The following is a 115,343-nucleotide window of genomic DNA, read 5'->3' as shown; positions in this document are numbered from 1 at the left end:
TGGAGAGATTGGTGTGAAACTTGCAGTCATAGAACTAAAAGAGGATCAAACCATTCGCATAACGGGTATACCCGAAGTGAAATTTACAAAAGAGTAATTGATACGACTATATAGCAAGGACGATTTTTGTATACGTAAAAGATATAGACCAAAACTGAGTATTTTCACTACATACAGCTTCACTTAATGCACCTAAAATGGTCGATACAAAAGCAAAAAAGGGAACGTTGCAAAATTGGCTACCCCTTTCATCATGGGTTGAAACCTGTATTCTATTACATTTATATTAAATTCTTGCAATACATATGGAATAGTTGGGCGGATTTGGGTAATATGGTAGAGTACTATTATAATAGATTGAAATGGGGTATTTAAATGACGAAGAAACGTAAACAATTCACTGCCGCAACTCTTGCGACTGTGACAGCCGTAATGGTAGGAGCTACAGGTGTACTAGCAGATCAATCAGTATACTCAGATGTAAGCGATTCGCACAAATACTCTGAAGCAATTCAAGCGCTAACAGCAGCAGGAATTGTAACAGGCTTTGGTGATGGAACATTTAAGCCGGATGCTACGGTTACACGCGGACAAGCCGCAAAAATGATTGCAGGCGCATTAAAATTAGATACAACAAATGTAGTAGATTCTAAGTTTAGCGATCTTGCACAATCCAATCACTATTATGGCGCAATTTCTGCATTAGTGGCGACAGGCTTTATTTCAGGCTACGAGGATAACACATTCCGTAGCTCAGAAAAAATTACACACGGTCAATTTGCAGCGATTTTAACAAATGTTTCAGCTGTGTATCCAATTGATACGCAAGTCATTCTAAATGAGTCAAATGTAGCGTTTAATCCAACAAATGAATTAACACGTGGTGAATTATCTAGCATTTTAGCAACGATTTTAGCAGGGGCAACAACACCAGAACTACCGGAAACTCCTGAAGTACCTGAAGCATCAGAAAACTTCAAGCTTTCTGTTATGCATGTAAACGATACACATGCACGCGTTGAAAACTTCCCGAAATTAATGACGGCTGTTAATGATTTCCGTGCAACATCATCAGAGTCACTTTTACTACATTCAGGCGATGCATTTACAGGGACATTGTATTTCTCTGAATTTAAAGGACAAGCCGATATTCAGTATTTCAATGAACTAGGCTTCGATGCGATGACATTCGGTAACCATGAATTCGATTTAGGTTCTTCACCAGAAGGACATAAAGCATTAGCTGATTTTGTTAAAGCAGCGAACTTCCCTTTCATTTCGGCTAACGTTGATTTTACTAAAGATACAAATTTCACAGGTCTATTCACGGATTTAAATTCAAGTGAGCCTGAAAACGGTAAAATTTACGCTGGTATGGTGAAAGAAATTAACGGAGAAAAAGTGGGGATTTTCGGTTTAACGACTGAAGAAACAGAATCCGTTTCATCACCTGATAAAGTAACTTTTGAAAACTACATTAAAGAGGCAGAAAAAGCGGTAAAAGCATTTGAAGGCATGGGCATTAATAAAATTATTGCGCTAACACATATCGGATTTGATGATTCTGCTGAGATTGACAATGATCAAATTTTAGCACAATCAGTACCAGGAATTGATATTATCGTTGGTGGTCATTCGCATACGAAATTAGATAAACCATTTATCGTGGACACAAACACGGTAGGTGAAAAGAAAGATGCGACGGTTATTGTTCAAGCAGGGGAGCAGGCGAACTACTTAGGCACTTTAGATGTTGAATTTGACGAGCAAGGGGTTGTTGTTGCTCATGAAGGTCAACTAATTGATGTTGCGAAATTAGCCGCAGATCCAAAAGGTACTAAAATGCTCGCACAATATAAAGAAAAAGTAGATGTATTTGCTAGTAAGGAAATCGGTGTTACATTAAAAGAGCCGCTTACAAACCCTCGTTTGAATACAACTGCTGACACAGCAAGTGTTCGTAATAGTGAGACGGCTTTAGGAAATATTATTACAGATGGTATGTTAGCAAAAGCGAAATCATTTACGGGTAAAAATGTGATCATGGCGTTACAAAACGGTGGGGGAATTCGTTCGGATATTCCAGCGGGTAATGTAACATTAGGTCAAGCAATTACTGTACTACCATTCACAAACACATTAGCGATCATGGACATTACGGGCGCTGATTTACTTGAAGCATTCGAGTTTTCTGTTCGACAAGCGCCAAAAGAAAATGGCGGGTTCTTACACATTGCAGGTGCCCAGCTTGTATTTGATTCATCAAAAGAAGTAGGTTCACGTGTCATTTCATTGAAGTACTATGATGAAAAAACAAAAGCGTATGTTGATATTAAAGCAGATGAAACGTATACAGTAACGACAAATGCTTTCACAGCACGCGGTGGCGATGACTATGAAGTATTTAAGAAAATCTATGATGCAGGTAAAGTACAAGATTTAGGCTTATCTGACTACGAAAACTTTGTAGAGCAATTAACTTCATTAAAAGAAGTAAAAACGACTACAGAAGGCCGTATTACGGATGTAGCTACATCAAATAAAGAAGCGACAGAAGCAACAGAAATAAAAGAAGAAGCAAAAGAAACAACAAAATAATAGTTAAAACACCGAACAGGGCAACCTAGTTCGGTGTTTTTTCATCGTTCTATGAATAAAAAAAGGCAAGCCCGTTTAATGGACTCGCCCTTGGATCATTCAATTAAAATTCGATGTATGCGACCATACCTTCTTCATCGTGAATATCCAGCGTAATACGAGCTGACATTGAGTCACGACCTAGCTGCTCATCAATATAAAGACGAATCGCTGTAATAAAGTTAACCGAGTTGTAGACGTCTAGCTGACCATTGTAAAATGCTTCAGCAGAGTAGCCTGCAATATCATCATACATTAACTCAACTTCAATATCTTGAGGTGCCACATTTTTAAATTTTGCATGAAAGTGGCAAACCGAATTGATTAAATCTTGTTCAAGTAATGTTAGTTTTTCCAAGATTGTGCAACCTCTTTTTCTTTTTTACGCTTAATTAATTGATAAATTTTCACTAAGAAGAATACTACTGCCCCGATAGCTAGCGCATTGATCATGAACCCTAAAATTGAACCAAGCATACCCATGCCACCAAATAGACTACCGAATAATAAACCAGCTAAACCACCAAGCATTAAGCCTTTCATTAAGCCGCCTGAAGATTTTTTAGCTGTATCTTGTTTCGTTGTTGTGCCGTTATTTTGTTTTGCAGTTGTTGGACTTGTAGCGTCATCCTTTTTTTGGATGTTGGAATTGTTATTAGAGTTTGAATTATTGAAACCCTTTTTCCCTGATTTGTAAGATTTAGCTTCTACTGTTTGTGCGTCATTAGCAAATAATAATGTTGATCCTACACTTGAAAAGACAAGTGCAAATGCTAATAAAATCGCTGATAATTTCTTCATGTTGATCCCCCAATTTGTCGATTCTTATACTTTATTAGTATACCAAAAAGAAACAAGGATAGAAAACAATAAGTCTGATTAGCATTCATTTTGTAGGGAATCTTTCAAACTTATGGAGAAGATTCGTAGAAAAGCAAAAAATTGATTGTATATAGATGTGTGAAAATGTATGATAAATAGTGAATTTAAACGCTATTCTGAAATCAGAATGAATAGCATGCTTAATTTGGGAGGAACAATAATGACTAAAATTCGAATTGGTATTGTGGGCTATGGTAATTTAGGACGAGGCGTGGAAGCGGCCATTCGTCAAAATGAAGATATGGAATTGGTTGCAGTATTTTCACGACGCGACCCATCAACAGTGAAACTTAAAACAGAAAATACCCCTGTTTATTTAGTAGAAGACGCAAAAAATTATAAAGACCAAATTGATGTGATGATTTTATGCGGTGGTTCAGCAACGGACTTACCAGAGCAAGTGCCGCATTTTGCACAATGGTTTAATACAATTGATAGTTATGACACGCATGCTAAAATTCCAGCATACTTTGATAGCGTTGATGCGGTTGCTGAGCAAAATGGCACGGTGTCAATCATTTCAGTTGGCTGGGATCCAGGTTTATTCTCATTAAATCGACTGCTTGGCGAAACGGTTTTACCAGTAGGCACGACGTATACTTTTTGGGGAGATGGCTTAAGCCAAGGACATTCCGATGCAGTGCGCCGAATTGAAGGGGTAAAAGGTGGGGTACAGTACACTTTGCCAATCAAAGAAGCAGTGGATCGTGTGCGTAACGGTGAAAACCCACAATTAACGACACGTGAAAAGCATGCACGAGAATGTTTTGTTGTTGTAGAAGAAGGGGCAGATCAAGCAAAAATCGAAAAAGAAATTATTGAAATGCCAAACTATTTTGCTGACTATGATACAACAGTCCACTTTATTTCTGAAGAAGAGTTGCAACAAAATCATTCGGGAATGCCACACGGTGGTTTTGTCATTCGCTCAGGAGAATCTGACGAAGGGGATAACCAAATTTTAGAGTTCTCTTTAAAATTACAATCTAATCCAATGTTTACATCAAGCGTACTTGTTGCTTATGCACGCGCTGCACATAAATTACGTGCCAAAGGGGACAGTGGTGCAAAAACGGTGTTTGATATTCCGTACGGGCTACTTTCACCAAAATCACCAGCACAATTACGTAAAGAATTACTATAATTATTTTAATAGAACGACGTCGTGTCATGCGATGTCGTTTTTTTATCGTTATTCTTCGATAAAGTCTTTTCATCTCTTGAATTCAAACGTATGATAGAGAAGTCTATATTAGAAATAAGAAAGGATGATCCATATGCAAGATAAGCGGTTTAAAGTAGCCCACAAGGAAGCGTTAATAGGTGCCTGCCTTGTTGTCATAAATTTTGCGATTTGGTTTGGGTTTGCCTATGGACTTGGCTCTGGGGACCCCCTAGAATATCGCTATGTGCTTGGCTTCCCTGCATGGTTTTTTTATAGTTGTATGGCGGGCACTGTTTTCATGATTATATGCATTTGGCTAGCGATGAAACTGTTCTTCAAAGAAATATCACTTGAAGAGGAGGACGAGCAACGATGATGCACTGGCAAGTTATTATTCCACTATTACTTTTTCTAGTTGTCATTTTTGGGATTGGTATATGGGCGAATAAACAAGTTCGTACGTCAAATTCCTTCATGCAAGAGTATTTTTTAGGCGGACGTGAAATGGGTGGCTTCATACTCGCGATGACAATGATGGCAACCTATGGGAGTGCTTCTAGTTTTATCGGCGGTCCAGGAGTTGCCTATAATACGGGACTTGGTTGGGTGCTACTCGCAATGGCACAGCTTCCGGCAGGGTATTTTGCCTTAATGGTGCTTGGGAAAAAATTCGCAATAGTGTCGCGTCGTATTGAAGCGATTACATTAATTGATTTTTTAAAGAAACGTTATGATAGCAATATAATTATTCTGTTATCCGCATTTAGTATTATTGTGTTTTTATTTGCCTCGATGACTGCGCAATGGGTTGGTGGTGCACGATTAATTGAAGCATTAACCGGACTGAATTATACAAGCGCCTTATTAATTTTCGCTGCTTCCGTACTTGTCTATGTAATTATTGGTGGTTTCCGCGCCGTTGCGTTAACAGATGCAGTTCAAGGCACGATTATGATTATTGGTACAGTCATTTTACTCATCGGGACAGTCATTGCTGGTGGTGGTGTGGAAAACATTATGCAAAACCTCGTAGCAGAAAATCCAAAACTCGTTTCACCATTTGGAGCAGACGGCAGTTTAACACCGCTATATGTTTCGACATTTTGGATTTTAATCGGGCTCGGTGTCATAGGTTTACCACAACTTGCCGTACGTGCTATGAGTTATAAAGATGCCAAAAGTCTACACCGCGCAATTTTAATCGGCACAATCGGCATTGGCACGATAATGTTAGGCATGCATTTAATCGGTGTATTTGCTCGTTCAGTAGTTCCAGGTATTGTTATTGGGGATAAAGTTATGCCAATCGTGACGCTTGAAGTATTGCCCCCGTTATTAGCAGGCATCGTTTTAGCTGCTCCAATGGCGGCCATTATGTCAACGGTTAACGCATTACTTATTTTAGTAAGTTCAACGGTTGTGAAAGATATTTATTTAAACTTTATTAATCCAAAGGCGACAGAACAGCAAATTAAGAAAAGAAGCTATACGGTTACGACGATTATTGGACTCGCTGTAGTCATTTTTGCACTGAATCCACCTGAATTGTTAATTTGGTTGAATTTATTTGCATTTGGCGGCTTAGAATCCGCGTTTTTATGGAGTGTTGTTTTCGGCCTTTATTGGAAAAAAGCGAATAAATATGGTGCCATCAGTTCGATGATTGTCGGCTTAACGCTGTACATCGCGATTGATCGATTAGCACCACATGTATTTGGTATGCACACCGTTACACTTCCGATTGTGGTGTCATTCTTTACATTTATCATCGTAAGTTTAACGACTCATAAAGTAAAAAAACTAGAAGAATTCCACTTCTAGCACTCGATATGGTATTGTAAGAAAAGTGAATAAATTATACAGTGGGGGACAAGTATGACAAATAATTATGAAGCAAGTATCCATTATAATGGAATTATTTTATTAACAGCCTATTTGCAGCGCCAATTTGTTTATGAAACGGTGCAAGTACGCTTACATAATGCGAGTGATGACAAGTTTAAGCAAGTAAAAGAATATTTAGATCATACGCACGCGATGTTAAAGCTCTTTGAAGAAACGAAAAGTTTACTAGATGGTCAAAAAAACAAATTAAAATCCTTTTCAGAGCAAGTATCCGTACTAATGCAAAGCTATATTAAAGAGGAACCATCTTTCACGGAGCGTTTAGCTGTTGTAGGATCGACTTTATATGCCGAGCAAATGATGAATAATGGCATCATCCGATTAGGGCAAGTGTTTCAGCAAGAGGTAGGAAAAGATTTTGCAGCACGCATAAAGTTTTACGAGGATCGGACAAAAGTAGTTGATATTATGGTACATTTACTGGCGGACGGAAAAGAAGTAGAAGAAGCGATGATGCAGCAAGTAGATAAATGGTATGAAGGCATTGCCAAACAGAAGAAAGATATTTTAAGTGATATAAAAAAAATTAATGAAATGTTGGATTATGCGCATAGAGGCTAAAATGAAATGTCAATGAGTGGGGGAAACTTCACTAGTATAATAGCGTCCAAATATTGAAATGGTGCACCTTCTGCTAAACAAAGAAAAGGACCACCCGATGAATGGGGCGGTCCTTTCGCTTATACACGCTCGAAAAATACTTTATCGATGTTGTATTTTGATTTGAATTGGTTAATCGCATATGTTTCGTAAATTTCACGTTCCATTGGATCTTCAATTTCGTATACTTCAATTTTATGCACTTCAGTACGGTGATTTTTCATCGGTGAAACATTGTCCTCAAAGTGCTTTTTAATGCGTTGGCGAATTTTACGTGCCTTACCGACAAATAAAAGTTCATTTTGTTCATTGTAGAAGAAGAAAATTCCACCAGCTTCACGCGTAATTTTGTGGAAATCAATAAAGCCGAAGTAAGGTGTAATTTCAACTTCACCTGGTTTAATCACTTGTTCACGTTGACGGATCACAAGCGTTGGTTTTGGCATTTCAATAGTAATCAAACAATTCACGTCCCTAATATATTATAAAATTATATTTTACAGTAAATCGCATTAAATTTCCATCATTTAAGTATAAAAGAATAGAAAATCAATGAAATTATACGATTCGACATAGAAAGTTCAATAATTGGAATAGGAAAGTATACATATTATACGACACATGTATATGAAACTTATTTTTATCAATTCGCCCCAAAACAAACAATTCCCATATTTTATTCACGATAAATTTCTAAAATTATCTTTTTTTGAACCTTAATATGCAAGTATTTTCGATATAAAAGAAGGAGTGAGACCGTTGAAAAAAGTTATCTTCTTTTTAAGTTTATTATTATTAGTTGCATGCTCACATAATGAAGTTAGTTATGATGGAGCACATTTAAAAATAGCTGTAATAGGTAATATCCCTGAATTCAATAATGAAAAAATTCATTTCGAATCCATTTTATTAGATGAGTTTAACGAAGCCACATTGCGGGCTTCAACAAATTTTGATGCGGTTATGATAACAACTGTAATATTTGAAGAAGCATCCAATGATCAATTTGTTGAAGCGTATGAGAATTCTGAAATGCCCATTATTTTTTTCGATTCACCAAAACGGCATTATCCATTTACTAGAGGAGGGATTACTTATGGAACGGCCCATTGGGAATCATTAAATAACGGTTCTCATACGACAATTTATTTATATGATGTTGATACAAATAGGGAAGACGCTTGGTTTTTCTATTTAAAAAATGAAAAAGAGTTTGATTTACTTTATAAAGAGATTTTTCAAAGAGTTGAAATGTTGTAAGTGTGGTAGAAAGAAGTTTTTAATGAAGATCTAATTCAAGAATTTAATTCCTTCAACTAAGGGGGCATTCAGTACGACAAGCAATTCGTAAATAAGGGGGAGCTTTTCAATGGAAACTTGGGATTTATATAATAAGCATCGTATAAAAATCGACAAACAAATCACCCGTGGAGAACCTTTGCCACCAGGAGAATTTCATTTAGTCGTCCACGTTTGTATATTTAATTCAAAAGGAGAGATGCTCATTCAACAACGTCAGCCTTTCAAACAAGGATGGTCGAACCTTTGGGATATTACTTGTGGAGGAAGTGCTACTGCAGGGGATACAAGTCAACAAGCTGCGTCGAGAGAATTATTCGAGGAATTAGGCATTGATTATAGCTTTGAAAACATGCGACCACAATGCACGATTAATTTTGGGCGCGGCTTTGATGATTATTATTTGATTGAACAAGAGGTAGACTTGGATGAACTGACATTACAATATGAGGAAGTCCAGGCGGTAAAATGGGCATCAAAAGAAGAGATTTTTAAATTAATGGAGCAAAAAGAATTCATCCCCTATTATGAGAGCATTATTGCCTTTTTATTTGAAAGTCGACAAAGTTATGGATCAATACGAGTTTAAATGGAATATCTCAATCCTTATAAATATAAATCATTTGGAGGAAGTCGAACATGAAAAATTATAATACACCAACCATAGAAACAGAGCGTTTAATATTAAGAAGGTTCACTGAGAATGACATTGAAGCCTTATTTGCAATTTATAGTGATGAAGAAGTGAATACTTATTTGCCGTGGTTACCTTTGAATTCATTGGAAGAAACTAAGGAATTTTTTAAAGAGAAATATTCCGAGGCTTATAAGCAGGAAAGAGGATATCAATATGCGATTTGTTTAAAAACAGATAATACCCCAATCGGTTATATAAAAGTCGATACCGGGGAAAACCACGATTTAGGGTATGGGTTGAGAAAAGAATTTTGGCATAAAGGGATTGTTACAGAGGCAAGTAAGGCCATTGTTGAACAAGTCAAAAAAGATGGTTTCCTCTATATCACTGCTACCCATGATATTAAAAATCCTCGCAGCGGTGAAGTAATGAAGAAAATTGGCATGAGCTATAAATATTCCTTTGAAGAACAATGGCAACCTAAAGATATTTTAGTGACATTCCGCATGTATCAATTAAACTTCGACGGACAAGATGATCGCGTTTATAAAGAATATTGGGATAAATATGCTGTTCGTTTTATTGAAAGAGATGTTTAAGTTTTAAAATAAAGGGGACCAATTGTTATTAATGTTGCACTTCAGCTAACGAATGGCTTTAGTGCAACAATAGTTTATAGGGTTAATAAGCATGTTATACTTTGTAGATTACATAATTCATTTTAGGAAGGTGTAGCATATGTCTAATTGTTGTAATACATAGGAACAAACTTCTGAAAATAATCGTTCTGAATTGTGTCCGTCTTGTAATTTAAAAGGTAAAAAATTAAACATCATTACATTAAAATCAATGCTAAAACCAGCGATTTTAAGTACATTGGATGCAAATTTACTTCATTATTTTTGTGCATCAAAAGATTGTGATGTCGTTTATTTTGATTCAAATAAAAAAACGTATGTCACATCTGAAATTAAGGTTCCTGTTCATCAAAAAAGTGATTCCTTTGATACGCCTGTTTGCTATTGCTTCGGTTGGACAAAGGAAAAAATTAACCAATATGTTGATGAAGGGCATACCCCTAATCCGTTAGAACAAATTCGTGAAAATATGAAAGCTGACCGATGTGGTTGTGAGATAAACAATCCTCAAGGTAGTTGCTGTTTGGGGAATGTGACAAACTATGTAAAAACGCTTTAGGATTAGCTTCTACTTTCTCCAAACTATATAAAATTGCGGAAAAATAGTTTGGAGAAATCAACTAATAAATGCGCCCCTTTGTAATTGTCCAACCCTCACACCAACAACAATTTCCATTGAATTTCGTCCACATTTTCGATTTTAGTAAAATTCCCTTCCATTTTAATCAAATATTGATTATTGTTATACTATTCGTTTAACTTAATTTATCCGGGGTTCAAACCCCTGGATAAATTAAGTTAAGCCCCGGCGGATGTCACAGATTTTTTGGATGAGTTTTTCGAGCAAGCCCGAAAAAAATCTGGACGCAATTACGCCGAGGCGTAATTGATATAGAAAGAGAGAAGGAATATTTATGCAGAAGTATAAAGGCGAAATTTTGATGCTCATAACGGCCGTCATGTGGGGGAGCGGTTTCATTGGGATGGCAGTCGGCTTAGAATATTGGACCGTCTTTCAACTAATGGCGGGTCGCTTTTTATTAGCGTCCATTATTTTAAGTATTATTTTTTATAAAAAGTTGAAATTAATTACGAAAAGTGTTCTTTGGAAAGGTGCTGTACTTGGTGCGATCTTATTTGGCGCATTTACATTGCAAACGATGGGGCTGGAGTACACGACACCATCGAAAAATGCTTTTTTAACCGCATTAAATGTCATTATTGTGCCGATTATTGCGTATGTCATTTATAAACGCCGTATTGATCGTTTCGAATTTATCGCTGCTGGCATGGCAATCGTCGGAATTGGCTTTTTATCGCTACAAGACTCGCTCACAATTAACTTTGGCGATTTCCTGTCTATTTTATGTGCAGTTGGTTTTGCTTTTGATATTTTCTATACGAATGTTTTCGTTAAAACAGAGGATGCACTTGCTTTAACAATCGTTCAGTTTTATACGGCAACGATTTTAAGTATGATTTCATTACTTGCACTTGGTGAGGTGCCAACTACATATTCTACGGAAGGAATTTACATCATTCTTTACTTAGCGGTTTTCTGTACAGCGGTTGCGTATGTGTGCCAAAATATTGGAATGCAATATGCCAATCCAACAAAGTCTGCAATTATTCTATCAACGGAAGCTTTATTCGGTACGATGTTTTCGGTATGGTTATTAAGCGAGATTTTAACGGGTCGCATGTGGATTGGTTGTGTGTTAATTTTTGTTGCCATTATATTCGCTGAGGTCAAGCCAACCTTTAGAAGAAAAAAAGTATATGTCTAATGAATTGAAAAAGATGAAATACGTGCCATTTCGCATAAAATTATCTAGTATTCGTACTTTATTCGCGTATAGATGACAAGATTTTAAAGTGAAAAATCGGAAAACTAGATAAATTAAGCTTGACCAATGCAGTCGTTATCGTTACGATAGGCATTGAAAAGTTCATAGACTAAAAATGTAGGGGTGCTAGTGTTGCTAGCTGAGAAAGTGTTCCATGGAGAGGCTTACCCTTTGAACCTGAACTGGTTAATACCGGCGGAGGAAACATTGTCATGTAGATTGTTATGTCATTGATTTCGTATAACTATCTGTTGCTTGTTTAACGCTCGGTGCATATTGTACCGGGCGTTTTTTACATTTTTCTATGGTAATTTTCATTCTGATACAAATAAAAGGAGGAATTTACATGTGGAAATGGTTAAGTATTATTGGCATGACATTGCTTTTAGTCGGCTGTCAGCAAAATGCGAAAACGGGAGATTCAGATTTAACGAAAGTTCAAGTAGTGCTTGATTGGACACCAAATACGAATCATACGGGCTTATACGTCGCGCAGGAAAAAGGCTATTTTGAGGAAGCAGGGCTAGATGTTGAAATTATTCAACCAGGTGATGCTGGTGCAGATCAGCTTGTTGCAACAGGCAAAGCACAGTTTGGCATTAGTGCACAAGAATCTGTTACACAGGCACGTTTACAAGGTGTCCCACTCGTTTCCATTGCAGCGATTATTCAGCACAATACATCAGGCTTTGCATCACTAAAGGAAACAGGCATTGAAACGCCAAAAGATTTTGAAGGAAAAACATACGGTGGATGGGGTTCACCAATTGAACAGGCCATTATTAAAACGGTTATGGAAATGGCAGATGGAGATGTCAATAAAGTAGACATTATTAATGCAGGTAATGCAGACTTTTTCAATATGATGAAACAAAACATTGATTTTGCATGGATGTACTACGGCTGGACAGGCATTGAAGCCGAGTTACGTGGGCAAGCTATTGATATGCTTTATTTAACGGATTATGCGAAAGAATTGGATTATTATACACCGGTCATTATTGCGAATGAAAAATACATTGCCAAGGAAGACGAAACGGTTCGCGCCTTTATGCAAGCGGTAACTAAAGGCTATGAACTAGCGATTAACGAACCGGAAGAAGCGGCAAGTATGCTATTAAAAGCAGTGCCAGAATTAGATGAAGATTTAGTTGTGAACAGTGCAATTTGGTTAGCAGATCAATACCAAGCAGATGCAAAACAGTGGGGCATTCAATCATTGGAAGTTTGGGAAAACTACGCGAATTGGATGTTCGAAAATCAATTAATTGAAAAAGAACTTGATGCTGAAAAAGCATTTACAAATCAATTTTTATCGGAGGAATAAAAAATGGCGAACAGTTTAGTAAGTATTCAAATTATCCCGAAAACAGAGCGTTATGAGGATGTCATTCCATATGTCGATGCAGCAATTGCGATGATTGATGCATCAGGCATTGTTTACAGAGTAGGTCCACTGGAAACTACAATGGAAGGTGAGCTAACGCAACTTCTACAACTAATCGAAAAGATGAATGAAAAAATGGTGGAAATGGGTGCAATCAGCGTCATTTCTCAAGTGAAAATATTTTATAACCCACAAGGCGCAGCGATTGAAACATTAACAGGGAAATACGATTAAATGGACTTTTTGAAAAAATATAGTGTTACAGTAGGCTTTTTAATTAGCTTACTACTCATCGTAGAAATTGCAGTGCGATTACTTGATTTACCAACATGGCTTTTCCCAGCACCATCCATCGTAATAATAGAGCTCTTCCAAACGTCGGGTGAACTGTTACCACATGTTATGGCAACGGTTAAGCTAACATTTATCGGATTAATTGCTGGTAGTGTACTCGGTTTTATTGTGGGGATTTTATTACATCTACTGCCGATTGTCCATAAGATTGGCTATCCATTAATCCTTATTTCACAAAATATCCCGACGCTTGTACTTGCGCCGCTATTAATCATTTGGTTTGGTTTTGGATTGATGCCAAAAGTCGTCATTATTGGGTTAGTCTGTTTCTTCCCAATTGCCATTGCTCTGTTGGATGGGTTACGTCAAACGACACCCGAACTACGACAATATTTCCAAATGGCTGGTGCGACAAAATGGCAGCAATTTTGGAAGCTTGAGCTGCCGTTCGCGATGCCTGCATTATTTTCAGGGTTAAAAATTGCCGCTACTTATAGTGTGATGGGTGCAGTCATTACGGAATGGCTAGGCGCGAAACAGGGAATTGGGGTGTACATGACACTTGCACAATCGGCCTTTCGCACGGATCGCGTGTTTGTTGCGATTACCCTTATTGTCATTTTAAGTTTATGCATTTTCGGAATTATTCGCCTTATTGAAGAACGCGTTGTACATAACTATAAAAAGGAGGGACCGCAACATGCTAACCATTCAAGCACTTCATAAGCAATTTCAGCAGCAAGACGTTTTACAAGGTATTGATTTACATGTGCAAGACGGGGAAATTGTTGCATTGCTCGGTCCTTCTGGTAGTGGGAAAAGTACATTATTGCAATGTGTTGGTGGAATATTGCCACCATCATCCGGTCAAATTTTCATTGACGACACGTTAATTAATGGGGAAAGCGGACATATTAGCTATATGCCACAGCATCACTGCTTACTACCTTGGCGCACGGTGTTACAAAATGTATTGCTTGCCCAAGAATTATCAGGAACGGTTAATAAAGAAGAGGCAACGGAATGGATTGAGCGGATTGGATTAGGGGATTACCTCCATGCCTACCCACACGAAATTTCAGGGGGCATGAAGCAGCGCATTTCTTTTTTACGTGCTTTACTAAGTCCACAAAGCTTGCTCTGTCTAGACGAACCGTTTTCAGCATTGGATGAAATTACGCGTCATAAAATGCATGTTTGGCTATTAGAAATGTGGGAAAATCGCCAAAAGTCGATTTTATTTATTACACATCAAATTGATGAAGCACTGTTCCTGGCAAACCGCATTTATGTGCTTTCGGATCGTCCGGCGAAGATTAAAGCAGAAATCCAAGTTCCGTTTCCAAAAAAACGCACGAAAGAACTGTTAGAAACTGAGGAATTTTTCCAAGCACGGACACAGTTGTTGAATTTATTGATGGAGTAAGAATATTAGGAAGCCCGATTCATTTTTTAAATGGATTGGGCTTTTGTTTTGGTTATAAGATGATGTTAAGCTAATGTGCATCAAATACTAACTTTCTAAAAGGAATTGACTTTTTATTTTTAATTAGGTAGCATATTATTGAAGAAATGAAAAGGAGCGATAAATATGGCATTTTTACAACTATACTAATCCATATACACATATTTTAGGCATCCACCCTAATGGTAGGGTTATTTGCTATGTGTACAGGTTAGATAAGTTGTAGAATTTTTTCGTTCTACGGGATATCTATGCCAATTTTTGTGTACACAGAGCAATCTGTGTACTTTTTTTATTTGGAGGGATATTTTATGATGATGTTACTTTTCTATTAATACGAGCTTGAAATAGAAGCTCGTATCGGTCCTAGCTATCGATACGGAATCACAAATTTCGGAGGTAGCGAAAATGGAAAAAGTTTGTTTTGAATTAGAGAATATTGGAATTACTTACTTGGATAAAGAAGTTTTGAAGATTGGACAATTAGCTGTCCATCAATTTGACCGTATCGGGATAGTAGGGAAAAATGGAGCTGGGAAAAGCACATTATTGAAGTTGCTCGTTGGGGTAATTCAACCTACGAATGGGAAAGTAAAGCGTCATGTGGAAAGCGGCTATTTTGAGCAAGTGGAAGGTCCCACTGATGCTGAAGCTAATGCAACGTTGCTCGGAAAATTGGGCATACCACAAAAAGATGCGCAGTTTAGTGGTGGGGAACAAACGAGGCTGAAGGTTGCTCAACTGTTTACGCATTATTACGAAGCGCTATTAATCGATGAGCCGACAACCCATTTGGATCAAGAAGGAATTTCGTTTTTACTTGATGAATTACGTTATTATTATGGAGCACTTGTGCTAATTAGTCATGATCGTGCTATTTTAGATGAACTTGTCACATCTATTTGGGAAGTAAGTGACGGCGAGGTACATGTTTATGCAGGTAACTATAATGATTACGTAACCCAAAAACAGTTAGAACGTGAACAACAAATCCAAGCGCATGAACAATTCGTAAAAGAAAAAAGTCGCCTTGAACGTGCAGCACGAGAAAAAATGAAAAAAGCTGAGAAAATCGCACAAGCATCAAACATGTCAAAAAAAGAAGCAAATGCATTGCCGAATAGAATGATTGAAACAAAATCGAAAGGTACGAGTCAAAAAGCAATCCATCGCGCAGCAAAAGCGATTGAAAAACGAATGGAAAAACTCTATGAAGTCGAAGCTGTACAAGAGGAAAGGCATATCGTATTCCGACTGTCAAAAGCATTGGAGTTGCATAATAAGTTTCCTATTATGGCAGACCAATTCACACTTCAAATTAAGGATAAAGTGCTATTGGATGAAGTAAGCTTTCAATTTCCGCTTGGTAAAAAAATAGCTATTACAGGTGCAAATGGGGCTGGCAAAAGTACATTACTTCAACATATTGCAACTTGTGGTACGGGTTTAACTCTATCACCAAAAGCAAAGATTGGTTACTTCCGTCAAATGAGCTATCAATTTACAAGTGACGAAACCATATTGCAATTCCTGAAAAATCGTTCAAAATACGGTGATGGCACTTTAAGAAATGTTTTAAGTGCTATGCAATTTGTCGGGACAGATATACTTAAAAATGTTCAATTTATAAGTGGTGGAGAAGCAATTCGCCTGCAACTTTGTCTGCTCTTTTTAGGGGAATATAACATTTTATTGTTAGACGAACCAAACAACTTCTTAGATATTTATGCGATTGAAGCATTAGAAAGATTTATCGTTGCATATGAGGGGACAATTGTGTTTGTATCTCATGACCAAACATTTATAAATCATGTAGCTGATCTACAGTACACGATTCACGCTAAAAAATTGAATCAATTATAAATTCAAAAAGGAAGCCGCTGAGATCGTCTCAGTGGCTTCTCCCCATTGATTTTCCTATTATAACAATCTAGCCATATAGTATTCATCTACGTATTGCCCATCAATGAATAGGGAATCCTTCTTAACGCCCTCTATTTCAAAGCCCATGTTTTTATATAAGTGAACAGCTATTTCATTTGTCGCAATAACAGTTAACTCTAGTCGGTGAAGCTCCACTTGTTTTGCCCATGAAAGGACTGAAGTGAAAAGAGCCTTTCCGACGCCTTTTCCTCGACTATCACTATGTACGCCAATGACAATATATGCTCGATGTGCAACGCGCCTTGACTTTTCATTTTGAACAATCATATAGCCTAATATACGGTCACCTTCAGATGCAATGAATATACCTGATTTTGTATGACTATTGATTAAATCGATAAACTTGCCCAAACCTTCAGGCGTCATCTTTCTTTCCCCAGGTGCAAACAGCATAAAACCAGATTGTTCTGCATCACTCATCACACTTATAATCTCTTCAGCATCTCCAGTCATTGCTTTTCGAATTTCAATCATAGTGAATCCTCCTTTTAAGTTCCTAATTTATCCATTGTATAGAATGGAGGCGAAAGAATCTAGCGTATTCATAGAACAAAAAGATATTTTCAAAATGTTATTTGTACTAAATCAATTTTTCCAATTATAAATATCAAACAAAATGACAATTTTAATGGTTTATCAATCAAGAGCTAACATTGATTCTTTCATGTAAGTTGACTATGCTCATAAAAATGAAAGGAGAGGATTGATTGGGAATTTCACAAGTTTTTGAAAAGCCGAGTAGTTATAATAAGATTCAAGTAAACCAAGACGATTTATGGAAAAAGGTCATTGCGGATTTGTTTGAAGATTTTTTGTTGTTCTTTTTACCAGAATTTCATGCGGAAGTCGATTTTTTGCAACAAGAGCTTTTCAAAGAGATATCGGTATGACAAGAAAATCGTCGCCATCGCGCTATTTACAAAACCGAGCATAAAGAGTACAAATCAATACACAAACTTGTATTTCGGCACCGAATTAACATATACTTTTAATAAATATGTTATTACAGATTTTGATGAAGATGAGTTGAAATCATCACCGAAGTTATTTAGTAAAGCGCTATTAGCTTCACTTTATATGACTCATTCAAACAAGAAAATGAATCTGCGAAGTGATTACAAGCGGGCGTTATTGAGGGAAGTTTGGACATTAGAAAAAGCCAATCGTACGGAAGTTAGCGCCTTATTTTATTTTGTGGACTATCTATTAAAATTACCAAAGGAAATGTCAGAGCAGCTACAACAAGAAATGCGGGCGGAATTTCGAAAGGAGGATGAAAGGATGTTGGAGTCATTTAAAGGGGACTTACCACCAACACTAGCGGGGATTTTAGAGATGGAACGAAATGAGGGAATAGAACAAGGAATTAGACAAGTAATTGGTGGTTTGATCGAAAATGGATTTCCGGATGAAATGATTGCACGTGTTGCAAATCAAACGATGGAGCAAGTACAGGCAATTCGAATTGAGATGAAATTAAAGTAGAGATGCTATTATGGAACCCACGATTTTTAAAATTTATTGAGGGTGAATAATAACGTTCAACCTTACCATATTTAACCTAAGTCAAAAGCTGTGCCGAAAGTGAAAACTTTTTGCACAGCTTTTTCATTTTCAAAAAGATGGCTCTACTAAACTTAATGAAAATTAAAAAAGCCTCTATAAAACCGGGCATATTCAATTGACGTTTAAAAGTTATTATAATATACTAACTTACATAAAGTAACTAAAAACTTGGAGTGGACAACATGAAAAATATACTTTCGATTTTACTAGAGAAAACAAACCTCGTCGCGTATAACGACTTTCAAAATATTGCAATTGTTGGTCCAGTAAAATTACCAGTGAAGCAATGCGACGTAGAAGCAACATTTAACTGGTATACTTGGCTACCGGTAGATAAAGAACATTCAAAAGAAGAAGTCATTACATCTTTAAATGAAATGAATCTCGCATTTGGTCAACAGTCTTCTGTTTTAGTATATGGTGATTTTGCAAATTCCGACAATGCACTTATCCGTATGCATAGCATTTGTCATACAGGCGATATTTTTGGCTCGCAACGTTGTGATTGTGGCTACCAGTTACATGAATCGATGAAAATGATTGTCGAGCATGGCTGTGGGGCTATTTTCTATTTAGCCGATCATGAAGGACGTGGTATTGGGCTATTTTCGAAAACTTTCGCGTACTTATTACAAGAAGAAGGCTTTGATACTGTCGAAGCGAACCATGCACTCGGCTTTGAAGATGATACACGTTCGTATGAAGATGCGATAAAAGTACTCGGCTCAATGCGAACAAAACCTGTGACGCTCATTACAAACAACCCGAAAAAACTTGATGCCTTACAAGCACACGGGCTACTGACAGACGGGCATGTACCTTTATGGGGTGGCGTAACAGATACGAACCGTCATTATTTACAAACAAAGGTAGAAAAATCAGGTCATATTCAACAAAAAATAACGAGATAAGGGGGAGGTATACTATGCAAAACGATCAAACATATATGCAACTAGCATTAGATTTAGCAGCAAGTGCACGTGGCAATACAAATCCGAATCCACTTGTCGGCGCAGTCATTGTAAAAGATGGTGTGATTGTCGGCACGGGTTTACATAGGAAGTCAGGTGAACCCCATGCGGAAGTACATGCTTTTCGTATGGCAGGTGAGCATGCAAAAGGTGCAACCCTTTATGTGACGCTCGAACCTTGCTCGCATTATGGCAAAACACCACCTTGTGCAAATTTAGTGAAAGAATCAGGTGTCGTACGTGTTTTCGTAGCAATGAAAGATCCGAATCCATCCGTTGCAGGACGCGGTATTCAATTACTACGTGATGCTGGTATTGTAGTGGAAGTAGGCTTGTTGGAAGAGCAAGCACTGCGTTTAAATGAACGTTTTATTCATAATATGCTAACAAGTCGTCCCTTTGTTGTGTCGAAATTTGCGATGACGCTTGATGGTAAAATTGCGACGGCAAACGGACATTCTAAATGGATTACAGGAGAAGCAGCGCGTAAACATGTGCATGAACTACGCCATGAGATGGATGCGATTTTAGTAGGAGTTGGAACGGTGCTCGCGGATAATCCGATGCTTACAACACGTCTAGATGACCGGAACAGTAAAAATCCCGTACGTATTATTTTAGATTCGACTTTGCAGACACCGCTTACAAGCCATGTAGCAAATACAGCTGACGCGAAAACAATTATCGTTACGTCACAAGAAGCACCAAATGAAAAGGCACAAAGCTTAATTGCACAAGGCGTGGAAATTGTACACGTTGGGAAAAATGAGCGTGGTTTAAATTTAGAAGACATGCTAGCGCAGCTTTATGCGCGCGGTATTACTGACATTTTAGTGGAGGGTGGTGGAGCAGTAAATGCCTCATTCCTTCGTGCAGGCTTGATTGATAAATTCATCGTTTACATTGCACCAAAAGTGTTAGGTGGCGAGCATTCAATTAATCCGTTCCGTGGTGATGTTGTGTCCTCGATGGATGCGGCTATGCAGCTTGATTTTACAACGATGCAAAAGATTGGTGACGATCTTTGTGTCATAGCTTATCCTCAAAAGAGTGATAAACGTGCATAAAGAAGTTGATATTTGCATCGTCGGAGCAGGTCCAGGTGGCGCACTCCTCAGCTTATTGCTTGTAAAAAAAAGCTTTTCTGTACTGTTAGTGGAACGCACAAACTCTTTAGCAAAGGCATTCCGCGGCGAGCATTTAAATGAAACGGGAGAAGCTATTTTGAAAAAACATGGCCTTTTTGACCAAGTAGAAAAGCTTGGTCTGTTGCGCATGGAAACGCTCGAATATTGTCATAACGGACAGACAGTAAAAACAATTAAAGCAGACCCAGCTGTTGGGCATCTCGGCATTCATGTGCCACAAGTCCATTTGCTGCAAGCTATTACAGAGGAAGCGGTACAATACCCGAATTTTCACTTATTCCTCAATACGACGGTCAAAAGTTTAGTACAAGATGAAAACGGGCATTACACGCAAGTAATAGCTTTGCATAACGGGGAAGAGCTCACGATTGACGCAGCGCTCATAGTAGGCGCAGATGGACGACATTCAACGATTCGAAAAAAAGCTGGGCTTGATACGCAAATTTATAGTCACGGCTATGATTTACTGTGGGCACGCATTCCAACACCAGCTAACTGGACGCCAGCAATTAAAATGGCACTTGTTGATGGTATGCAAATTTCATTGTTCACACAGGCAAAAGGCTATGTCCAAATTGGCTGGAATATTGAAAAAGGTAGTTACCCGCAGCTAAGAAAACAACCATTCGCACCATTTGTTGATAAGCTCATGCAAGCATTTCCAGAACTAACAAATAGTGTCCATAGCCATATAAAGTCATGGCAGGATTTTGTATTGCTCGATGTATTTAGCTCGACAAGCGAAAACTGGGGAAAAGATGGGGTTATACTGATTGGAGACGCGGTGCATACAATGACACCAACAGGAGCATTTGGTCTCAATGCTGCAATGGAAGATGCGGACGTGTTCGCGAATTTACTTGATCCGAACACCATTTTGCAATCCAACTTTAAAGAATGTGCAACAATGAGAAAACAACAAACGGCTAAATTACGCGAAATGCAAGTTGAAAAAGAACAAAGCTTCGCGCAAAATTTTATCGTCATGGATTAGGTGGAAAATATGAAATTTGGTTTTGATATAGATGATACATTAATTCATTTGCGCGGCCATGCATTTGAACTTTACAACAAGGAATTTGATCAAAATTTTGGAATGGATGTCTTTCAAGGCATTCCAACAGTAGAAATTCATGCCCCTTTCGGATTAACAAATGAAGAAGGGCACGCGATGTGGCAGCGTTCTATGGAAGCCATTTATTTCACTAGTTGTCCCGTGTATGAAGGGGCACTTGAAACTTTACAAACACTCGTTGCAGAAGGACATGAAGTGTATTACATTACGTCACGCCCAAAGCAATTTTGCGGACGTACGAAAGAATGGATGATCGCACAAGGCTTTCCTGTTACTGAAGGACATTTCTTCTGTGGCATGGAAGACGACGAAAAAATTGCCACGATTAAGGCACTCGAACTTGATTACTACGTAGATGATAAACCTGCTGTTCTGGATACGCTTTCTTCTATTTCAACAAAGGTCATCGTTAAGGATCAATCTTATAACCAACATGTGACATATCCACGATTAATAGATTGGAAGAACTTTGGAGAGTTACGTTGATAGCTGTGTATTGCTTTTAGAATGATTTTATAAAAAAACAACTACTTACTCATTTAACCGTGCGCACTGACCTAAAAAAATGAGACAAATAAAAAACACCTTACGTTTAAATCAGGTATTTAATACCAATAAATTAACGTGGAGGTGTTTTTTCTATGGGAAGAAGAGTAAGTTATCCAGCTGAAGTTAAAATTAAAGCAATTGAAATGAGATTAGCAGGTATTCCAGTTAAGGAAATACTAGAGGAATTAAAAATTAAGAATAAATCACAATTAATGATTTGGATGCGATGGTATAAAGCAGGAGAAACTCAGCGATTGCATCAACCGGTAGGAAAGCAATATTCCTACGGAAAAGGGCCAGAATATGACTCTGAGGAAGCTCGTTTACAAGCTGAAAATCTTTATCTTAAACAACAAATCGAAGTTTTAAAAAAGTATGTAGAATTGGAGAGGAAGTGGTTGGGCTAGTATTCGTAGATTTAGTGGAAAGATTGAAAGGATTTATGTCAATTCAATCGATTTGTGTGCATATGGGTGTAGCACGTGCGTCCTATTATCGTTGGCGAAAGAATACCGGGAATACTTCTAAAAAAGCCGAGCGAGATCAGGCGATTGGTGAAGCTTGTGCAACCCATAAATATCGTTATGGTTATCGGAAAATAGCAGCCTTATTCTCTGGAATCAGTGAAAAGACTATCCAAAAAGTGATGCAGAAATATAATTGGTCATGTCGGGTAAAAGTGAAAAAGCGTAAACGGACTGGTCAACCATCTAAAGTAGCTGATAACACGTTAAACCGTGACTTTAACGCAACAGCTCCTTTACAAAAGCTCGTAACCGATATTACTTACTTGCCTTTTGGACAGTCGATGTTATATCTTTCAAGCATTATGGATTTGTATAATGGGGAAATCATCGCGTATACAATTGGTTCAACACAAGATACAGAGTTTGTCTTAGAAACGCTTGACCAGCTTAAACAATTGCCAAAAGGCGTCATCTTGCATAGTGATCAAGGTTCTGTATATACGTCTTACGATTATCAAAAAGAAGTGAAAGAAAAAGGAATTACCATGAGTATGTCTCGTAAAGGCACACCAGCGGATAATTCCCCAATCGAAACGTTTCACTCCTCGCTAAAGTCAGAAACGTTTTATCTTGACGACATACACAGCACGACTAATGCATGTGTAATTCGTATCGTCGAAGAATATATAAATTATTATAATAATACCCGTATCCAAACGAAACTAAACAACCTGTCACCGGTAAAATACCGACAACAGGTTGCTTAAAATAGGTGTTTTATTACTGTCTCAAAAACGACAGGCAGTGCCGTGTAAGTAGTTGTTTTTAATTATTTTTTTACTTCATAATGGAGTTCGACAAATTGATTAAACTGTTGAATTCCTTTAAGAGAAAGCTCCAAATTAAATTCATGTTCTTTGAATAACGGAATCCCATTACCAATGATTGTAGGAGCAACGGTAATGATGAATTCATCAACTACTTTTTCCTTTATGAAGGAATGTAATAACTCGCCACCGCCTACTAACCAAATATTTTTGCCGTCTTGTTCTTTTAATTTATTCGTAAAGTTCAGGATGTCATCTTGGATAAACGTGACTTCTTCATTCTCACCTTGAGCTGATCTTGAAAACACGTAACACTGCTTATCTAAATAGGGGAAACCGTCGGACATATTTTCCTTAATCCAATCGTAAGTTCTTTTTCCCATCAAAACGGTATCCACGGTATCATAAAATGCGGAATATCCGTTGTCACCTTCACCCTCCACTTTAAATAGCCACTCTAAAGTATCGTTTTTTGTTGCAATATAGCCATCTAAGCTTGTGGCGATAAATAGCATTAATTTTCTTTGATTATTCATCATTTCTCCTCTCATAAAACAGAATGTACGTTCTGCTTATTGTAGCTGAAATTTTTTCAAATTACAACAGATGCCTCATTTTTTATGCGTGAAACCAAGTACTGATAACGATATATTACTTTTTTTCGATTTTGATCGCAATATAATAGGGATTCGGCGAGATAGTGGTAAAGTAAGGCAATTCATTTTAGAAAAAGATACAGAAATTATTCCATTCATAAAGGAATTTTAAAAAAAAGCATTCGAATTATAGCTCGAATGCCTTTTTATTTTGGAAATCAATCACATGCATTCATATTGATTTTTGTTCCCATACTATAAAAAATTTATTAAACATCGAAAAAATATTTAAACTCATGAAAATTAAAATTGAACTCACACTATGAATGGAGGAAAGGAGGTTTACTTAATGTTCGTTCGTCACATGGGCTTTTTTACATGTATTTTGCTATGGTGTACAGTTTTTTCAAGTGTGACATTTGCACAAGAATCACCTTCTCAAGAAGATATTTTTGAACAGCGAATGGCTTATTATAAGCATTTTGAGGAAATTTCAGTTCCTTGGTTCCAAATTGCTGCAGTGGATCAATATGAACGAAGCATCATGGCCGTCCGTTCAGATATTCCAAAACGAGAAGGGATTACCGCTATCCAATTTTCAAAAGCGTTTTGGGCTGGTGAACTCAATCCATACAGTGATGATACTTCTCCTGCATCTATCGGCTATTTTGGCGGTTTTGGTTTGGATGGAAATGGGGATGGTATAGCTGATCCACAACAAGATGATGATGTACTGCATTCTTTGGTCAGTTATTTAAGTAGTTTTGGTACGACTGAAAAAGATTTTGAACGTGCATTAATGGTCTATTACCAAAAGGAAGAAGCCGTTAAACAAATTATGACCAATTTCCGCCTTTATGAGAATTTTAATACGATTGCCCTTGATAAACGTCATTTTCCACTCCCAGTTAAATATGATTACAGCTACAAAGGAACATGGGGAGCAAAACGCGGCTGGGGAGGGCGCCGCATGCATGAAGGGACAGACCTTTTTGCTGGATATGGGACACAAGTCTATTCCACAACTTATGGCGTCGTTGAAATAATGGGTTGGAATGATTTTGGTGGTTGGCGCATTGGCATTCGTGATCATCTTAATACGTATCATTATTATGCCCATTTAAACGGTTTCCAAAAAGGTCTTGCACAAGGTGACATCGTAGAACCAGGGACACTCATTGGGTATGTCGGAAGTAGTGGTTACGGGAAAGAGGGCACTTCCGGTAAGTTTGCACCTCATTTGCATTATGGCATGTATAAATTTAATGGTCGAACAGAGTGGGCATTTGACCCTTATCCATCACTCCTTTTATGGGAGCGCCAAACGAAGGGCGGGAAGTAATTGAAACGAAAAGTAGTTTTTATCTCCTTAATGTTAGTTGTCATTATTGTTGTCGTTTCACTATTATACATCTTAATCACAATGGTTGGAGATAAAGCCCATCCCAAAAACGATAAAGATGAAAAAACAGTTTGGAATATGAAAGCAAAAGAAAATATGTATGGGCTAACTTTTGAAAATGAACCAAAAAAATGATGTAAAGGACACGTTTTTATAGTAAGAAATTAAGCCCTTGTACATGTTGATATACGTGTGCAAGGGCTCTATTTATTACTTACTTAAATCCAGTTCGATAACTTCATGCTCAAGAATCTGTTCAGGTAAGTATCTATTATTGAGATCCCTCATCTCAAGCACCGGAATAATTTTAATTTTTCCACCATCAATCGCCACAAAACGATTATAGCTTCCACCGTCGCCATATTGGGCAGAAGTTGCTTGAATTTCTTCTCCGTGTTCATTTTCGATTTTAAAGTAAACATAATCCGAAACATTCGGCATTTCATAAACAATTTTTGAAGAAATCGGTGTTAAAACAAGGGATTGAACGTCAATCGTTTGCCCATTTTCTAAAGTAAACTGTTGATTAATCGGAACCGTTTTTGTATTTGCGAATAATTTTTCTGCGGATGCTTTAAATTTAAAATGCCATTTTCCTTTGATTATTTCGTCTCTATCACTTCTTCTTAAATCATTAAAAACGATGCGAATGGATTTTTCCTTTTGTAAATCCAATTGTCCAACATCGGCACTCCAAAAATAATGAATATAGGACTCTGTTATTTCTTCTGGACCACCGCCGCCACCCATTTCGATTTTTCTCCCATCTATATACACATCAATATCAGAAAACCAATTATAATTTAAATCATCGCCATTTAACTTTGTATGAAAGGTGCTGCTAATAAGAAGTTGACCATCGTCTAAAATAACCTCATTTAACGTGACTTTCACGCCATTGTCTTCAACGGATTCACCAAGTATCGTTTTGTAATCTGTCAGTGAATCTTGCTGTGAATAGACGAATGCTTCTAATTTCGCACCAATAATCGGAATATCCGCGAGAGCAAAATTAGAATTGACTGCAATAATCGAAACAAGAGCAAGAGAGGCAACCGACGCGATAACTTTTACTGGCATAGAGCGTCGTCTCATTAATTTCTTTTTGAGTCTTTTTTTAATTACCTTTTTTTCTAAATCGGTTAATGGCTGTACATCCAATTGATCTAAATCTATTTTTTCATCATTAAATTTTTTCAGTAAATCCTTCAAGTGAATCCCTCCTAAAAATGTAGTCTGTTACGAAAGGCTGCGCGTAACTTTTTGCGACCACGCGATAATCGGTTATAGATCACCGACTTATTAACTCCGCGTGCTTCAGCCAATTCGTCCACAGTTTTTTGCTCGCCATAATGCTGTAAAAAAAGGACTTGATCCTCTTTTTTCAAGGAGGAGAGTATTTGCTCTGTCTCACTGCTTAGCATATTTTCAACGACATGTGCTTCTACAGAGTTATGCTCGATTAACATATGATCCTCTAATTCATGTTGCTGCAAAAATCTTTTATATTGCCTTTGATAATCAATCGCCTTATATTTCGTAATCGTAGCAATCCAGTTTTTTAATGAATTTTTATTCGGGTCGTAAGCAGACATGTTTTTCCAAACTAATAGGAGTACATCATCAAAACACTCATCTTGAATGATTTCTAAGTTGCCTAAGTATTTTTTCATAACCGCCTTAATAATGCCGCCATATTGATCAACCACATAAAATAACGCTTTTTCATTTTTCTTAAATAATTGTTCTACTACATTTTCTTCTGTAATCTCCATTTTGTACCTCCAAACTAAGGGCCCTTATAACCTTAATACGTATGTAATCGGGTGGTTTCTATCAATATTATGAAAATAATTTTTTAAGACAGATTTACTTCTATATAAGTTCAACAAAAGTTTCTATCTTTTCATTGTAAGAATTCTAATAGGGATTCTAATAAAGTATGCGCTAGGTTGGGCTGGCTAAGCACATGAAGCGCACAGACAATGTTTGCACAAATCTATACGACTCATCTGTGTGCGCATGTAGCAGGCCAGCCCTGAATTAAATTTTTCCGTTCTAATAAAAGCCTCCTCAATTGAGTGCGTCGCTGCCGTGGGAGGCGATTTAGATATTCATTCTAAAGAGATGTTAGTTTCATAAGTTAAACCTATATATTAGGATGATAATTAAAACTTTCTATAAAGTATTGAGTATAATAGAGGACGGCAGCTATTTGCCACAGCTGAGCTTTGATGAAGAAGGGACAGGTTTACATGAACAAACTAAAAAGTATTTTCGGCATCCTCATCGCATTATTCGCTTTCCTAGTGATTATAGGCATAGTCATTGCAGTGGAAGTGTTCGCGTTAATATTATTAGGCTTTACATATGATAGTTGGCAATCTTTTGCGCTATTTATTATTGTGTTCGGCATAGTAGAATTTATTTTATCAAGTTTTATGCAAAACTTTGTGGCATTAAAAATGCAAAGTCACCACGCTTTTCACAAGTTTTGGGGGCAGTTGCTCATTTCCATTACGTTGATGCTTATTGCAGTGAACGTTATGGAATCGATTTCTATTCCAGTAATGGGGGCAGTTATTTATGCCATTATTACAGCCGTGTTATATCATATAATTGACGTGGTTGAAAAAAAGAATCAAAAAGAAACTGATGCATAAGTTCACTTTTTTATCATTTTGGACGTTTAACAGCGAAAACCTTTGTCGAATCTGATACTATAAGTGAGTAAAGAAATTACATAGAGGAGTTGGAACGACATGTTTAGTCAAAAAAAAGGATTACTTGTCCTTAGCTTAATGGCCATTTTATTCGTTTTATCAGCTTGTGGCGATAAAAAGGAAAAAGAGGAAGTAGAAGACACAGCAAAAGAACCTACTGAACAAAAGGATTACGCAGCAAATGTTAAGGAAAATCCAATTGTTACAATTACAATGGCGAATGACGAGAAAATCGTTGTGGAATTAGATCCTAAAATTGCACCGAATACCGTAGCAAACTTCATTTCATTAGCACAGGATGGTTTTTATGATGGACTTATTTTCCACCGTGTCATCCCAGGCTTTATGATTCAAGGTGGAGACCCACTAGGCAATGGTACTGGTGGCCCAGGTCATAGCATTGCAGGTGAATTTACTTCAAATAACTTTGAAAATAACTTAACACATGAGCGTGGAGTCATTTCAATGGCACGTTCGATGGATCCAGATTCAGCTGGCTCACAATTTTTCATTATGGCAGAAAACTCGCCTCATTTAGATGAAGACTACGCTGCTTTTGGTAAAGTAATCGAAGGCATCGAAACAGTGGACAACATTGTTAATGCTGAAAGAGATGCAGCAGATAAACCGTTACAAGATCAACAAATGAAGAAAGTTAAAGTCGACACAAAAGGCTTTGACTATCCTGCTCCAGTTGTAAAGTAATTGACACCCTCGAAATTGTTCGCCATTTAACGAGCCTTTTCGGGGGATTTTTTGGTTTCACTCAGGAAAAGGGATTATGCTATCCACCATATTTGAGATTCTAACCACTACATTTTGAAATCTATCCACCTCAATATGACATTTATTTAAAGTATTCGCTTCCATTGTTAATATAATGTTAAGAGATTGTAAATACTGTTTACATTTCTATAGAAGCGAATGATAATAATAAGGCACATAATGTTGAAAGGTAGTTGACTATGGAGATTAATTTTCAAGAGATGATATTTCAATTTTTAGGCGGTTTAGGGCTTTTCTTATTTGCCATTAAGTATATGGGAGATGGCTTACAAAAAGCAGCCGGAGATCGACTACGAGATATATTAGATAAGTTCACGACAAATCCATTTATGGGCGTACTTGTCGGGATGATGGTAACAGTTTTAATTCAGTCAAGCTCGGGGACGACGGTTATTACTGTTGGACTAGTAAGTGCGGGCTTTATGACGTTAAGACAAGCAATCGGTGTTATTATGGGTGCCAATATTGGTACAACGGTAACCGCATTTATTATCGGGATTGATGTAGGTGAATATGCATACCCAATTATGGCATTGGGAGCGATCTTCTTATTCTTCTTTAAGAAAAGTACAATCCAAAATATCGGACAAATCTTATTCGGATTTGCTGGACTATTCATCGGGTTAGAAATGATGAGTGGTGGGATGAAACCATTACGTGACTGGCAACCATTTTTAGAGTTAACAGTACAAATGAGTGATATCCCAGTTTTAGGTCTTGTTGTTGGTACAATATTTACACTTATTGTACAATCTTCTTCTGCGACTGTCGGAATTTTACAAGGACTTTATGCAGAAGGTTTAATACCTTTACAAGGGGCACTACCTGTTTTATTCGGTGACAATATCGGAACGACGATTACTGCGATTTTAGCTTCATTAGGTGCTTCTGTAGCAGCTCGTCGTGCCGCAGCAACACATGTGTTATTTAACATCATTGGTTCGGTTATATTTATGCTTTTATTATTTCCGTTCACAGCCTATGTGGAATGGATTACGGGTGTTTTAAACCTAGAAAGTAAAATGCAAATTGCGTTTGCTCATGGTACTTTTAACGTGGTGAACACATTAATCCACTTACCATTTATTGGTGCACTCGCATGGATCGTGACGAAACTTATTCCAGGTGAGGATTCTACAATTGAGCAGAAGCCAAAATATTTAGATGAAAATTTAATTACCCAATCACCAGCTCTTGCTCTAGGTCAGGCAAAAATGGAAGTATTGCATATGGGTTCTTATAGTGTACAAGGCATGGAAGAAGCCCTACATTATTTACAAACTGGCGATACAAAAGCGATAGGTAATGTTGAGCAGTTAGAAGAAGCGATCAATAACTTAGACCGTAAATCAACGGACTATTTAGTGAAGCTATCGAAACAAGCATTATCACGCACAGAATCGAATTTACATCATAATTTATTTGATAATATTCGTGATATCGAGCGTATCGGTGACCATGTAGAAAATATTGTGGAGTTTTTACAATACCGCGATGCAAATAAAGTAAAACTAAGTAAAGAAGCGCAGGCAGAGTTAGTCGAAATGTATGAATTTACAATGGAAACTGTGCGCACTGCCTTACAAGCACTTGAAAAAAATGATCCAGCACTTGCAAAAGAAGTGTATGCACGAGAAAACGAAATTGATGTGATGGAACGTAAATTGCGAAAAATGCATATTTACCGTCTAAACGAAGGCATTTGCTCTGGTTCAGCAGGCATTGTTTTTGCGGACATTATTAGTAATTTAGAACGAATTGGCGATCACGCGAAAAACATTGTAGATACAGTGAAATAATAAAAGGCGAAAACCCATACATTTGCAGGGTTTTCGCTTTTTTTCTATTAAAGGAAATAGTCTATAAAAGAGGTGAAATATTATATGAATTGGGTGGAGACAAGCAGTGCGAGTGTTTGGTTCAGTTTTTTAATTATGGTGGGATTAGCGTTTGTACCAGCGATGCCCATTCCATTAATTGTCGGGTACATTGCAACCAATAAACCGTTTTGGCTCGCATTATTCATAAGCCTTGGTGGCACAACAGTCGGCTGTATCGGCATGTTTTATTTAAGTCGAACGATTTTAGCACGCTGGGCAAGAAATAAGGTCGCGGTATATGCGCGGTTGGACGGCTTTTTTACAATGTTGGATCGCAACGCATTTTTGGCCATTTTAATCGGTCGCCTTATTCCCATCATGCCTTCAGCAGCGTTAAATGCGATTGCAGGCGTCACATCTATGTCTGTTTGGGCATTTACTTTCGCCACAGTTATTGGCAAACTCCCAACAATGGTCGCATTTACAATGGCTGGCCAGCAATTTGAAGACAACGGGTGGAGCACGATGCTTTTAGTCGGTACGTATTTGCTGCTGTTAGTTTTGATAGGGCGGAAGTTGAAACGGCGATTTACTGCTTAATTAAACAAAACTTGTACATGCATAGCTAGCCAAATGTGTATCCGTTTAAAATCCTTGGCGATTAAACTACTACGCGGAACCAATCTCTAATTATTAACAAATGATATATAATTAGCCTAAAAGCCATGAGTGTTGTTTAATGATCAACATTCCATGGCTTTTTGTTTGAATGTCATTCAGAAAATTTTTATGCACGACCATGAAAGTCATTTTTAGCAACAGTAATTATGTATTGTGATGTTTACTCTAATTGCTTATTTTTGGTATATTATGAATACTACCAACCATCTGTTAACAGGAGGGATAAATTGAAAATTATTCAACAATTTGAATTTGGTTCAGCCGATGTTTTACAACTATATGAAACAAACATACCAAACTTATCTAGTGGAGAAGTGCTAATTAAAGGGGCTTATACGAGTATTAATTATGCAGATATTAAAAATCGAACAGGTGCTAAGGCAAAAGGGGCATTTCCAATAACACTTGGTCTTGATTTAGCCGGTACAGTAATCGAAAGTTGCTCAAGTAAATTTAAGGTTGGGGATCGAGTCATTGCATTTCCTAGAAACGGTAGTTATGCAGAATTGGCTGTCGCTCATGAAAGCTTGACCTATAAAATTCCTAATACCCTTTCATTTGAGCAGGCTGCTTCAATACCTACTGTGAGCTTTTTAGCTGAAATCTTAGTTAATGCTATTGGGAATGTCAGTAAAGAGGATACGGTGATTATTCATAGTGCAGCAGGCGGTGTAGGCTCGATGCTTGTCCAACTTTGCAAACAGCTTCAATGTCAGAAAATTATCGCTACAGTAGGTTCACGTAACAAAATAAACTATGTGAAATCATTAGGTGCAGATGTTGTATGTACATATGGAGATTTTGTGGGTACAACGCTTGAGGCTACAAATGCTAATGGTGCAACAGTCATTTTTGATTCAATTGCTGGAAATATTACCGTAGATAGCTTACGTTGTTTAGCACCTTTTGGCACGCTCGTTCAGCTTGGCAATAGTAGTGGAGAAAAAGGGAACTTTTCTACAAATGATGTGCATAGTAGTTGTCGGTCCATTAAAGGGTTTAGCTTAGGAACGACACGTAAACTGAAGCCTGAATTTATTCGTCCATTTGCCGAAAAAATGATCGCTCAATTTGCAAACCAAACACTACAACTCCATATTGATCAAATATTTAATTTAGAAAATATAATAGAAGCGCATCAGTATTTTGAAAAACGACAACATCTTGGGAAAATTTTATTGAAATTAAATTGATTACTGCTGATTTCTAGATAGGTGATTCGGATATTTACCACCCAGCATGGAACTAAATAAAAATCATATGGGAGTTTAGCACGGGAGTGACTAGTTGAAAGGGGCCGCATTATGAATACAAAAATGCTTGAATTACGAAAAATCACCGGTGATAACATTGATGAAATAATTGCACTTGAAGTTGGTGAAGATCAGAAAGACTTTCTAGAAACGACTAACCTTAGAAGCTTTGCAGACGCTCATATGATGAATGCAGACGGGATACCAGCAACTCCTATTGCCATTTATAACGATGAAGTTGTAGTCGGATTTTTGATGTATATTTACGATACACTCGATCATGAATCATTTAAAAATGAAACTTTTTACGAGGAAAAGTGCTATTTTATTTGGCACATTATGATTGGAAAAGAGTATCAGGGGAAGGGCTTTGGAAAACTTGCTTTTGAAAAAATGTTAATGGATATTGAAACTGCGCCACATGGGGAAGCAAAATATGTAGCCCTCTTTTATCATACAAATAATGTAATAGCTAAAGCATTATACGCTTCATTTGGTTTTGTAGAGACAGGAATCATTCAGGATCAGTCCATGTTGGCGATTAAAAATCTAGATAGAAATATAAAAATACACTATTAAATAATTTCAATCTTTCATCTTCACACCAAAACATCTGAGGTATTTCTGTTCAAAAGCATTACATTTCAGATTAAAAACACTGTTATTTTGAGCAAAAACTTAATTTTCTTCTGTGGAAAATGGCCATTAATACGTAAAGAAAATGAATCGACTTTTTCATTCACCCCTCAAAAATGCCGTCGTTACAAGCGTGGAGCAAATTTTATCATTATCCGACAGAAGACTCCTACTTCAAGGAATCTGTAGAGTTTAACCCAATGAGTAAGTGGGAGATGAATGTCGGTAGGCGGTAGCCTAAAATTCCTTTTCAAACTTGCGAACGTATATTCTGTTTGGTAGAATAAAAGAAAGGGAGGTGATCCACTTGGTGACCTATAAAGCGTATAAATTCCGACTCTATCCGACAAAAGAACAGACGATGCTAATCAATAAAACAATCGGCTGTTGTCGCTATATTTTCAACCATTGTCTAGCTGAGTGGCAAGCCACATACAAGGAAACAGGTAAAGGCTTGTCGTATGCAAAATGCTCCGCGATGCTACCAATGTTAAAACAACAAGAGGAAACAAGCTGGCTAAAAGAAGTAGATAGCATAGCCCTTCAAACAACGGTACGATATTTAGCGGATAGCTATGACCGTTTTTTCAAACAACAAAACGAAGCACCGCGTTTTAAATCGAAGAAAAACCCCACACAAAGCTATACGACAAAAATGACGAATGAAAATATCAAAATAATTGCCAACCTCATTCAACTCCCGAAACTAGGTCATGTGAAATTCGCAAAATCCAAAGAAATTACAGGAAAAATCATGAGCGTAACCATTAGAAGAAACCCTACAGGCAAGTATTTCATCGCAGTTTTAGCTGAAACGGACGTCCAAGCCTACCCAAAAACAATGAAAAACGTAGGCATTGATCTTGGTCTCAAAGAATTCGCGAAATTATCTGACGGTACAACCTATGCCAACCCGCAGTTATTCCGTAAGCTAGAGGCAAAATTAGCAGAAGAACAACACATTTTAGCCTGTAAAAAAGAGTGGGCAATCAAACGAAACTGTCCACTAGATGAAGCGAAAAACTATCAAAAACAACGCATAAAAGTAGCAAAAATTCACGAGAAAATCCGCAATGCACGGCATGACTACTTACACAAAATTTCCACTGAAATTGTCAAAAACCACGACATCATTGGAATAGAAGATTTGCGTGTCAGTAAGATGCAAAAGAATCACCTACTTGCCAAAGCGATTAGTGATGCGAGCTGGTCAGAATTCGCGCATATGCTCGAGTACAAAGCAAGGTGGTACGGTAAACAAGTTATTCGAGTAGGTAAAACATTTGCCTCTAGCCAGCTTTGTTCACATTGCGGCTATCAACATAAAGACGTGAAGAATCTCGCCATCCGCACATGGACGTGTCCAAACTGTCATACGCAACATGACCGAGATCTTAACGCAAGCATCAATATTCTACAAGAAGCATTAAGGCTTCAAACCGTAGGGACTACGGGGTTAGCTCGGTGAATCTCCATCTAATCGAGATTTTAGCCAAGAATCTCCCTCCTCTAAGCGATAGCGTAGGTGGGAGTAGTTCAAATGCGTGTGTAAATAATTTTGTCTTACATATTTTTTCGGTTATTCGTGATTTGGCGGATTTCATATACTACTTATTTAAAAATAAGTGCTATTGGGGGCAAAAATGGCCGTATTTCACTTATTTATATTTAAGTCGTATGTCGATTTGGACGGATCGTACTAAATTGATTCAAAAAATGCATAACTTTTTTTGAATCATTGTTAAACCAAGTGTTAGAAAAAATAAGCAGCGCAATTTAAAAGGTCCAACCATTTTTTGCTGCATAAAAAAGGAATAAAACCGTTCAAAATAACGTGTTTTTTAATTGTTTTTAGCTTGATTTGAATGGGGGAATTAGCAAAAGGCTAGTCTTCTTACGTAGCAATCACGATGCTAATTTATTTAAATAAACCATTATTTAAGGTTGTTTCGGCATAAAAAACACCTTCTTTCGCTAATTATTGAAGTAGAAAATCCAATGTTATATAATTTATGTAATAAATTGTATAAATGAGGGGGGATACATAGAACTGAAAAAGTGGACCTTTTACAGCCTCAAAAACAAAATTGAAAGTGGGGAAAGACCTTTGAAACTTAAATTATTATTATCCGCTTTATTCGTTTTCATATTATTAGCAGCATGTGAAAGTGAAAAGCAAATTACTGTTGAAGATATGGAAAAAATCAAGCTAGAACTAATTGAACAGGAAACCTCTGAAAATGGAATATCCTATTCTATAAAATTGCTTAATGATAGTGACTATGTGATAAAACAAAATAATGTTTTTATTTCCTTCCCAATAAAACAAGGTGAAAATTCATATAAAGGAAACGTTTATAAAGTTCAGGCAAGCGGAAACAAATTAAATATTGAACCAGGGGAAAATATAGTATTACATGTATTTACGCCATTTGAAGGTATGGGAGATAAAGAGTTACTCGGAACAAACAATCCACATATTCAAATGATCGGTTATTTACAAACTGTTGATGAAGCAAATCAATTTAGTATTGGAGGTTCTTTACATAAAAATTGAAGACAAACCTAATACAATTATTTGAACTTAAGTGCAACAACGATTTAAAAAGCATATTAAATAAAATGGATAAAGGTGGGTCAGTAATGGTGCTTTCAAATGAAAGGTTAGTATTAAGGGAATTTATTCAAAGTGATTGGATAGATGTTCATAAATACGCATCTCAAGAAATCGTTTGCCAATACCAGCCTTGGGGACCCAATACAGTAGAAGAATCACAAAATTTTGTGACTCAAGTACTGGAAGATTCAAAGCAAGAACCAAGGAAAAGATTTGTGTTTGCAATTATTTATAAGGAAAAAATGATTGGTGCTGGTGAGTTTAATATTAGAGATTTCACTAATCGTGCTGGAGAGATTGCTTATATTGTTAATCCAGATTATTGGGGTAAAGGAATCGCAACAGAAATCGCTACTTTATTAGTTGATTTTGGATTCAAAAACCTTAAACTTCACCGTATATATGCAACTTGCGATCCAAGAAATATTGCGTCATCAAAAGTTTTAGAAAAAGTCGGAATGATAAAAGAAGGTAAAATTCGGGACGATTTGTTAATTAAAGATGGCTGGCGAGACTCGTTATTATATGGTGTTTTAGATTATGAATGGGAAAGCAGTGCGATATAGATTTATTAAGCATACAACATAAATCTAATAAACGAGGGGGGATCCTATTGAAAAGAATTTTAATTGGTGGATTTATCATGTTAAGTGGATTATTAGTTACACTAAGCATTTTTATAGCAGGTGCTATACATGCAACTACAATAAGCTCCTGGTCAGGCGATTCTAAATTATGGTTTGCTATTTTTGGAGAAAAGCGATATGGGGATGAGTTCATTGATTCGTTATTTTTAGGATTCCCATTTGTTATAGGTGTATTATTAGGATTTATTATCTTAGCAAATGAATACTATAAAACTTTTAAAGATAAAAATTAACTGATTAGCATTGGAGAAAATACTATGAAACCAAAAATGAAAAGAAAAGATTTAATGAGCAAGATAGCTATCTCAAACGCCATTATGGATATTTTAAGTGATCATAATTTAACATCTGAAGATAATATCTTAAATAAAGCAGCAATTGTCTATCATTACTATTCTGAACTTGAAAGTGGGGGGCACGAAAGCTTATTTAGATGGTTTGGGCAAGATATTCAAGAGATAGGAATAGATCATTACTTGAATAAATTAATCGGAGTGCTTGAGAAAATAGGTGCTCATGATTATGCAGTTATTGAGAGAAAATATTTTAAAAAGATATGGGATTTGTACATTGCCTTAGAAAATGATGAAATTCATGAAGATGAGTTTTATGATGTCATTAAAAAAGCGACTGAAGAATATTACAAACTTAATGATGCGTTGAGAGAATTATTAGAAACCTATTTTGTTACGATACATACTGACTTAATTGAAGTCGTTGAAGATTGATCTTTCTTATTTACTAGAGGATACGTCGCATCAACTAAGATATAGGGCAACGGAACCTAAATTATATTGAAAAAAGGGCAGTGATCGATTATGATTCCTGCCTTTTAATATGTTTTTTATGATTTTGCTAAAGTAGACATGCCTCTATCTACACCCTACCAGAAACTGAATTATAAGTCTATTCAATTTTATTTATACGTGTGATAATAAGTTTGCGCAAATATTTAAAATGTTTTGAAGAACAGAAGGGACAGGGGGAAATGAAACAAAATATTTATGATAACAATACGTTTTTTTCGAAATATCAAGAAATACGAGCACGGGAAAATAATTATAATAATTTACTTGAGCAGCCAAACTTTTTTACACTTCTTCCAACACTTAAAAATAAAACAGTATTAGATATTGGCTGTGGTGTAGGAGATTTTGCAGCATATTGTATTAGCCAAGGAGCGAAAAATGTTACTGGCATTGATATTTCTTCAAACATGATTACAAAGGCAAAAAAGCATCATATTCATCAGGGTTTATATTTTGAACAGGTTGCATTTGAAGATATGGAAGTGCCGAATGGAACAATCGATTTTATTAGTAGTTCCTTAGCTTTTCACTATATAGCAGATTTTCAACTACTCATAAAGAACATTAGTACAGCATTATGTGAAGGTGGCATTTTATTATTTTCCCTAGAGCATCCAATTGTAACTGCTAATAAGGGGAAAGAGAGTTGGGTTACAAATGAAGAAGGGAATCTGCTTCATTTTGCAATAGACAACTATCAAAATGAAGGCTTGCGTACTCAAAATTGGCTAGTTGATAATGTTATAATGTATCATCGGACGTTGTCTACCATTCTAAATACGCTTATTGAAAATGGTTTACAAATCGAAAAAGTTATTGAGCCAATACCAACTGAAGAAGCATTATACAGTCTGCCTAGCTTAAGTAAAGAATTTCGTCGCCCTACCTTTTTAATTATAAGAGCCAAAAAAGGATATATAAATTCGTAAAAAAGGGTAAAGTTAATGAAAAGAACTATTCATATTGAACAAGTATCGTGAGGTGAACGCTAGTCATTTTGATTAGCAAATTACAAATGGAAAAACTCCAAACAATTTACGCACAAGCACATACAATGACCAGTAAAGGTAAGGCTGCGTCCTATATACCGGCATTAGCTGAAGCGGATTCTACTGCATTTTCAGTAAGTATGATATCAATGGATGATACTATTGAACTGGGAAATTGTTCAGAAACGTTTACGCTTCAAAGTGTTGTCAAAGTGCTGAGTTTCATGGTGGCGACGCATCATCATGGTATAGAGGAAATTATGCGTTATGTAGACGTTGAGCCAACAGGGGATTCCTTTAACTCCATTGTGCGCTTAGAAAGTAACAAGAACAAGCCTTTCAATCCGATGATCAATGCGGGTGCCATTACCATCGCATCGTTATTGCCAGGGCAAACAATGTTTGAAAAGGTAAAATCCGTAACATCCTTTCTTGAGGAAATTTTAAATAAACAAGTGACGATTAATAATGAAGTGTATCTATCAGAGTATCATTCAGCTGATTATAACCGCGCCATTGCATACATTTTACAGGCAAATGGATTCTTAAAATCCGACGTAGAAGTAGCGCTGCAAGTTTATTTACAGCTTTGTTCGATTTCAGTGAATACTTCTGACTTAGCGAAAATTGCACTGTATTTAGCGACAAATGGTCATAATAGTGAAGCTAAATGTAGTAAAAAAATTATCAATTTCGCTAAAGCGTTAATGATGACATGTGGCCTGTACAATTTTTCAGGGAAATTCGCTGCGTTCGTAGGCTTACCAGCAAAAAGTGGAGTATCCGGTGCCATAATTGCCGTTGTAAAAGACGGTGAAATTGAGCATTTAAAAGGGCCCATTGGGATTGGACTATTTGGACCGGCGATTGATGATGTTGGAAATAGCGTTGCTGGCATTGATTTTTTGGAGAAGTTGTCAAAGGAATATGATTTATTTTGTTTATAAAGGGAAGCCTGCTTGTGTCAACGAACCCCCACTGAGGTAAAGCATTTCAGTAGGGGCTTGAAAACGCCAGTTCAGGTCTTTCCGTCTAAGAGACGAGTGACGCTCTGAGTGACGATTTTCAAATCACTGTTTTCGGTCGGCACTTAATGTACCACTTGCACCACCCAAAGAAGAGCTGTACAAGCCCCGACAAGTCGAGTACACAAGGATGGTTGACGCACCCACTAGACCGTGCCTAAGCAACGGTTTTACGTGTTTTTCACTGGTGCTTGGATATTTTACGTGACAAAGCTTTTCTTGTCACAACCCCCTCTATCCAGTTATCAAGGAACAACGTATAGGATTATTTTAACAAAGAACAAATGTTTTGGCTAACGCCAACCGACATTCATCTCCACCTGAATCGTTGGGCTTTATCCGTAACACGAATCAGATGGAGTCTTCTGTCGGAGAAAGATAAAAACGAGCAGGATTTTTTAGTTGTTACAACTATATTTTTCAATCAAGTTTCCCGTTTTCCTTAAACTAGCCAACTTTTTCCGTAAATTAGCCATTAACCAATTAGTACTAGCCGTTGTTCAAGCGTTACTCGCCAAAATACATTGAAAACTAGCCGGCGTTTTTATCAGCATTAATATAGGAGCTTTTCCTATAGCCTCCTTTTCCCTATACTAGATTATTTAATCGCATTTTCTATTATAGGATTAGCGAATATGATATCGATTCAATTAGTTATTTCTTTGCGAAAACAAGATCAAAAAGGTTTTTTATTTGGTTTAATTTTGGCTATCCTGGAAGTGTGTTCATTCATACTACTTGTGAGCACTACTAAATTTGTAATTGCTATTACTTTAGCAGCTATCAGTATTGTAGGAGCAATTGTGCTTTTAATTAAATCGATCAACCGATAGTTATACAAACGATAGCCCACTCATGCAACTGAGCGGGCTATTTCATAAAAAAAATGGCTATGTTAAAGGTAAAGGTTGATTTACAACAAGAAAAAACACTTAAAACATATAACGATGTTTTAAGTGTTTTATTTTGCCCCAAAACTTCGATTTGGGAACGTTATTTAACTATGAGATGTATAAGCTATTATCACAAAATCAAACTACGATTTGGTGATTTTCGCCTGTAAAAAACAACATTAATCCCATCAATGAAAATAAGATACCAATATAAAAGGGCCAAGGGTTATCTTCTTTTTCCTTATCAAATGTAAAGTAGGTTAGTATACAAAAAATCAAAGTAATTATGGATAAACCGTATTGCGGGAAAAGGAATGCCAATATACTAAGAACAACCGCTATCATACCATACGGATTTTGGATTCGAATATACTTCATTTGTTCCTCAGTTAATTCCATATCTTCGTCTCCCCAAATATTAAATTTTTTCATTTTGTTAAGAAACTCAATTATTTTTTTAAAGATATTCATAATTCTCCTTTAAAATCAATAATAATTCTTTAAATATAGTACGAAATAACAAATATAATAGTTTCAAAATTTTAGGATTTTAATTTTAATAAAAGCGTCCAATCCCGTTCCATTGTAAATTGTTTTGGGTTATTGTAAAACAAACCTTCCCAAAACCTCATTTGGTAACATTACACAATAATGCTTAACTCACCTAAAAATGCAAACATAAAAAATTACGATTCATTAAATATCAACTTTCATCTTTAACAAAGCCTAAAAAATTAAGTTAATACCAATAAAATAAACAATCACAAACACCATAATAGACCAAATTAGTTTATTGACTACCGTTAATTGCGTAGCATTCCAACGTTCATCAGAAATTTGAAAGATGACATGGATTGGGTGTTCTCTCATTTCAGTAATGACGGAATTCGTATACCCTTTAAGCATAAAGTAAGTCGTAATAACTAAAAGGATTTGCGCCCAAAAAGGGAGCACGAAGTAAAGAAATAATGTAATACCAATCAGTCGTAAATAAGCCCATTTGTATGTTTTATTTCGAATAAAGGTTTTAACAATTAGTTCTGCCACTTCATCTTGAATGATTCGCTTCGTAAAGAAACGTGGTTTTTTGCCCGATTCTTTCGGTGCTTTCATACTCTGCAATTCCTTACTTAACGAAAATACGTTTCCGACTAAAGCATAATATTACGCACGGTCCACACGTAAAAGCTTTTCAAATGAATGAAGGTGGTACACATAGCGTTGAATGTATAGCGTGAGAAATAGGGCAATGAGAATGCAACTAATTATCATACCTAAAGGCGTAGGTACAACTAATAAAAACGCGGTCATGAATAACGGTATGAGAAGTTGTAAAATGGATTGAAACCATTCTCTAAAGTTTGTTCGAGCGAGTAATTGTTTCCATACATACGCAGTGAATCCTAACAAAAAGATGAATATAATTTCGAGTATTGTACGATCGTATAAATGAATAATGACAATATACAGTAAACCTAGAAAAAGTCCGTTCATTAAAATTTTCAAAGATAATGAATAAATAAGGCCTCCAGTTAATAACTTTCGACAATGAGCTTTTTGCTGAATGAGAAATAATTGGTCAGCAGACTCTAAATAACTTCGAATCGTTCCTGTTTGGAGGAGTAAAAAAAGCACATAAAGGAATACTTCAAAAGGTATCCATTCCAACAAACCAAATTGTTTTTGCATAATTGTTTCGCGATAGAGGTAATAGGAAAACAATGCCGTTGGAATAAAAAGATAAATCCATACCGTCCAATCCGCGATGCTTTTGAATATGGTGAGGTTAAATTGCCATTGTCTACCCAATCTTTTTCTAAAGAGTCCCATTATTTTTTCACCTCAAGCAATGCATAGAAAGCAGCAAGTAATGAATTGTCCTCACTCTGTACATCATCTTTTATTTCTTCTAATGTCCCTTGTTTTAAAATCGTTCCTTCATGCATTAATACGAAACGATCGCAAATTTTCTCCGCCGTATCAAGTGCATGCGTAGACATTAATATGCTCGCACCTTGCTGTTTCAGCTCATCTAATAATTGCAGTAAACGACGCATTGCCTGTGGGTCCAATCCCATAAACGGTTCATCTACTATATAGAAAGAATAAAGGGGAGTGAATGCTAAAATTAGCATGACCTTTTGTTGCATCCCTTTTGAAAATTTCATTGGGTATTCCGATAATTTCGTCGTGAGCTGAAATGTTTCGCATAGCTTATTTGCCCGTTGTTGTAACACGGAAGCATCTTGTTCAACCGAACGAATCAAAAAATCAATATGTTCCTGTAACGTAAAATACTCATACAATATCGGTCTTTCCGGTACATATCCATATGGAGGTAATTGCACCGTACCTTCTATATGAGGTAACGTCCCCATCATTGCTTGAATGGTCGTACTTTTCCCAGCGCCATTTGAACCAATTAACCCAACTAATTGTCCTGGTATCAGATCAAAATGAATATCGTGTAAAATAGTTTGATTTTGTTCGTAGCCACCTGATTGAATCGCAATATGTATCATTTAAATCAACCTCCTAATGTAAATACGAGTTAAATTAGGAGAAAGTTTCAATTAACCTGAAATATTAAGCCTTAAATTCCACCAAGCAATTTTCACAAATACAAACCTTCTTTTGACGATCCAGTGGTACCTGGTCGAAAATCTCTTTGGGAAAGCTTTTTGAATAACACCAGCATACTTCTGTTGAGGAATTGTCGGTCATCCCACATTTATTATCTTTTTTACAGAGTGGACAAAGTTTGGCTTGATTCATTTCTAAAGTCATAGGCAACCACCTTTTTTCAAATTTGACTCAATTATACCGTCACTCTTTTTAAAAATTCAACATCTACTAGAACGAACAAACAATCTTTTAGTAGAGGTGAATGGTTGTGGCGAAAAGTAAACGCGGAAAAGTATTAAATCGACTGCCTTCGAATGGGCGAGGTAATTGCCCTTTATGTACTCGGAAAAGAGTAAAGTTATTGTACACACATAAATTAGAGTCTAAAGAAACCGTGCAAGTGTGTAAATTTTGCCGAGATAAATAAACTATCCAAAAGTACATCGCTTTTCACAGCTGGTGTATTTTTTTATTATAAAGAAACTCAGTACTTGAACAACAATAATTTCCCCCAACGTTTAATTTGAACGTAACTGGGATATGGATAGGTTATAGTTTGAAGTAGGGAGTGGTTTTTTGTTACATTACACACGCAAAGGTTCCGGGAAGGTTCTTGTACTAATTCATGGTTTTCTTGGCGGTATTGCCATTTTCGATAAAATCATCGAACCTCTCACACAAACAATGGATATCATCACGATTGATTTGCCTGGACATGGTCAAAGTGAAGTAGGGGAAGACAAGGACTATACGATGCAGCGCTATGCGGAAGAAGTGGTAGAGGTACTTCTGAAAGAAAATGTTGAAAGTGCTTATTGGTTAGGTCATTCAATGGGCGGATATATTACTTTAGCAGCGTTGGAAAAAAAGCTATTTCCGATTGATAAAGCCATCTTACTTTATTCTTCTGATTCGGCAGATACACCAGAAGCGACTAAAAAAAGAACGGAGCAACAATATGAAATTCATAAATCGGGTGTCGGTTCGTTTGTAGATGGTATTATTGATCAATTTCTAGCACCTGATGCCAAAACAGATGATCTATTATTCGCGAAGGAAGTAGCATATGAATCAATGGAAGATGGCTTAGTTGCCGCGCTTGGTGCGATGATGACGCGTAAGGACCAGCGTGAACTGTTAGACACTATTGAAATTCCAATACTAATAATCGAGGGGGAGCAAGACAAAGCAGTCAAACCAATCAAGACGTCCAATCGGCATGTTCATAAAGTAACAACGAATACAGGTCATTTAGGCATGCTCGAAGATTCGAAAGCGGTTATTCAGGCGATCCGTGAATTTTTATAAACAGAGGGGGAAACGGATTAGCCGGATTCCCCTTTTTTCTAATCATTGAAACTGCTTTCTTAACAAATAGCAATACCAATCAAACTTATCATTCTTTTCAATATTAGACACTAATCCTAAAACAATCGCTGTGCGTGTCGTTTCACTTTGAAGTTCTTCAATTAATAGCTGAACTGATTCTTTTTCCAACTTATTAGATGAATAAGTAGATTCTTGCTGGAGACCATCAATAATTTCTTCAATAGGAACGGCTTGCTCGGTTGCATTCGGCGGATGAATGGGTTGTTTCAAAAATACAAGCTGGCTGTTTGTTGCTAAAATGGTTGTTTTCTCTACTAATGTTTGGGCTAATTTTTCAATGTCGATATACTGTTTATTTTCAAATAGCAATTGCGCATAGGATTGAACCATACCATTGATGACCACAACCAAATCATATTGCTTTCCTTCAATTTGTTCTCCAAACACATCAAACAGTAGCTTCGTTAAATTGGTATTGGCCATTGCGACAAAGAAATGGACTTTTTCGATTAATTTTTCACTAATGGTCGTTGATCTTTCGCGCATAAAGATTTCTGCAAATCCAGTGTATTGGGAAAGAATTGTAAAGGTTTTTACAAAATACACAAATAACTTATCCGATTGCTTCTCCGTTTCATTGACTGATTGGTCAACATCCATAATAATATTGCTCATAAAATGCTCTATGATAGCGATTATTAGTTCTTCTTTTGATTTAAAGGATAAATAAAAAGCACCTTTTGAAATACCACAATGCTCTGTAATTTGCTGAACAGATGTTGCTTCAATTCCTTTAGCCGCAAATAATTCAAGCGCAGCATCAATAATGATTTGTTTTTTTGTCATAAATTTTACATACCCCTTTGAATTGACAGTTGACCGTATAGTCATTATTATAAAATGGTAATGTTAGCAAGTCAAGAAAGGTAAGGTGGAACAGTGAACGGTTTAGTGAATTTCGTCATAAAGAATAAATTAGCGGTATGGTTACTGACATTAATCATCACGTTTTCAGGAATTTATTCTGCGACGCGTATGAAAATGGAGTCCATTCCGGATATTTCAATCCCATTCTTAATCGTAATGGGCGTTTATCCTGGAGCAACACCAGAACAGGTTATGGATGATGTTTCCGTACCATTTGAAAAAGCAATTGAAAGTTTAGAAGACGTAAAAGGTGTATATTCAACTTCTTCGTCAAACGTTTCTCAAGTTCAAGTAGAATATGAGTACGGCGTAGATATGGATGAAAAAAAGCGCCAGTTAGAGTCGGCGTTAGATAATATTACATTACCTAAAGACGTACAAAAGCCAACTGTTATGGCGATTAGTATGAATATGATGCCCGTTGTTGCTTTATCAATAAGTAGCACGGAAGAAGAAATTGTCGAGCTAACATCGACAGTGGAAGATATTATTCTACCAAAAATTAATAAAATTGACGGTGTAGCATCTGCATCGATTACAGGTCAACATATTGAAGAAGTTGCTTTCACATATGATGAAAAGAAAATGGCGGACCTTGGTTTAACAGAGGATTCCGTGAAGCAAATGGTTCAAGCAAGTGACTTAGCCATTTCGCTTGGTTTATATGAATTTAAAGATGGGGAACAAGCCGTTGCAATTGATGGTAAGTTCAAAACGATGGAAGACTTAAAAGAAATGCTCATTCCAGTTACACCATCTGCAGCAAATCCATCACCATTCGTGAAATTAGGGGATATTGCCGACATCAAAACGGTTGGTAAAGTTCAATCCGTTTCACGTACAAACGGTAAAGATGCGATTGCCATCCAAATCGTTAAAGGGCAAGATGCTAATACGGTAACGGTTGTTAATGCCGTGAAAGATTTAATGGCGGAAGAAGAAAAATTAATTAAAGGCTTAAAAGTCGATATTTCACTTGACCAAGGTCAGCCAATTGAAGATTCTGTTTTCACAATGATTGAGAAAGCAGTATTTGGTGGATTAATTGCCATCTTAATTATTTTATTATTCTTACGTGACTTTAAATCGACAATTATTTCGATTATTTCCATTCCAGTTTCAGTATTTATGGCATTACTATTATTAAACTGGTTAGGTATTACGTTAAATATTATGACGCTTGGTGCCATCACGGTCGCAATTGGTCGTGTAATTGATGACTCCATCGTTGTTGTCGAAAATATTTACCGACGCATGCACTTGAAAGATGAAAAGCTACAAGGACGTGCACTCATTCGTGAGGCAACACTAGAAATGTTCAAACCAATCTTCTCTTCAACATTAGTAACAGTGGCTGTATTCGCACCACTTATTTTTGTTGGAGGTATGGTGAGTGAACTGTTCTTACCATTTGCTTTAACAATGTCATTTGCATTAATTGCGTCATTAATCGTTGCAGTTACAATTGTTCCGGCACTTTCACACTTCTTATTCCGTAAGAAAATTTACGGGGAAAAAGCAGAAAGTCAACATAAAGAAGTTGGGAAACTGGCGGTTGCTTATCGTAATTTCCTAGAAAAATGTTTAAACCATAAATGGATTACTTCAATTGTTGCTGTGGCAATGCTTGTTGGTTCATTAATGCTAACACCATTAATCGGCTTTAGCTTCATGGGTTCACAAGAAGAGAAAATGATGTATTTAACATATTCACCAGGCACAGGTGAACTAATTGATAACACATTAGCGAATATTGAAGAAGTTGAAAAAGAATTATTAAAACGTGACGATGTTGATATTATTCAATTATCGGTAACAACAGAAGCTTCAACAGACCCGTCTGCTATGATGATGGGCGGCAGTGCTGGTAGTGGATTAATGTTCTTAATTTTTGATCCAGAAATGGAAGCAGCAAAATTCACAAAAGCGAAAAAAGAAGTAGAAGATTATATTTTCAACATCGGTCAATCTGGTGAATGGAAAACACAAAACTTCGGCATGGGTGGCATGTCTTCTAATGAAGTAAGCTACACGCTTTACAGTGAAGACTTAGATAAGCTACGTACAGCCGTTTCTCAAGTAGAGGGTGCTTTACAAGATATTAAAGGTTTAGAAGATATTAAATCGAATGCTTCGAACCCATATGTTGAGCATGTATTAAAAGTAGATCAGCAAGACGTTTTACAATATGGCTTAACAACAGCTCAAATTTTAATGGCGTTACAAGTGGATACATCAAAAGAAGTATTAACGACTGTTGAAAATAACGGTAAAGATATTAATGTAGTTGTTCAACGTGATGCCAAAGCAAGCGCGGCTTCGATTGATGAATTATTAAAAACACCTGTTCAAACAGCAATGGGTACTACAATGACGCTTGGTGAGTTAGTAAAAGTGGAAGAAGGCACAACGTTAACTTCTTTATCTCGTCAAAAAGGTGAATTCTTTGCGACAGTTTCAGGTACAATTACAGATAAAGATATTTCAAAAGCCACATCAGCTGCCGATGAAAAAATCGCAGACTTAGATTTACCAAAAGGCGTTACAACTGGTGTCGGTGGGGTTGCAGCAGATATGGCTCAAACATTTACACAACTTGGGTTAGCGATGGTAGCAGCAATTGCGATTGTTTACTTCATTTTAGTAGTAACATTCGGTGAAGGTTTAGCACCATTTGCGATTCTTTTCTCATTACCATTCGCGGTAATCGGTTCATGGGTTGGCTTATGGGCATCGGGTCAAACAATTTCGGTTTCTGTATTAATGGGTCTACTTATGTTAATCGGAATCGTCGTGACGAATGCGATTGTACTCGTCGACCGTATTATTCATATGGAACATGATGGTATGAATATGCGCGAGGCAATTTTAGAAGCTGGTGCAACGCGATTACGTCCAATTTTAATGACAGCAATCGCAACAATTGGGGCAATGGTCCCAATGGCATTTGGCGGTGCTGGTGGTGGTTTAATTTCACAAGATTTAGCGATTACCGTAATTGGCGGTTTATTATCATCAACATTATTAACGCTAATCGTCGTACCAATTGTGTATGAACTATTATCGAAAATGCTGAAGAAAAATCGGAAAGATGTGAGAGATAATTAATAGTTGAAAAACAGCCTGTGGAATTTTTTCGCAGGCTGTTTTTCTTTCTTTTTCACAAACTCTACGGAGCGTTTGTTGTTATGCGATTTAAGTTACATTATGATAGAAGCAGTAGGAGGGATTAACGTGGATAATGAAAAAATTGGTCATCTTATTTATCAATTGCGGAAAGAAAAAGGGTTAACTCAAAAACAACTAGCGGATGAAATGCATCTTTCTGACCGCACGATTTCAAAATGGGAGCGCGGTTATGGATGTCCTGATATTACGTTGCTACCGCAATTATCAGCCCTCCTAGAAGTACCGATTGAAGACTTATTAGATGGGGAAGTTACTATGAACGAAATGGTAGGAGGAAATATGAAAAAATCACTTTATTATGTATGCCCAAATTGTACAAACATTGGGCTTGCAACAGGAAACTTCACGGTATCATGCTGTGGTCGAAAACTTGAGCCACTTGAAGCAAAAAAAGCTACAAACGCTGAAAAATTAAGCGTTGAGATGATTGACAATGAATGGTTCGTTTCCAGCGAACACCCGATGACAAAGGAACATTATATTTCGTTTGTAGCCTTTGCAACAGGGGAACAAATCCAACTGATCAAACAATACCCTGAATGGGGTTTGAACGTAAGGCTGCCAAAGAAAAAATTGGGTCAAATGTTCTGGTACGATACGAAAGATGGGTTGTTTTATCAGTATGTAAGGTAAGATTTGTCTATTGAATATATGGTATACAACCTTTGATATTTGATGAACCGGAATAGACTGCTAATTGGCTTTACAATTAGTAGTCTATTTTTGTTGGGGGAAATCGACTTTTTAATTGGGCTTGTTAAACGAGATACACATTATTGTAGTTTTTTTAGGTTTGCCTTCATTAATAAAGAAATTTGTTGCTCATCTGTATTTGAAATCTGTTCAAGTTGATGAATAACTAACTCTTGTCTTTGCGATGAATGATTTTGACTTAACTTTGCTTTCCCCTCTATTTTGTTAATTTTTATTTTGAAACCTTGAACTCCTTTGTTCATACCAGCAAGAAATCCGGCATCTACATCTTGCAAATTGTATGAACTGTCAGGAGCTTCGTATTTTAGCACCATATCATGTAAAGAGCTCATTAACCTCCTGTTCCTCCTCTAATAGTTCGACTTCTCCCTATACATGAACGGTCACATAATTCCATTTATGTTTTTGCCTGATCCTTTAATTAAATCCATTTTAGTTGAAGAGTGTTGTTTAACATGTGTTCAACAAACGGGCCAGATTGATGAAGTAGTCTTAACTTTACTGAAAAATCTTTTGACACATTTGAAACATTATGTGTAAAATTTGATGCTTAGGATATTATAAAATGGACCACATTACTTTTATTATAAAAAACTCAATTCCTTGACACGGATATTCCCCTAACGGCATGTTCGCGTTGGGAGAAGTTAAACTATTGGAGGGAAAATTATGTCTACTAAAATTGAAATCATCTACACTTTAAATGCTGCTCGGGAGATTGTTTTTAAGGCATTCACCCAAGCAGAACATCTGCGAAATTGGTGGGGACCAAAAGGATGGGATTTTAACATTTCTACGTTCGAGTTCAGCCAGGATGGTGTTTTCCACTATAGCCAGAAATCCCCTGATGGCGATATCATGTGGGTCAAATTCATTTATGATGAAATTAGCACCCCGGAAAAGTTTATTTATACCCAATTCTTTTCCGATGAAGAAGGCAATCTCGTGCGTGCACCATTTGACAATACCTGGCCTCTGAAAATACGGAATACATTTACGTTCTTAGAACACGATGGCAAAACAACCCTTACGATGATTGAGACTCCTGTATCAGCAACCGAAGAGGAACTTAAAACCTTTGTAGAATCACAAGATATGGTTCAAGAAGGATTCTCAGGCACCTTCAATCAATTAGAAGATTATTTGTCAAAGGAATCAAATATGCAGAACTGATGTAAAGGAAATCACCGACTATCTATGAAGTGACACCCAAAACCACAAAACGTTGTTAACTCAACGTTTTGTGGTTTTTTGGTTGCCCATTGTTTATACGATATTTTATGCATTATTATACAAATCCACTTCCAACAACGGTTTGAATTTTTTTGGGGGAATGTTGTGTCATCAGTTTTGTTACATAAAAAGTGCATATTATTAGTAGAACCCCCTAAATATTCCGACCTCTCATCATGAATGATTTTCAAATTTTGAACATAGATTAAAAATTGAACACGGTTTAAAAAAGCGTTGCATTTTAATAAATAGACAGCTAAAATGGAAATTAATTCAGAATTTACAGAAAACAAATTCTAAACTCAAAGGAGGATTACTTATACATGAAAGCTAAATTCTTAACAAAAGAGCATGATATGTTTCGAGAAGCGCTTCACAAAATGCTCCAAAAAGAAGCGTATCCCTATTACGAAAAATGGGAAGAACAACGCGATATTCCACGCGACTTTTGGTTAAAGCTAGGGGAAAATGGTTTCTTACTTCCATGGGTGGATGAACAGTATGGGGGACTTGGGCTTGATTTTTCTTACTCTATGATTTTAACGGAAGAGTTAGAAAAGGTAGGCGTTGGTTTAGCAAGTGGCATTTGTTTGCACTCTGATATTGTAAGCCCTTACATCGCGGCGTATGGCACCGAGCAGCAAAAACAAAAGTGGCTGCCAAAGAGCGTTTCAGGGGAATTTATTTCCGCCATTGCTATGACAGAGCCAGGAGCTGGTTCCGACTTAGCCGGCATCAAAACGACCGCGCGTAAAGACGGGGATCACTATATTTTAAATGGGGAGAAAACATTCATTACAAACGGCATGCACGCAGATTACGTCGTTGTTGTTTGTAAAACAGATCCCCATGCACAACCCGCGCACCGAGGAATTAGTTTACTCATTGTGGAAAATGGCATAGCCGGCTTCAAACGAGGTAAAAAGTTAAATAAAATCGGCATGCATTCTGGTGATACAGCAGAGCTTATTTTTGAGGATGTAAAAGTACCTGTCGAAAATTTGCTTGGGGAAGAAGGAAAAGGCTTTTATTACTTAATGGAAAAACTGCAACAAGAGCGCCTTGTCGTAGCGCTCCAAGTTCAAGTGGAAGCGGAGGAAATGCTGAAACTAACAATTAATTATGTGAAAGAGCGTAAAGCTTTCGGTAGCCGAATTGCTGATTTCCAAAACACACAATTTAAACTTGCTGAAATGGCGACAGAAATTGACATCGGGAGAACGTATGTGAATACTTTGACCGAAAAACATATAAATGGCGAGGATATCGTAAAAGAAGTTTCGATGGCCAAGTGGTGGATTAGTGAAATGGCGAAACGAGTAGCAGCAGAATGCCTTCAACTCCATGGTGGCTATGGCTATATGGAGGAATACGAAATTGCCCGAAGATACCGCGACATTTCGGTGACGTCTATTTACGCTGGTACGACCGAAATTATGAAAGGCATTATCGCGAAGAAAATACTGTCGTAGGAGGTTGCAAATGAAACTCTCTGAGAAAAAGATCTTAAAGAAGAAAGAACAAATTTTATTATCTGCCATTACAATCGTGAATCGGAGAGGTTATGACGGTGCAACAATGGAAGAAATTGCGGCAGAAATGTTGATGACAAAAGGTTCATTATATTATTACTTTAAAAATAAAGGCGATCTCATGTACCAATGTCATAAACTTGTTCTCGCGCAAGCAACTGAGGAGCTTGAAGAAATTTTACTGGAAGAAGGCTCTGCGGAACATCTACTACGAAAAATGGTCGCCACGCATATTAACTATGCAGTAGATGAAAAAGAAACGTTCAACTTAATTATCGAGCCGAAACAAATGTTTAATCCAGAGCAAATTGAACCTGTGCTGAAATTACGAAAATATTATTCTAATTTATTTGATCAGGCTATTGAAAAAGGGGTCACTTCAGGGGAATTCCATGTGAAAGAGCCGATTATTGTCCGAATGATGATACTCGGTGCAATGAACTGGATTCAACAGTGGTATAACCCGACTGGCAGAATGACGAAGGAAGAGCTAAAACAGCAATTTGCAGCGTATATTATTAAACTATTGAAATAAAGGGGAGATTACTATGTTACTACCTGAATTATTCGGAAATTATGCGAAAAATCAACCAGACAAAGTGTTTACTTCTTATAACGGACGTGAGTGGACATATCGTGAGTTTTACGAAAAAGCGAAACGAATCGCAGCTTATTTTCAATCAAAATGCTATGAAAAGGAAGATATTATCGCGCTTTATTCATTAAACACGGATCTATTTTTAGTATGTTATTTCGGTTTACAATTGGGTGGATTTTCTGTAATGCCCGTTAATACAAAGCTCGCTGTACCTGAAGTGGAATATATTTTCAATCATTCAAAAGCCAAGTCACTTATTTACGATGTCCGAATTGAACATGTCATTAATGAAACGCAACATGTCTTCCATGAAAAACTCGCAATCGGCGGTGAAGATCAGCTTGGGAAAATTCTTACGGATGAAACCCTCCACTTTACACCTGTGCCATTAGGGGAACATGATACATCCGTCATTATGTACACATCTGGAACAACCGGGAAGCCTAAAGGAGTAATGCTGACGCACAGAAATATTATGGCGGCTGGGGAAATTTGGTCAGAAGTCATGGATATTACAGAAAATGACCGCATGCTTGTATCCACTCCATTATTTCACTGTGCAGCAGCGCATGTTTTCGTTGTCCCGGTTACGTATAAAGGCGGCACAATCATTATTGAAGAGGCATTTTCAACTGACAAAACACTAGCGCTTTTACAAAATGCCAAGCCGACGATGTTCTTCGGTGTTCCAGCGATGTATACAATTCTATTAAATTTACCACATATAAAAGAAATTGAGCTTCCAACATTGCGTTTATTCGGTTACGGTGCCGCACCAATGCCTTATGAAATATTGAAGAAATTGAAAGAAACCTTCCCAAACATTAAAGTACAAAATTTATATGGCCAAACGGAAAATTCACCTGCTGCTTCTTCACTCAAAGACCATCATGCGCTAAGCAAAATCGGCTCTGTTGGTGAACCTTTGCCACAAACGGAAGTACGAGTAGTCGATGAATATGGAAAGTCACTACCTATTGGACAGGTGGGGGAAATTGTTGTTAAGGGACCTCAAGTGATGAAAGGCTATTTAAAAAATGAGGAAGAAACAGCGCGCACAATTAAAGAAGGCTGGCTCTATTCAGGTGATTTAGGCCGCTTTGACGAGGACGGTCTACTGTATATTGTTGACCGTAAAAAAGACATGATTAATCGAGGCGGAGAAAATGTTTACCCCATTGAAGTAGAAGATGTACTTTATCAAATTCCTGAACTATTGGAAGCGGCAGTAGTCGGCGTCCCACATCCCGTATACGGAGAAGTGCCAAAAGCTTACGTCGTATTGAAGGAAGGGCAATCACTGACGGAGGACCAAGTGAAGAACTACTCGGCAACACAGCTCGCAAAATATAAAGTGCCAGTGGAAGTAGAATTTTTGAATGAATTGCCGAGAAACGCTTCCGGTAAAGTGATGAAGCATACATTGCGACCTAAAGAGGATGCAGGTGTGTGAGTTTAAGCTATAAAAAATTTCGTGAAGTCATTTTTGTTTTAGATGAAGGTATTGATAAAGGAATGGTTTTAGGAACAAATCAACCAATCGGCCCTTTAAAACTTGCGGATATGATTGGCTTGGATATGTTACTGTACGTTCAAGAAACGCTACTTAATGAAACCGGTAATTCAAAATATCGCATTTCTTTATTGCTGAAAAAACTAGTACGTGCAGGGCATTATCGATGGAAAACAGGACAGGGGTTTTATTGTTATAGTTAATATAAAGATGGATAATACAAAAAGCTTATTGGATAGTGCGTTGCTGTATCCGATAAGCTTTTTGCGTGGGTGATTATAAGCTGGTATTTGAAGGAAGGCAGTTTGCGCACATAAAAGATATAGACCAAGATATTCGACATCAATCTATTCTTAATCGTGTTTAGGATCGATTTCATTTTGAACTTTCTTTGTTAGTTTCTCAAAAACCAGCTGATAAGAATGGAGAATTAGATTTTCTATCAATTCATTAGATAAATCTGAATCAAAATAAATAGAATTCCAGTGCGTCTTATTCATATAATAACCAGGAATAATACCTGGATAGGTTTCTCGTAACTCTTCCGCACGCGCGGGATCGCATTTTAAAGTGATGATGGGCTTTCTTTCAACATCTCCACCCATCATTGCGAACATTTTTCCACCAACATGATAACGATCCGCTTGCCAGTCTACTTGGTAATCATGTGTCGTTCCAGGTAGTGTGAGACAAAAAGATTGAAGTTTAGATTTCTCCATTTAACAAACTCCTTTTATAATTCGAATATTGAAAATTCATCTGATTTGAGTTAAAACCGAATTTAATCCTACAATGTTACGCCGTTTTTTCCAACTCTTTCTTGTACTTTAAATACGTCGTCGTAAAAGCGATACCACAAATAATGATAAACCAAGGGCTGCCAAATCTTAAAAGGGCAAATGGTGTTTCAAATAAAAAAGCGAATATAAATGCGGTACCCTCTTTGTCCCAAAGCCCGGGAGTAAAATAGGCTGACTTTAGATTTGTGTATTGTAACGCGTTATTAAATAAACCCACCGTTAATATGATAAATAAAAATGTACAAGCACCATAATATTTAACCAAACGTTCCAAATAACATTTTTCTGAGGCATTATCTGAATATAATTCATCCAGACCATCTGTAGGTTTGAGCCAGTATTGTAATGAAGACCACCGTGAACCGCCTATATGCTTCCAACCAAAGTCCTCATGCAATAATGTATATTGCTGATACATATCTTTTGACTTGAACGATTGAAAATCAAGGCGAATTGCTTGCTCGAAATGATTGATTTTTTCGAAATTATATACGCCAAATGAACTGATTCTCCTGCATACCCATCCTTTTTGAATCATCTCATTTAACCATTTTTCTTCTTTTTGTTGATCAATAAACAATCTAAACTTCTTCATTTTACTCGACTCCTTCATAAAGTGAGAGAATATGATTTAAACGTTCTTTTTCAGTTTGTAAAATAGCGAGCCCATCGTTTGTAATACGATATACTTTTCTTCTTGGATCTTCTGAAGGGACAAGTACAATCCAATCGTATTTCAATAGATTTTCAATTGCGCCATATAATGTACCCGCAGCTATCCGAACTTGCCCCTCACTCATCACTTCAATTTTTTGCATAATTGCATAACCATGTAGTGGCTCTCTTAAAGCCAACAATATATAATGCATTGTTTCCGTTAAGGGAAGTAACTTATGTCTTTTCATTTAACTACCTTCCTTATTATTTAACTATTCAGTCAGACTATATAGTTGTATTATATATAGGTCAACTATACATTTCAACTGTATAGTGATTTTTCAAGGTAAATTTTGCATAGGTAAATATGCATTTATAGTGATAATATATTTGTGATCGTTTTCATTAATTTCTTTGGATAAAACCAAATTTTAAAAATGCGAATGGGTTGCATCAAGTGATAAATTATATTTTCTAAGTAAACGGGGGAATTGAAGTTGAAAAAAAGAGTGACTTTATGCATTTTTCTAATGCTAGTACTTGCCATCAGTATTTATTTTGTTGCTGATCAATATATAGTAGAAACAAAAAATCTCGATGGGGGCATGATGACTTCATATGAAAATTATGAAGAACGCCTTAATGGCAGCGATTTAGTCGTAATTGCAAAGTTAGTTAACGAGCCTCTAAATGTATTGACACCTTATGGAGGCGGTTTTCCAGACGGTCATCATGTAAGTAAAATAAAAATTTCGAATGTCATAAAAGGAAACAATGAACATGACCAAATGATAATCGATGTTAGGGAACCCTATTACACGATGGAAAAAGGGATATTACCTGGTAAATATGAAGTCTTTTATGGCGACTATACAAAAATGGAACAAGGTAATACATATTTGCTGTTTCTTGGTTGGACTGAGGAATGGGGACAATACGGAATTGCATCGGCACATGAAGGGAAATTTAATTTGGATGGGGAAGATCAAGTAGAACAAAAAATGATTCAGGGAAATGAGAAGTTGCAAAGGTTAAGAAATGATATTTTTAACCAGCAAGAGGTATCTGAATTTATAGAGTAAAGTGGGATTTTGAGGTTTGGCGAATGATTTTCCAAATGAGCTGTGAGCGTAATCGACATGGACAACTACCTGTAAATCATTATCTCGATGCGTCTCACAGCGCTGAATTTTATCGATAAACCTTTACTTTTATATTAAAATATAACAACTATAATTGACGGAGATAATGATGACAGCACACAATAAAAATATACAAAAGATGAGAAATTAAGTGTATTCGAAAACGATAATTTATTAAAGGTAAATTCCTCCTATTGTCGAAATAAGTACATGAAGAAAAAAAAAATTATGTAATTTCAATTAATACTAATGCTTAGCATGTAGTTTTTCTTTTCCATATTAAAGGGGAGGGGGTCTGTATATATTTAGGGAAAGGGCTAATGATGTTAGATGGACATTAGTTAATGCAATTACGGCTCTTAATACGGATTCTAGCAAATACGGCTTTTAAGACGAATTCCTAAAAGTACGCTTGATTAGCCGAATTTATAAGTTATAATTTACTATATGTACAATAGAAAAGGGGGGGGATTCGTGCGAAACGCGGTCTCTGTATTTATATTAGATGTGACAGATTCAAGTAAATTTAAAAATGGACTAGAATTAAGTGAATATCTTTCAAAATGGCAAAATGTTATAGCGAATACGAATGGTACAAGGAAAATAGCCGTTAAGCATCGAATGGGCGATGAAATTATCTGTCTCGTCGAAGGGTATCCAAGTGCACTAATGATTGCCAACTATATGATTTACAATTGGGAATATCAAGATCATATGCCTTATTTCGGTGTTTCTTGCGGATTGATTGAAGAAGAAATCGATCAAATCAATATTGAAACTTGGAACAATATTTTAGTTAAAAATGCAAGGTTGGCAAATGATAAAATGAAAGAAAATAAAAATCGTAAAAAGTTAATTGAAATTAACCCTTTAAATGACAATGAAAATAGTGAAATTGAATTAATGAATATTTTATTGCAATTTCAAGGTGCAGCAATCTTAGAGCAAACCGCGAAGCAAAGGGAAATTTTAGCTTTATTTAGCCTTCTGCGCTCACAAAAAACAATTGCCGCGCGGATTGGCAAATCTACTTCTACCATTTCAGGTCACTATACGGCTGGAAAAATAGATTTAATAATAGAATCTGCAGAATCACTTTATCACATACTTACTTTAAAAGAGCCACTATCAATAATGGGAAATAATCAAATAAATACAGTTCAAAAAATGTTTGAAGAAGAATTAAGAAGGAATATTACACTATTTCAATTTGGTCAGGAGTACTAAAATGTTAATATTACTATTTTTATTGGGACATTTAATAGCTGATTATCCATTACAATCTGATCGTTTAGTAAAGAAAAAGCAAAGTGGGGCTCTTGGTGTATTTCAACATGTCGGAATCCATTTTATAACGTATTTCGTGTTATTAATGATAGGTATTTATTTTGATTTGATTGAATTTAATGGCACCATTATTTTTTATCTATTTCTTATTTGCTTACTCCATTTACTAATAGATTTAATGAAAGAAAAGTTAAATGATCGAATAGTAAAAAGTAGCAATTTAACACCACACCAAATGTCAATGAGACTTACTTTATTGTATATTTTAGATCAATTCATCCATATTTTCAGTATTGTCGTATTCGCAATTCTACTATTTGACGATTATAGTAGTTTGCCAAACAAATTAGTAGAATTTGCAACAAACCGTGAGACGATTGTATTAAATTTTGAAACTAAGGTAATTAGCACGTTTATTATTTTGTTAATAAATACATATTTTTTTGGACATCTTATAGGTAAAATGTTAGCAGAATTTAGACCGGCGAATAAAATAATCGAAACTTCCATTGAGGGGAGCTTCACTTCTAGTAATACTAATTTGAGATATGAAGGGTTTAGTGAATCAAACATCGAAACGCAATTAAATAAATATGTAACCAAAGCGGAAGATGATGTGAAATTGAATAAAAAGATTTCATTTATTAGTGATTCGCCTCCAAAGGCTGGTTTATGGATTGGTATTTTAGAAAGAAACTTAATTTTGATCCTTTGCGTATCCAATCATTTGTCCAGCATTGGATTTTTAATTGCAATGAAAGCATTAACAAGGTTCAAACAATTTGATGATAAAAGTTTTTCTGAATACTATTTGATTGGTACGATGTTAAGCATCATATTAGGAATGACAGCTGGATTTGTAATGAAGTTTTTATGGGGATAATTAATTCCGATAAAATACATATCATTAAAAAAATGAGAAAGTAGTTATTAGAAGAAAGAAAAACCGGCAGAAAAAGAGCTGCCGGTTTAGGATGAATCAACTTAATTCATATTGTTTTCATTATTATTATTTGCAAATTGACCGGAAGCTCGATTTTTATTCGCTTCTGCTTGTTGAACCTGTTGTTTTATTTCGTTTACGTCCGTCTCACTTCCGAATTCTTCGTTCATTGAGTTCATTGCATTTTGGGTTGCAAATTGACCAGAAGCTTGATTTTTGTGCGCTTCTGCTTGTTGAACCTGTTGTTTTACTTCGTTAAAGTCTGTCTCACTTCCGAATTCTTCGTTCATTGGGTTCATTGCATTTTGGGTTGCAAATCGACCGGAAGCAAAATTTTTGTTTGCTTCTGCTTGTTGGATTTTTTGTTTAATTTCGTTAACGTATCGTTCGTTATTATTATTTTGCATGGATTTCACCTCCCGAATTTAGTCTGTTCAGAAGTATTTTTATTATCCTCATTTTTTTAAAATTTAATGAATTGATTACTTATCCACCAATACTTATCGAAATTCTAAAACGGATGAGGAACTTTTGTGAATGATTGTCCTGAGGTAAAAGGAAAGAAGTATACATTCTTTTAGGCGGTTTAGTTCGTTGTAATTGAATTATTTTGTGCAGCAAAAAAGCCGATTAAATTATTCCAATCAACTTCTATTTCTATTTTTATTCTTTTCTCCGTTTCAATACCAACACTGAAAATAGCGAAAATCATACCTAAGAAAAATAGTACTTGAACGAATCTGTCTGCTGTCCAATACCCTAAAAAATTCATGAAAACAAAGATGATAAATAAAATTATTGAAACAATTTGCGTATAGAAACGTAAATTATCAGACATTTATCCCTCCAATTTATTCAAATATAATTATGCTTTAAGGCTAACATGAAATGGGTGATTAGACATGATTGCCTTTAAGCTCAATTTTAATGAACTGCACACCAATTCCATATACAATTGAAATTGCTAATGATACAAAAATATTGAGCCAGGTCCGCCAATCCTTCCCATCCGTATTGCCGTACTACACATGGTAAAGATGACAAGGTTTATTACATTAACAGCAAGTTTAAATTTCCTGAATGGGAAGGGCGGTTCATGTCATAAAATATGATATATATCATTGGAGGTGTACCTAATTATGGATTATATTGTGCATTTACAAGATTTCAAACCATATAAGGTGAAATCAGTGAATTCGGTTGAAATAAAAGATGGATCTTACTTTCTTTATGATGAAAGGGGAGCTGTATTGCTTGCTGTCCCAAGAGACAAGGTTAAATGCATATTGAGTAAAAATATTGTTGGGAATTAAATGGTTGAAGTTTTGTTTTAAAATATGGTTCTATAGCCATTTTGATTGCTCCTTAAACGCACGGGCAGGTGACTTATTGGAGACAACCAATTGCATCGCTCCTTTCAAATTACTATCTATATATCATCAAAAGAAATTTAAATGTTTGAATATGGAACAGAGCATTTCTTGTATATATATTTCTCTAAATGAACTCGAGCAAATTCATACTCGACGTTGAACAGTTGTCGCACGCAATGAATCGTTTGAGAAGTACAATCCATAATTTCCAATTAATCCTGCATAAATGTAGGCATGCAAAGGTGGCACATAAAATTATTGACTTTAAACTCCTGATATTCACGGAATAGAGGAGGTATGTTAAATTGATCCCCAGTATGCAGCAAAGGTTGACATAGTTCATGGCAAAAATCCTGCCATTGTAATTGATTGCTAATGCGACTATCAATAAATATTACAGTCATATCGTTGTATAAAATCGCTTCACTGTTTTTTTCCCATAAGAAGACCCTTGATACCCATTACATTTGAAATCGTCTATAATATTTAGCTGCGTGGGGCTTACAGTTATCAAATAGAACGTACGCTCTTTTTAAGAGTACAATAAAACCCCACTGTTTGTTAGTGGGGTGAAAAAATTATACAATATTTACCGAACCATAAATACTTGATGTTTTCCAGCTCAATAAGTTTGAAGTATTTTTTTCATATGTCATAATTTCATCAAAAATCATTGAAGAGTGAGGAAATTTATGTTGAAAGTGAATGATATTTTGAAAATCCTGTTCTTCCATTGTCAAAAATAATAGCTCACTTCCATGACTATTTAATTTAGCAATCACATCTAAATAGTGGTTAGTAGTATGGATTTTTTCGACAGCTAAAGTTGGCATGATAATTATCCCTCCTTTAAAAAGAGTTGAATTAAGTTATTTAATTTGTCGCTTACAAACAATTTTGCATCCGCATAGTCTTTTAGATTATATAAATCTACGGATTTTTTAAATTCGTCAAAGAGACTAACCCTAATATTTTTTACAATATAACTTAGATTGCTTATACTGTCTAGAGTCCCTAGACCTACACTCGTATTTTCTAATTCGTACCCGTCTTTTTCAAGAGTAGTTTTTTCAAAAAAGACTTCCACCTGTTGATTAACCCATATAGTAAAGTCCTTTTTTAAACTAATTGCAAGAATTTGATCGTGGAAAGTATCATTGTTATTAACAATAACTTGCTGTATATTTTCACGTTGCGCTTGTACTAAAATTTCATAATCTTTTTCTGATAAAGTTCCTTTATCTTTTAACTCTTTATATTGTGCAATTTGGTCATTGAAATTTTGTTCTACTTCTTTTTCTATTCTATCTTTTTCTCTTAAATATATCGCAATACCTTGTGAGGAAAAGCTATCGATATTTCCTACGTTTGTAGCAGAATGTTGGGTAACTGCCAATGTCAGTTCTTGATAATCTTTATCGGAAAGCTCTTTATCTGTAGGTTTACTACCAAAACTTCTTTTTTCAACAAACCCTAATTCATCGAATGGTAATGAAAGTTGTTCAGATATATTTTGTAATTGCTTTTTCATTGCAGTAGCCGTGTCTCGTTGATTTTTATAATATTCCCAAAGTTTTTCTAAATTTAGTTCCTGGTGATAAATTACATTACAAATATTATCAAAATCGTTCCCGTCATATATTTTTCTTAACCCTCGTCCAATAGCTTGTGCGTAGGGACCAAGAGTACGGTATGGCCTAAATATAGATATAATCGAGATATTAGGATTATCATAACCTTCACCAAGCAATTGAATACTAACAATAACCTTAAAGTCACCCTTTGTGAATGCTGCGAGTCTTTCTTCATTTTGATTAGGTGATAATGATCTAGTACTCACATAAGTTGCTGAAAGCCCAGCTTCATTAAACCATTGACAAAGATTTTGAGCATGTTGATCGTTACATGCAACAGCTAGTATTTGATGATTTTGATTACTATTTTGCTGTTTTGTAATATATGCTTTTTTGGTAAAATTAATAACATCTTTTGAACTTTCTTCCGACATAGCAATACTGGCACTAACAGCATCACCGCCCAGTAAATGTTTAGCATCTGCTAAAGTTAGTACTTTTCCATCATTTCGAGTAAAGGTTACGTGATCTGGAATAGCCTCCTCCTTAATCACTTCTTTTAATAAACCATCATCTATTGCTTGACCAAGTGTATATTCGTAAATAGGGTCTAACTCATGATTAATTATGCTTAAATTATCACTTCTAAATGGTGTTGCAGTTAATTTAACCACCTTTGCGGTATTGAAATAATTAAGTGATTCCTGCCACATTTCTGCAGCTACATGATGCGCTTCATCAACAATAATTAAATCAAAGAAGTCACGAGGGAGCATATTTTTTAAATTTATTTCCTCTGAACTTCCAACGATTTTATGAACATTCGTTATAACTAAGTTAGCTCGTTCTAACAAGAACATGATAGCTTCTTTAACGCCTTCCTTTTCATGGTTAAACCCTTCATACTTATAAGATCTGGGCAATTTTGCGTAATCAAATATAACTTTCTGCTTTATCCAAAATGATTTTTCAGGGTTCTCAGCGGTATTTAAATTTTTATATACTGCGGATCGGACAATTTTACCAGGAGTAATAATTAGTACACGTTTACTTGATAACCCAAATGGAAGTAAAGCCATAACGCCAGATTTACCCGAACCAGTGGGCATCACAACAAGTGATTCTCTATATTTTGGGTTATCCTTAAATTCTTTATAGTGAGATACAACAGCTTGATAAGCCTCAATTTGAGCCGGATATAAGTTAGTGTTTCCAATAATATGTGCGTGAGAAGAATTAAACATAAAGATCACTCCTATTTTTAGAATAAATAACAAGTAAATATAACTTGAAAGTACAAATATTTTACATCTATACATGGAAAAGAAGGCATGCTATTGCACACCTAGGTTCTTCATTTTTATTTTATCCCTCATGCAAAGACTTCATTTCTTAAATAATTAAAGATATAATTATTTTAAAGGTTATTAATAAGGAGGGGCGTCCTTATGCATATACCCGGAAATGATTATCTTCTTGTTAGTTTAAATCACTCAGAAATTGATACGATAATATCTAATTTAGAAATAGGCTGGTTCGAATGGAACGAACAAGAAGCGGGTGTATTATTAGCTCAGTTTAAACATTTAAAATATTCCTTAATCCAAAAGCAAACTAATGTCCCTGATAACTCGGTATAACGTATCGACGGTTTCTTTTTGTACTGGATCTTCATTTGTATGAGCATTGCCGCTTCTAATCGTATTCTGTGCTCGTATTTCCTTTTCAAGTCTTCCAGGAATAATTGAATTAGCTATTAAGACATCCAAAGACTAAAGTATATAAGTATTTTTAGGTAGTTGATCAGTACCTAATCTATTTACAATCAATATTCTCAAAATATTTTCTAAAGTAATTCCACCAGTTGCGGCAGCGGCTAAATATAATCCAGACTTATATGTTTTTATAGATTCTCCTAATTCGTATTCGAAGCTAGGGGAGTTTATTTTGTAGACAATTTCTTCTAGTCCAAATACATTAAAACGATCCTTTTTCTCTTTAACAAATGTATCGTTATGAAGGTAAGCAAATTCACGACCTTTTATTTGGCCCATTTCAGTTAAATCTCCAGGATCTTCAGAAGCATTTCCTGGGCTTCCATCAAGGGTAGGTCCTTCAAAAACCATAAGGAATGGTAAAACTAACCAAAGGTGCGTCAGTTCTTCCTATTAGATTTAGCATTTTCTGATCCCGTTCTATTTCATTTAGGTCTTTTATTTTTTTATAATCACCAAAAGTTTTATACTGAGCATGAATAAATGATAATAACATCGTTTTTTCTTGATAAATATTGAATTTAATATAAGTGTCGTGGAAGATAACAACGCTATAACGAGCCTTCTCTATAAAAGGAAATACTTCCGGAAACTCTTCATATAATTCTGCAAATTTTTCTTTTACTGTTTGTTCATATGACTTCAAAAATTCGTGGAAGAAATTAGACGTTGCTTCTTCAAATAACTTAGAATCGGGTATATTAAAAACGTAATCATCTTCAAGTTGAATAGGTCTTCTCATTTATTCGTGTCCCTTCTACAAATTAAAGTAGATGCGATACTTTCTAGTTATAATCCCTTGCTGATCGACTATTAAAAAAGGCATGCAAACGCACACCTTACTTATTTCCGTTATACAGTTAAATGAGAAAACTAGATTGTAGCTTCCACATATGACTGGACAGAATTAATGATTTGTTCATTGTGCGCCAAGAGATCTATGGGGTGGATAAATTCAATGACTGTACGTTCTTTATCTGTTGCTGAGTCATTAAGTACAATATAATTACGATTTTTTTCAAAGTATACACGTACAATCCATTTACGAATACTATTATCAATAATGATATTAAAATAGCTTCTATTATCACGATAAAATACACGGTCTGGGGTTATTGTATCCTTAAGAATAACTTTGACGATCGAATATGTTTCAAGCTCTTCTGGAGTTGTAACAATGCCATCGTCCTTTGTTACTTCAACTGGTGGTAATAGTTCTTCTTCTGGATCAGGTAGCACAACACGTACTTTGTTATCGCCAGTTGATTTTAAAGCTGCATTTAATTTTTCGTTAACTTTTTCTGTAATCATTTGCTTCAAGCCTTTAGAAATTATTGGAGTAAATTTTTCTAAAGTCGTTTTGGTTTTTAAACCATCATAAATTTGATGCACAAGGAATTTCACAAAATCCTCATTGGGTGTGTCAAACTGTACAGATAAATAACTTTTAAGCGCATTTAAATATTTTAAATCAGAAGCATTACTTGAAATATTTTCAAGGTCAAATGATTCTTTACGGAATTTCGCAATTTCTTGAACGTGAATATCACGTAATTCCGAAATGTTAAATGTAAAGAATGGTGTAGTGTCCATTTTATTTGGCTCTTCTAAATCTGTAAAAAACTTGTATTCTATACCATTTGTGAGTATCCCAAATTTAGCTGTAGTAGTACCAAAATAACGGAATAACTGTGAATCATGCTTTGTTAGATTTTCTGTGATACTTTTACATTCAATTAAAATAACTGGTTCACCGTCATTTAAAATAGCGTAATCTACTTTTTCACCTTTTTTAATCCCGACATCGGCAATGAATTCAGGACTAAATTCTAAAGGATTAAATACATCATAGCCCAATATTTGAAAGAAAGGCATAACAATTGCAGTTTTTGTTGCTTCTTCTGTTTTAATTGATTCCTTCATAGAATCAATGCGGACTGATAAACTTTTCAGATGCTCAATAAATTTCTCCATGTAAAACCCTCCTAGTTTGCTATTTATTAACCTAGTTATATCTTCACGTGAAAATATAACTAGGTTAATAATAAAAAAACAAAAATATTTAATTTTTACAAATGTAGTATTTTGAAAGAAGATGTCATAATGGCATGCCCCATACGAAACGTTTCAGATTGTGCAAGACCAGCGCGCACATGAGTTTAATGGTCTTGCACAGATATTAATTCACAAGATTGTGAAGCAAGACGAGAAAAAATCAGTTCAATTAATGGATGAACTTGAAGTACTTGCTGCTCCGTTAATTGAATTTCTACACAACAATTTTAATCCGCACTGTCATATAGAGATTACTCAAGATTTCACCAGAGTGGTTGTGGATGTTATCGGCATCCCGAAAACTAATTAATGCGTTTATAACGTTTGATTTTATCAAGTCTTGAAATTTCAGAACCTAATGAACTAGAATTCATAAAGCTTAGGTACTCAGATTCAGAAACATCGTAGTAATGATAGATGGCGCCGTCGCTAAATTCAATTTCTAAGATATCATTTTCCCATCCAACACTACGCATACGACTTGAAGAGACAAATTGTCTATTCATTCTTAACACCTCTCTCTAATGTCAGTATTCGACATTAAGGGAAGGAAGCCTTTAATAAAATTCGGGAGGTTTTAGTATGAATCCATTAGTGGTCATTAGAATTATCTAGTTTTTCACATTTTTGTTTTATTAGATTCTTTTGCAAATGGGATTTTTGTGAAAAATATACTTTATGTATACTTCGACAAACTAATGAACTTTATGAATATAAAGAATTGCTTTAACCAACATTTTGTCAATATAGTGAAGGGAGCTAGCCAATTGGAACAACAATATAAATTTAAGGCATGGCAGCCAAATGAGGGGTATCAAACAATTGCTCCACGTAAAGCTCTTCTTCGCTGATAGGATTAGGAATTCTCCTTATTCCTTATAAATAATGTCCAGCTAAATATAGCCTATCCAAATTATTAATATGTAAAGCAGAGGGATGCCTTAAAGGTGTTCCTTTTTATACTTTCTATGCAACTAGCAACAAGAGGGTATTACAAAACAAACAAATGCCCTGGAGATGGTGGTTATGTTAGATGGCTAGAGTAAGAGGTCCAAATCGCGATAAAACATATGAACTTAATAAGGCAGCTAATGGTGACATCAAGATAACCGCAATTACTGAACAATTAGGCGTTGCAGAAGGCACGCACGGCTGGAAAAGTAAAGATAAGTAGGACAATTAGCTTGAGGAGAAATCAAATATAATGTTCTACAAAAGCTGCTCCTAATCTAAAAAGAACGAAAAGAAATCTACAACTGAATCTGTAAAATCACAATCAACTATAAAGTACGAACTCGTCTCCAGTGACGGTTTGAACAAAAAGTAGTTACTTTTTTGTATGTATTAAGTAAAGTATTGGAATGCCACAAAAGTTTATAAAAAGGATATGGATGCGACTACGTTTCCGCTCTGTCGAATGGCAGCCGATTGAATAAAAATGATAAGGTGCCAATAGAAATAAATCGCCTGAAAGCGGAACTGGCTAATAGTATTTTGTTGAGCGCCCGAGATGTGTTGCAGAAATAGATCGATTTTACATTTAATTCAAAGGGACGACCATTTGAAGATGATTATGGCAACTACATTGCGTATATGCATTCCTATGTAGCATTGAAGAACTCAAAAGAAGTAGGCGGTATTATTTTAACGGAGGTCAAAAGGGGAGAATGGCTTGTCCTACAAGCTAGCACACTCATGGGACTATAGGTTTAACGTTTCTTTATTAATGATTTCAATTTCTTAGATGTCACTGCTTAAAATACACTTTATATTGAATACCTACCAAGCATTTATTTTATTTTGGACCTCACTGGGACCCCACTTTATAATGTTTAATAACGTTTATTCGGATTTTTAACCCAATTATTATAAAACAACTAAATTCTTTATCGTCTCCATTCCACACCCACCCCAACATTATCCTAAAAAAACATTTCCCATCAAACCCTTACATACCAATAGATTTAGCGGTATAATACCCACTAGAGGTGAAAGTAATGTATATATCAGAAACAAAAGTAGACATCCGTTATGCGGAGACGGATCAGATGGGTGTCGTGTACCATGCCAATTATTTGATTTGGTGCGAGATTGGTCGCTCAAAAATTATCCAGGACCTTGGCTTTAACTATGCGGAGCTTGAGGCAGATGGTTATGTGTCACCGGTAATCGATTTTTCGATTCAATATAAAGCGGCAATACGGTACGGTCAAACAGCGACAGTTCGCACGTGGATTGAGGAACATACAAAACTGCGCTCAACATATGGCTATGAAATTTTGCATGAAGATGGGACGGTAGCAGCAACTGCGACATCTGTGCACATTCTTGTGAAAAAGGAAAATTTCCGTCCCGTTTCATTAAAGAAAATCAATCCTGAGTGGGATGCAAAATACGTAGAAATTGCACGTACTTAATTTAGACTCATAAGCAAACCCCCATTTCGCTCAACTCGGCGAAATGGGGGTTTACTTTATATGAAAGCTAGACTCAAATCGATTGCGCTACTTCATAAGTATCATCAATATATTTGGCAATCTTATTTTGATCCGCTGAAATATTCATCAATGTTGCACTTAACTCTTCAATTGTTGCTGTACTTTCTTGAATGATGGCAGCAAATTCATTTGTGCTCGTATGAATCGATTCACTGTTCGCCGATATGATTTGGACATCTTGTGTGAATTCAGCTAAGCTTTTTTGTAGTTTTTGCATTGTTTCATGTACATCCTGGAATGATTGATTAGATTGCTCAGCTGTTTGCACTTGCTTCGATATTTGGGTGAATCCATTGTCTAGTTTGATAAGTGCTGCTTCATTATATTGATTCACTTCACTTAAATTGCCATCGATTTTTCCAAGTGTTTGATCCGTTACACCCGCTAGCTTGCGGATTTCCTCTGCTACAACAGCAAAACCTTTTCCATGTTCTCCAGCTCTTGCTGCCTCGATGGATGCGTTTAACGCGAGTAAATTCGTTTGCTCCGTAATTTGTCGTATCGCACCTGCGAACGTATTTGTTTCACTTATTTTCTTGGAAAGTTCTTGGAAAGTTTGATTCAACTCTTCAAAGAACACTGTAAATTGAATGATTTCATCCTTCATTGTTTCCATTACTCCAGAACCATTTGTCGCATTTTTTTCTGCCAACTCTGCTTGATTCACAATGTTATTTAGGTGATTCACCATTTCTCTAACAGCATTCGTTGTATTTTCTGTATTGTTCACGATGTCGCTGACGTGATTCGACTGACGTTGCGAACCGATACTTACTTCTTCAACGGCTATTAACATATCTTGCTGGGCATTATTTGAAGCAGCTGTATTTGTACGGATTTGTTCTAAATTTGATGAGATAACCGACACAGAGGATTCGAGCTTTTGCATTAATTTCTCTTCCTCTAATGCTTTTTGCGTCCCGATTTCCATTAATTCCTCTACATTTGTAAATAGCTTTGTACTTTGTCTAACTTGTAAGAAAATACCTAAAGCGATGATTGTTTGGATCAAAAATACATTGGCCATTTCGTCTCCAATAATACCACTCTCATCAAACATGACATTCACACTCATCACAATGAGCGACCAAATGTAACCGAAAATGAAAACAGCTTGACTATTATGTAAACCACCTAAAATTAATATAAAGAGCGCTAATATAATTGTGGATACATTAACTACGTCAGATACACTTGTAGCGATTGTCGTGGCGGCTCCTGCCAGAACAATAATATAAGGGAAAATTAGATTCATCGTTGCATTTTTTTTCGTTAATGCAAACACGACTAATGAAATAACTAATGGTAAACCGAGTGAAATAATGACGACAAAAGGTTCACCCAATGCAATTTGTGCAATCACACCAAGTGATCCCGCAATCCCATATGCTAGCATTAAGGTAAAGTTTTTTTTCTGTAAATCTAACAACTTCAATTCTTGTATATTCAATTTTTCTCTTCCTCGCTCCTGTCTATTTTTGGACAACAATAAATATTCTAACATTATATGATTATAACATTGGAATATTTTTCGTCTATTACAATATTTTTAGCTTTCAATTTAATTAGAGGTGACAGTTTTTCCGCATTCATTTACTACTGACTTTTACCCGCACTTGTTACTTTCTAACCGCGTGAAATCTTGGTATAATGGGAGCTATGACTATTTAAGATGATTCAGCACCAAGCTGAATCATCTTAAATCCCCCGGCGGATGTCACAGATTTTAAGAGGAGCTTTTCGAGCGAGCTCGAAAAAATCTGGACACAATTACGCCGAGGCGTAATTGATTGAGAGGAGAGTGTTCATGGTTCAGAAAACAATGACATATGAGCAAACGCGCTGTCACATTTTATTGACGAATACCGCGCGTGAAGCGTTGAAGCAGCATGTTCCAGATGAACACGCCTTTTTTAATTTCCAACAATATTTCATCGTTCATATTGAGAAGGTTTCAGTGGAAGATGAGCAAATGAATATCACACTTTATTTTGATAATGAAAAAAATAAAACGTTAAAGCAAAAATTTAATGAACGTGTCGTCATTATGGATTGTGTATTTGATCCGAAAAATGGACTCCTAGCAAAAAGCTTCCGAACGCGAGGCAAAGGGACTCCAGTCGCAACAAATCGACGTCAAGCGATGCAAATTCATTTTGTGCCATCACGCATTAGCGGACATACATATAAAGAAAACTTTACGCAAATGCTTGCTGCTTTGCCCATTGCTCAGGAGCGATTTGACTATGTCAATAAACGGATTTCGAGTTGGGAAGGGTATTTAAAAGTACAAAATAAAAACGCCGACATTGAAGATATTCATGCGCGTTTTTCGACCGTTACGTATAATGCCGCTTTTTCACATATGACGATGCGCCTTGCCAATGTGGAGAAAAAGCAGTGGCAGCAAATAAAAGGACTGAGTGCGCGCCTACGTGGCTATGTGCAGGAAATTGGCGAAGTAGTAAAAGTGAACCGCGCAGAGCAATCGGTTGAAATTGAATTAAAACCGTTTAACGCGCAATTAGCACGAAAAAACGAACTTCATTTTCAATCAGAGGATGTTTCATTTTCTAATGCCTCCACAAAATCTCAGCTTAAACGTCTATTAAAGGGCTTTGAGCGATTAAAAGAAGGCTTAGCGGCCAATGCCAATCTCGAAACAATTTTATTTGAAGACAAGCCTGTTCTAGCTGAGCATAACAAAGCGGTCGAGCTCGAATTTCATAATCGTTTAAATGAATTCCAACAAGCCGCTGTTGCAGGAGCGATGAGTGCGGAAGATTTGTACGTCATCCAAGGCCCGCCCGGAACCGGTAAAACGACGGTTATTTCAGAAATTTGCTATCAAAATGCGAAGGCCGGATTGAAAACGCTCGTTGCCTCCCAATCGAACTTAGCCGTAGATAATGCGCTCAGCCGTTTACTTTCGAATCAGGACATCCGCATTTTACGCTACGGTCGCACGGAAAGTATTGAAGAGGAAGGCAAGAAATTCATCGAAGAAAATGTCGCATCTTACTGGCAAAAACAAACGTTTGAAGCGATTTCAGATGAAATTTCTTTGCATGCACAAAAAGAGCAATTATTAACGGAAAACATACAAGCAATTGAAGAAGATATTACTACGTTACAACAAAAACAGTTGGAACTTCAGCAGCAGATTGATCAAAAGCAAGCCGCCGAAGCTGAACTTCATCTATTAGCAGAAAAAATATCAGCATTAAAAAAGGAGTTAACCGTTTGCAATAAAGCACTCGATGAAACGGAGCGCACATTAGAGAAATTACAGCAAACGCATACACCGCTTAACGAGATTGTCCAAGGCTTCATTACACAGCTTGAACAAGGTGAAACGACTAACGCCTTACAAGAAAAATTACAGCAGCTACAAAAGGACAAAAAAACCGCTACCGAAAAGATTCATTTTTCTCAGCAAAGTCGTCAACTCCAACAGCTTGAAGCAAAACAACAGCAGCTCGCACAAGCAATAGAACGCGAGCAGGAAACATCCAATTATGAGTCATTAATTGATACAATTGCCGCTTTGAAAAAGGTTGTTCAAATTGAAGAGTTTATGGAGCAGTACAATATTCGTCGTAATTATGCGATGGATCGTTTGTTGACGGCACTCGAGCGACTTCAACCTGAAATGGAACAGTATAAACCGATTAAAGAAGTATACGAGCGAATTGAAAAAGCGATTAAATATAGCGAAACGGCACTTGGGATTCATGTGACACCTGCTGATTTACCGATGAATCATACGTATTCATTAGCAGAAGTAAGTGAGTTTTTAACGAAGCTGAGCACGGCTTTTCGGGACAAAAAGGTGAATGCAACTAACGGAACACGCTCGATTCAGGGGCTTCATTTACGTAAGCAATACCTCGATCAGCTCAATGGAAAATTTATGGACGGCATTCGTGAAACAGTACTCATTTTTGAAAAGCTAAAAGAAGAAATCATTACCCAGTTCAAAGAGCAAAATAGTGAAAAAGCTCAAAAATCACAGGGATTACAACAGGAGCTCGAAAAAATCTCGCTACAAATGACGACGATTCAAGACGCGATCCCTACTGATTTTATTCCTGCTGTATCAATTGATGAGTTAGAAGAACAGCTTTCACATAACGAGTTAGAACAAGTGAAAATCGAAACGCAAATCGGCAATCGTGAAAAGCTTGAAACACAACATGTGAAAAAGTTTGAAGAACTTCAAGTGCTGACAGAGCAATTATCGCTTGGCAATGAAACACTCGAACAACAAACCGGAAAATTCAAAGAAATTAATGTACAAGGAGTTCAGCTTGAAAAACGACGCGCGGAACTGGAACAATTAACACGGTCAAACCCTGAACAAGCGCTTGCACAAACGGAAGAAGCATTGAACACATGCAATGAAGAAATTGTTGGCTTACGCTTAAAAATCGACATGCTACCGGTTACGCAACAGCTGCAAACAGAGTGGCATAGCTTATTAGGACAGGCAAACAGTCATGACTTAGAAGAAATCCGTAAGCTATATGTAAAACATGCCAATGTGATCGGCACAACATGCGTTGCTTCTGCCAACAAAGAATTTATGGACAATTATCCGACGTTTGATGTCGTAATCATTGACGAAGTTTCCAAAGCGACACCACCCGAGCTTCTTTTACCGATGCTGAAAGGCGCGAAAGTCATCTTAGTAGGGGATCATCATCAGTTGCCACCACTTGTAGGCGACGAAACATTTGAAGAAACGTTAGAGCAAGTGGTGAAGGAAAGTACGACATTTGAAGAGAAACGTGAGCTTGAAAAATTACTGGAAGAGTCCTTATTCGAGCGTTTGTATAAAAACCTTCCGAAGCAAAATAAAACGATGCTCGCGATTCAATACCGCATGCATGAAAATATTATGGCGACCATTGCACCGTTTTATAAAAATGAAAATGAAACATTGCAATGTGGGTTAGAAGATTCCGATCAATTACGGGATCATTATTTAGAAACCGATTTAGTGAAGCGTGAAAACCATTTAATGTGGCTTGATGTTCCAAATGACAAGCAGCATTTCGAGGAACGTATGAAAGAAGGTTCCAGCTTATTTAATGCTAGTGAACTTGAGCAAATAAAACAGCAGCTTATTGCAATGAACGAAGCAACTGCAAACGCCAAGCAACAAGGACTTATTGCCGAAGATGCATTGAAATCCGTCGGTGTTATTTCTTTCTATGCGGAGCAAGTGAAGCGCATTAATCGTTTAATTGAACAAGAAATTTCCGTTCCGCATCTGCATATTCGTACAGGTTCTGTCGATAAATTCCAAGGGATGGAGATGGATGTCATCATCGTCAGCATGGTGCGTAATCATGCAAATGAGCGCGGGGATATTGGCTTTGCGAAAGATTACCGCCGTTTAAATGTCGCCTTATCTCGTGCCCGTGAGCTGCTTATGCTGATTGGAAGTGCCACAATGTTTACAAAACGTCCGAAGCAGGAAAAAACAAAGGCAATGTACGGACAGTTACTTGAAACCGTGAAGCAGCAGGATGGCTACCACTTAATTAAATCGTAAGAAAGGAGCAAAACAATGGATTTACATGCATTTCAAGAAAAATTAGCAAAAGAGCTGCTGCAAAATCCGAACATTGAAATAAAAAAACAACTGCAGTATTCCATACCCGTTCATACATTGGAAGTGAGTTATCATCCCGTTGTCCGCAATGCGATGGATATTTTAATGAAAATGATGCTGCTTTCCTTTCAAAAAGCGAAACTACAAAGCCCTGCGATTTTAGCGGATATTTTATTAGTAGAGCCGCTTTTTATTCACGATTTAACGAATAAAATGATGCATCTTCATATGATTGAAAAAGACGAGCATTACACATTGACGACGAAAGGGCTTGCGCAGCTACAGGCGGGGATTTTTGAAGAAGAATTGCCGCTTGTGTCGCGTCACTTACAATATAGCGCGTTGCACAAGGACGTATTACAAGGGGATATTGAGGCATTATTAGATATCGAACAGTTTCCTGACAGCTTCCCGTATATGGAGTCCGAGGAAATCGGGGCACTTGATGAAGCGATGTTAATCGAGCATTTGCAGACACTCGAACAAGAAAACGAACTTGCAGAAGATGAAGTGCAAACATTTATTACGTCCATCCATGCAACGGAATCCATTCAAATTAATGATGTGCCCGTGCTGTGCTTTGTCCTTTACGATCAAAAGGAAGAGCGGCATGAAGTACGGGTTTATAACACGTTGACGAATGAATGGGATGTAGAAGTGGCTTCGGTTGTTTTTATGCATGAGAAGGAAACCTGGTAAAAGAGTTAAATGAATCTAACAAAAGGACTTGCATAAATGATAATCAATCATACTTGCAAGTCCTTTATTTGATGGCTATTTCAAAATTACATCATATTTCGAGTTTTGTTCGTCTATTTTGGACTTTATGCGTCTATTTTGAGTTTTGTCCGTCTATTTTAGAATTTATGCGTTTATTTCAAGTTTTGTCCGTCTATTAGCGAATTTACCCGTTTAAATATCATCTTTATATTTTTTTACAATAGAGAAAGTTAATCGAATCGCATAATAAACACCATAAATCATAGCTAATAATATAAGGAAAATTATTATTTGACCTATCCATGCTCCCATCACTTGTCCCACCTTATTTACGTCTTAAATTGATGATCTTTTCATTAATGACTGAATAATCAGTTCTATAAATAGTGTAGCACATTTATAATTATAGGTGCGAGATGAATATGGTTCAAAAAAGATTGACTGTTTCCACAGATGATACGTTGATGTTTATAAGGAAACTCAAGGTAAATATTGCACAAAAATTACTCCAAAATATAGGTTTGATAACCGATATAAGTATTAATTCAGAAAATTATATATGTGAAGAGGGGAATCATTACATGAATATTAGTACCGCTGCATCTTATCAAACAAAAGCTTTCTATGCGAAAAACACCGCCAAGATGGACACTGGGGGAAGGGCATTTAATATCCCCCAAACGATAGCGACTACACAAAAAGACTCATCTACTGTTTATGAAGAACTTTCTAGTAAATACGATGTTCGAAGTGCTACTTTTGAAGAAATTGTTGAAATATCCAATGCATTATTTGAGGCAGGAGAAATATCTTCCAAAGAACATATGCTTATGACATTTGATTTCGAGCGTGCTACTAACCATTTAAAACAAAATGTACCAGGTGTTCCATCTAGTTTTAATATGTGTGAAACACCTGCTGATAGGAATGGGCGCAGAGATTGGATTGCTGAGTTTGGGGCAAGAGCATCAAAAAATTTTAAGTTTGGCAATTTAATCGGTTATCAAAGTAATATGAAAGCTGTTAATATATTGCAAAGACTCAGCACAAAAGTAAAATAGGGACCTCGTAAAATAATACATTTTTAAGGGTGGAACAGGCAGCCGCCACACCAATACTAATCATTGGTCTTATAAGAGATGCAGATTGTCACCTGCCAAATAACTTATCATTCGTGTAACACCTACATCTGCAATTAAGTATGGGGTTACCAAACTTGATTATGAGTATTCGTCGTAAATCAACTTTACGACCTTAGGAGAGAATGCACTTGTTAAAGAATAGATATATTAGCATAGTTTTTGTTATATTGATTGCGAGTGCAGTCTTTCTATTATATACACTAAAGATTGGCCAATCCGGCGGTTCTATACATAAACCAGTAGAACAGGCTACATCAATAAGCAAAGAGCAAACCGGTGAAAAGAAAACATTATCCATGATGGAAGCTGTGCTCCTTGGATATGAAGAGGCGAAGAAGTATACAGAAGAAGAACCCTTGCTTATCCATTTGACAAGTACAGATGATACGACTAGTTCGCAAGGAAAAAATGAAGGTGCGGACGGTAAAAGAATTGCGTGGAATGTTCTATTTGGGAGTAAAAAGGGGAATATTCATATTAACCTATATATCAATGATGGAAAAGTCGATGCCTGGATGAGCGAGGACGATAACAATTTGCTTCAGAAGGGACAATATGCTGTTTCTGACATTAAAATTGATTCTCCCGAGGCAATTAAAAAAGCGATTGAAGTATTGGATATACAGCCAGAGGATCCTAAAGTAGAGGATGACTGGATTAAGGGGTATCATTTTAGTATTTCTGGATTTCTTACTGACCCAAACTCCTCTGAACGACGTTATTTGCTTAGAATCATGGGGATTTCACCGAATTCTCCTAACAGCGAGAATGACAGCTTAAGGATGACCGTATTTTTTGATGTCAAAACAGGCGAAATGGTGAATGCTTCTGAGATGACTGGTTACGACAAGGATGATCGTACAGACTGGAAGGAAGTAGAGCTTGAAAAGATGCCAAGCAATAAGTGATTGTTGGAAGGAACGATGGAAAATAACTTAAGAGAAGAGCGATTAGTGTCAGGATTTTGGCGATTTACAATGTTCTGGTAACACATTTTTAAGAATTATTGCAAAATTCCCAAATCCATGTTACGATGGTTAACAATTCAATAAGACTTATCAAGAGAAGCGGAGGGGAATGGCCCGATGAAGCTTCAGCAACCTCTAATTTAGATTAGAAAGGTGCTACTTCCAGCAAGGGATTTTCCCTTGAAAGATAAGAGCGAACTTAGAGTCCCTCATTCTTTTTCTGGAATGAGGGATTTTTGATTTTAATAAAGAAAAATTGGGGGAACGAGCATGCCTATTAACATTCAAAAACAATTACCAGCTGGGGAATTACTGCGACAAGAGAAAATTTTCGTAATGGAAGAAGACCGCGCGAAAACACAGCAAATTCGTCCGTTAAATATTTTAGTGTTTAATTTAATGCCGGAAAAGGAAAAAACGGAGCTACAACTTTTACGCTTACTTGGCAATACACCATTACAAGTGAACGTGACATTTTTAAACACAGCTACATACGAATCCAAAAATGTCTCGAAGTCACATTTAGACACGTTTTATCAAACATTTGATGAAATTAAACATCGCCGCTATGACGGACTCATTATTACTGGGGCTCCTGTTGAAAAGATGGAATTTGAAGAGGTTGGTTATTGGCAAGAGATTCAGGAAGTGATGGATTGGGCGGATAAAAATGTCACGTCGATTATGCATATATGTTGGGGAGCACAAGCGGCATTATACCATCGCTTCGGCATAGGGAAATTTGAATTACCGAAAAAATGCTCGGGTATTTATTCACATGTTATAACGGATTTAACCGTAGATTTAGTGCGCGGCTTCAGTGATCATTATGTCGCACCACATTCACGTCATACCTCGGTTTCGATTGAGGAAGTCCGCGCCCATCCAGAATTGCGTTTGTTGAGTTATTCAGATGATGCTGGGGTATTTATCGTCCAATCAAAAAATAATAAGCATATTATGATTACCGGTCATTTAGAATACGATGCAACAACACTATCGGATGAATATTTCCGTGATTTGGAGAAGGACCCGGAACAAACAGAAATTCCGGTCAATTACTTCCCAAATAATGATCCACAAAAAGAACCAAAAAATACTTGGCGTGCACATTCACATTTACTATTTTATAACTGGTTGAACTATTATGTGTACCAAGAAACACCATATGAATGGCATTTTGTTGAAGATGCATTAGAATATCATATTTAAAACGAATCTAGCTCCTATCACTAAAATTGACGATAGGAGCTGATTTAATTCATTCATATCTTACTTCAACGCCACCCATGTGCGATCACGTTCCATTTGAAGGTGAACAGGGGTATTGAAAAAGGCGCTTAACTGCTGCTCGGTTAACAAGGCTTGCCGATTTCCTTGATCGTACGCCTGACCATCCTTCATAAGCAAAACGTGAGAAAAACAAGGTAATATTTCTTCTACATGATGCGTTACATAAATAAGTGTCGGTCCACCTGGTTGCTGTGAAATTTTTTCAATCGTTTGCAGCAAATTTTCTCGTTCAATCAAATCTAAACCACCACAAGGTTCATCCAAAATTAATATTTCCGGATTGGCCATTATCGCCCGCGCAATTTGAACGCGCTGTCTTTCCCCTTGAGATAGATGTTCAAACGTTTTATTCGCTAAATGGGCACAATTAAAATGCGTCATTATTTCTACCGCTTTCTTTATATCGGCATCAGTTACTTCTTCAAATAAGCGCAACGCTCCAAACATCCCACTCAGTACAATTTCAACCGCATTGTCCTGCAGATTAAAGTTGTCAATCATCGCATTACTTACCCATCCGATTCGCATTCGAAGCTTTGGAATATACGTTTTACCATACGTTTCTCCCAGCACTTGCACCGTTCCCGCATTTGGCCAAATATAGCCGTTAATCACCTTTAATAAAGTTGTTTTCCCCGAACCATTTAAGCCTAAAATCGCCCAATGCTGATCTCTTTCAACGTGCCAACTGAAATCTTTCAGTATGACTTTTTCATTGCGGTAAAGATGAATATTTTCGATATGTATCATTTAAAACACCTCCACTTCTAATTATGCAATATTTTATAAAATTCAGAAAGTACATGCGGAGATTTTTAATAAAAAAGGCAATACCTCTCAATTGAATAGCATTTCATTACAAACTCAGTAGAATATTCTATATAATAAAAAATCCTCTCAAAACGTTGTTAATCCAGCATTTTAGACGTTTTTTTATCGCCTCCTTTGAAAAAGTTAAGCAAAAAGAATGAATATTCCTTTCAATTTAAATAAAAAACGTTATACTTAAAATCGGTATGAAGCAAGTTAATACATAGGTAGGGATTCTTTTATGATTCAATTAAAAACAGTAAGTAAAAAATTTAATAATGAAATGGCCATTCTTGACGTATCGATATCCATTCAAAAAGGGGCTATTTATGGATTGATTGGTCCAAGTGGAGCGGGGAAATCCACATTGCTACGTATGATGAATTTGTTAGAACGTCCAACTGCTGGAGAAGTGTTTATAGAGGGACAAAACTTGACGAATTTATCGAATGGAAGGCTACGTGAGGCACGGAAATCGATTGGGATGATTTTTCAGCAGTTCAATCTTGTTGCGAATAAAACCGTCTTTCAAAATATCGAAATTGCCTTAGAACTCGCTAATTTTCCAAAAAGCGAACGTAAGGCTAGGGTAGGGGAATGCTTACAATTTGTCGGGTTGGAAGCGATGCATCAAAAATATCCTGCACAACTAAGCGGTGGGCAAAAACAGCGTGTTGCTATTGCTCGTGCCATTGCGAACAATCCAACGATTTTATTATGCGATGAGCCGACCTCATCACTGGATCCTTCTACAACGAATGAGATTTTATCCGTTTTACAGTCGATCAATGAGGCGCTAGGCGTGACCATTGTAATTGTTAGTCATGAAATGGATGTTATTAAAAGCATTTGTACCTGTGTAAGCGTCCTCTCACAAGGGCAAATTTATGAGACACTCGACATTAAGCCGATAGGTATTCATGCGATTGAAGCACATCCGCAGTCATTTGTAGACGCTTTACGAATGGGGGCGAATAACTAGATGCCAGATGTACTCATTCAGTATCAAGCAGAAATTGTACAAGCCATTTTAGAAACATTCATAATGGTTGGTGCTTCTATACTAGCAGCTGTTTTAGTCGGATTGCCAGTCGGGACATTGCTGTTTTTATGTCAAAAAGGAAAAGTGTTAGAGAACAAATTTATTCATACTGTACTCAATTTGCTCGTTAACATTATCCGTTCGTTTCCGTTTTTATTATTAGTTGTTTTTTTAATTCCATTTACACGTTTGCTTGTAGGGACAGCCATTGGTACGACTGCGGCGATTGTTCCGCTTGCAATTATCGCAATTGCGCATTATTCTCGTTTGGTTGAGCAATCATTATTGGATGTGCCAAAAGGTGTTATAGAAGCTGCAATTTCAATGGGCGCTTCTGTAAACGCTATTATTTTCAAGTTTTTATATGTTGAAGCACGATCAGGTCTTGTGCTTGGTTTAACAACTTCGACCATTAGTTTTATTTCTTATTCGACGATAATGGGCGTCGTAGGTGGTGGAGGCATTGGAGACTTTGCTATCCGCTATGGCTATCAGCAATTCCGAACGGATCTTATGATGTATATGATCATCATTATGATACTTCTTGTACAGCTCATTCAAATCATTGGAATGACAGTTGCAAGAAAAATAGATAAACGATAGGTAGGGAGAATTCAAATGAAGAAATATTTGTTCGTTGTTACCGCGCTATTCGTCCTTGTATTAGCTGCTTGTGGTGACAAGAAAGAAAAAGATGTGGATACGACATCAACAGAAAAAACGGTTTTAAAAGTAGCATCATTGATTCCACCAATGACAGAAATTTTAGAGCAAGTTAAACCGATTTTAGCAGCGGATAACATTGAACTAGAAGTCGTTATTTTAGGGGATAATGTACAACCAAATGCCGCTTTAGCAGCAAATGAAGTGGATGCGAACTTTTTCCAACATCAATTCTTTATGCAGGAATATAATCGCAACAACAATAGTGATTTAGTTGCCATTCAAGAAATTTATTACCCGAACTTTGGCATTTACGCAAAAAACTTTGAGTCATGGGATGCTTTACCTGAGGGGGCTTCGATTGCGATCGCAAATGATGCATCAAATATCGACCGGACATTACGTCTATTAGCAATGTCAGATGCGATTGAACTGCAAGAAAAAACGGGTCCTTATTTTACTATAAAGGACATTACGACAAACGTGAAAAATCTGCAATTTAAAGAAGTGGATTTGTTAATGCTTGCACGTATGTATGATGAGGCGGATGCGGTAGTTATGTATCCAGCGTATGCCGCGCCACTTGGCCTAACACCTTCAGAAGATGCGATTTTAACGGAAGGCGAAGGGAATGAATTTGCGATTCAACTCGTTACGCGTGAAGAAAATCAAAATGACGAAGCAATTCAAAAATTAAAAGCAGCAATGACAAGCGATACTGTTCGTAAATTTTTAGAGGAAAACCATAAAGAGACAGCAATACCTGCGTTTTAAACATAACTCATTGCAAGACAAAACAAAGCTGAGACGAATCGAAATATCCTGTAGTAAGGTATACTACTTGTCGATTCATCTCAGCTCTTTTTTATTAAATCAATTACGCCTTGGCGTAATTGCGTCCAGATTTTTTCGAGCTCGCTCGAAAAACTCCCCTAAAAAATCTGTGACATCCGCCGGGGCTTAACTTAATTCAGCAAATTCATTTGCTGAATCAAGTTAATTAATCGCGCTTTCTACACCAGCAGCGCGGTAAAATAGCTTTTCATTGACGCTTAGAGCCCACTGTATAATCGGTCCTAAAGCAAAAGCCATTATAACCGTTCCAATACCAATCGGTCCGCCCAATAGGAAACCTAGTACCGCAACGCTAATTTCAATCGTTGTACGTGCGCGCTTAACAGACCAGTTTAGCTTTTTAACAATGAGTAGCATCAATGTATCACGCGGCCCTACACCTAAATTCGCGACAATATACATGCCACAACCAAAACTAAGCAATAGTAAGCCGAGTATAAAGGCGATTGTTTGCTCCATAAGCCCATTCGCATTTGGTAATAAAAAGTTAAATATATCAATAAAAATACCTGTTAAAAACATATCGATATACGTACCCGCTCGAGGTAACCGCTTCGTAATAAGTGCATCAATAACTAAAATGAGCACACCCAATAAAATTGACCATGCACCAATCGTCAAACCCGCATTTTTCGCAAGTCCGATATGTAGCACGTCCCACGAGCCGACGCCAAGTACTTGTCCCTTTATTGTCAATGTCACGCCTAAAGAAAGCACGATAATTCCTGTTATAAAAAATAGGCAGCGCCAATAAAATTCTTGCTTTATCTTCATAAAAAAATCCCTCTATATTTCATCTTAGTTGTCATAATCTAACTACCATTATAACGACAACAAGAGAAAAAGAGGGATAACTATTAATTCTAAAAATTCACCTTGCAGATCAATTATGCCAAGGCTTAACTATTTTTCATACGTATAACTTAATTCATCTAAGCTTTTATCGACGTTTACGATTAAATTATGCTCATTAAAAAACCATTCATCGGACTTTTCAATATAAAAATGAACATCCTCTACAACAACATTTACACCCATTTCATGTGGTAACTCACGATTCATCCCTAATGAAAATCCTTCGTGAAAAGGGGAGGAACCACCGTAGCGTGCATAAAAGCGAATAAAGTCGCCATTTTCAATTTCCATTTCATTGCGGAACCATTCAATTGCTTCGTTTGATAGTATAATTTCCATAAGCTCACCTCAAAATCTATTATGCAATACATGTCTCAACTCAAATCATACAAGTTGATGACCTAAATTTCCACAAAAATCGACTTTTCCCACTAAAAAACACACCTTTTTTCTTATCGCGAAAAAAGATGTGTTTTGAATTTATCATAGCTTATCAATTACGCCTCGGCGTAATTGCGTCCAGATTTTTTCAAGCACGCTCGAAAAGATTCCTTTAAAAATCTGCGACATCCACTGATGCTTGGGCCAACACGATGTTGGTCACTCAGGCGTTGCCACACGACGTGGCGTTCTTAGCCTAAGTTCCTCTATTTGCTAAATCAAGTTAAATCCATTTCACTTTTGGTTCTGTCCCGTTTTTAATACGTGTTATATTTTCACGGTGACGATAAAATATAAATGTCGCTAAAAAGGCGATCAAAATGAAAAGTGCAAAATCTCCAGTAACAATCCAATAAACAGAGCTATAAATTAATGCAACAACCGCTGTAATCATCGACGTTAAGCTGACCATTTTCGTCATTTTAAGTGACAGGAAAAATGTGAAGAATAGCACGATAAAAAGCGGCAAAGAATAACCGAGAATAACACCTGCACTTGTTGCGACAGCTTTCCCACCGCGGAAGCCTGCAAAAATAGGGAACATATGACCAACAACCGCCACAACACCTAAAATTAGCGGATGAATGGTTGCGTCTGAAAAGAATGGCAGTGCTAATAATAGAACTGCTGCTGTCCCTTTAAAAACGTCAATTAATGTAACAACAAGACCTGGTTTTTTTCCTAGCACACGAAATGTATTGGTTGCGCCTAAGTTCCCACTACCATGCTGGCGAATATCTGTATTATAAAATATTTTTCCGATCCAAAGCCCTGAAGGTATCGAACCGATTACATAAGCACAAAGGAGAATGAATCCATTAATCATTAGTTGCGCTCCTTTCAAATTTCAAAATTAATAGTTGGTACTAATACTATGTGATGATTATTCTACACCGTTTTAGAATGGAAGGAAAGAATTATTTTTTCTTATAAAACGGAGCTAATACAGGAAAAAAGTTACATTGTAATGATTGAATTGCATGATGAACTTTTAATGCGCATTCGTTGATGGTACAATTAATCTTTGCAAAGTGGATTATTTCATATTCACTAATTGACAGTAAGTACGATAGTATGTACGATTAATAATGTAAATAGAACGTTCGTTTGTGTTTTGGAGGGGATTTCATTTTGGTTAAAAACCAACCGGGCATCGCATATAATGACGATGCCATACAAGTATTAGAAGGTTTAGAAGCCGTTCGTAAAAGACCAGGAATGTATATTGGTTCCACTGATAGCCGAGGTCTTCATCATTTAGTATTTGAAATTGTAGATAATGCCGTTGATGAAGCACTTGCTGGATTTGGTAATCATATTACAGTAAAGATTCATAAAGATAATAGTATTACTGTACGCGACTTCGGACGGGGTATGCCTACAGGAATGCATAAAATGGGCAAACCAACGCCTGAAATTATTTTCACCGTGCTCCATGCAGGTGGAAAGTTTGGACAAGGCGGTTACAAAACGAGTGGTGGCTTGCATGGGGTAGGCTCCTCTGTTGTAAATGCTTTATCAACTTTTTTAGAAGTAACCATTCATCGGGAAGGTGAAATTTTCCGCCAACGTTTTGAGGATGGCGGGAAGCCTGTTACATCGCTAGATATTATCGGCAAAACGAAAGAAACGGGAACATTCGTCCATTTCTTACCGGATGAGACGATTTTCTCTGTAACAAAGTATAACTACGATACTTTAGCGGAGCGCTTAAGAGAGTCAGCCTTTTTATTAAAGGGATTAAAAATCGAATTAATCGACGAACGTGGAGAAGGAAAGCATGAAGTATTCCACTATGAAAACGGTATTGAGGCGTTTGTAAGTTATTTAAACGAGGAAAAAGATGTTCTTCACCCGGTTAAATACGTAGAAGGGCTCATTTCAGAAATTGAAGTTGAGTTTGCTTTCCAATTTAATGATGGCTATTCAGAAACCATTTTATCGTTCGTAAATAACGTCCGCACAAAAGATGGTGGAACGCATGAGACAGGTGCCAAAGCTGCATTAACACGAGTATTCAATGAGTATGCACGAAAAATTGGCTTACTTAAGGAAAAAGATAAAAATCTAGAAGGTGCCGATATTCGCGAAGGCTTAACAGGGATCGTTTCCGTTCGAATTCCGGAACAATTACTGCAATTTGAAGGCCAAACAAAAGGCAAACTTGGTACGAGTGAGGCACGTTCTGCTGTGGATACGGTCGTGTTTGAAAAATTACTATACGTATTAGAAGAAAATGCAGAACTGTCGGCATCGTTAGTACGTAAGGCGCTTCGAGCTCAGCAAGTCCGTGAAGCAGCCCGAAAAGCACGAGATGATGCACGTAACGGGAAAAAGAAAAAATCCAGTACGTTGCTATCAGGTAAGCTGACACCGGCACAGTCAAAAAATGCCGCACGCAATGAATTATACCTAGTAGAGGGTGATTCGGCAGGTGGCTCAGCGAAACAAGGACGCGACCGCACATTCCAAGCGATTTTACCGTTGCGCGGAAAAGTCATTAATACCGAAAAAGCCAAGTTACAAGACATTATGAAAAATGAAGAAATCGCAACCATTATCCATACGATTGGTGCTGGTGTTGGTGCAGACTTTACAGTAGCGGATGCAGCCTATGACAAAGTTGTTATTATGACCGATGCCGATACAGATGGCGCGCATATTCAAGTGCTTTTATTAACATTCTTTTACCGTTATATGCGACCACTTATCGAGGCAGGGAAAGTATTTATCGCTTTACCGCCGCTTTATAAAGTGTCAAAAGGAGCGGGCAAAAAACAAGAACTCGTTTATGCATGGACAGAAACCGAATTACAGGCCGCCATCAAAAAAATCGGTAAAGGTTATATTATCCAACGTTATAAAGGTTTAGGTGAGATGAATGCCGATCAATTATGGGATACAACGATGAATCCTGAAACGCGTACATTAATTCGCGTAAAAATTGAAGACGGCGCACGTGCAGAACGTCACGTCACAACATTAATGGGTGATAAAGTAGAACCGCGCCGCAAATGGATTGAAAAGAATGTAAACTTCGGCATGGAAGAGGATGCAAGCATTTTAGAAAATGAATTCATCCAACATGAGGAGGTTAACTAAATGAGCTTTGTTGAAAAATTTCAAGATTTACCACTAGAAGAAGTAATGGGAGACCGTTTCGGACGGTACTCCAAATATATTATTCAAGATCGCGCATTACCGGATACACGTGATGGGCTAAAACCTGTACAACGCCGTATTTTATATGCGATGTTCCATGAGGGCAATACGTTCGATAAGCCATTCCGAAAGTCTGCGAAAACAGTCGGAAACGTTATCGGTAACTATCACCCACATGGCGATTCATCCGTTTATGAAGCAATGGTCCGCATGAGTCAGGACTGGAAATCACGTCATATGTTAATCGAAATGCACGGGAATAACGGTTCTGTCGATGGTGATTCACCAGCAGCGATGCGTTATACAGAAGCACGTTTATCGTCCATTGCTGCGGAAATGCTTCGCGATATTAATAAAAACACCGTTGAATTCGTACCTAACTTTGATGACCAAGATATGGAACCGACTGTGTTACCATCACGTTTCCCAAATTTACTTGTCAATGGTGCTACCGGAATATCTGCTGGTTATGCGACAGATATTCCACCACATAATTTACAAGAAGTATTAGATGGCGTATTAATGCGTCTAGACAAACCGAACTGTACGACGGATGAACTGATGACCGTTATTAAAGGACCAGATTTTCCAACAGGTGGCATTATTCAGGGCGTAGACGGGATTAAAAAGGCGTACGAAACAGGGAAGGGCAAAATTATCGTTCGCTCCCGTACCGAAATCGAAGCAATTAAAGGCAGTAAAGAACAAATTATCATTACCGAAATCCCATTCGAAGTGAATAAAGCCAATTTAATTCGCAAAATGGATGAGCTACGTGTGAGCGATCGCCGATTAGAAGGAATTTCTGAAATTCGTGATGAATCGGACCGCAATGGTTTACGTATTGTCATTGAGTTGAAAAAAGACGTGCCATCACAAGGCATCTTAAATTTCCTATTTAAATCAACAGACTTACAAGTTTCTTACAACTTCAATATGATTGCCATTCACGAACGCCGTCCAACGATGATGACATTACCTTTAATGCTAGATGCCTACATCGACCATCAAAAAGAAATCATCCGTCGTCGCTGTCAATATGATTTAAAACGTGCAGAAGACCGTTTACATATTGTTGAGGGGCTAATGAAGGCTTTATCGATTTTAGATGAAGTCATCGCTACAATCCGTGCTTCTAAAGATAAGCGTGATGCGAAAACAAATATTATTAACAAATTTGATTTTTCCGAGGAACAAGCAGAGTCTATTGTCAGCTTGCAACTATATCGTTTAACGAATACTGATATTACGGAGCTACAACATGAGCATGAAGAGTTAGATCAACTTGTCATTAAATTGACAGCCATTTTAGCGGATGAGAAGAAATTAATTCGTGTGATCAAAACGGAATTGACAGATATTCGTAAACGTTTTGCTGTGCCACGTCTTTCAACAATTGAAGCAGAAATTGAAGAACTAAAAATCACGCTTGATGTACTCGTTCCAAGTGAGGAAGTCATCGTAACTGTAACGAAAGATGGTTATGTAAAACGCACTAGCCTACGTTCACATAATGCTTCGAACGGCAAAGATTTCGCCATGAAAGAATCGGATTATTTATTATTTGAAGCAAATATCAATACACAGCATCATCTATTGCTCTTTACAAATCGCGGCAATTATATTTTCCAACCGGTCCATGAACTACCCGATATTCGTTGGAAAGATCTCGGTCAACATATTTCAAGTATCGTTCCGTTAGAGGCAAATGAAGAAATTCTTCAAGTCATTGGCATTGATACGTTTGAGCAGCCTGAGAAGTATGTATTTACTGCGACAAAGGACGGGCAGATTAAACGTTCATCCTTGTCCGATTATGTCGTTACACGCTATTCTAAGCCGATTAAAACGATGAACGTCAAAGAACAAGATGAAATGATTTTTGCTACTCTTGTAACGGAAAATGATGAGCTATTGTTAGTAACGAATACAAGCTATACAATTCGCTTCCCAATGAATGAACTACCTGTTACAGGGGTGAGGACAGCAGGGGTGAAAGGGATTGTTATAAAAGACGAGGAATATCTTGCAGCAGTGGCCGTTTTACAGCCAAATAGCGCGCAGGAACTTGTCATTGTTACGCAGCGCGGAGCTATTAAGCGCATGAGCATTTCTGAAATTGAACTTGGCAACCGTGCTAAGCGCGGGGTCGTGACATTAAAAGAATTAAAAGCAAATCCACATCGTATTTTTGAAGTATTAGTTGTTCACTTTAGTAATACCGTTGTTTTAGAAACAGAAAAAGGCGTTCAAGAAGCCATTCAAATAACAACGCTGACACGTGCTGACCGCTATTCTAACGGCTCATTGCGCGTGGACCCAACTACAGATGGTAAGCTTGTACGGGCTTATATCGAGAAGAATAATTAATGAAAAAGACATCGCCATGCAAATTGCATTGGTCGATGTCTTTTTTCATTCCTCGTATGCTTATATACCAATTGATTAGGAAGGGGATAACAATTTAAATGCATTTGACAGCACGAAAAAACCGCTCTGCCTTCAAATGAATGAAGGGGAGAGCGGTTTTGTTTTTTAGTGCGATACGTCTTGTACAGAAATACCAGTTTGAGCTTTTACTTCTACTTCACGGTATTTCGCATCGTCTTGTTCTTTAGATAGTAACGTTCCGATGACACCGCCTAAGAAGCCAAGAGGTACTGAGATAATCGCTGGGTTTGTTAACATAATTAATGGTTCACCAACGAAAATTGCTTTACCTGCAACTGGATTCCAAACGTTTGGTGAAACTGCTACTAATACTAATGCAGAGATTAATCCTGTTAACATTGCTGCTACTGCACCATTTGTGTTGAAACGTTTCCAGTAAATCGTGTAGATGATTACTGGTAAGTTTGACGAAGCTGCAATACAGAACGCTAATGATACTAAGAACGCTACGTTTAATGTTTGTGCACCTAATGCTAATAAGATAGATACAATCGAAATAACGATTGAACCGATACGAGCAGCCTTAACTGCTTCTTTCTCAGTGATTTTACCTTTTTTAATAATTTGACCGTAAATATCATGTGATAGGGCAGATGCACCAGAAAGTACAAGACCTGCTACTACCGCTAAAATTGTCGCAAATGCTACCGCACATACGAATGAGAATAAAATCTCTCCGCCAAGTGCTCGTGCTAATAATGGAGCGGCCATGTTACCAGCTGGGTTCGCCGCAATAATTTCTTCTTTACCAACGAATGCCGCAGCACCGAAGCCTAAGAAGATTGTTAATACGTAGAATCCACCTACAATCCAAGTAGCCCAAATAACTGAAGAACGAGCTGTCTTTGCGTCTTTTACTGTGAAGAAACGCATTAAGATATGTGGAAGACCCGCAGTACCAAGTACTAAAGCGATTAACATTGAGATTGTATCAATACCATCAGTGTAACGTAAGCCTGGGTTTAAGTAAGCAGAACCATGCTCTGTTACTGTTGCCATTTCAGCAAACATTGTTAAAAGACTGAAATTGAATTTCGCTAATACTAGGAATGAAATAATGATTGTACCTAACATTAATAGGACAGCTTTTACAATTTGTACCCATGAAGTTGCTGTCATACCGCCGAATAATACATAGATTGTCATCATGACACCTACAAGTAATACTGCAGCCCAGTACTCAATACCTAATAATAATTGGATAAGACCACCCGCACCAACAAGCTGTGCGATCATGTAAAATAATACGATTGTAATTGTTGATAAAGCAGCTGTTCCACGAACTTTTGCTTTGTCAAAACGTGCTGTAATCATATCCGCTAATGTGAAGCGGCCTAAGTTACGTAGTGGCTCTGCTACGATGTAAAGTACCACTAAGTAAGCTACTAAATATCCTAGAGAGAAGAAGAAACCGTCAAATCCGAATAAAGCAATCGAACCCGCAATCCCTAAGAATGATGCAGCTGATAAGTAGTCACCCGAGATTGCTAGACCATTTTGCCAGCCTGTTAAGCCTCCACCTGCTGTATAGAAGTCACTTGCACTTGATGTACGTTTAGATGCCCACCAAGTAATGACTAATGTTAAACCTACGATAGCTACGAAGAAGAATATCGCTGTGAAACTTAAATCGTTCATAATTAGCGACCCCCTTCATATTCTGCGATAATTGCTTTCGCATCTTTGTCAAAACGATTGGCTTTCGCTACATAGAAGTGAGCTAATACCCAAGTCATAATAAACAATCCTGCTGAGTAAACCCAAACCCATGTAATTTCCCCGATCGCTTTTTTATGCAAAATATCTGTGTACGACGTTAGGATTGGTAACAGCATGTATGCTGCTAAGAAAAACGCTGTCACCGACCAAAGGAAACCACTTTTACGCTTAGTAAGCGCCTTAAAAGATTCTTGCGATGCGATTTTGTCATAATCAATTTTTCGCGGTTGATTTTTCCCCATAAACATTCCCCCAATTGTGATAAAATTCACTGCTCTATGTTTGTAAAATTCTACTTTCAAGCATTTTACATTTTCATTCTATTTTAGCTGTCACAAAATTGCAATACTTTTCTGACAAATTATTTTAAAAAAAATTTTACAAAAACAAGTTTAAGAGAGAAAATAAGAGTGAATTTAAGCTAAAATTAAATATCATCAAAATGAATACTCCCTAAAAACGTTGAATTACCAACGTTTCTAAATAGTTTGACAAACGAAATATATGTTTTACCGAGAAAATAGTAACCTAAAAATAGAATTCACTTTTTTCATAATCATAATATTTAAAAAGTGTTTTGTTTTGAATTATTATCTTTCACACTTCACTAAAAAATCGACTTTTTTTATGTTTTACACAATAAACCGAGCAAATTTTCTATAAAAACCTGCAAAATCATCCACACTTTTCCCCACAAAAAAGAGAAAAAGTAGGGGAGTAATCCCTACTTTTTCTCTTCATACTTTATTAATGTGATACATCTTGAACAGAAACACCTGTATGCGCTTTTACTCGAATTTCTTGATAAATACGTTCTGCTTCCTCTTTTTCTACTTTATGCGCAGTTAATACCGTTCCTAAATAGCCTGCAAAGAAGCTCAGTGGAATTGTAATAATAGCAGGTACTGATAAGTTTACAAGTGGGTCTCCAACGAAAATCGCATTACCTGTTGGACTCCAAATATTTGGACCCATTGCACCTAACACTAAACAAGATACAAGACCTGTTACCATCGCAGCAACCGCACCGTTTGCATTGAACTTCTTCCAATAGATTGTGTACAAAATAACTGGTAAGTTCGCCGATGCACCGATACAGAACGCAAATGACACTAAGAATGATACATTTAAGTTTTGCGCGAATAACGCAAGAATAATAGAAATAATCGCAATTGAAATTGATCCAATACGCGCAGCTAACACTTGCTGCTTCTCTGTTAATTTACCATCATTCAAAATTTCCCCATAAATATCATGTGAAATAGCAGAAGCACCTGTTAATACTAATCCTGAAACAACTGCTAAAATCGTCGCAAAAGCAACCGCACAGATGAATGATAATAAAACATTCCCACCTAAAAACTCTGCTAATAATGGGGCAGCTGTATTTCCAGCAGCATTTTCCGCAATAATCGCATCAAATCCTACGAAGTGCATTGCACCAAAACCTAAGAAGATCGTTAAAGAGAAGAAGATCGCCGTAATCCAAGTTGTCCATGAAATAGAAGAACGTGCTGTTTTTGCATCTTTAACTGTGAAGAAACGCATTAAAATATGTGGTAACCCTGATGTACCTAATACTAATGCCATCATCATTGAAACCGAGTCGATACTTGAACTATATTTCATTCCTGGAACCAAGTATTGATCCCCATAATTATCACTAATCGTATTAAACATCGTCATTAAATTAAAGTTAAATTTATTCAATACTAAAATTGCTAATAAGAATGTACCAAATAAGAGTAAGCCGGCTTTAATGATCTGTACCCATGAAGTAGCCGTCATACCTCCGAATAATACGTAAGTCGTCATCATGACACCTACTATTAATACTGCCAACCAATAGTCAATACCAAATAGAAGTTTAATTAACGCACCGGCACCAACAAGCTGTGCGATCATGTATAAAATAACGATAATAATCGTTCCAGTTGCCGCAACACCACGAATACGCTTTTCATTAAAGCGAGCTGTTAACATATCCGCTAAAGTGAATCGACCTAAGTTACGCATTGGCTCTGCGATCATATATAATAGAACTAAGTTTGCTACAACATAACCAACAGAGAAGAAGAACCCATCAAAACCCGTTAGAGCAATCGCACCGGATACCCCTAAAAACGCTGCAGCTGATAAATAGTCACCCGCAATAGCAAAACCATTTTGCCATCCTTTTAATCCGCCACCCGCTGTGTAAAAGTCACTTGCTGAAGAAGTACGTTTTGCCGCTATGTACGTAACGATTAAAGTTAAACCTACAATACCTAAGAAAAATCCTGCTGATACTAAATTCATCGTGCCACACCTGCCTTTTTATACTCTTCTAAAACTGCGGCTGCTTCTTTATCAAATTTCCCAGCCATTTTAACGTAAATCATGCAAAGCACAATCGTCATAATAAATAGAGCAAGAGAATAAACCCATACCCATGTAATTGTACCAATCGCTTGTTGTTGTAATACAGAAGTGAACGCTAAAATCGGTAACAAAATGTAAAATGTTAAAAATGTTGCAGTAATACCGAACAATAACGTGTTTTTCTTCTTTACAAATGCATTGAAACTATCCATACGATCTATAACATCATAGTTAATATTATCGTGTTTTTTGGATTTTCTTTGTTTTTCATCCACCATTGTAATTTCCCCCTTAAGGATTATTATTCTGTTCTAAACGCAATATTACTTTAATATCACGTCGATAAACCATATTGTAATAGGGAATTCTCTATTATGCAATAACATTTTTCAGAAAACTCAAAATCAACAAACTCTTTAATACATAGAATTAACAAGCACTTTTCATAAAATTTACATATAGATTTCCTTGTTTTTACTATTCAAATATTATGCTAAATGTTATTTATTATCGAATTTACATTTTTCCTAGTAAATTAAATACATTAAGCAGAATATAATATTTCGTTACTTTAAAATAACGAAATAGGTCTATTTTTGAAATGTAGGTCTTATTGTTATATAACAATCTAAGGAATAATATTTTTTTGCTATTTTTTAATTAATAAAATTTATTGAACTTGTTTTAACAGTAAAAGATTTTTTTAGCGCGGTCTATGTGGATGGAGGTTCGTCAGTTGCTGTCATATGAACGAAACGAACTTAGGTTAACATTCATAATGAATTCAAAAAGTTCTAAACAAAAATTAGAGAAGACTAAAATTTTGGATTTTCATTTTTTTATAAGATGATAGAGAAATGCTAAGTCAAAAAAGACACTTATACAAAAATAATAAAAATTTGATTTACAGAAAGTAAAAACCCGTAAATTTTGAGAGTTATAATCAAAAAAACATCAAAACAAAAGGGCGACTTTATTTTGAAGCAACTATTTTAGGCTAATTAATTTGATTTTCAATAAATGGTAGCGAATTATTTCCGAACAATTTCTAGAATATTTATCCTATATAGTAGAGGAACAATTGACCTACCTTTTAAACTATGGAATACTCATGGGAGGTTATATAGAATTTGTGAAATGAGGAAATAAAATGAAGCTAAACGTGAAATTAAAGCTCCAACTTTCTTTCGGGGTTATCCTCCTATTTTTAATGCTAATCTCAGGGTTAAGTATTTACATTATTAATAATAATACCGAAAAACTTGAGCAAATCGAGCAAGATACAAAATTAGTAGAAATGTATAATGACATTGCGTTCCAAGCAGTCCGTGCGAATGCAGCGATCCGAGGCTATATGCTGTATATAGACGATAGTATGAGAGCCAACCATTATGAAATTCGCGCTACATTAAATGAACAAGTGGGAAATTTAAAAGCAGCTGGGACAAATGAAGATTTTCAAGAATTTGAGTCAAAATTAACGGCATGGGAAAATGCCATTGATAATGAAATCATTCCAACGATTGAACGTGGCGAACTTGAACAAGCACAAAAAATAGCCAAACCGGTTTTAGGCGCTGGTTCTCTGGAGTTAGTCGTGTATGCGAAATCATTAGCAACAAGTATAAACGAGGAGACACAAACGGTTATTACCGATTTCTATTCACTTAGTAAAGCGAGTATGATTCAAGTAGCTGTGTTAGCACTAATCGCGCTTGTTACAAGCTTTATCATTTCAACAGTGTTTGCACGTCGTATCGCACTTAATATGCAAGCTGTTATGAAAGGGATGCAAAAGTTCTCACATGGCGATTTAACAACACGTTTACATGTAAAAGCGAAAGATGAATTCGGTCAATTAGCGGATTCCTTTAATAACATGGCGCAAAAGCTAGGAGATACGGTGGAACAAGTAGGGAGCTCCTCTGAACAAGTTGCCGGTACATCTGAGCAACTAACAGCAAGTAGTTTAGAAGTGACACATGCAACCGAGGTCGTAACAGAGTCCATTTCTGATATTGCAGTAGGGATGGCTGACCAGCAACAAATGACGAGTGACGCAAAACGCTTTTCAGATCATTTAATGAGAAAAGTAGATGATATTTCCACAAGTATTGATGAAGTAAATGAATCTTCCCTTTATTCCAAGCAAATGGCTTCAGAAGGGCGCCAATCTGTTCGCAATGTCATCGAGCAGATGGATATCATTGATGACAATACATCCGCATTAAATACACGTGTCGAAGAATTAAATAATAATACTGCAAAAATTTCAACGGCCATTCAAGTGATTAAAACAATTGCTGAGCAAACGAATTTATTAGCGTTAAATGCGTCGATCGAAGCTGCACGCGCGGGGGAGGCAGGGAAGGGCTTTGCAGTCGTAGCTGATGAAGTACGTAAACTTGCCGACAATTCGAATGTCGCAGCTGTTGAAATCGAGCACATCGTAGCAGACATTTTAGAAAGCACACGTATTATTGAAGAAGATATTATGCATAATGATCAATCGGTTGAAGCCGGTAAAGAAAAAGTGGCGGTTACACGCGAAACTTTCCTACAAATTGATACGGCCATTAATCATGTGCAGGATCAAACGTCCAACGTAACGCAGGCAATCCGTGTCATCGCAGAAGATGTGAAAAAACTAGTTACTGAAATTAATGATATTAATGAAATTTCCGTTGATTCAAACGATCATATTCAAAGTGTTGCTGCAGCATCTGAAGAACAAAATGCCGCGATGGAAGAAGTCGCAGCAGCATCTACTCATTTATCACAAATGGCGATTGAATTGCAGGAATCGATTCATAGCTTTAAATATTAACGAACAACCAGAGTGACGAGGAACTATCACTCTGGTTTTTTATTTGAATTTAAAATATACGAGTTAGAGGAGAATAGAATGTATACAATTGGACAAGTCGCAAAATTTTTAGGTATGTCTAGAGATACGTTGAAATTTTATGAAGAAAAGGAATTAGTCAAGCCAGAGCAACATATAGAGAATGGCTATAGAAAATATAATCATTTTGATATATATGATTTAACAACAGTGAATTTTTATAGAGAAATTGATATTGAAATAAAAAAAATCCAAGAACTAAGAAAAAGTAAGAGCATAGACGGCATAAAATCATTGTTAGAAGAAAAAGAACAAGAAGTTTTAGAGGAAATAGAATATAAAAAACTACTTTTAAAAAAGATCCGGCTCGTAAAAGAAGATTGCGAAAAAGTTAAACATTTTTTAGGTATTTATACAATAAAAGAAATGAAACCTTTAGAAATAAAAGGGGAAATAGAACATTTTACTGCGTATGATGAATATGACATCCTAAAAAAGAAAAACGACAGCTTAAAAAAGGCAGTTACTCTAACATCTTTAAGTAGAATTATACGCTTTAATGAAGAAGGGATTATAGAAGAAAAGTTTATCATTGGAAGAAAACTTGAACACTTTGATAAAGATATTGAAGGGGAAATCCTCTACTATCCTAAATGTATTTATACAGTTATTGAAAATGGTAGATGGTCAACTGGTGGGGAAAATATTGATCATAACGTAGAAGCCAGCTTAAGAAATATTGCACTGGAAAAAGGATATGAACTTTTTGGACTCGTTCATATTAATCTATTACTTACCACTTATGAAGATGGACTTGAACGTGTATTTTTAGAAATTTATGCACCTATAAAATAACATAGTCATGTATTGACCTGTGAGTAACTCCTAGGTTTAAGCTGAAAGTATTAGTAAGTATACGCATTGTTATATTTATTAAATATTTAGCTTGAAGCGGGGATTGTACATGAATAGAGAAAAGAAACTAAAAAAACCAGTAGCAAGTTTTATTTTACTAACGAATATTATTTTTTTACCGCTTTTTTTACTTGTAGGAGCAACATCCATGTTAGGGTTTCCAACATGGATTAGTGATGTAACATTTTGTATAGCAGCTTGGTCATCAACATTTGCTTTTGTATTATTGTTTAAAAAAATCTATCCAGGGCAGCGTTTTATTCCATTTGTAAAAGGGAAATTTGAGAAAAAACTTAAGCTCTCTGTTATTTTGACGGCGGTTATGATTCAGACTTTTATATTTTTTATGATTTTGCTCATTGTTACTAATAATAGTGAAGTAGACTCTACTTTTACGGTTTCTTCATGGGGCATGTTGATCTATTTCTTTTTTAAAAACCTACTTTCTGGACCAATAGGTGAAGAACTAGGATGGAGAGGTTTCGCTCAAATTGAACTTCAAAAGAAACATTCACCATTAATTGCTTCGATAATCATTGGCTTTTGGTGGGGGATTTGGCATCTACCTATATGGTTTACTACAGGCCTTGTAGGAAGAGATTTAATCAAATACATCCTATTCTTTATGCTAGCAATCATGTCTACTAAGATTGTTATGACAGCCTTTTATAACTTAAATCAAAATTTAATCATTCCGATCATCATCCACCAATTTTTCAATTTTTTTATTGGCATAATCAACGGAAACTTAATCGATTTAATCATGTATAACGCAATTTTTTACTTAGTAGTCGCGGTTTTAATTATCATTATAAATCCCAAAAATGTATTGTATGGAAAGTATGTAGAATAAATTGTAATGGGTAAGGTAGGTGACAGTAATGTTTGATAATGAAATTCGTGCAAAAGAGCAAATAGATGTGCTTTATGATACCCATATGCAAGAAGTCATGTTGGCTCGTAAAAATGACGTTGGGACAATTCCTTTGAAAGAAGCACTTATCGATGAAGAATTGGATTTTGATGAGATTATGACAATCGCAGATCGATTTGATGAGAATATTGCTTAATATCAATATGGTTAACCAAGTAAAGGCGCGGTGCAAGTTTTAAAGTAAGATGGCAATGATGTTTGATCAAGCGGTCAATTTGCATTGATAAAGCGTTTGAATGCATCTTTAAGCATTGCTACAAACCAATTGAAATTTGAAGATGAATTCCTTAAGATGCGAATGCTGGATATGGAATCACATAATTATGAGTAAAAATCTTAATAATATATAAAACTTTGGAGCAATATTATCCAAAGTTTTTTAAAGGGGTTGAAATTTAATCCCAAATCCTTTAAATTTTCATTTTGTCTCACTATTTAAAGTATACTTATCCAATGAGATGTAACTTCCTATAATATATATTATGACCGTGTCCCCAAATATAAACTACATAAAGAGTACACCACACTGCTCTTTAGAACACAATTTTCACTACTATAAAAGCGTATTCAAAAAAATCTCGAATACGCTTCGTTTAAACTTCCATCGTCGCTAAATAACCTTACTGTAAAAATGTATCCGTCAAAAGAATCTTAATCCCCCGTTGCAAATGACAATTCAATCGTGCTATTCACATTAGTTTAATTTTTCAGTCAATAATCTCCAAATCAAGAATCGCTTCAATTTCTGCTTGTATGTCTTTGTCTACTGATAGTGCTCGTTGTTTTCGTAATGCCAAATCTGTTTCTTGATCGATAAAATAGTCCGTATGCTTATCAAAACAAGCATAACAAATTGTGTAAAAATCTTTTTGTTCTTTCTTTAAAAAATCAAATTCCCATGTTTCTAACTCTAAATAGCTAACTTTATCATTTGTTTCTTTATTGCATAATTCACATGTTGTTTGCATAATATAAAAATCCTTTCATTGATTTGACTTTTATTTTCTCGCTTCGGCACGGTCTTTTAATCTCTTTAAACGCCCATGATATTTTAAAATATTGTTTTTTGCTGCAATAGCCTCTTCCGTTGTAGGTTGTAAATTTGCAATATCCCAATATTTCACCACAACATCTAACACTTGGTCAAAGAATTGTAACGGTCCATAATTTGCCTCGATTGCAATGGTTTTCATACGATCTTCAAAGTCAGGCATAACAACGCCTGGCATCGAAAAATTAATAATAACCTTTTCAAAAAATACAATAAAATTCGGATCAAGTTCAAGATGCGCTTTCACTGTATCACGGTAAAATGCATAATGGAGCGCCTCATCCTTTGCTAAACGTCGAAGTAATGTCGCTAAATCTGGATCATGTGGACCTGCTATTCTTGCTACATTATTGTAGAAAACAAGTGTCGCTAACTCTTGTAACGATGTATAAGCCATCGTTGCTAATGGATTTGTAAATTCCGGGAACCAGCCCGTTTCTACTACTCGTTTTCTTAATGCATGTAATCTTGCAGGGTTTACATTTCTTGTTACTAATAAATACGTTTCCAGCAAGCTCGAGTGCTGATCCTCTTCAGATGTCCATGTACGAACAAAATCGCTAATTACATCCATTGAATTTTTAAACGTGTAATCTAAATGCGTTGTGTACCAAGGTAAATTTACCTCTGTCAGCAATGCTGTCTCAATGGCAATAATGACCCCTTCAGGAAGAGTAACTTGACTCTCATCCCATGGCACTCGTTTAAATGACATCGCCTTGTCCCAAGGTATAAACTCGTGATAACTCCAGTCAATATTGGCGGCACGCAGCTTATGTAATTCATATAATTCCTTAATGCGTGGCTCTAAACGCATGTCTAAATCCGAATTTAGCATAATAATTTTCCCCTTATATTTACAATTTTTAAATCAATATTATTCTATCACACTATTGCGATTTTTTCCTCTAAATCATTATCAATATTGGTTAGTCGAATGTTTCATATTGTTAAAGTTGTAGCTAGAATCATTTCAAACCACCCTAAAAAATACATAGTCAAGAATAGTATTTTTATTGCTATCAAAATATTTAGACGAAATAACCTTAACCATGTTCAATGAAAGTTTAAAATTCTTCCCTTTAAAAAGATTGCGTATAATTAATCCGCTTAAAAAAGGAATTAACGCTAACATAAGGGTATACAGCCCGACACTCCAAATAAAGCCAAGATGCGCTTCTGAAAAAGAAAGATAGTGTAAAGTGGCTCATAAGCTCAATATTGGTTTGCGATATACAGTTGATAGCGTCAGGAAAATGCGGATTTACAACGATAAGCAAATTCCAAACTAAAAAGCCCAACTTCTCTACAAATCAAAATAGAGAAATTGAGCTTATCAGTTACTTTATTTATTTATTTATTGAACTCATTAACTCGAAGAAATATTCAGGATTATGAGTCTTATTTAAGTTATACCATGAATGCAATGTATCTAGTTCAAATACATCTAATTTTTTCAATACTTCCATCGCAAATTCCAAAGGAGCTATTCCTGATGCAGTAATTAAATTCGTATCACATACCGCAGATCCCATCACATAGAACTTTTCCCCTTTATAATTTGGACATACCATTTTAGTATATTCTAAGTTATTACTTGTATGCTTTCTAGTATCTAAGTATCCCATATTCGCGAGGGCATCCGTTGCACCACAAATTGCAGCAACAATAGTGCCGCGCTTTAAAGCATGATCAATCCTTTCTAAGATAGGTTGATGAATTTCTTCGCTCCAAGTAGTCCCTCCTGGTAAAATTAAAAGATCTTTACTTTCAAGAACACATTCATCAAGGGATATATCTGGTTTTATACTTAGACCTCCCATAGTAGTAATCATTTCATAATTAGCTCCTACTGTAACTACTTTTAAAGGTGCTAAACCTTTTTTAAAATACCTTCCTGAGTTTAGTTCAGCAATTAAATATCCATATTCCCAGTCCGACATTGTATTAAATACATATAAAAAAACTTTTTTCGTTTGCATCCAATAGCACTCCAATCACATTTGATAGATCCAACTATAACATTGCTCCCCTGACAGATAGCGTCAGTGAAGTTATCAAATTTGATGAAATTCTATTAATTCCGACAGAACTTCAACAAGTCTTTTCTTAAGGCTTATTGGCTCAATCACTTTAATCGATTTATTATATGGTAAAAGTAAGTAAGGCACATATGTATGGATCACATCTTTTTCAAGAAGAAAAATTGCTTGATTTGACGTCCGTTCTTGTAAATAATGTCCTAAAAACCAATGTTGGCAAATATCAGCTATTACGTTTTTATCCCCATTAATAACTAAAGCAATAATCCCTTCCTTATCTTCTATCGTTGGAAGAAGATTTTTTATAAAAAAGTCACTTGCTGAAAAATTTTCTGGCTGGTTAAACTTATTTTCGGTTAATATTAGATTTTCAATTCGATCAACTCTAAAACTACGGTTATCATTTCTAAGATGGCAAAATCCAATCATATACCACTTATTATTCCAATAGATAATTCTGTATGGATCGACCAATCGATCATTTAATTGCTTTTCACCACTTTTACGGTAATGAATTTTTACTGAGTTCCCGTCAGCTACGGCCTGCTCCAACTCCTTCAAAAAAGGGTCTATAGAGAGTGAACTTAATCGGCTTATTACTTCAAGACTAGCTAATTGTTGGTTTATCTTTATTTCCTGCTCTTGATTTGAGTATTTACTTAGTTTTGAAATGGCCCTATTTAGTGCTTCACCACCATAATATCCGGCTTCTTCTGCAAACACAGCAGCGTGAAATAGTGAAGTTTTCTCCTCAAAATCGAAAAAAAGAGGCGCTTCAATAAAATTGTTCATTAAAGTGTATCCACCGTTATGTCCTGGTTCTGAAATTATAGGTACGCCACTTGCTGAAATTGTATCAATATAACGATACACAGTCCTTATATTCATCTCTAACCTTTCTGAAATTTGTTTTGCGGTAATTTTTTCACCTGAACGAAGCAACCATAAAATCGCCAACATATTGTCCATTTTGGCCATATAAATCTACCCCTATATTAAATTTATTTTCTAATATACGTTACATTCGTTAACTGCTCTTTAATTTGTGGATCTACAGCGATTTCAATTCTCTTTCTCTATTCACCTTCAATGGTATTTTCATTAAACCAATTAAGAAAATAATCAATGTAATTTATTACATCATCCAAGGTTGGGACCTTTTGTTGAAGAAATACACACTCGATTTCTTTAAAATATTCTTCTCTAGGGAAATAATGCTGAAGAATTATAAGATTTTCTAGAATATTTGTAGACCAACTTTTATCTCTTTCAGCTACATAGCAATAAGCTCCTCTTACAATACGTTTTAAAATTGATAATAATGTCCCTTGGCTAGCTTCCTTTTTCAAAATTACTTCACGATAACTTGTGAGTGTGTCGATAAGATCTTCATTTAACGCCTTACAGATATGAACATTTGGCTTCATTTTAGGAAAGTGTACAGACAAATCCTCTCCATAAATACAAGTACAGACGTGTCTCAACCAAAATCCCCAATAATATTGGCTATCTTCTTTAAATAGATCTGCTGTAACTCCTATATCGTAATCTACTTTTGGCACGATTGGATTGTCACGAATAAACATTTTTGTTTCATCATCTAGATGTGCCATTTCTTGAGAAGAGAATGATGATGTCAAAATTACTGATAAATCAATATCTGAAGTACCTAATACAGCCTCGCCTCGACCCACACTTCCATAGATATAAACGCTATGTAATTTCTCCCCTGCACATCTTTTTAAAATATCAAGAACTTGACTAAGAAGTCCTTCGTATACACTATCAATTTTATTTAACGTAATTTTGTTCAAAATATATCCGTCATTATCTACATTTATTCTTGTGGGAAACTGCAAATTACTCCCTCCTTTTTTTAAGTATTATAACGTCATCAATTATTTGACCCTATAGTAAAAATAAAAGCCGCTTCTTTTTATCGAAGAAATATTCCTATTTTGTGTAGTTTTCCTTCACTAAATTTAAACAAAACATCACAACTAAAGCGTCTCCTCCAATTTTTGAATTTTTGAGTGAGAGATTAAATACACATTGCCTAAAATATCGACTTTTCCTCCCTTTACTCGTACAGCGCAATCTTTGTTTGACGCATATATATTAATTTCTTCCGATAAAGGAGACAGTTCGTCCTGTACCAATGCCATGTTATTTTCAAGGTCAAAATGAGATAGGACGGAAAAATTGTCAAGTCCGATTCCATTGTAAACAGAGTTTGTTTCATCTCCAAAGTTCTTCGAGCATAGCCATTTAGCAGACATATTGATGGCACCCGCGCTAGCTCCCATCACAACGGCGCTGCTTTTTTTAATCAACTTCGACAATTCATAATCTATTAAGAAACCATTTAAATTAAGAATGCTTCCACCTAACAAGAAAATGACTGAAGCATTTTGAATTAACGTTTGGGCATCTTCTTTCTGTACGCGATAATTAATTAAATGATATTCATCAAATATAATACCGGTCTGGTCAAGCCACGAGCGTTCAGCGGCGCCATCTGCCTCATAGATTGATGGATTTGAGCTAATCATGACAAGTGATTTTCTATCAGTTATATCCTCCTGTAATACCTTGCCCAGATTCTCCGGAAAAAATTTGTTAAACCAACCTAAATAATAATGAATTTTCATAAGTCCCCCCGTAGCAAAGTATAAATATGTCTTATAAAAAGTTTAGTTGTTCAAACTTTTTATAAGACAATATATTTAAACACAAAAAAAGACAGTACATAATACTGTCTTTCTTTGTGTTTACTAGGTACCTTTCAAAGATGTATTTCCTAAAACAGATGGAAATTACATTACTTCTCACTGGTTTTATTCCTAGAAACTGAAAATAAAAGATTTTATCTTAAATACTCTTCTGAATACAAAAGATAATTACCTACCCTATACCAATGCTAATAAGTTAAATGCATTATTAGACATTTAGGTAAACTGGATTTATTCGATTATCTTTGGTACTCATTATAATATATTATGTAATACTTTTCAAGATATGAATCATTTCTTACAACTTTGAGGTATTTTTTAATTCAATTATTTTATGGTATATTTTTGGATTTAATATATCCCATAATTCGTAGTAAGATACGATTTTTTTAGAATCCCTTTTGCTTGTATATTCCATATATGCATAGTATTCGTTTGTAAAACTAGCGATAAAATCTGCTGCTTGCAATAATGAATGATTTAATTGTTGATCGTACTTGATATTAAAATTATTCCAATAATCGTCTTTCTTCCATTTTGGATAATTAATTCTTAATGATAAGTATTCATGGAGCCGAATAGTAGATTCACTTGCTCTTTTAGGTTGGCCATCTATCGTTAAAATAATGCTTTTACTTGTATCATTTGGTATGGGTTCTGCCAGTCTGCTCACTACCTTACCTATAAAATAATTTTCAGTTTGTTCCCTATGTCTGCCACTCCAATCTCTGTTAAAAACACGATGTGAGTCATTTAGAAGCGATTTATCAACAGCAATGTAACAAATTCTTAGATCATCCCAATTTGCTAAAACTTCAAAAACCTTTTTTCTTTGTTCATGCGTTGCTATATTCCCTTTTGCTTCTAAAATTTTTAAGTTATGTACCAGTTGTTCTGCTTTAATTTCTGCAAAGACAGGATCTAATAATTGTGCTAACTTTTTATATCCTGATTTTATAGAGAAACCTGCCCAAACATAAAATTTTCCTCCTTGAGCATTTATCACTCCAGAATCATCTAAATATATATACATCTCGTTCTCCTCTTTAGCATTCTTTTACTATTAAGTTTACTAGAAGATAGGCTGTATATGTAAATTATTTCGCAATAAAGCTGGGCTTTTCAATTAAATAAGGCTTATCCTGTTGCAATCCTAGGTGCTGGCCCTGTTGATTTAGCTGCAGCGATTCGCTATAAACTCCGGACACAGAATGAGGCATTAAGACATAAGGTGGCTTCATACCAGCCATAGATAATGCTGTTCTGATTTCTTCCATGTAATTTTCATTAAATATCAAAAAGCATAAGCCTTTTACGCCTATGCTTTCTCAAAAATTAATGTTAAGACATCGTTATTCTTTTACAAGCTATTTTTGCTGCTGGAACTCCAACACCAGCAGCAAGCGCTGCATCTACTGATTCATCCCAAGAACCACTGCTAGCCTTTATTTCGTTCCCTGCTGTCAAAACTCCCTCTGCTACAATTTTAACACAATCATAATAATCTTGATTAGGATTACTTTCAAAATACTGTGCAGCTAATTCGTCTGCTTTCTTTTGTATTGAAAGTCGACCTTGTTCAGCTAATGAACTAAAAACACTCTCAGCTTGCCCACCAAAATGTACTATTTCGTCGTTAATGTCTCGACCTGTACGATGTATTTCTCCCATTTCAGATGACATATTTAGTCCTCCCAATCCTTGAAATTTGAACTTTTTATGTTCACAAATATTTTATCCAACTGAGATTGTTCTTATCCATCAACAACTATTTCTTATCATTTTTAATATCACTAATAATCCATTGTGCTGCCTCTTTTAAATTTGGACATACTGCATTTGCTAATGGATCACTCTCACCAATAAAAACCGTTCTTGTACCTGCTTTTTTACCTGCCTGAATATCCGTATCAGTATCTCCAACCATATATGATTTTTCAAGATCAATTTTGTGTTTTTCTCCTAAATCTAAAACCATTTTGCTATTTGGTTTTCTACATTCACACCCAGCCTTTGGTTTATGTGGACAATAGGCAACCTCATGAATCGTTGCTCCCTCTTTCTCCAGTTCAGCCACCATATAGTCATGAATTATATGTAACTGCTTTTCCTTCATATAACCTAATCCAATTCCACCTTGATTTGTTACAACAAATACATAATCAAAATACTCATTTAAACTTTTAATTGCTTCCTCTACACCAGGTAAAAAATAAAATTGATTCGGTTCATTTACAAATTTTACTCGATCAGTTAGTACTTCATTTATTACTCCATCTCGATCTAAAAAAACTGCTCTTTTCAATCTCATCACACCTTTAATTTTTAATATTACTTTTATTATGTTAAAAATTATCGGTTTTAAGCAGTCCTATTTAAGGTGTCCACTAATTTCCAGGATTTATTTTATTTCTCGCGTAGCAGAATATTTAGAATCATATATATGTAGACAAGAACTTGATTATTTTCTAGTTTTTCTCTTACAAGCATATTAATAGCTCCTTCTTAAATCTCTTTTATCCCGTAGCACAGGGAAACAGAAAACACATACTAACATTAGTTTGTTTAAAAAATTATTAATGTAATGTAAAGCCCTATTAACGTAAAGATTAAAATCGGCACCGTTAACACGATTCCCGTTTTAAAGTAAGTTCCCCAGGAGATTTTTACACCTTTTTGGGACAGTACATACAACCAAACAAGTGTTGCAAGTGATCCGATTGGTGTAATTTTTGGTCCTAAGTCAGAACCAATGACATTCGCATAAATGAGCGCTTCACGTAATGTGCCATTTGTAGATGTTTCAGCAATTGCTAATGCGTTAACCATCACAGTTGGCATATTGTTCATAATTGATGAAAGAAAGGCTGCAATAAAGCCCATACCGACTGTTGCCACAAATAATCCTTGCTCTGCTGTCCACTCAATAACACTTGCAAGTGCCGGCGTTAATCCCGCATTGCCAAGACCATATACGACGACGTACATCCCAATTGAGAAGAACACGATATTCCAAGGCGCCCCCTTCACTACTGCTTTTGTATCAACGACCGCGCTTTGACGTGCCATGATTAAGAAGAAAATCGCGACAAGACCTGCAACGAGTGAAACAGGCACACCAATAAATTCACTTGAGAAATACCCAACAACTAAAATAGCTAGGACAAACCAAGACATCTTAAACATTTTCATGTCTTTAATGGCTAGACGTGGCTCCTTTAGCATCAATTCATTATATTCACGTGGAATCGCCTTGTTGAAGTAAATGAGTAACACAACAATCGTTGCCACAAGTGAGAATAAATTCGGAATGATCATACGCGTGGCATATTCAACGAACCCAATATCAAAAAAGTCCGCTGAGACGATATTCACTAAGTTACTCACAACAAAAGGCAAACTCGTCGTATCGGCAATAAAACCGCTCGCCATAATGAACGGGAAAATCATTTTTTCACTAAATTGCAAATTACGTACCATTGCAAGAACGATTGGTGTTAAAATCAAGGCTGCCCCGTCATTCGCAAATAAGGCTGCAACACCTGCGCCAAGCAAGCTGACATAGACAAACATTTTAATACCACTTCCCTTTGCAATCCGCGCCATACGTAAGGCTGCCCATTCAAAAAGACCGATTTCATCTAACACAAGCGAAATTAAAATAATCGCAATAAATGATAATGTCGCATTCCACGTAATATCAATAACTGTACCGACATCATTAAAATCAACAACACCTACAAGTAACGCAATCAAAGCGCCGGCCATCGCAGACCATCCGATGTTCAGTCCTTTAGGCTGCCATATAACAAAAATAAGTGTCACAATAAAAATAAGTGCCGCTATTACAAATAGATTCAATTTTTAGTCCCCCACACATTCACGATCAATTTTACAACCACATGTCCACTCTTCATTAATGGAAGCAATTATCCCTTGCATTATCGTTGTTTGATTCTCTTGGATGCGATAATGCTTCCAAGTCCCGACTTTACGTTCTGTAATGATCCCTGCCTCTTTTAATTTACGTAAATGCTGACTCACTGCTGGTTGAGAAATACCCAATACATCCGTGAAGTCACACACACATACCTCGCCCTTCTTTAAACAAGCGAGTATTTTTAATCGATTGGCATCCGCCACAGCCTTTAATTGCTTTTCGATTAATTCAATTTCCATCTTCAAAACCTCCATCACTATATAACGATATACTTATATTATATAGTGACAATGATTTTTGCAATAATAAATATACAAAAAGCACTTCCCTATACGCTGGAGAAACGTATGTGGAAGTGCTTTACTATTTATTGTGCATAATCCCCTGTATAGTTTACAAGTGAACAAGAATGCACACCTTCTATATTGTTTAAACTATTCATGAACCCCGTATTATCATCAACTAATCGAATTTCGACCGTCATTTCAATAAAACCGTTTCGAATTGTTTTTGATTTGAGCTTTGTATTTAATTTTTGTAATATTTTACGCACCTCTTCCCCAGCATCTTCATTATGTTGGAGAATTAATAAGTACGTTTCGCCGCGCACTTTTTTCTTCGATAACCATGCTAATGTTGCACCGAATGCTAATGAGCCCATTATTGCTAGAGGATACATTTGCGCACCAATGGCAATACCTGCTGCAATCGACCAAAACATATACACGATATCTAATGGATCTTTTACCGCTGTACGGAAACGAACAATACTCAGAGCTCCAACCATCCCTAGAGATAGGACGATATTTGTGCTGATGGTCATAATAATAAGTGTCGTAATCATCGTCATCAAAACGAAGGACACGTTATAGTTGTAGCTATAGACAACCCCTCGGAAACAACGCTTATACACCCAGTAAATAAACATACCGATACCGAATGAACATAGTAATCCGAAAATGATTTCTATATATGAAACACTAGTAAAAGAATCTAACCCGAGTACACTCTTTTTTATAATATTTTGGAAATTCAATTGATCATTCATAATTAGACTCCTTTAGTAACTGCTTTATCATGTAATATACACCCTGTCTTTATAGTTTAAAATATTGGATTGTTCTTTCCCGACAAAGGACATATTTCGAAATAGCCGAACGCGTTAACCGCTCTGGCTGTAATAGTTGCCGAATAACATCTGGTAAGAAATCATCGTATTTTACTTCTAATATCACTTGTTCTGGATAAAGAATTTCTTGATACACAATATTTTTGTCAAATAAGTCGACGCCATTAATGCCCGCGCGTAATTCTTTATCAAATGTGATACGGACATTCCCTAACTCATATATATACGCCTCACGTATGTAATCTACAATGACACGAGGTTGAAATCTCCGGAACGCTAATGCACGGTAAAAATCTTGAGTGAGTGTTTCTGTCCGCTCTTTTAAACAATCATAGTCTCCGTGTAAAATCGCATCATAGTCCCCACGTGTTAATGGCACTGCTTCTTTATTAATATAATCACCATATTTACTTTTTCTTTCTAGTTTAATAATCGCGTCATTTTCGTTATAAATACGAATTCGATATTTTTCACGTGCAAATATACCGTCATTTTTATCGTAAGTACTATGATCATGTATTCCATCAAAGTACAAACTTCGAATATTATAGCCTTCGGGACTCAAAGCATTCTTATCTAATGATAAAAAACTAGAAACCTTTTTTCGAAGTGCAATCATTTCAAAATACGTAATATAATATTTTAGTTCATGTCGAAAGTGTTTATTTTCAAAAGCCATTATTACTCCACCTCAAATTGTAGGACACCAAAATGATTAGTGTCTGTTTCATCATCTCTATATAGCTCGAAAGAAGTTTGTTTGTTTCCTTGTGAATCTGTTACGGTAACTTCCCAATAATAAATACCTTTATCTAATTTTGGAACGCGATATTCATTCATTCGCATGCCCTTTTCTAAATAAAGCACTTGCTGCATGTTAGGATCACGTGCAATCTTCACATCATAGTAAAGATCATCCCCCTGTAAATCAAAGGATATTTCCCATCCAAAGACATGTTGATTACCCTCTAATGGAATCTTTTCTGACATAAAAAATGGTTTTGGTTTTTCAAGGTCTTCATAGTACCGTACTAAAGAATTTTTAGGTGTATCAATAATACCCCCTAATATACGATCGTAATGTTCACCTATAATTGGCAAATATTGATTATCAGGTGAGCGTTGTACATATGGTTTAATTAAAGGTACATATAAATCTAATTGCTTTTTTATCGTTTTTTCGTTAATATACATTGCGTTTAACTCTTCCAACTTAGCTGTTAATTTATCGATATTTTCTTGTTTTCGGAAATAACGATTTAATAACCGGTTCGACCAGTAGTTACTGATCCCGGCTTGATAAGGTCTCACATATTCCCTGCTACGTTGTAAATCCCAACCACCATCATAATCCCAAGGTAAAATGAGCCATGTATCTAAATTTAAAGGTGAATAGAGGAAGAAATTATTAGCATCTGTATCCATATTGTCCATTAAAATGTTAATCGCTGTCCACGTTAGCAAATTTTCTTCATCAAAATGACGTTTTACCACTTCATCAATAGGGATGCTGTAATCATTGACATCATCCAGCATTGAAATTAATTTATCATGCTCTTCTCGCCCTTTAATTTCCAAAATAGATTCAAATACTTCTTTTTCATACTTAACATCTGTATGTGCGCGTATTTGATCAGGGTATCGGTTAAATTCAAAAAAGGTTACTTTATACAAATAGCCATTCGGATCAAAAAGATGATTTCGTAAAAACTGCTTATTTGGTTGTTCTGTATGGGTATACAATCCGTAATCATCATAACTCGTTGCCCCACGAGTTGAATCTTTTACATAAAGGTGAACGAATTGAGTCCGCAAACTTGAAATATTCGGAATTGGTTCCATCAAATCGAAGCTTAATTTATTTAATAAACGACTTCCATCTGAAACATGTTTATTTAAATTAATCGTTCTTTGATCATTCCAAGTTCCCACACTATCCATCAACTTAATTTTGTATGACTTTTGGGTTTTATTACGCGATGAATTCCCTCGAATGCTAATTTTAGCATTCGCTTTTGTTTCATCTGCTCCAAACATGCCTGCTTTTGGTCCTGCACGATTTGGCTCGCCTTCTGAAACGATAATATCTAATTTTTCATCACTATATCGTTCTGTGATTCTATTTAAACCGTACCAGTCAAAATCGGGCGTTTTTTCATTAGGTAAAACGGTTACATATAGTGTTTTTATGGAATCATCCTGATCACGTTCATAGAGCCTTTTGTCATCAATTTGAACACGATTGTCCGTTAATGGTATTGGTTGTCCCAAACTTAGTTCTACCTCTTCATTCGATGATTTTTCTTTGCATCCAACAATAATTAATGTGAATAATATAAAAGTCGTTAATATTGCAGATTTTTTGCTCAAATTTCCACCTAATTTCAGTTTAAATCCAATCGTTAGTAATAACAGTGAACAGTAAACAATGATTACTACTATCGAAATTTATTATTCTACCTCAAATCGTAGGATGCCAAAATGATAAATGTTTGTTTCTTCATCCTTATACATTTCGAATGAAGTTTGAGTATTTCCTTGTGCATCTGTCACTGTGACTTTCCAATAATAAACCCCTTTATTTAATTTCGGTATACGAAATTCATTCATACGCAAGCCTTTTTCTGAATGAATGACTTGCTGCATTTCTGGGTCACGCGCAATCGCTACATCATAATAGAGATCGTCCCCTTGCAAATCAAAAGATACTTCCCAACCGAAGACATGTTCATTCCCTTCACTTGGTATCTCTTGTGACATATAGAAAGGTTTTGGTTTTTCAAGATCTTCATAGTAACGTTCTAGTGCATTTTTAGGAGTCTGTATAATATTTTTTACTACTTGATCATAGTCTTTACTAACAATCGGTAAATATTGATTGTCAGGATATCTTTGAACATACGGTTTAACTAAAGGTACATATAAATCTAACTGTTCCTGTGCAGTTGTCTCATTAATATACGTTGCATGTAATTCTTCCAATTTAGCTGTTAATTTATCAACATTTTCCTGTGCTCTAAAATATCGATTCAATAAACGATTTCCCCAAAAATTACTAATACCTGATTGATAGGGTCTGACAAAATTTTGGCTACGTCCAGCATCCCAACCATCATCATAATCCCATGGTAAGATGAGCCACGTATCTAAATTTAAAGGTGAGTAGAGGAAAAAGTTATTCGCATCTGTATCCATATTGTCCATTAAAATGTTTATCGCTGTCCACGTTAGAAGATTTTCTTCATCAAAATGATGTTCGATTACTTCATTAATCGGTAAACTATAATCATTCACATCTTCTAACATTTGAATTAACTTTTCATGTTCTTCGCGCCCTTTTATTTCTAAAATCGATTCAAATGCTTTTTTATCATATTTTTCATCCGTACTAGAGCGAATTTTATCTGGATATCGATTAAATTCGAAAAAAGTTACTTTATACAAATAACCATTTGGATCAAAAAGATGATTTCGTAAAAACTGCTTATTTGGTTGTTCCATTTGTGTATACAGTCCATAATCGACATAGCTTGTTGATCCAGCTGTTGCGTCCTTTACGTAAAGGTGAATAAACTGCGTGCGTAAACTTGAAATATTCGGTATCGGCTCCATCAAGTCGAAACTTAACTTATTTAATAGTCGACTTCCATCTGAAACATGTTTATTTAAATTGATCGTTCTCTGATCATTCCAAGTTCCCGCGCTATCCATCAACTTAATTTTGTATGATTTTTGAGGCTGTTTTCGAGCTGAGTTCCCGCGAATACTAATTTTAGCATTCGCATTTGCTTCATTTGCCCCGAACATCCCCGATTTCGGTCCAGCACCGTTTGGCTCACCTTCAGAAACGATAATGTCTAACTTTTCTTCGCTATACCGTTCTGTAATTCGATTTAACCCATACCAATCAAGTTCAGGCTTTTTTTCATTAGGTAAAACCGTTATATAAAGTGTTTTGATAGAATCATCTTGATCCCGTTCATAAAGTCTTTTATCATCAATTTGAATACTGTTCATCATTGAGGTTGTAGGTTGACCTGAATTTCGTTCTATCTTTTCGGTCGTTAATTTATCGTTACACCCAGCCAATACTAATGTAAGCAATAACAGTGACATGAGTGTTGTAGATTTTTTGCTCAAAGTTTCACCTAATTTCTTTTTAGATCCAATCGTTAATAATGGTTGTGGACAGAAAGTAACGTAATCGATATTTTCTGAAATATAATTCAAGCGGAAAAATGTTAGACAAAGTCCAATAAACGACGCAATAAACATGCCCATTCCGTGCAAATTAAATTCCATTGTAATATACGATAAAATGGCATTCAAAATGATGAAAGTCCCACTTATTGCTAACAGTCCTTTTCGATCGTCGAAATACATAAGTAAATGAAGTAATAAAAACATCATAATAAAAAAGAAATACGCGAAACATAAAATAATAAATAAGTCTAATTGTTCCATGGAGAATCCCATTCTTGGTAAAAATAAAATGCCAAGTGCAATCGATAGTGTTGTAAAAAGTAATTGAATTTCCGCTAAAAAACCGGTTTTATGAATGATTACTTTTTGCAATCGCTGTTTTGCTTGTTGAATACTCTCATAAGTTCCCCCATCAAGAACATTTTTATAGTAATTTAAAAATTTCTCATAAAAATCCGTTTCGATTATGACAACAAAGAATATTAAAGATGGTAAAACGGTTAAATAAGCATAAAATACGGCGACATCATAAAGTGGCATCAGTAAAAACTGATTGGAAACTTGCGTATTGTTATCTGCAAATACCCAATAAATAATATTGTGGATATATACACCCGAATATACGAATGCCCCTATAAATAAAGCTCCTGGATACGTTTTTACCATCCGCAAAAATTGAAAATAATCGCGCTTTTCATTGCGTGGAAATACATGTTCAAAATGGAGAGCCGACAATATAATAATGCTTGCAAAGCCAATATTCATCCCGAGCAGTGCAATGATAACTGGATCCCATGACGTGAAATAAAACAATAAAAAGCTCGTCACAACAGAAAGTAATACGGCAATGACAAATCCTCTAAATATCCGCTTATAATCCTTCAATGCAGATAAGAAAACATTTTGCATCCAAATAACAATTAGCTCAATAAAATAAATATACGCGACAATTTTATAGCCTATATGCTCATTCACGCCCCATAAAAACACCGCTGCAATAATGGCACTAATCGGTATAATTACGAGTAAACTCCCGTAATACGCCGTAATAATTTGCTCGTATTTGCGATCATATATTTTATCTGCGATGAATCTTGTTACGAGCATCGACAAACCCGAAGTAACGATAACTGAAAATACGAAGCTATAAGCAATCGTCGCTATAAATAATTCATTTTGTAAGAACGTACTATTATTTTCTCGCATCATCAGTTGCTGGGCGAAGACGAGTATTAAACAGAGAATCATAGGACCAACTGTCGTCATCGTTGAGTAGCCGTACGCTTTCATATTTTGAGCGAGTCCCTGTTCTCTATACAACTTTCGCAGTTCAAAACCGATTCCAGCCATTTACATCACCGCCCCTAACGTTCTATATATTTCTTTGTAACTCGTTATAAATGCTTGGCGAGTGTAATCACATGCAACACGGTTAAAACCATTTTTCCCCATCTCAAGTCGTAGTGGTTCATCTAAACAGAGCTTCACCATGTAATTCGCCATCTCCTCATAATGCATAACGGGTACGATAAATCCAGCAGGCCCAAAATGATCATCTAGACGCCCTTCTATCAATTCTCGACAGCTCCCTACATTCGTTGAAATAAACGGCTTACTACATGCAAAGCCTTCTAAAATCGCTAATGGTTGTCCTTCACTAATACTTGAAAGTAACAGAAAGTCCATATCGCCTAAATACTCTTTAATATTGACCATTCCTGTAAATTTAATATTTCGAATATTTAACAGTTGCACGAGCTGCAGGCATTCTTCATAATATTCCTCGTTTTCTTCAGCTGGTCCCATAATAAACAATTCAACATTTGACAATTGTTGTTCCACTAATGCAAATGCTTGAATCATCATTTTAATATCCTTAATCGGAACAAGACGGACAATTGCACCAATCCTTATTGTATCGTCTTTGACCGTTCGTACGACTTGATTATAATCATGGATATCAATGCCATTCGGTATAATTCGTATGCGCTCTGGTTCGCAACCGAGTTCCACTTGAATTTCCTTATTACGACCAAACAATGTAATGATTTCGTCTGCTAATGAATAAATAGAATGAGATAATGTGTAAAAATAATTAATCCATAAATCTTTGAAATAACCCTTTACCCAATTGGCTTTAATAATTTCTTCTTCTCGCTCTCTTGAATAGATCCCATGTTCCGTTAAAATAAGCGGCTTATCATAAATGATTTTCGCAAGAGCACCCACTACCCCAGCATATCCCGTAGAAACCGCGTGATATATGTCTGCCTTTGGAACATCACCGCGCAACAGCATGAATAAAGGTAAAATCATAGAGCTTACAGTCCAAAATAATTCTGTAAATGGAACATGCGTATATTTTGTTTTCGCTAAATGTTCCACAAGCTCGTAATAATCCTTGCTCGATAAAAATTCACCCACATTCGTGAATTGATTACTTCTAATCAGTTGGAATAACGCAGCCCAATCTACATTATTCGAACCATTTACTAATGAAATTAAGCTATTTCTTTGAACATCCGTTAAATGATAACGTTTCCCCCACTTAGCTTCTTCATATATATGATCGTCTAAAAAAAATTCGTGTACTTCAATTACGTTTGTTGGCAGTGCATATTTAAATTGCCCTTGTTGCTTACGTTCAGCTGCAATAGCATAAATGATAAATTCATGTTCTGGCATTGCATGCATTAAACTATGAATCCAACTAGATACACCACCCGTTACGTAGGGGTAAGAGCCTTCTGCGATTAAACAAATTCTCATGTCCTATTACTACTCCTTTAATGTCACTTCAAATTGCGCATCTAAAGCCTTAATTAAATAAGTACCATCGTCAATTTTAGTAACCTTACAATTATCTAGTCTTCCAATTTTTTTATCTGTTCGCAAAATAAAATGTTGTTCTTTCAAATAATTATCGATGTTCCCTTTCACGACATTATTATTTTTTTCGATTGTAATTGTCGTTTGCAAAGTAGAAGCAATGGCCATCGCCGATTCGGATGCCGTCAATGCACGAAGCCATGGATAAGTTTTGTGAATATCTTTCATAAACGCATCGAACTCTTCATACATTTCCGACCAACTTCCTCCAGATCGGTCTGTACTAATGACATCATCTGGATGGACAAAGTGAGAAAAAACACCAATGCTCGTTAATGTATTGGCTATTGCCCAATCGTCAGAATTAACACGCGAATAACCAGAAGTAATACGTGGCATTTCAATAATCCCGTCGTCAGCCACTTCGAATTCCTGATGATAAGAGTTGCCGTTTATATCTTCCAAATATAAAGAAGAAATCGTTGTTAAATCCGGCCAACTATCGACTAACGCCTGGCGCCCATCTTCTGAAAGGACATTAGAGGGAGGCACATACGTCGTTACTTTATAGGATGGAAAAGCTTGTTTTGTATAGTTTTGTAGTTCCTGGATTGATTGCTCCATATGCGTGTTACTTTTCCAAGAATTATATCCATACAACCTAGAAACATTTTGAT

The 115,343-nt window shown here is 36.2% G+C and carries 116 protein-coding genes, 3 pseudogenes and 2 riboswitches (2 of these 121 running past the window's edge); of the genes and pseudogenes, 68 read left to right on the top strand and 51 right to left on the bottom strand.

Annotated elements, in window-relative coordinates; all coding sequences use genetic code 11:
• Positions 1-97: the 3' end of a hypothetical protein gene (locus MHI10_RS10400; RefSeq protein ID WP_340785226.1), read on the top strand. It extends 614 nt beyond the left edge of the window; only the last 97 of its 711 coding nucleotides appear in the window; the start codon falls outside the window, past its left edge; its stop codon occupies positions 95-97.
• 278 nt (positions 98-375) lie between these two features.
• A complete protein-coding gene (locus tag MHI10_RS10395; protein ID WP_340785224.1) occupies positions 376-2,598 on the top strand; it encodes a 5'-nucleotidase C-terminal domain-containing protein in 2,223 nt (740 codons plus the stop codon).
• Between the two features lie 103 nt (positions 2,599-2,701).
• On the opposite strand, the gene MHI10_RS10390 is transcribed toward MHI10_RS10395, so the two are convergent.
• Both MHI10_RS10390 and MHI10_RS10385 read right to left on the bottom strand, forming a co-directional pair.
• Complete coding sequence (locus MHI10_RS10390) at positions 2,702-2,995, bottom strand: YxcD family protein (RefSeq protein WP_340785222.1); 294 nt, start codon at positions 2,993-2,995, stop codon at positions 2,702-2,704.
• Positions 2,983-3,438, bottom strand: coding sequence for a hypothetical protein (locus MHI10_RS10385; RefSeq protein ID WP_340785219.1), 456 nt, complete (start codon positions 3,436-3,438; stop codon positions 2,983-2,985). Before MHI10_RS10385 ends, MHI10_RS10390 begins: the two co-directional genes overlap by 13 nt.
• A 241-nt stretch (positions 3,439-3,679) precedes the next feature.
• On the opposite strand from MHI10_RS10385, the gene MHI10_RS10380 reads away from it, so the two are divergent.
• The 4 genes from MHI10_RS10380 (at position 3,680) to MHI10_RS10365 (ending at position 7,150) form a co-directional block, all read left to right on the top strand.
• Positions 3,680-4,663: a diaminopimelate dehydrogenase gene (locus tag MHI10_RS10380; RefSeq protein ID WP_340785217.1), complete on the top strand. Its 984-nt coding sequence runs from the start codon at positions 3,680-3,682 to the stop codon at positions 4,661-4,663.
• Between the two features lie 133 nt (positions 4,664-4,796).
• Positions 4,797-5,060: a YhdT family protein gene (locus MHI10_RS10375; RefSeq protein WP_340785215.1), complete on the top strand. Its 264-nt coding sequence runs from the start codon at positions 4,797-4,799 to the stop codon at positions 5,058-5,060.
• Positions 5,060-6,505 (top strand): sodium/pantothenate symporter, encoded by a 1,446-nt coding sequence (panF, locus tag MHI10_RS10370; RefSeq protein ID WP_340789201.1) that lies wholly within the window; start codon positions 5,060-5,062, stop codon positions 6,503-6,505. The genes MHI10_RS10375 and panF overlap by 1 nt, the downstream gene beginning before the upstream one ends.
• A 54-nt stretch (positions 6,506-6,559) precedes the next feature.
• A complete protein-coding gene (locus MHI10_RS10365; RefSeq protein ID WP_340785213.1) occupies positions 6,560-7,150 on the top strand; it encodes a transcriptional regulator in 591 nt (196 codons plus the stop codon).
• A gap of 119 nt (positions 7,151-7,269) precedes the next feature.
• On the opposite strand, the gene MHI10_RS10360 is transcribed toward MHI10_RS10365, so the two are convergent.
• Entirely contained in the window at positions 7,270-7,635 is a 366-nt protein-coding gene (locus tag MHI10_RS10360; protein WP_445683219.1) for a nucleotide excision repair endonuclease, read from the bottom strand.
• A 313-nt stretch (positions 7,636-7,948) separates the two neighbouring features.
• Between MHI10_RS10360 and MHI10_RS10355 the strand changes: the two genes are divergently transcribed.
• From MHI10_RS10355 to MHI10_RS10310, 10 genes and pseudogenes are all read left to right on the top strand, one after another.
• The gene (locus MHI10_RS10355; RefSeq protein WP_340785208.1) at positions 7,949-8,449 is read left to right on the top strand and encodes an amino acid oxidase; all 501 of its coding nucleotides are present in this window, start codon (positions 7,949-7,951) and stop codon (positions 8,447-8,449) included.
• Between the two features lie 109 nt (positions 8,450-8,558).
• Complete coding sequence (locus MHI10_RS10350; protein WP_340785206.1) at positions 8,559-9,077, top strand: NUDIX hydrolase; 519 nt, start codon at positions 8,559-8,561, stop codon at positions 9,075-9,077.
• Positions 9,078-9,127: 50 nt separating this feature from the next.
• The gene (locus MHI10_RS10345; protein WP_340785205.1) at positions 9,128-9,724 is read left to right on the top strand and encodes a GNAT family N-acetyltransferase; all 597 of its coding nucleotides are present in this window, start codon (positions 9,128-9,130) and stop codon (positions 9,722-9,724) included.
• A 139-nt stretch (positions 9,725-9,863) separates the two neighbouring features.
• Positions 9,864-10,322: pseudogene (locus MHI10_RS10340) on the top strand (putative iron-sulfur cluster-binding metallochaperone).
• 355 nt (positions 10,323-10,677) lie between these two features.
• Entirely contained in the window at positions 10,678-11,550 is an 873-nt protein-coding gene (locus MHI10_RS10335) for a DMT family transporter (protein ID WP_340785203.1), read from the top strand.
• Positions 11,551-11,719: 169 nt separating this feature from the next.
• A riboswitch (TPP riboswitch) is annotated at positions 11,720-11,831 on the top strand.
• A 125-nt stretch (positions 11,832-11,956) separates the two neighbouring features.
• The gene (locus tag MHI10_RS10330) at positions 11,957-12,937 is read left to right on the top strand and encodes an ABC transporter substrate-binding protein (RefSeq protein WP_340785202.1); all 981 of its coding nucleotides are present in this window, start codon (positions 11,957-11,959) and stop codon (positions 12,935-12,937) included.
• Positions 12,938-12,940: 3 nt separating this feature from the next.
• Complete coding sequence (locus tag MHI10_RS10325) at positions 12,941-13,231, top strand: thiamine-binding protein (RefSeq protein WP_340785201.1); 291 nt, start codon at positions 12,941-12,943, stop codon at positions 13,229-13,231.
• Positions 13,232-14,017: an ABC transporter permease gene (locus MHI10_RS10320; protein ID WP_340785200.1), complete on the top strand. Its 786-nt coding sequence runs from the start codon at positions 13,232-13,234 to the stop codon at positions 14,015-14,017.
• Positions 13,992-14,717, top strand: a complete 726-nt coding sequence (locus tag MHI10_RS10315) for an ABC transporter ATP-binding protein (protein ID WP_340785199.1) — start codon at positions 13,992-13,994, stop codon at positions 14,715-14,717. Before MHI10_RS10320 ends, MHI10_RS10315 begins: the two co-directional genes overlap by 26 nt.
• A 447-nt stretch (positions 14,718-15,164) precedes the next feature.
• Positions 15,165-16,619, top strand: coding sequence for an Msr family ABC-F type ribosomal protection protein (locus MHI10_RS10310; protein WP_340785198.1), 1,455 nt, complete (start codon positions 15,165-15,167; stop codon positions 16,617-16,619).
• A gap of 57 nt (positions 16,620-16,676) precedes the next feature.
• Here MHI10_RS10310 and MHI10_RS10305 read toward each other — a convergent pair whose 3' ends face one another.
• Positions 16,677-17,174, bottom strand: coding sequence for a GNAT family N-acetyltransferase (locus tag MHI10_RS10305; RefSeq protein ID WP_340785197.1), 498 nt, complete (start codon positions 17,172-17,174; stop codon positions 16,677-16,679).
• 233 nt (positions 17,175-17,407) lie between these two features.
• On the opposite strand from MHI10_RS10305, the gene MHI10_RS10300 reads away from it, so the two are divergent.
• The 7 genes from MHI10_RS10300 (at position 17,408) to MHI10_RS10270 (ending at position 23,243) form a co-directional block, all read left to right on the top strand.
• Positions 17,408-17,590, top strand: coding sequence for a hypothetical protein (locus MHI10_RS10300; protein ID WP_340785196.1), 183 nt, complete (start codon positions 17,408-17,410; stop codon positions 17,588-17,590).
• Between the two features lie 136 nt (positions 17,591-17,726).
• Entirely contained in the window at positions 17,727-18,185 is a 459-nt protein-coding gene (locus MHI10_RS10295; protein WP_340785195.1) for a hypothetical protein, read from the top strand.
• A 263-nt stretch (positions 18,186-18,448) separates the two neighbouring features.
• The gene (locus MHI10_RS10290) at positions 18,449-19,177 is read left to right on the top strand and encodes a GTP cyclohydrolase II (protein WP_340785194.1); all 729 of its coding nucleotides are present in this window, start codon (positions 18,449-18,451) and stop codon (positions 19,175-19,177) included.
• 14 nt (positions 19,178-19,191) lie between these two features.
• A complete protein-coding gene (gene ribD, locus MHI10_RS10285) occupies positions 19,192-20,304 on the top strand; it encodes a bifunctional diaminohydroxyphosphoribosylaminopyrimidine deaminase/5-amino-6-(5-phosphoribosylamino)uracil reductase RibD (protein ID WP_340785193.1) in 1,113 nt (370 codons plus the stop codon).
• On the top strand, positions 20,297-21,379 hold the full coding sequence (locus MHI10_RS10280; RefSeq protein ID WP_340785192.1) for an FAD-dependent monooxygenase: 1,083 nt from the start codon (positions 20,297-20,299) through the stop codon (positions 21,377-21,379). The genes ribD and MHI10_RS10280 overlap by 8 nt, the downstream gene beginning before the upstream one ends.
• Positions 21,380-21,388: 9 nt before the next feature.
• The gene (locus MHI10_RS10275; protein ID WP_340785191.1) at positions 21,389-21,946 is read left to right on the top strand and encodes a 5' nucleotidase, NT5C type; all 558 of its coding nucleotides are present in this window, start codon (positions 21,389-21,391) and stop codon (positions 21,944-21,946) included.
• Between the two features lie 155 nt (positions 21,947-22,101).
• Positions 22,102-23,243, top strand: a protein-coding gene (locus tag MHI10_RS10270) for an IS3 family transposase (RefSeq protein ID WP_340782087.1) whose coding sequence is annotated in 2 segments (ribosomal slippage) — positions 22,102-22,387 and positions 22,387-23,243 — 1,143 coding nt in all. Because the reading frame shifts where the segments join, the coding sequence is not laid out codon by codon here.
• Between the two features lie 62 nt (positions 23,244-23,305).
• On the opposite strand, the gene MHI10_RS10265 is transcribed toward MHI10_RS10270, so the two are convergent.
• The gene (locus tag MHI10_RS10265) at positions 23,306-23,839 is read right to left on the bottom strand and encodes a dihydrofolate reductase family protein (protein WP_340785190.1); all 534 of its coding nucleotides are present in this window, start codon (positions 23,837-23,839) and stop codon (positions 23,306-23,308) included.
• A 409-nt stretch (positions 23,840-24,248) separates the two neighbouring features.
• Between MHI10_RS10265 and MHI10_RS10260 the strand changes: the two genes are divergently transcribed.
• Positions 24,249-25,241: a M23 family metallopeptidase gene (locus MHI10_RS10260; RefSeq protein WP_340785189.1), complete on the top strand. Its 993-nt coding sequence runs from the start codon at positions 24,249-24,251 to the stop codon at positions 25,239-25,241.
• Complete coding sequence (locus MHI10_RS10255; RefSeq protein WP_340785188.1) at positions 25,242-25,436, top strand: hypothetical protein; 195 nt, start codon at positions 25,242-25,244, stop codon at positions 25,434-25,436. It abuts the gene before it with no gap.
• 75 nt (positions 25,437-25,511) lie between these two features.
• Here MHI10_RS10255 and MHI10_RS10250 read toward each other — a convergent pair whose 3' ends face one another.
• Positions 25,512-26,513 carry a DUF4179 domain-containing protein gene (locus tag MHI10_RS10250; protein WP_340785187.1) on the bottom strand — a complete coding sequence of 334 codons (1,002 nt, stop codon included), beginning with the start codon at positions 26,511-26,513 and terminating at the stop codon, positions 25,512-25,514.
• Between the two features lie 11 nt (positions 26,514-26,524).
• Positions 26,525-27,076, bottom strand: a complete 552-nt coding sequence (locus MHI10_RS10245; RefSeq protein ID WP_340785186.1) for a sigma-70 family RNA polymerase sigma factor — start codon at positions 27,074-27,076, stop codon at positions 26,525-26,527.
• Between the two features lie 480 nt (positions 27,077-27,556).
• On the opposite strand from MHI10_RS10245, the gene MHI10_RS10240 reads away from it, so the two are divergent.
• The 13 genes from MHI10_RS10240 (at position 27,557) to glsA (ending at position 39,209) form a co-directional block, all read left to right on the top strand.
• Entirely contained in the window at positions 27,557-27,964 is a 408-nt protein-coding gene (locus MHI10_RS10240) for a YrvL family regulatory protein (protein WP_340785185.1), read from the top strand.
• A gap of 99 nt (positions 27,965-28,063) precedes the next feature.
• Positions 28,064-28,729 carry a peptidylprolyl isomerase gene (locus tag MHI10_RS10235; protein WP_340785184.1) on the top strand — a complete coding sequence of 222 codons (666 nt, stop codon included), beginning with the start codon at positions 28,064-28,066 and terminating at the stop codon, positions 28,727-28,729.
• Between the two features lie 260 nt (positions 28,730-28,989).
• A complete protein-coding gene (locus tag MHI10_RS10230) occupies positions 28,990-30,609 on the top strand; it encodes a Na/Pi cotransporter family protein (RefSeq protein WP_340785181.1) in 1,620 nt (539 codons plus the stop codon).
• A gap of 84 nt (positions 30,610-30,693) precedes the next feature.
• Complete coding sequence (locus MHI10_RS10225; RefSeq protein WP_340785177.1) at positions 30,694-31,230, top strand: TVP38/TMEM64 family protein; 537 nt, start codon at positions 30,694-30,696, stop codon at positions 31,228-31,230.
• 308 nt (positions 31,231-31,538) lie between these two features.
• Complete coding sequence (locus MHI10_RS10220; protein ID WP_340785175.1) at positions 31,539-32,504, top strand: quinone oxidoreductase family protein; 966 nt, start codon at positions 31,539-31,541, stop codon at positions 32,502-32,504.
• Positions 32,505-32,615: 111 nt separating this feature from the next.
• Positions 32,616-33,143 (top strand): GNAT family N-acetyltransferase, encoded by a 528-nt coding sequence (locus MHI10_RS10215; RefSeq protein WP_340785172.1) that lies wholly within the window; start codon positions 32,616-32,618, stop codon positions 33,141-33,143.
• 367 nt (positions 33,144-33,510) lie between these two features.
• Positions 33,511-34,668: an IS200/IS605 family element RNA-guided endonuclease TnpB gene (gene tnpB, locus MHI10_RS10210; RefSeq protein ID WP_445683218.1), complete on the top strand. Its 1,158-nt coding sequence runs from the start codon at positions 33,511-33,513 to the stop codon at positions 34,666-34,668.
• Positions 34,669-35,307: 639 nt separating this feature from the next.
• Positions 35,308-35,757, top strand: coding sequence for a hypothetical protein (locus MHI10_RS10205; RefSeq protein WP_340785168.1), 450 nt, complete (start codon positions 35,308-35,310; stop codon positions 35,755-35,757).
• An 86-nt stretch (positions 35,758-35,843) separates the two neighbouring features.
• Positions 35,844-36,383: a GNAT family N-acetyltransferase gene (locus tag MHI10_RS10200; RefSeq protein WP_340785165.1), complete on the top strand. Its 540-nt coding sequence runs from the start codon at positions 35,844-35,846 to the stop codon at positions 36,381-36,383.
• A 47-nt stretch (positions 36,384-36,430) separates the two neighbouring features.
• Complete coding sequence (locus MHI10_RS10195) at positions 36,431-36,697, top strand: hypothetical protein (RefSeq protein ID WP_340785163.1); 267 nt, start codon at positions 36,431-36,433, stop codon at positions 36,695-36,697.
• Positions 36,698-36,721: 24 nt separating this feature from the next.
• Complete coding sequence (locus MHI10_RS10190) at positions 36,722-37,192, top strand: DMP19 family protein (RefSeq protein WP_340785161.1); 471 nt, start codon at positions 36,722-36,724, stop codon at positions 37,190-37,192.
• 260 nt (positions 37,193-37,452) lie between these two features.
• Positions 37,453-38,202 (top strand): class I SAM-dependent methyltransferase, encoded by a 750-nt coding sequence (locus MHI10_RS10185; RefSeq protein WP_340785159.1) that lies wholly within the window; start codon positions 37,453-37,455, stop codon positions 38,200-38,202.
• Positions 38,203-38,270: 68 nt separating this feature from the next.
• Positions 38,271-39,209, top strand: coding sequence for a glutaminase A (gene glsA, locus MHI10_RS10180; protein ID WP_340785158.1), 939 nt, complete (start codon positions 38,271-38,273; stop codon positions 39,207-39,209).
• A gap of 1,109 nt (positions 39,210-40,318) precedes the next feature.
• Here the strand turns inward: glsA and MHI10_RS10175 are convergent.
• The 4 genes and pseudogenes from MHI10_RS10175 to MHI10_RS10160 form a co-directional block, all read right to left on the bottom strand.
• Positions 40,319-40,651, bottom strand: coding sequence for a cell division protein FtsK (locus MHI10_RS10175; RefSeq protein ID WP_340785157.1), 333 nt, complete (start codon positions 40,649-40,651; stop codon positions 40,319-40,321).
• A 255-nt stretch (positions 40,652-40,906) separates the two neighbouring features.
• A pseudogene (locus MHI10_RS10170) lies at positions 40,907-42,010 on the bottom strand (ABC transporter permease).
• Positions 42,010-42,702, bottom strand: coding sequence for an ABC transporter ATP-binding protein (locus tag MHI10_RS10165; RefSeq protein WP_340785156.1), 693 nt, complete (start codon positions 42,700-42,702; stop codon positions 42,010-42,012). The pseudogene MHI10_RS10170 and the gene MHI10_RS10165 overlap by 1 nt, the downstream one beginning before the upstream one ends.
• Before the next feature lie 64 nt (positions 42,703-42,766).
• Positions 42,767-42,967, bottom strand: a complete 201-nt coding sequence (locus MHI10_RS10160; RefSeq protein WP_340785155.1) for a cysteine-rich CWC family protein — start codon at positions 42,965-42,967, stop codon at positions 42,767-42,769.
• 414 nt (positions 42,968-43,381) lie between these two features.
• On the opposite strand from MHI10_RS10160, the gene MHI10_RS10155 reads away from it, so the two are divergent.
• The gene (locus tag MHI10_RS10155) at positions 43,382-44,113 is read left to right on the top strand and encodes an alpha/beta fold hydrolase (protein ID WP_340785154.1); all 732 of its coding nucleotides are present in this window, start codon (positions 43,382-43,384) and stop codon (positions 44,111-44,113) included.
• 42 nt (positions 44,114-44,155) lie between these two features.
• Here MHI10_RS10155 and MHI10_RS10150 read toward each other — a convergent pair whose 3' ends face one another.
• Positions 44,156-44,980, bottom strand: coding sequence for a TetR/AcrR family transcriptional regulator (locus MHI10_RS10150; protein ID WP_340785153.1), 825 nt, complete (start codon positions 44,978-44,980; stop codon positions 44,156-44,158).
• A 93-nt stretch (positions 44,981-45,073) separates the two neighbouring features.
• Between MHI10_RS10150 and MHI10_RS10145 the strand changes: the two genes are divergently transcribed.
• Together MHI10_RS10145 and MHI10_RS10140 are read left to right on the top strand one after the other, a co-directional pair.
• Positions 45,074-48,169, top strand: a complete 3,096-nt coding sequence (locus tag MHI10_RS10145; RefSeq protein ID WP_340785151.1) for an efflux RND transporter permease subunit — start codon at positions 45,074-45,076, stop codon at positions 48,167-48,169.
• A gap of 126 nt (positions 48,170-48,295) precedes the next feature.
• Complete coding sequence (locus tag MHI10_RS10140) at positions 48,296-48,883, top strand: helix-turn-helix domain-containing protein (protein ID WP_340785149.1); 588 nt, start codon at positions 48,296-48,298, stop codon at positions 48,881-48,883.
• A gap of 140 nt (positions 48,884-49,023) precedes the next feature.
• Here the strand turns inward: MHI10_RS10140 and MHI10_RS10135 are convergent.
• Positions 49,024-49,360, bottom strand: a pseudogene (locus MHI10_RS10135) (FMN-binding negative transcriptional regulator); the annotation flags it as partial.
• Positions 49,361-49,633: 273 nt separating this feature from the next.
• Here MHI10_RS10135 and MHI10_RS10130 point away from each other — a divergent pair.
• The 5 genes from MHI10_RS10130 (at position 49,634) to MHI10_RS10110 (ending at position 54,043) form a co-directional block, all read left to right on the top strand.
• Positions 49,634-50,137 carry an SRPBCC family protein gene (locus tag MHI10_RS10130; protein ID WP_340785148.1) on the top strand — a complete coding sequence of 168 codons (504 nt, stop codon included), beginning with the start codon at positions 49,634-49,636 and terminating at the stop codon, positions 50,135-50,137.
• Positions 50,138-50,520: 383 nt separating this feature from the next.
• Entirely contained in the window at positions 50,521-51,669 is a 1,149-nt protein-coding gene (locus MHI10_RS10125; protein ID WP_340785147.1) for an acyl-CoA dehydrogenase family protein, read from the top strand.
• A 10-nt stretch (positions 51,670-51,679) separates the two neighbouring features.
• On the top strand, positions 51,680-52,264 hold the full coding sequence (locus tag MHI10_RS10120; protein WP_340785146.1) for a TetR/AcrR family transcriptional regulator: 585 nt from the start codon (positions 51,680-51,682) through the stop codon (positions 52,262-52,264).
• Positions 52,265-52,277: 13 nt separating this feature from the next.
• Complete coding sequence (locus MHI10_RS10115; RefSeq protein ID WP_340785145.1) at positions 52,278-53,780, top strand: class I adenylate-forming enzyme family protein; 1,503 nt, start codon at positions 52,278-52,280, stop codon at positions 53,778-53,780.
• On the top strand, positions 53,777-54,043 hold the full coding sequence (locus MHI10_RS10110; protein WP_340785144.1) for a 3-hydroxyacyl-CoA dehydrogenase family protein: 267 nt from the start codon (positions 53,777-53,779) through the stop codon (positions 54,041-54,043). Before MHI10_RS10115 ends, MHI10_RS10110 begins: the two co-directional genes overlap by 4 nt.
• 150 nt (positions 54,044-54,193) lie before the next feature.
• Here the strand turns inward: MHI10_RS10110 and MHI10_RS10105 are convergent, their stop codons facing one another.
• From MHI10_RS10105 to MHI10_RS10095, 3 genes are all read right to left on the bottom strand, one after another.
• A complete protein-coding gene (locus tag MHI10_RS10105; RefSeq protein ID WP_340785142.1) occupies positions 54,194-54,559 on the bottom strand; it encodes an MmcQ/YjbR family DNA-binding protein in 366 nt (121 codons plus the stop codon).
• Positions 54,560-54,635: 76 nt separating this feature from the next.
• Positions 54,636-55,235 carry a DUF2812 domain-containing protein gene (locus MHI10_RS10100; RefSeq protein WP_340785140.1) on the bottom strand — a complete coding sequence of 200 codons (600 nt, stop codon included), beginning with the start codon at positions 55,233-55,235 and terminating at the stop codon, positions 54,636-54,638.
• Between the two features lies 1 nt (position 55,236).
• On the bottom strand, positions 55,237-55,545 hold the full coding sequence (locus MHI10_RS10095; RefSeq protein ID WP_340785138.1) for a PadR family transcriptional regulator: 309 nt from the start codon (positions 55,543-55,545) through the stop codon (positions 55,237-55,239).
• A gap of 249 nt (positions 55,546-55,794) precedes the next feature.
• Between MHI10_RS10095 and MHI10_RS10090 the strand changes: the two genes are divergently transcribed.
• From MHI10_RS10090 to MHI10_RS10080, 3 genes are all read left to right on the top strand, one after another.
• Positions 55,795-56,379 (top strand): hypothetical protein, encoded by a 585-nt coding sequence (locus MHI10_RS10090; RefSeq protein WP_340785136.1) that lies wholly within the window; start codon positions 55,795-55,797, stop codon positions 56,377-56,379.
• 534 nt (positions 56,380-56,913) lie between these two features.
• Positions 56,914-57,666 carry a hypothetical protein gene (locus tag MHI10_RS10085; protein ID WP_340785134.1) on the top strand — a complete coding sequence of 251 codons (753 nt, stop codon included), beginning with the start codon at positions 56,914-56,916 and terminating at the stop codon, positions 57,664-57,666.
• A 1-nt stretch (position 57,667) separates the two neighbouring features.
• Positions 57,668-58,609 (top strand): DUF3307 domain-containing protein, encoded by a 942-nt coding sequence (locus MHI10_RS10080; RefSeq protein WP_340785132.1) that lies wholly within the window; start codon positions 57,668-57,670, stop codon positions 58,607-58,609.
• A 101-nt stretch (positions 58,610-58,710) separates the two neighbouring features.
• Here the strand turns inward: MHI10_RS10080 and MHI10_RS10075 are convergent, their stop codons facing one another.
• Together MHI10_RS10075 and MHI10_RS10070 are read right to left on the bottom strand one after the other, a co-directional pair.
• Positions 58,711-59,076 (bottom strand): gamma-type small acid-soluble spore protein, encoded by a 366-nt coding sequence (locus MHI10_RS10075; RefSeq protein WP_340785131.1) that lies wholly within the window; start codon positions 59,074-59,076, stop codon positions 58,711-58,713.
• Positions 59,077-59,255: 179 nt separating this feature from the next.
• The gene (locus MHI10_RS10070) at positions 59,256-59,507 is read right to left on the bottom strand and encodes a hypothetical protein (protein WP_340785129.1); all 252 of its coding nucleotides are present in this window, start codon (positions 59,505-59,507) and stop codon (positions 59,256-59,258) included.
• A 301-nt stretch (positions 59,508-59,808) separates the two neighbouring features.
• On the opposite strand from MHI10_RS10070, the gene MHI10_RS10065 reads away from it, so the two are divergent.
• Positions 59,809-59,982 carry a hypothetical protein gene (locus MHI10_RS10065; RefSeq protein WP_340785127.1) on the top strand — a complete coding sequence of 58 codons (174 nt, stop codon included), beginning with the start codon at positions 59,809-59,811 and terminating at the stop codon, positions 59,980-59,982.
• 272 nt (positions 59,983-60,254) lie between these two features.
• On the opposite strand, the gene MHI10_RS21425 is transcribed toward MHI10_RS10065, so the two are convergent.
• The 3 genes from MHI10_RS21425 to MHI10_RS10055 all read right to left on the bottom strand — a co-directional run bounded on the left by MHI10_RS21425 (position 60,255) and on the right by MHI10_RS10055 (position 62,860).
• Entirely contained in the window at positions 60,255-60,446 is a 192-nt protein-coding gene (locus MHI10_RS21425; RefSeq protein ID WP_445683181.1) for an ImmA/IrrE family metallo-endopeptidase, read from the bottom strand.
• A gap of 174 nt (positions 60,447-60,620) precedes the next feature.
• Positions 60,621-60,875, bottom strand: coding sequence for a hypothetical protein (locus tag MHI10_RS10060; RefSeq protein WP_340785126.1), 255 nt, complete (start codon positions 60,873-60,875; stop codon positions 60,621-60,623).
• A gap of 5 nt (positions 60,876-60,880) precedes the next feature.
• Positions 60,881-62,860, bottom strand: a complete 1,980-nt coding sequence (locus MHI10_RS10055) for a DEAD/DEAH box helicase (protein WP_340785124.1) — start codon at positions 62,858-62,860, stop codon at positions 60,881-60,883.
• A gap of 204 nt (positions 62,861-63,064) precedes the next feature.
• Here MHI10_RS10055 and MHI10_RS10050 point away from each other — a divergent pair, with 204 nt between their 5' ends.
• Entirely contained in the window at positions 63,065-63,256 is a 192-nt protein-coding gene (locus tag MHI10_RS10050) for a hypothetical protein (RefSeq protein WP_340785123.1), read from the top strand.
• 132 nt (positions 63,257-63,388) lie between these two features.
• Here the strand turns inward: MHI10_RS10050 and MHI10_RS10045 are convergent, their stop codons facing one another.
• From MHI10_RS10045 to MHI10_RS10035, 3 genes are all read right to left on the bottom strand, one after another.
• Entirely contained in the window at positions 63,389-63,742 is a 354-nt protein-coding gene (locus MHI10_RS10045) for a hypothetical protein (protein ID WP_340785122.1), read from the bottom strand.
• Complete coding sequence (locus MHI10_RS10040) at positions 63,732-64,133, bottom strand: hypothetical protein (RefSeq protein WP_340785121.1); 402 nt, start codon at positions 64,131-64,133, stop codon at positions 63,732-63,734. The genes MHI10_RS10045 and MHI10_RS10040 overlap by 11 nt, the downstream gene beginning before the upstream one ends.
• 131 nt (positions 64,134-64,264) lie before the next feature.
• On the bottom strand, positions 64,265-65,365 hold the full coding sequence (locus tag MHI10_RS10035) for a type I restriction endonuclease (protein ID WP_340785120.1): 1,101 nt from the start codon (positions 65,363-65,365) through the stop codon (positions 64,265-64,267).
• 160 nt (positions 65,366-65,525) lie between these two features.
• Here MHI10_RS10035 and MHI10_RS10030 point away from each other — a divergent pair, with 160 nt between their 5' ends.
• On the top strand, positions 65,526-65,756 hold the full coding sequence (locus tag MHI10_RS10030) for a hypothetical protein (protein WP_340785119.1): 231 nt from the start codon (positions 65,526-65,528) through the stop codon (positions 65,754-65,756).
• Here MHI10_RS10030 and MHI10_RS10025 read toward each other — a convergent pair.
• On the bottom strand, positions 65,749-65,952 hold the full coding sequence (locus tag MHI10_RS10025; protein ID WP_340785118.1) for a KTSC domain-containing protein: 204 nt from the start codon (positions 65,950-65,952) through the stop codon (positions 65,749-65,751). The two genes, MHI10_RS10030 and MHI10_RS10025, sit on opposite strands and share 8 nt — an antisense overlap.
• 527 nt (positions 65,953-66,479) lie before the next feature.
• Here MHI10_RS10025 and MHI10_RS10020 point away from each other — a divergent pair.
• Together MHI10_RS10020 and MHI10_RS10015 are read left to right on the top strand one after the other, a co-directional pair.
• Positions 66,480-66,620 carry a phage terminase small subunit-related protein gene (locus MHI10_RS10020; RefSeq protein ID WP_340785117.1) on the top strand — a complete coding sequence of 47 codons (141 nt, stop codon included), beginning with the start codon at positions 66,480-66,482 and terminating at the stop codon, positions 66,618-66,620.
• A gap of 823 nt (positions 66,621-67,443) precedes the next feature.
• Positions 67,444-67,863: an acyl-CoA thioesterase gene (locus MHI10_RS10015; RefSeq protein WP_340785116.1), complete on the top strand. Its 420-nt coding sequence runs from the start codon at positions 67,444-67,446 to the stop codon at positions 67,861-67,863.
• A gap of 73 nt (positions 67,864-67,936) precedes the next feature.
• Here the strand turns inward: MHI10_RS10015 and MHI10_RS10010 are convergent, their stop codons facing one another.
• Positions 67,937-69,394 carry a methyl-accepting chemotaxis protein gene (locus MHI10_RS10010; protein WP_340785115.1) on the bottom strand — a complete coding sequence of 486 codons (1,458 nt, stop codon included), beginning with the start codon at positions 69,392-69,394 and terminating at the stop codon, positions 67,937-67,939.
• Positions 69,395-69,751: 357 nt separating this feature from the next.
• On the opposite strand from MHI10_RS10010, the gene MHI10_RS10005 reads away from it, so the two are divergent.
• The 5 genes from MHI10_RS10005 (at position 69,752) to metA (ending at position 77,606) form a co-directional block, all read left to right on the top strand.
• The gene (locus tag MHI10_RS10005; RefSeq protein ID WP_340785114.1) at positions 69,752-73,504 is read left to right on the top strand and encodes an AAA domain-containing protein; all 3,753 of its coding nucleotides are present in this window, start codon (positions 69,752-69,754) and stop codon (positions 73,502-73,504) included.
• A 15-nt stretch (positions 73,505-73,519) separates the two neighbouring features.
• On the top strand, positions 73,520-74,263 hold the full coding sequence (locus MHI10_RS10000) for a nucleoside-diphosphate sugar epimerase (RefSeq protein ID WP_340785112.1): 744 nt from the start codon (positions 73,520-73,522) through the stop codon (positions 74,261-74,263).
• Positions 74,264-74,706: 443 nt separating this feature from the next.
• Entirely contained in the window at positions 74,707-75,345 is a 639-nt protein-coding gene (locus MHI10_RS09995) for a hypothetical protein (protein ID WP_340785111.1), read from the top strand.
• A gap of 209 nt (positions 75,346-75,554) precedes the next feature.
• A complete protein-coding gene (locus MHI10_RS09990; protein ID WP_340785110.1) occupies positions 75,555-76,334 on the top strand; it encodes a hypothetical protein in 780 nt (259 codons plus the stop codon).
• 144 nt (positions 76,335-76,478) lie between these two features.
• Positions 76,479-76,588, top strand: a riboswitch (SAM riboswitch).
• Between the two features lie 76 nt (positions 76,589-76,664).
• Positions 76,665-77,606 carry a homoserine O-acetyltransferase MetA gene (metA, locus tag MHI10_RS09985; RefSeq protein ID WP_340785108.1) on the top strand — a complete coding sequence of 314 codons (942 nt, stop codon included), beginning with the start codon at positions 76,665-76,667 and terminating at the stop codon, positions 77,604-77,606.
• A gap of 60 nt (positions 77,607-77,666) precedes the next feature.
• Here the strand turns inward: metA and MHI10_RS09980 are convergent, their stop codons facing one another.
• Positions 77,667-78,437, bottom strand: a complete 771-nt coding sequence (locus MHI10_RS09980; RefSeq protein WP_340785107.1) for an ABC transporter ATP-binding protein — start codon at positions 78,435-78,437, stop codon at positions 77,667-77,669.
• Positions 78,438-78,738: 301 nt separating this feature from the next.
• Here MHI10_RS09980 and MHI10_RS09975 point away from each other — a divergent pair, with 301 nt between their 5' ends.
• From MHI10_RS09975 to MHI10_RS09965, 3 genes are read left to right on the top strand one after another with little or no spacing between them, the layout of a single operon-like run.
• On the top strand, positions 78,739-79,479 hold the full coding sequence (locus tag MHI10_RS09975; RefSeq protein ID WP_340785105.1) for a methionine ABC transporter ATP-binding protein: 741 nt from the start codon (positions 78,739-78,741) through the stop codon (positions 79,477-79,479).
• The gene (locus MHI10_RS09970; RefSeq protein WP_340785104.1) at positions 79,480-80,142 is read left to right on the top strand and encodes a methionine ABC transporter permease; all 663 of its coding nucleotides are present in this window, start codon (positions 79,480-79,482) and stop codon (positions 80,140-80,142) included.
• A gap of 15 nt (positions 80,143-80,157) precedes the next feature.
• Positions 80,158-80,976, top strand: coding sequence for a MetQ/NlpA family ABC transporter substrate-binding protein (locus MHI10_RS09965; RefSeq protein ID WP_340785102.1), 819 nt, complete (start codon positions 80,158-80,160; stop codon positions 80,974-80,976).
• Between the two features lie 222 nt (positions 80,977-81,198).
• On the opposite strand, the gene MHI10_RS09960 is transcribed toward MHI10_RS09965, so the two are convergent.
• From MHI10_RS09960 to plsY, 3 genes are all read right to left on the bottom strand, one after another.
• Positions 81,199-81,825, bottom strand: a complete 627-nt coding sequence (locus MHI10_RS09960) for a YczE/YyaS/YitT family protein (RefSeq protein WP_445683217.1) — start codon at positions 81,823-81,825, stop codon at positions 81,199-81,201.
• A gap of 135 nt (positions 81,826-81,960) precedes the next feature.
• Complete coding sequence (locus MHI10_RS09955; protein WP_340785098.1) at positions 81,961-82,251, bottom strand: HesB/YadR/YfhF family protein; 291 nt, start codon at positions 82,249-82,251, stop codon at positions 81,961-81,963.
• 325 nt (positions 82,252-82,576) lie between these two features.
• Positions 82,577-83,179, bottom strand: a complete 603-nt coding sequence (gene plsY / locus MHI10_RS09950; protein WP_340785096.1) for a glycerol-3-phosphate 1-O-acyltransferase PlsY — start codon at positions 83,177-83,179, stop codon at positions 82,577-82,579.
• A gap of 305 nt (positions 83,180-83,484) precedes the next feature.
• Here plsY and parE point away from each other — a divergent pair, with 305 nt between their 5' ends.
• Positions 83,485-85,455 carry a DNA topoisomerase IV subunit B gene (gene parE / locus MHI10_RS09945; RefSeq protein WP_340785095.1) on the top strand — a complete coding sequence of 657 codons (1,971 nt, stop codon included), beginning with the start codon at positions 83,485-83,487 and terminating at the stop codon, positions 85,453-85,455.
• Positions 85,456-87,885, top strand: a complete 2,430-nt coding sequence (parC, locus tag MHI10_RS09940) for a DNA topoisomerase IV subunit A (RefSeq protein ID WP_340785094.1) — start codon at positions 85,456-85,458, stop codon at positions 87,883-87,885.
• Positions 87,886-88,050: 165 nt separating this feature from the next.
• On the opposite strand, the gene MHI10_RS09935 is transcribed toward parC, so the two are convergent.
• The 4 genes from MHI10_RS09935 to MHI10_RS09920 all read right to left on the bottom strand — a co-directional run bounded on the left by MHI10_RS09935 (position 88,051) and on the right by MHI10_RS09920 (position 92,324).
• A complete protein-coding gene (locus tag MHI10_RS09935) occupies positions 88,051-89,604 on the bottom strand; it encodes a solute symporter family protein (protein ID WP_340785092.1) in 1,554 nt (517 codons plus the stop codon).
• A gap of 2 nt (positions 89,605-89,606) precedes the next feature.
• Positions 89,607-89,927 (bottom strand): DUF485 domain-containing protein, encoded by a 321-nt coding sequence (locus tag MHI10_RS09930; protein WP_340785090.1) that lies wholly within the window; start codon positions 89,925-89,927, stop codon positions 89,607-89,609.
• A 505-nt stretch (positions 89,928-90,432) separates the two neighbouring features.
• A complete protein-coding gene (locus MHI10_RS09925; protein WP_340785088.1) occupies positions 90,433-91,983 on the bottom strand; it encodes a solute symporter family protein in 1,551 nt (516 codons plus the stop codon).
• Positions 91,980-92,324 carry a DUF485 domain-containing protein gene (locus tag MHI10_RS09920; protein WP_340785086.1) on the bottom strand — a complete coding sequence of 115 codons (345 nt, stop codon included), beginning with the start codon at positions 92,322-92,324 and terminating at the stop codon, positions 91,980-91,982. Before MHI10_RS09920 ends, MHI10_RS09925 begins: the two co-directional genes overlap by 4 nt.
• 872 nt (positions 92,325-93,196) lie before the next feature.
• Between MHI10_RS09920 and MHI10_RS09915 the strand changes: the two genes are divergently transcribed.
• The 4 genes from MHI10_RS09915 (at position 93,197) to MHI10_RS09900 (ending at position 96,876) form a co-directional block, all read left to right on the top strand.
• Entirely contained in the window at positions 93,197-94,873 is a 1,677-nt protein-coding gene (locus tag MHI10_RS09915) for a methyl-accepting chemotaxis protein (RefSeq protein ID WP_340785084.1), read from the top strand.
• Between the two features lie 78 nt (positions 94,874-94,951).
• Positions 94,952-95,746: a MerR family transcriptional regulator gene (locus MHI10_RS09910; protein WP_340785082.1), complete on the top strand. Its 795-nt coding sequence runs from the start codon at positions 94,952-94,954 to the stop codon at positions 95,744-95,746.
• 109 nt (positions 95,747-95,855) lie between these two features.
• Positions 95,856-96,659, top strand: a complete 804-nt coding sequence (locus tag MHI10_RS09905; RefSeq protein WP_340785081.1) for a CPBP family intramembrane glutamic endopeptidase — start codon at positions 95,856-95,858, stop codon at positions 96,657-96,659.
• Positions 96,660-96,678: 19 nt separating this feature from the next.
• Positions 96,679-96,876, top strand: coding sequence for a hypothetical protein (locus MHI10_RS09900; RefSeq protein WP_340785079.1), 198 nt, complete (start codon positions 96,679-96,681; stop codon positions 96,874-96,876).
• Positions 96,877-97,447: 571 nt separating this feature from the next.
• Here the strand turns inward: MHI10_RS09900 and MHI10_RS09895 are convergent.
• The 17 genes from MHI10_RS09895 to MHI10_RS09815 all read right to left on the bottom strand — a co-directional run.
• Entirely contained in the window at positions 97,448-97,708 is a 261-nt protein-coding gene (locus MHI10_RS09895) for a hypothetical protein (RefSeq protein WP_340785077.1), read from the bottom strand.
• Positions 97,709-97,738: 30 nt separating this feature from the next.
• A complete protein-coding gene (locus tag MHI10_RS09890; RefSeq protein WP_340785076.1) occupies positions 97,739-98,629 on the bottom strand; it encodes an acyl-ACP desaturase in 891 nt (296 codons plus the stop codon).
• Positions 98,630-99,140: 511 nt separating this feature from the next.
• The gene (locus MHI10_RS09885) at positions 99,141-99,773 is read right to left on the bottom strand and encodes a type 1 glutamine amidotransferase family protein (protein WP_340785074.1); all 633 of its coding nucleotides are present in this window, start codon (positions 99,771-99,773) and stop codon (positions 99,141-99,143) included.
• 75 nt (positions 99,774-99,848) lie between these two features.
• Positions 99,849-100,811 carry a helix-turn-helix transcriptional regulator gene (locus tag MHI10_RS09880; protein ID WP_340785072.1) on the bottom strand — a complete coding sequence of 321 codons (963 nt, stop codon included), beginning with the start codon at positions 100,809-100,811 and terminating at the stop codon, positions 99,849-99,851.
• A 98-nt stretch (positions 100,812-100,909) separates the two neighbouring features.
• Positions 100,910-101,692 carry a nucleotidyltransferase domain-containing protein gene (locus tag MHI10_RS09875; RefSeq protein WP_340785070.1) on the bottom strand — a complete coding sequence of 261 codons (783 nt, stop codon included), beginning with the start codon at positions 101,690-101,692 and terminating at the stop codon, positions 100,910-100,912.
• A 141-nt stretch (positions 101,693-101,833) separates the two neighbouring features.
• Positions 101,834-102,484, bottom strand: coding sequence for a Type 1 glutamine amidotransferase-like domain-containing protein (locus tag MHI10_RS09870; RefSeq protein ID WP_340785068.1), 651 nt, complete (start codon positions 102,482-102,484; stop codon positions 101,834-101,836).
• A 379-nt stretch (positions 102,485-102,863) separates the two neighbouring features.
• Positions 102,864-103,598, bottom strand: a complete 735-nt coding sequence (locus MHI10_RS09865) for a DUF3800 domain-containing protein (protein ID WP_340785066.1) — start codon at positions 103,596-103,598, stop codon at positions 102,864-102,866.
• Between the two features lie 308 nt (positions 103,599-103,906).
• Positions 103,907-104,248: a hypothetical protein gene (locus tag MHI10_RS09860; RefSeq protein WP_340785064.1), complete on the bottom strand. Its 342-nt coding sequence runs from the start codon at positions 104,246-104,248 to the stop codon at positions 103,907-103,909.
• A gap of 85 nt (positions 104,249-104,333) precedes the next feature.
• On the bottom strand, positions 104,334-104,870 hold the full coding sequence (locus MHI10_RS09855; protein WP_340785062.1) for a D-glycero-alpha-D-manno-heptose-1,7-bisphosphate 7-phosphatase: 537 nt from the start codon (positions 104,868-104,870) through the stop codon (positions 104,334-104,336).
• Between the two features lie 260 nt (positions 104,871-105,130).
• Complete coding sequence (locus tag MHI10_RS09850; protein ID WP_340785061.1) at positions 105,131-106,426, bottom strand: arsenic transporter; 1,296 nt, start codon at positions 106,424-106,426, stop codon at positions 105,131-105,133.
• A gap of 3 nt (positions 106,427-106,429) precedes the next feature.
• Complete coding sequence (locus tag MHI10_RS09845) at positions 106,430-106,744, bottom strand: ArsR/SmtB family transcription factor (RefSeq protein WP_340785060.1); 315 nt, start codon at positions 106,742-106,744, stop codon at positions 106,430-106,432.
• A 128-nt stretch (positions 106,745-106,872) separates the two neighbouring features.
• The gene (locus MHI10_RS09840) at positions 106,873-107,553 is read right to left on the bottom strand and encodes a DUF4956 domain-containing protein (protein WP_340785058.1); all 681 of its coding nucleotides are present in this window, start codon (positions 107,551-107,553) and stop codon (positions 106,873-106,875) included.
• Between the two features lie 49 nt (positions 107,554-107,602).
• On the bottom strand, positions 107,603-108,313 hold the full coding sequence (locus MHI10_RS09835; RefSeq protein WP_340785057.1) for a polyphosphate polymerase domain-containing protein: 711 nt from the start codon (positions 108,311-108,313) through the stop codon (positions 107,603-107,605).
• A 2-nt stretch (positions 108,314-108,315) separates the two neighbouring features.
• On the bottom strand, positions 108,316-110,004 hold the full coding sequence (locus MHI10_RS09830) for a CotH kinase family protein (protein WP_340785056.1): 1,689 nt from the start codon (positions 110,002-110,004) through the stop codon (positions 108,316-108,318).
• Positions 110,005-110,085: 81 nt separating this feature from the next.
• Positions 110,086-113,187: an exopolysaccharide Pel transporter PelG gene (gene pelG / locus MHI10_RS09825; RefSeq protein ID WP_340785054.1), complete on the bottom strand. Its 3,102-nt coding sequence runs from the start codon at positions 113,185-113,187 to the stop codon at positions 110,086-110,088.
• Positions 113,188-114,606, bottom strand: a complete 1,419-nt coding sequence (gene pelF, locus MHI10_RS09820) for a GT4 family glycosyltransferase PelF (protein WP_340785053.1) — start codon at positions 114,604-114,606, stop codon at positions 113,188-113,190. It abuts the gene before it with no gap.
• 9 nt (positions 114,607-114,615) lie between these two features.
• Positions 114,616-115,343, bottom strand: partial view of a DUF2194 domain-containing protein gene (locus tag MHI10_RS09815; protein WP_340785052.1) — the 3' portion only. 1,093 nt of this gene lie beyond the right edge of the window; 728 of the gene's 1,821 nt are visible here — the last part of the coding sequence; the start codon falls outside the window, past its right edge; its stop codon occupies positions 114,616-114,618.

Source organism: Solibacillus sp. FSL K6-1523 (assembly GCF_038005225.1).
Classification (GTDB): Bacteria; Bacillota; Bacilli; order Bacillales_A; family Planococcaceae; genus Solibacillus.
This window is presented reverse-complemented; position numbering and strand designations above follow the sequence as displayed.

Excerpts from the sequence above, each read along its gene's own strand:
- MHI10_RS10375 (WP_340785215.1), top strand. The coding sequence starts at position 4,797 with ATGCAAGATAAGCGGTTTAAAGTAGCCCACAAGGAAGCGTTAATAGGT.
- MHI10_RS09935 (WP_340785092.1), bottom strand. The coding sequence starts at position 89,604 with ATGAACGATTTAAGTTTCACAGCGATATTCTTCTTCGTAGCTATCGTA.
- MHI10_RS10260 (WP_340785189.1), top strand. The coding sequence starts at position 24,249 with ATGTTCGTTCGTCACATGGGCTTTTTTACATGTATTTTGCTATGGTGT.
- MHI10_RS10385 (WP_340785219.1), bottom strand. The coding sequence starts at position 3,438 with ATGAAGAAATTATCAGCGATTTTATTAGCATTTGCACTTGTCTTTTCA.
- MHI10_RS09880 (WP_340785072.1), bottom strand. The coding sequence starts at position 100,811 with ATGGCCAAAATGGACAATATGTTGGCGATTTTATGGTTGCTTCGTTCA.
- MHI10_RS09865 (WP_340785066.1), bottom strand. The coding sequence starts at position 103,598 with ATGTATATATATTTAGATGATTCTGGAGTGATAAATGCTCAAGGAGGA.
- MHI10_RS10215 (WP_340785172.1), top strand. The coding sequence starts at position 32,616 with ATGAATACAAAAATGCTTGAATTACGAAAAATCACCGGTGATAACATT.
- MHI10_RS09915 (WP_340785084.1), top strand. The coding sequence starts at position 93,197 with ATGAAGCTAAACGTGAAATTAAAGCTCCAACTTTCTTTCGGGGTTATC.
- MHI10_RS10165 (WP_340785156.1), bottom strand. The coding sequence starts at position 42,702 with ATGATACATATTGCGATTCAATCAGGTGGCTACGAACAAAATCAAACT.
- MHI10_RS10365 (WP_340785213.1), top strand. The coding sequence starts at position 6,560 with ATGACAAATAATTATGAAGCAAGTATCCATTATAATGGAATTATTTTA.
- MHI10_RS10000 (WP_340785112.1), top strand. The coding sequence starts at position 73,520 with ATGGATTTACATGCATTTCAAGAAAAATTAGCAAAAGAGCTGCTGCAA.
- MHI10_RS10095 (WP_340785138.1), bottom strand. The coding sequence starts at position 55,545 with ATGAAAAGACATAAGTTACTTCCCTTAACGGAAACAATGCATTATATA.
- MHI10_RS09920 (WP_340785086.1), bottom strand. The coding sequence starts at position 92,324 with ATGGTGGATGAAAAACAAAGAAAATCCAAAAAACACGATAATATTAAC.
- MHI10_RS10360 (WP_445683219.1), bottom strand. The coding sequence starts at position 7,635 with ATGCCAAAACCAACGCTTGTGATCCGTCAACGTGAACAAGTGATTAAA.
- MHI10_RS10290 (WP_340785194.1), top strand. The coding sequence starts at position 18,449 with ATGAAAAATATACTTTCGATTTTACTAGAGAAAACAAACCTCGTCGCG.
- pelG (WP_340785054.1), bottom strand. The coding sequence starts at position 113,187 with ATGGCTGGAATCGGTTTTGAACTGCGAAAGTTGTATAGAGAACAGGGA.
- MHI10_RS10275 (WP_340785191.1), top strand. The coding sequence starts at position 21,389 with ATGAAATTTGGTTTTGATATAGATGATACATTAATTCATTTGCGCGGC.
- MHI10_RS10235 (WP_340785184.1), top strand. The coding sequence starts at position 28,064 with ATGTTTAGTCAAAAAAAAGGATTACTTGTCCTTAGCTTAATGGCCATT.
- MHI10_RS09975 (WP_340785105.1), top strand. The coding sequence starts at position 78,739 with ATGATTCAATTAAAAACAGTAAGTAAAAAATTTAATAATGAAATGGCC.
- MHI10_RS09980 (WP_340785107.1), bottom strand. The coding sequence starts at position 78,437 with ATGATACATATCGAAAATATTCATCTTTACCGCAATGAAAAAGTCATA.
- MHI10_RS10345 (WP_340785205.1), top strand. The coding sequence starts at position 9,128 with ATGAAAAATTATAATACACCAACCATAGAAACAGAGCGTTTAATATTA.
- MHI10_RS09955 (WP_340785098.1), bottom strand. The coding sequence starts at position 82,251 with ATGGAAATTATACTATCAAACGAAGCAATTGAATGGTTCCGCAATGAA.
- MHI10_RS09885 (WP_340785074.1), bottom strand. The coding sequence starts at position 99,773 with ATGCAAACGAAAAAAGTTTTTTTATATGTATTTAATACAATGTCGGAC.
- MHI10_RS09835 (WP_340785057.1), bottom strand. The coding sequence starts at position 108,313 with ATGGCTTTTGAAAATAAACACTTTCGACATGAACTAAAATATTATATT.
- MHI10_RS09870 (WP_340785068.1), bottom strand. The coding sequence starts at position 102,484 with ATGAAAATTCATTATTATTTAGGTTGGTTTAACAAATTTTTTCCGGAG.
- MHI10_RS10330 (WP_340785202.1), top strand. The coding sequence starts at position 11,957 with ATGTGGAAATGGTTAAGTATTATTGGCATGACATTGCTTTTAGTCGGC.
- MHI10_RS10005 (WP_340785114.1), top strand. The coding sequence starts at position 69,752 with ATGGTTCAGAAAACAATGACATATGAGCAAACGCGCTGTCACATTTTA.
- MHI10_RS10040 (WP_340785121.1), bottom strand. The coding sequence starts at position 64,133 with ATGAGAAGACCTATTCAACTTGAAGATGATTACGTTTTTAATATACCC.
- MHI10_RS10350 (WP_340785206.1), top strand. The coding sequence starts at position 8,559 with ATGGAAACTTGGGATTTATATAATAAGCATCGTATAAAAATCGACAAA.
- MHI10_RS09840 (WP_340785058.1), bottom strand. The coding sequence starts at position 107,553 with ATGAATGATCAATTGAATTTCCAAAATATTATAAAAAAGAGTGTACTC.
- MHI10_RS10045 (WP_340785122.1), bottom strand. The coding sequence starts at position 63,742 with ATGGTTTTTGAAGGACCTACCCTTGATGGAAGCCCAGGAAATGCTTCT.
- ribD (WP_340785193.1), top strand. The coding sequence starts at position 19,192 with ATGCAAAACGATCAAACATATATGCAACTAGCATTAGATTTAGCAGCA.
- MHI10_RS10240 (WP_340785185.1), top strand. The coding sequence starts at position 27,557 with ATGAACAAACTAAAAAGTATTTTCGGCATCCTCATCGCATTATTCGCT.
- MHI10_RS10125 (WP_340785147.1), top strand. The coding sequence starts at position 50,521 with ATGAAAGCTAAATTCTTAACAAAAGAGCATGATATGTTTCGAGAAGCG.
- panF (WP_340789201.1), top strand. The coding sequence starts at position 5,060 with ATGCACTGGCAAGTTATTATTCCACTATTACTTTTTCTAGTTGTCATT.
- MHI10_RS10035 (WP_340785120.1), bottom strand. The coding sequence starts at position 65,365 with ATGGAGAAATTTATTGAGCATCTGAAAAGTTTATCAGTCCGCATTGAT.
- MHI10_RS10380 (WP_340785217.1), top strand. The coding sequence starts at position 3,680 with ATGACTAAAATTCGAATTGGTATTGTGGGCTATGGTAATTTAGGACGA.
- MHI10_RS10310 (WP_340785198.1), top strand. The coding sequence starts at position 15,165 with ATGGAAAAAGTTTGTTTTGAATTAGAGAATATTGGAATTACTTACTTG.
- MHI10_RS09965 (WP_340785102.1), top strand. The coding sequence starts at position 80,158 with ATGAAGAAATATTTGTTCGTTGTTACCGCGCTATTCGTCCTTGTATTA.
- MHI10_RS10150 (WP_340785153.1), bottom strand. The coding sequence starts at position 44,980 with ATGACAAAAAAACAAATCATTATTGATGCTGCGCTTGAATTATTTGCG.
- MHI10_RS10160 (WP_340785155.1), bottom strand. The coding sequence starts at position 42,967 with ATGACTTTAGAAATGAATCAAGCCAAACTTTGTCCACTCTGTAAAAAA.
- MHI10_RS10075 (WP_340785131.1), bottom strand. The coding sequence starts at position 59,076 with ATGCAAAATAATAATAACGAACGATACGTTAACGAAATTAAACAAAAA.
- MHI10_RS09845 (WP_340785060.1), bottom strand. The coding sequence starts at position 106,744 with ATGGAAATTGAATTAATCGAAAAGCAATTAAAGGCTGTGGCGGATGCC.
- MHI10_RS10325 (WP_340785201.1), top strand. The coding sequence starts at position 12,941 with ATGGCGAACAGTTTAGTAAGTATTCAAATTATCCCGAAAACAGAGCGT.
- MHI10_RS10315 (WP_340785199.1), top strand. The coding sequence starts at position 13,992 with ATGCTAACCATTCAAGCACTTCATAAGCAATTTCAGCAGCAAGACGTT.
- MHI10_RS10230 (WP_340785181.1), top strand. The coding sequence starts at position 28,990 with ATGGAGATTAATTTTCAAGAGATGATATTTCAATTTTTAGGCGGTTTA.
- MHI10_RS09925 (WP_340785088.1), bottom strand. The coding sequence starts at position 91,983 with ATGAATTTAGTATCAGCAGGATTTTTCTTAGGTATTGTAGGTTTAACT.
- MHI10_RS10020 (WP_340785117.1), top strand. The coding sequence starts at position 66,480 with ATGGCTAGAGTAAGAGGTCCAAATCGCGATAAAACATATGAACTTAAT.
- MHI10_RS09860 (WP_340785064.1), bottom strand. The coding sequence starts at position 104,248 with ATGTCATCTGAAATGGGAGAAATACATCGTACAGGTCGAGACATTAAC.
- MHI10_RS09970 (WP_340785104.1), top strand. The coding sequence starts at position 79,480 with ATGCCAGATGTACTCATTCAGTATCAAGCAGAAATTGTACAAGCCATT.
- MHI10_RS10305 (WP_340785197.1), bottom strand. The coding sequence starts at position 17,174 with ATGATTGAAATTCGAAAAGCAATGACTGGAGATGCTGAAGAGATTATA.
- MHI10_RS10015 (WP_340785116.1), top strand. The coding sequence starts at position 67,444 with ATGTATATATCAGAAACAAAAGTAGACATCCGTTATGCGGAGACGGAT.
- MHI10_RS09930 (WP_340785090.1), bottom strand. The coding sequence starts at position 89,927 with ATGGGGAAAAATCAACCGCGAAAAATTGATTATGACAAAATCGCATCG.
- MHI10_RS10225 (WP_340785177.1), top strand. The coding sequence starts at position 30,694 with ATGAATTGGGTGGAGACAAGCAGTGCGAGTGTTTGGTTCAGTTTTTTA.
- MHI10_RS10105 (WP_340785142.1), bottom strand. The coding sequence starts at position 54,559 with ATGGAGAAATCTAAACTTCAATCTTTTTGTCTCACACTACCTGGAACG.
- MHI10_RS10050 (WP_340785123.1), top strand. The coding sequence starts at position 63,065 with ATGCATATACCCGGAAATGATTATCTTCTTGTTAGTTTAAATCACTCA.
- parC (WP_340785094.1), top strand. The coding sequence starts at position 85,456 with ATGAGCTTTGTTGAAAAATTTCAAGATTTACCACTAGAAGAAGTAATG.
- MHI10_RS10200 (WP_340785165.1), top strand. The coding sequence starts at position 35,844 with ATGGTGCTTTCAAATGAAAGGTTAGTATTAAGGGAATTTATTCAAAGT.
- MHI10_RS10025 (WP_340785118.1), bottom strand. The coding sequence starts at position 65,952 with ATGAATAGACAATTTGTCTCTTCAAGTCGTATGCGTAGTGTTGGATGG.
- MHI10_RS10335 (WP_340785203.1), top strand. The coding sequence starts at position 10,678 with ATGCAGAAGTATAAAGGCGAAATTTTGATGCTCATAACGGCCGTCATG.
- MHI10_RS10070 (WP_340785129.1), bottom strand. The coding sequence starts at position 59,507 with ATGTCTGATAATTTACGTTTCTATACGCAAATTGTTTCAATAATTTTA.
- MHI10_RS10100 (WP_340785140.1), bottom strand. The coding sequence starts at position 55,235 with ATGAAGAAGTTTAGATTGTTTATTGATCAACAAAAAGAAGAAAAATGG.
- MHI10_RS10080 (WP_340785132.1), top strand. The coding sequence starts at position 57,668 with ATGTTAATATTACTATTTTTATTGGGACATTTAATAGCTGATTATCCA.
- MHI10_RS10120 (WP_340785146.1), top strand. The coding sequence starts at position 51,680 with ATGAAACTCTCTGAGAAAAAGATCTTAAAGAAGAAAGAACAAATTTTA.
- MHI10_RS09995 (WP_340785111.1), top strand. The coding sequence starts at position 74,707 with ATGGTTCAAAAAAGATTGACTGTTTCCACAGATGATACGTTGATGTTT.
- MHI10_RS10185 (WP_340785159.1), top strand. The coding sequence starts at position 37,453 with ATGAAACAAAATATTTATGATAACAATACGTTTTTTTCGAAATATCAA.
- MHI10_RS10130 (WP_340785148.1), top strand. The coding sequence starts at position 49,634 with ATGTCTACTAAAATTGAAATCATCTACACTTTAAATGCTGCTCGGGAG.
- plsY (WP_340785096.1), bottom strand. The coding sequence starts at position 83,179 with ATGATTAATGGATTCATTCTCCTTTGTGCTTATGTAATCGGTTCGATA.
- pelF (WP_340785053.1), bottom strand. The coding sequence starts at position 114,606 with ATGAGAATTTGTTTAATCGCAGAAGGCTCTTACCCCTACGTAACGGGT.
- MHI10_RS10265 (WP_340785190.1), bottom strand. The coding sequence starts at position 23,839 with ATGAATAATCAAAGAAAATTAATGCTATTTATCGCCACAAGCTTAGAT.
- MHI10_RS10320 (WP_340785200.1), top strand. The coding sequence starts at position 13,232 with ATGGACTTTTTGAAAAAATATAGTGTTACAGTAGGCTTTTTAATTAGC.
- MHI10_RS10115 (WP_340785145.1), top strand. The coding sequence starts at position 52,278 with ATGTTACTACCTGAATTATTCGGAAATTATGCGAAAAATCAACCAGAC.
- MHI10_RS09905 (WP_340785081.1), top strand. The coding sequence starts at position 95,856 with ATGAATAGAGAAAAGAAACTAAAAAAACCAGTAGCAAGTTTTATTTTA.
- MHI10_RS10175 (WP_340785157.1), bottom strand. The coding sequence starts at position 40,651 with ATGAATATCTTTAAAAAAATAATTGAGTTTCTTAACAAAATGAAAAAA.
- MHI10_RS09910 (WP_340785082.1), top strand. The coding sequence starts at position 94,952 with ATGTATACAATTGGACAAGTCGCAAAATTTTTAGGTATGTCTAGAGAT.
- MHI10_RS09890 (WP_340785076.1), bottom strand. The coding sequence starts at position 98,629 with ATGCTAAATTCGGATTTAGACATGCGTTTAGAGCCACGCATTAAGGAA.
- metA (WP_340785108.1), top strand. The coding sequence starts at position 76,665 with ATGCCTATTAACATTCAAAAACAATTACCAGCTGGGGAATTACTGCGA.
- MHI10_RS10395 (WP_340785224.1), top strand. The coding sequence starts at position 376 with ATGACGAAGAAACGTAAACAATTCACTGCCGCAACTCTTGCGACTGTG.
- MHI10_RS10190 (WP_340785161.1), top strand. The coding sequence starts at position 36,722 with ATGAAACCAAAAATGAAAAGAAAAGATTTAATGAGCAAGATAGCTATC.
- MHI10_RS09895 (WP_340785077.1), bottom strand. The coding sequence starts at position 97,708 with ATGCAAACAACATGTGAATTATGCAATAAAGAAACAAATGATAAAGTT.
- MHI10_RS10055 (WP_340785124.1), bottom strand. The coding sequence starts at position 62,860 with ATGTTTAATTCTTCTCACGCACATATTATTGGAAACACTAACTTATAT.
- MHI10_RS21425 (WP_445683181.1), bottom strand. The coding sequence starts at position 60,446 with ATGACTGTAATATTTATTGATAGTCGCATTAGCAATCAATTACAATGG.
- MHI10_RS10245 (WP_340785186.1), bottom strand. The coding sequence starts at position 27,076 with ATGGAGATTACAGAAGAAAATGTAGTAGAACAATTATTTAAGAAAAAT.
- MHI10_RS10065 (WP_340785127.1), top strand. The coding sequence starts at position 59,809 with ATGGATTATATTGTGCATTTACAAGATTTCAAACCATATAAGGTGAAA.
- MHI10_RS10060 (WP_340785126.1), bottom strand. The coding sequence starts at position 60,875 with ATGCCAACTTTAGCTGTCGAAAAAATCCATACTACTAACCACTATTTA.